The sequence below is a fragment of the Bacillus sp. 275 genome (assembly GCF_001999205.1).
GTDB classification, from domain to species: domain Bacteria; phylum Bacillota; class Bacilli; order Bacillales; family Bacillaceae; genus Bacillus; species Bacillus velezensis.
This window is the reverse complement of sequence record NZ_CP019626.1, coordinates 3560892-3676234: the sequence shown is the minus strand read 5'-3', so window position 1 is coordinate 3676234 and position 115343 is coordinate 3560892. Positions and strand designations below refer to the sequence as shown.

At 48.6% G+C, this 115343-nt stretch carries 80 protein-coding genes and 2 pseudogenes (2 of these 82 cut by a window edge); 16 read left to right on the top strand and 66 right to left on the bottom strand.

What is annotated here, in order from left to right:
* The 10 genes in view from BZ167_RS18030 to fabD are tightly spaced (at most 51 nt apart) and all read right to left on the bottom strand, a layout consistent with a single transcriptional unit that may run on beyond the window.
* Positions 1–4440, bottom strand: partial view of an SDR family NAD(P)-dependent oxidoreductase gene (locus BZ167_RS18030; protein WP_061860692.1) — the 5' portion only. It extends 3279 nt beyond the left edge of the window; 4440 of the gene's 7719 nt are visible here — the first part of the coding sequence; it begins with the start codon at positions 4438–4440; the stop codon falls past the left edge of the window.
* 4 nt (positions 4441–4444) lie between these two features.
* Positions 4445–20059 carry an SDR family NAD(P)-dependent oxidoreductase gene (locus BZ167_RS18025; RefSeq protein ID WP_077392168.1) on the bottom strand — a complete coding sequence of 5205 codons (15615 nt, stop codon included), beginning with the start codon at positions 20057–20059 and terminating at the stop codon, positions 4445–4447.
* 51 nt (positions 20060–20110) lie between these two features.
* Positions 20111–25837: a type I polyketide synthase gene (locus BZ167_RS18020; RefSeq protein WP_077392167.1), complete on the bottom strand. Its 5727-nt coding sequence runs from the start codon at positions 25835–25837 to the stop codon at positions 20111–20113.
* A gap of 39 nt (positions 25838–25876) precedes the next feature.
* Positions 25877–32173, bottom strand: a complete 6297-nt coding sequence (locus BZ167_RS18015) for a type I polyketide synthase (RefSeq protein WP_077392166.1) — start codon at positions 32171–32173, stop codon at positions 25877–25879.
* A gap of 18 nt (positions 32174–32191) precedes the next feature.
* The gene (locus BZ167_RS18010) at positions 32192–44779 is read right to left on the bottom strand and encodes a type I polyketide synthase (protein ID WP_077392216.1); all 12588 of its coding nucleotides are present in this window, start codon (positions 44777–44779) and stop codon (positions 32192–32194) included.
* A gap of 38 nt (positions 44780–44817) precedes the next feature.
* Positions 44818–45555, bottom strand: a complete 738-nt coding sequence (locus tag BZ167_RS18005) for an SDR family oxidoreductase (RefSeq protein WP_007408405.1) — start codon at positions 45553–45555, stop codon at positions 44818–44820.
* Between the two features lie 14 nt (positions 45556–45569).
* Positions 45570–46934: a long-chain fatty acid--CoA ligase gene (locus BZ167_RS18000; RefSeq protein WP_015417775.1), complete on the bottom strand. Its 1365-nt coding sequence runs from the start codon at positions 46932–46934 to the stop codon at positions 45570–45572.
* Positions 46931–47203 (bottom strand): acyl carrier protein, encoded by a 273-nt coding sequence (locus BZ167_RS17995; protein ID WP_003153264.1) that lies wholly within the window; start codon positions 47201–47203, stop codon positions 46931–46933. The genes BZ167_RS18000 and BZ167_RS17995 overlap by 4 nt, the downstream gene beginning before the upstream one ends.
* 24 nt (positions 47204–47227) lie before the next feature.
* Complete coding sequence (locus tag BZ167_RS17990) at positions 47228–48208, bottom strand: LnmK family bifunctional acyltransferase/decarboxylase (protein ID WP_061860696.1); 981 nt, start codon at positions 48206–48208, stop codon at positions 47228–47230.
* A 40-nt stretch (positions 48209–48248) separates the two neighbouring features.
* Entirely contained in the window at positions 48249–50507 is a 2259-nt protein-coding gene (gene fabD, locus BZ167_RS17985) for an ACP S-malonyltransferase (RefSeq protein ID WP_061860697.1), read from the bottom strand.
* A gap of 735 nt (positions 50508–51242) precedes the next feature.
* On the opposite strand from fabD, the gene loaP reads away from it, so the two are divergent.
* Positions 51243–51773, top strand: a complete 531-nt coding sequence (gene loaP / locus BZ167_RS17975) for an antiterminator LoaP (protein ID WP_007408401.1) — start codon at positions 51243–51245, stop codon at positions 51771–51773.
* Between the two features lie 44 nt (positions 51774–51817).
* Here loaP and BZ167_RS20205 read toward each other — a convergent pair.
* Positions 51818–52001, bottom strand: a pseudogene (locus tag BZ167_RS20205) (AzlD domain-containing protein); the annotation flags it as partial.
* Positions 52002–52006: 5 nt separating this feature from the next.
* On the opposite strand from BZ167_RS20205, the pseudogene BZ167_RS17970 reads away from it, so the two are divergent.
* The 3 genes and pseudogenes from BZ167_RS17970 to BZ167_RS17960 form a co-directional block, all read left to right on the top strand.
* A pseudogene (locus tag BZ167_RS17970) lies at positions 52007–52219 on the top strand (hypothetical protein); the annotation flags it as partial.
* A 139-nt stretch (positions 52220–52358) separates the two neighbouring features.
* On the top strand, positions 52359–53375 hold the full coding sequence (gene namA / locus BZ167_RS17965; protein ID WP_020956055.1) for an NADPH dehydrogenase NamA: 1017 nt from the start codon (positions 52359–52361) through the stop codon (positions 53373–53375).
* A gap of 113 nt (positions 53376–53488) precedes the next feature.
* The gene (locus tag BZ167_RS17960; RefSeq protein WP_012117933.1) at positions 53489–54262 is read left to right on the top strand and encodes an alpha/beta fold hydrolase; all 774 of its coding nucleotides are present in this window, start codon (positions 53489–53491) and stop codon (positions 54260–54262) included.
* A gap of 49 nt (positions 54263–54311) precedes the next feature.
* On the opposite strand, the gene rpmG is transcribed toward BZ167_RS17960, so the two are convergent.
* On the bottom strand, positions 54312–54461 hold the full coding sequence (gene rpmG, locus BZ167_RS17955) for a 50S ribosomal protein L33 (protein WP_003153246.1): 150 nt from the start codon (positions 54459–54461) through the stop codon (positions 54312–54314).
* Positions 54462–54536: 75 nt separating this feature from the next.
* Positions 54537–55463 (bottom strand): ribonuclease Z, encoded by a 927-nt coding sequence (gene rnz / locus BZ167_RS17950; protein WP_060674583.1) that lies wholly within the window; start codon positions 55461–55463, stop codon positions 54537–54539.
* A gap of 208 nt (positions 55464–55671) precedes the next feature.
* On the opposite strand from rnz, the gene zwf reads away from it, so the two are divergent.
* Entirely contained in the window at positions 55672–57141 is a 1470-nt protein-coding gene (gene zwf / locus BZ167_RS17945; RefSeq protein WP_003153243.1) for a glucose-6-phosphate dehydrogenase, read from the top strand.
* An 89-nt stretch (positions 57142–57230) separates the two neighbouring features.
* Here zwf and gndA read toward each other — a convergent pair whose 3' ends face one another.
* Positions 57231–58640, bottom strand: a complete 1410-nt coding sequence (gene gndA / locus BZ167_RS17940; RefSeq protein WP_007408395.1) for an NADP-dependent phosphogluconate dehydrogenase — start codon at positions 58638–58640, stop codon at positions 57231–57233.
* Between the two features lie 108 nt (positions 58641–58748).
* On the bottom strand, positions 58749–59993 hold the full coding sequence (locus BZ167_RS17935; protein ID WP_012117936.1) for a DNA polymerase IV: 1245 nt from the start codon (positions 59991–59993) through the stop codon (positions 58749–58751).
* A 75-nt stretch (positions 59994–60068) separates the two neighbouring features.
* On the opposite strand from BZ167_RS17935, the gene BZ167_RS17930 reads away from it, so the two are divergent.
* Positions 60069–60350 carry a hypothetical protein gene (locus tag BZ167_RS17930; RefSeq protein WP_003153239.1) on the top strand — a complete coding sequence of 94 codons (282 nt, stop codon included), beginning with the start codon at positions 60069–60071 and terminating at the stop codon, positions 60348–60350.
* A gap of 32 nt (positions 60351–60382) precedes the next feature.
* Positions 60383–61219: a membrane protein insertase YidC gene (locus BZ167_RS17925; protein ID WP_007408393.1), complete on the top strand. Its 837-nt coding sequence runs from the start codon at positions 60383–60385 to the stop codon at positions 61217–61219.
* A gap of 112 nt (positions 61220–61331) precedes the next feature.
* Here BZ167_RS17925 and BZ167_RS17920 read toward each other — a convergent pair whose 3' ends face one another.
* Genes BZ167_RS17920 through mce form a run of 3 tightly spaced genes read right to left on the bottom strand, consistent with a single transcriptional unit; the run spans position 61332 to position 64402 of the window.
* Entirely contained in the window at positions 61332–62447 is a 1116-nt protein-coding gene (locus BZ167_RS17920; protein WP_003153237.1) for a tripeptidase T, read from the bottom strand.
* A gap of 16 nt (positions 62448–62463) precedes the next feature.
* Positions 62464–63987, bottom strand: coding sequence for an acyl-CoA carboxylase subunit beta (locus BZ167_RS17915; RefSeq protein WP_061860698.1), 1524 nt, complete (start codon positions 63985–63987; stop codon positions 62464–62466).
* Positions 63974–64402: a methylmalonyl-CoA epimerase gene (gene mce / locus BZ167_RS17910; RefSeq protein ID WP_039254550.1), complete on the bottom strand. Its 429-nt coding sequence runs from the start codon at positions 64400–64402 to the stop codon at positions 63974–63976. The genes BZ167_RS17915 and mce overlap by 14 nt, the downstream gene beginning before the upstream one ends.
* Positions 64403–64495: 93 nt before the next feature.
* Here mce and prli42 point away from each other — a divergent pair, with 93 nt between their 5' ends.
* Positions 64496–64591 (top strand): stressosome-associated protein Prli42, encoded by a 96-nt coding sequence (gene prli42 / locus BZ167_RS20200; protein WP_007408390.1) that lies wholly within the window; start codon positions 64496–64498, stop codon positions 64589–64591.
* A 13-nt stretch (positions 64592–64604) separates the two neighbouring features.
* On the opposite strand, the gene BZ167_RS17905 is transcribed toward prli42, so the two are convergent.
* From BZ167_RS17905 to brxB, 6 genes are all read right to left on the bottom strand, one after another.
* Entirely contained in the window at positions 64605–65135 is a 531-nt protein-coding gene (locus BZ167_RS17905) for a L,D-transpeptidase (protein ID WP_061860699.1), read from the bottom strand.
* Between the two features lie 69 nt (positions 65136–65204).
* The gene (locus tag BZ167_RS17900) at positions 65205–66158 is read right to left on the bottom strand and encodes an aromatic acid exporter family protein (protein ID WP_007408388.1); all 954 of its coding nucleotides are present in this window, start codon (positions 66156–66158) and stop codon (positions 65205–65207) included.
* A gap of 76 nt (positions 66159–66234) precedes the next feature.
* Positions 66235–66957: an arginine ABC transporter ATP-binding protein ArtM gene (locus BZ167_RS17895; protein ID WP_077392164.1), complete on the bottom strand. Its 723-nt coding sequence runs from the start codon at positions 66955–66957 to the stop codon at positions 66235–66237.
* On the bottom strand, positions 66950–67609 hold the full coding sequence (locus BZ167_RS17890) for an arginine ABC transporter permease ArtQ (RefSeq protein WP_003153227.1): 660 nt from the start codon (positions 67607–67609) through the stop codon (positions 66950–66952). The genes BZ167_RS17895 and BZ167_RS17890 overlap by 8 nt, the downstream gene beginning before the upstream one ends.
* 61 nt (positions 67610–67670) lie before the next feature.
* Positions 67671–68438, bottom strand: a complete 768-nt coding sequence (locus BZ167_RS17885) for an arginine ABC transporter substrate-binding protein ArtP (RefSeq protein ID WP_007408386.1) — start codon at positions 68436–68438, stop codon at positions 67671–67673.
* Positions 68439–68683: 245 nt separating this feature from the next.
* A complete protein-coding gene (gene brxB / locus BZ167_RS17880) occupies positions 68684–69121 on the bottom strand; it encodes a bacilliredoxin BrxB (protein WP_003153223.1) in 438 nt (145 codons plus the stop codon).
* Between the two features lie 178 nt (positions 69122–69299).
* Between brxB and BZ167_RS17875 the strand changes: the two genes are divergently transcribed.
* On the top strand, positions 69300–70196 hold the full coding sequence (locus BZ167_RS17875; protein ID WP_007612445.1) for a YegS/Rv2252/BmrU family lipid kinase: 897 nt from the start codon (positions 69300–69302) through the stop codon (positions 70194–70196).
* A 44-nt stretch (positions 70197–70240) separates the two neighbouring features.
* Here the strand turns inward: BZ167_RS17875 and BZ167_RS17870 are convergent, their stop codons facing one another.
* The 8 genes from BZ167_RS17870 to BZ167_RS17835 form a co-directional block, all read right to left on the bottom strand.
* Positions 70241–71503: a dihydrolipoamide acetyltransferase family protein gene (locus BZ167_RS17870; protein WP_061860700.1), complete on the bottom strand. Its 1263-nt coding sequence runs from the start codon at positions 71501–71503 to the stop codon at positions 70241–70243.
* A 21-nt stretch (positions 71504–71524) separates the two neighbouring features.
* The gene (gene bfmBAB, locus BZ167_RS17865; RefSeq protein WP_061860701.1) at positions 71525–72508 is read right to left on the bottom strand and encodes a 3-methyl-2-oxobutanoate dehydrogenase subunit beta; all 984 of its coding nucleotides are present in this window, start codon (positions 72506–72508) and stop codon (positions 71525–71527) included.
* 12 nt (positions 72509–72520) lie between these two features.
* Positions 72521–73513, bottom strand: a complete 993-nt coding sequence (locus BZ167_RS17860; RefSeq protein ID WP_007408383.1) for a thiamine pyrophosphate-dependent dehydrogenase E1 component subunit alpha — start codon at positions 73511–73513, stop codon at positions 72521–72523.
* A gap of 22 nt (positions 73514–73535) precedes the next feature.
* A complete protein-coding gene (lpdA, locus tag BZ167_RS17855) occupies positions 73536–74957 on the bottom strand; it encodes a dihydrolipoyl dehydrogenase (protein WP_077392163.1) in 1422 nt (473 codons plus the stop codon).
* Positions 74947–76062, bottom strand: coding sequence for a butyrate kinase (gene buk, locus BZ167_RS17850; RefSeq protein WP_094032254.1), 1116 nt, complete (start codon positions 76060–76062; stop codon positions 74947–74949). Before buk ends, lpdA begins: the two co-directional genes overlap by 11 nt.
* Positions 76063–76079: 17 nt before the next feature.
* Positions 76080–77174 carry a branched-chain amino acid dehydrogenase gene (gene bcd / locus BZ167_RS17845; protein WP_003153209.1) on the bottom strand — a complete coding sequence of 365 codons (1095 nt, stop codon included), beginning with the start codon at positions 77172–77174 and terminating at the stop codon, positions 76080–76082.
* A gap of 13 nt (positions 77175–77187) precedes the next feature.
* Positions 77188–78081 (bottom strand): phosphate butyryltransferase, encoded by an 894-nt coding sequence (gene yqiS, locus BZ167_RS17840; RefSeq protein WP_077392162.1) that lies wholly within the window; start codon positions 78079–78081, stop codon positions 77188–77190.
* 122 nt (positions 78082–78203) lie between these two features.
* Positions 78204–80273 carry a sigma-54 interaction domain-containing protein gene (locus BZ167_RS17835; protein WP_007408379.1) on the bottom strand — a complete coding sequence of 690 codons (2070 nt, stop codon included), beginning with the start codon at positions 80271–80273 and terminating at the stop codon, positions 78204–78206.
* Positions 80274–80426: 153 nt separating this feature from the next.
* Between BZ167_RS17835 and BZ167_RS17830 the strand changes: the two genes are divergently transcribed.
* Positions 80427–80669 carry a DUF2627 domain-containing protein gene (locus BZ167_RS17830; protein WP_007408378.1) on the top strand — a complete coding sequence of 81 codons (243 nt, stop codon included), beginning with the start codon at positions 80427–80429 and terminating at the stop codon, positions 80667–80669.
* A gap of 28 nt (positions 80670–80697) precedes the next feature.
* Here the strand turns inward: BZ167_RS17830 and prpB are convergent, their stop codons facing one another.
* The 10 genes from prpB to ytaF form a co-directional block, all read right to left on the bottom strand.
* On the bottom strand, positions 80698–81603 hold the full coding sequence (gene prpB / locus BZ167_RS17825) for a methylisocitrate lyase (protein ID WP_015417790.1): 906 nt from the start codon (positions 81601–81603) through the stop codon (positions 80698–80700).
* A gap of 18 nt (positions 81604–81621) precedes the next feature.
* Positions 81622–83049, bottom strand: coding sequence for a bifunctional 2-methylcitrate dehydratase/aconitate hydratase (locus BZ167_RS17820; protein ID WP_170936328.1), 1428 nt, complete (start codon positions 83047–83049; stop codon positions 81622–81624).
* 25 nt (positions 83050–83074) lie between these two features.
* Positions 83075–84172 (bottom strand): citrate synthase, encoded by a 1098-nt coding sequence (gene mmgD, locus BZ167_RS17815; protein WP_015417792.1) that lies wholly within the window; start codon positions 84170–84172, stop codon positions 83075–83077.
* A gap of 23 nt (positions 84173–84195) precedes the next feature.
* A complete protein-coding gene (locus tag BZ167_RS17810) occupies positions 84196–85329 on the bottom strand; it encodes an acyl-CoA dehydrogenase (protein WP_015417793.1) in 1134 nt (377 codons plus the stop codon).
* 29 nt (positions 85330–85358) lie between these two features.
* Entirely contained in the window at positions 85359–86210 is an 852-nt protein-coding gene (locus BZ167_RS17805) for a 3-hydroxybutyryl-CoA dehydrogenase (RefSeq protein WP_039254529.1), read from the bottom strand.
* Positions 86211–86229: 19 nt separating this feature from the next.
* Positions 86230–87411, bottom strand: a complete 1182-nt coding sequence (locus BZ167_RS17800; RefSeq protein ID WP_040237933.1) for an acetyl-CoA C-acetyltransferase — start codon at positions 87409–87411, stop codon at positions 86230–86232.
* A 140-nt stretch (positions 87412–87551) separates the two neighbouring features.
* Entirely contained in the window at positions 87552–88289 is a 738-nt protein-coding gene (locus BZ167_RS17795; protein WP_015240188.1) for a glycerophosphodiester phosphodiesterase, read from the bottom strand.
* 87 nt (positions 88290–88376) lie between these two features.
* Positions 88377–89003, bottom strand: coding sequence for an N-acetylmuramoyl-L-alanine amidase family protein (locus BZ167_RS17790; RefSeq protein WP_007612483.1), 627 nt, complete (start codon positions 89001–89003; stop codon positions 88377–88379).
* 19 nt (positions 89004–89022) lie between these two features.
* Positions 89023–89340, bottom strand: coding sequence for a hypothetical protein (locus BZ167_RS17785; protein WP_040237931.1), 318 nt, complete (start codon positions 89338–89340; stop codon positions 89023–89025).
* Between the two features lie 308 nt (positions 89341–89648).
* Entirely contained in the window at positions 89649–90272 is a 624-nt protein-coding gene (gene ytaF / locus BZ167_RS17780; protein ID WP_040237929.1) for a sporulation membrane protein YtaF, read from the bottom strand.
* 146 nt (positions 90273–90418) lie between these two features.
* Here ytaF and BZ167_RS17775 point away from each other — a divergent pair, with 146 nt between their 5' ends.
* From BZ167_RS17775 to alr, 6 genes are all read left to right on the top strand, one after another.
* Complete coding sequence (locus BZ167_RS17775; RefSeq protein ID WP_007408365.1) at positions 90419–91051, top strand: helix-turn-helix domain-containing protein; 633 nt, start codon at positions 90419–90421, stop codon at positions 91049–91051.
* Between the two features lie 296 nt (positions 91052–91347).
* Positions 91348–91485 carry a hypothetical protein gene (locus BZ167_RS20370; RefSeq protein WP_014470646.1) on the top strand — a complete coding sequence of 46 codons (138 nt, stop codon included), beginning with the start codon at positions 91348–91350 and terminating at the stop codon, positions 91483–91485.
* A gap of 93 nt (positions 91486–91578) precedes the next feature.
* On the top strand, positions 91579–92697 hold the full coding sequence (locus BZ167_RS17765; protein ID WP_032863662.1) for an NADH-dependent flavin oxidoreductase: 1119 nt from the start codon (positions 91579–91581) through the stop codon (positions 92695–92697).
* A 125-nt stretch (positions 92698–92822) separates the two neighbouring features.
* Positions 92823–93035, top strand: coding sequence for a spore germination protein (locus tag BZ167_RS17760; RefSeq protein WP_007408362.1), 213 nt, complete (start codon positions 92823–92825; stop codon positions 93033–93035).
* Between the two features lie 125 nt (positions 93036–93160).
* Positions 93161–93373, top strand: coding sequence for a spore germination protein (locus tag BZ167_RS17755; RefSeq protein ID WP_003153181.1), 213 nt, complete (start codon positions 93161–93163; stop codon positions 93371–93373).
* Between the two features lie 175 nt (positions 93374–93548).
* Complete coding sequence (alr, locus tag BZ167_RS17750; protein WP_012117960.1) at positions 93549–94730, top strand: alanine racemase; 1182 nt, start codon at positions 93549–93551, stop codon at positions 94728–94730.
* A 148-nt stretch (positions 94731–94878) separates the two neighbouring features.
* Here alr and spo0A read toward each other — a convergent pair whose 3' ends face one another.
* The 24 genes from spo0A to efp form a co-directional block, all read right to left on the bottom strand.
* A complete protein-coding gene (gene spo0A, locus BZ167_RS17745; protein WP_015417798.1) occupies positions 94879–95679 on the bottom strand; it encodes a sporulation transcription factor Spo0A in 801 nt (266 codons plus the stop codon).
* A 280-nt stretch (positions 95680–95959) separates the two neighbouring features.
* Positions 95960–97240: a SpoIVB peptidase gene (gene spoIVB, locus BZ167_RS17740; protein ID WP_007408360.1), complete on the bottom strand. Its 1281-nt coding sequence runs from the start codon at positions 97238–97240 to the stop codon at positions 95960–95962.
* A 163-nt stretch (positions 97241–97403) separates the two neighbouring features.
* Positions 97404–99134 (bottom strand): DNA repair protein RecN, encoded by a 1731-nt coding sequence (gene recN / locus BZ167_RS17735; RefSeq protein WP_015417799.1) that lies wholly within the window; start codon positions 99132–99134, stop codon positions 97404–97406.
* 31 nt (positions 99135–99165) lie between these two features.
* A complete protein-coding gene (gene ahrC / locus BZ167_RS17730; protein WP_003153173.1) occupies positions 99166–99615 on the bottom strand; it encodes a transcriptional regulator AhrC/ArgR in 450 nt (149 codons plus the stop codon).
* Between the two features lie 96 nt (positions 99616–99711).
* Positions 99712–100557, bottom strand: coding sequence for a TlyA family RNA methyltransferase (locus BZ167_RS17725; RefSeq protein ID WP_007612503.1), 846 nt, complete (start codon positions 100555–100557; stop codon positions 99712–99714).
* Entirely contained in the window at positions 100554–102455 is a 1902-nt protein-coding gene (dxs, locus tag BZ167_RS17720) for a 1-deoxy-D-xylulose-5-phosphate synthase (RefSeq protein ID WP_012117963.1), read from the bottom strand. The genes BZ167_RS17725 and dxs overlap by 4 nt, the downstream gene beginning before the upstream one ends.
* 143 nt (positions 102456–102598) lie before the next feature.
* Positions 102599–103489, bottom strand: coding sequence for a polyprenyl synthetase family protein (locus BZ167_RS17715; protein ID WP_007408353.1), 891 nt, complete (start codon positions 103487–103489; stop codon positions 102599–102601).
* Positions 103479–103733, bottom strand: a complete 255-nt coding sequence (locus tag BZ167_RS17710) for an exodeoxyribonuclease VII small subunit (RefSeq protein WP_007408352.1) — start codon at positions 103731–103733, stop codon at positions 103479–103481. The genes BZ167_RS17715 and BZ167_RS17710 overlap by 11 nt, the downstream gene beginning before the upstream one ends.
* The gene (gene xseA / locus BZ167_RS17705; protein ID WP_040237927.1) at positions 103733–105076 is read right to left on the bottom strand and encodes an exodeoxyribonuclease VII large subunit; all 1344 of its coding nucleotides are present in this window, start codon (positions 105074–105076) and stop codon (positions 103733–103735) included. Before xseA ends, BZ167_RS17710 begins: the two co-directional genes overlap by 1 nt.
* 123 nt (positions 105077–105199) lie before the next feature.
* The gene (folD, locus tag BZ167_RS17700; RefSeq protein ID WP_007408350.1) at positions 105200–106051 is read right to left on the bottom strand and encodes a bifunctional methylenetetrahydrofolate dehydrogenase/methenyltetrahydrofolate cyclohydrolase FolD; all 852 of its coding nucleotides are present in this window, start codon (positions 106049–106051) and stop codon (positions 105200–105202) included.
* An 11-nt stretch (positions 106052–106062) separates the two neighbouring features.
* On the bottom strand, positions 106063–106455 hold the full coding sequence (gene nusB, locus BZ167_RS17695) for a transcription antitermination factor NusB (RefSeq protein WP_007408349.1): 393 nt from the start codon (positions 106453–106455) through the stop codon (positions 106063–106065).
* Positions 106456–106719: 264 nt separating this feature from the next.
* Positions 106720–107127, bottom strand: coding sequence for an Asp23/Gls24 family envelope stress response protein (locus BZ167_RS17690; protein ID WP_003153156.1), 408 nt, complete (start codon positions 107125–107127; stop codon positions 106720–106722).
* A gap of 21 nt (positions 107128–107148) precedes the next feature.
* Entirely contained in the window at positions 107149–108501 is a 1353-nt protein-coding gene (gene accC, locus BZ167_RS17685; RefSeq protein WP_007408348.1) for an acetyl-CoA carboxylase biotin carboxylase subunit, read from the bottom strand.
* Positions 108502–108515: 14 nt separating this feature from the next.
* Positions 108516–108995, bottom strand: a complete 480-nt coding sequence (gene accB / locus BZ167_RS17680; RefSeq protein ID WP_007408347.1) for an acetyl-CoA carboxylase biotin carboxyl carrier protein — start codon at positions 108993–108995, stop codon at positions 108516–108518.
* A gap of 153 nt (positions 108996–109148) precedes the next feature.
* Positions 109149–109799: a SpoIIIAH-like family protein gene (locus BZ167_RS17675; protein WP_040237925.1), complete on the bottom strand. Its 651-nt coding sequence runs from the start codon at positions 109797–109799 to the stop codon at positions 109149–109151.
* 3 nt (positions 109800–109802) lie between these two features.
* A complete protein-coding gene (spoIIIAG, locus tag BZ167_RS17670) occupies positions 109803–110495 on the bottom strand; it encodes a stage III sporulation protein AG (protein WP_015417802.1) in 693 nt (230 codons plus the stop codon).
* Positions 110488–111108: a stage III sporulation protein AF gene (gene spoIIIAF, locus BZ167_RS17665; protein ID WP_003153146.1), complete on the bottom strand. Its 621-nt coding sequence runs from the start codon at positions 111106–111108 to the stop codon at positions 110488–110490. Before spoIIIAF ends, spoIIIAG begins: the two co-directional genes overlap by 8 nt.
* Before the next feature lie 16 nt (positions 111109–111124).
* On the bottom strand, positions 111125–112333 hold the full coding sequence (spoIIIAE, locus tag BZ167_RS17660) for a stage III sporulation protein AE (protein WP_003153145.1): 1209 nt from the start codon (positions 112331–112333) through the stop codon (positions 111125–111127).
* 33 nt (positions 112334–112366) lie between these two features.
* Positions 112367–112756, bottom strand: coding sequence for a stage III sporulation protein AD (gene spoIIIAD / locus BZ167_RS17655; RefSeq protein WP_071392571.1), 390 nt, complete (start codon positions 112754–112756; stop codon positions 112367–112369).
* Between the two features lie 12 nt (positions 112757–112768).
* Positions 112769–112975: a stage III sporulation protein AC gene (gene spoIIIAC / locus BZ167_RS17650; RefSeq protein WP_003153142.1), complete on the bottom strand. Its 207-nt coding sequence runs from the start codon at positions 112973–112975 to the stop codon at positions 112769–112771.
* Between the two features lie 22 nt (positions 112976–112997).
* Positions 112998–113513 (bottom strand): stage III sporulation protein SpoIIIAB, encoded by a 516-nt coding sequence (gene spoIIIAB / locus BZ167_RS17645; RefSeq protein ID WP_015417803.1) that lies wholly within the window; start codon positions 113511–113513, stop codon positions 112998–113000.
* Positions 113507–114430, bottom strand: a complete 924-nt coding sequence (gene spoIIIAA, locus BZ167_RS17640; protein WP_015417804.1) for a stage III sporulation protein AA — start codon at positions 114428–114430, stop codon at positions 113507–113509. Before spoIIIAA ends, spoIIIAB begins: the two co-directional genes overlap by 7 nt.
* 77 nt (positions 114431–114507) lie before the next feature.
* A complete protein-coding gene (locus BZ167_RS17635; RefSeq protein WP_003153124.1) occupies positions 114508–114789 on the bottom strand; it encodes a YqhV family protein in 282 nt (93 codons plus the stop codon).
* Between the two features lie 147 nt (positions 114790–114936).
* Positions 114937–115343: the 3' portion of an elongation factor P gene (gene efp / locus BZ167_RS17630; protein ID WP_003153123.1), read on the bottom strand. 151 nt of this gene lie beyond the right edge of the window; the window shows 407 of its 558 coding nt (coding positions 152–558); its start codon lies off the right edge, out of view; the stop codon is at positions 114937–114939.

Here is a 115343-nt window from a genome sequence, read left to right as displayed (position 1 = left end):
CTTTTGGTTTTCCGCCGGTTCGTCTGTCTGTTTCCGGATATCCGCAGGCACAGGCACCCAATACCGCTCCTTCGCGAACGGATATACAGGAAGGCTGACCCGTTTCGGCTTCTCTCCTTCGTATAACAGGCTCCAGTCAACGGCGGCTCCTTTTGCCCACTCAGTGAGCAATCTGGAATATTGCTTGTTTTTCAGCAGCTCGGCCATTCCACTTGATGAAATATCATCTTGAGCACGTCCGCGGAAACATCCTTCAATTTCTGTTTTCCGTTCAAGCACATCCTTCAGCTTCGCTTGCAGGCCGCAAACGGATGTAACGATAAATGCCAGCCGTTCAGGCATCGCTTCTCTGCCAGCTTGAAGCGTGTAGGCCAGGTCTTTAAGGTTGACTTCTTTTTCCCGTAAAAAGCGGTCATACCGTTTGACATATTCTAATAGGCGTTCTTCATTTTTTGCCGAAAGCAGAAACAGAACCGGCTCGTCTTCCCGTATATTTACCGATTTCTTTTCAGCCTGCGGCGGCAGATATTCTTCTATGACAAAATGGGCATTGCTCCCGCTGGCGCCAAAAGAACTTAAACCCGCTCTTCTCGGCTGGTCAGAATGTGACGGCCGTTCCCATTCTTCCAGCCGGTCCGCCACATAAAACGGCGTGTCCGGAAACGGAATATGGGGATTCAGCGTGTCCGCGTGCAATGACGGAAAGATTTCTCCATGCTTCAGCTGCAAAAGCACCTTTGTTAATCCGGCGATCCCGGCTGCTCCTTCTAAATGGCCGATATTTGATTTGGCAGAGCCGATGGCGCAAAACCGCTTCTTGTTTGTCCATTTGCGGAAAGCGCGGCTCAGCCCTTCAATTTCAATCGGATCACCCAGAGACGTGCCTGTTCCGTGGGCTTCAATATAGCTCAGTGTCTCCGGATCAATGCCGGCACCCCGAAAAGAATCTGTAATGACTTCCGCCTGTGATGCCGGATCAGGCACGGTCAAACCGGATGTTTTTCCGACATGGTTTAAAGCGGAGCCTTTTAAGACGCCATATATCGGACAGCCCATTCTTTGCGCTTCTTGAACGGTTGTCAGTAACACCGCGCCGACGCCTTCTCCCGGCACATAACCGTCACCGCCGTCGGCGAAGCTTTTGCAGACGCCTTCTGAAGACAGAAATCCGGCATTCGCCAAAAACGCATACTTATGCGGGTGTGTGACCGCATTCACACCGCCGGCAATGGCGAATTCACACTCCCCTCTTTTAATGCTTTCACATGCCAAATGTATGGATGTGAGCGAAGAAGAGCACATCGTATCAACAGCCATTGACGGTCCCGTAAAGTTCAGGCAGTGAGACACGATATTCGGAACAGAGGCAGGCGTCACGCCCATAGACAGCGGTGTGCCCCGCTGTGTGATTTCAGCCCCGAACAGCTCATAATGGCTCCAAAACACACCTGCGAATACCCCGACGCGTTTTCTCTTTTGCGAAGATGGCCCGCGCGCCGTTCTGTCCTGATAAAAACCGGCATCTTCACAAGCTTCCCAAGCCGTCTCTAAAAACAGCCGCGCCTGCGGGTCCATCATTTCAGCCTGGCGAGGAGTCAGATTGAAAAACAGCGGATCAAAGCTGTCTATGCGATCTAAAAATCCTCCGTAACGGTAGAACTGATCTGCTTCATATGAGAAAGGATAACCTTTCCATCTGTCTTTCGGCATTGTTGTGATGCAGTCTTTCCCCGAGCGCAGATTTTGGTAAAATTCATCAATGCTTCCCGCCTGCGGGTATTTTCCCGCCAATCCGATTACCGCAATATCGCGCTCTTCTGTATGTCTCTCTTGTTTTCGGCTCCTTCTCTTGACAGCTGCATGGGATAATGAAGAGCGGTTCTTGTCTGCCATCGGAACCAATCGGGCCATGCTTTCAGTTACAGCGGGCTCCTTCCCGTATAAAATAACGGATTGCAGCTTGCCGAGACGCAGCATATATTCAAGTGCAGCCATCCCTTCCCCGGCCGGAAGCGGGCTGGTGCCAGTTGCATCATTCATGATCTCTTTCATCAAGCTGTCAACCTGCATGCCGCCATCTTCCCAAAGCGGCCAGTTGATCGTCATAGAAGCCCCGGTCCGTTCGCCTTTTTCCGCTTTGCAATCGCGATATTTCATATATTCATCCATAAAAGCGTTCGCTGCGGCATAATCTGTCTGGCCGGCATTTCCGGCCAACGCCGAGAATGAGGAAAATACGGCGAAAAATTCAAGCGGTTCATTCCGTGAAGCTTCGTCCGCATGAATCAGGCCGCTGATTTTCGGCAGGAACACCCGCTTCAAGTCAGAACTGTCTTTTTGGATGATAAATTGATCTTTTAAAACACCGGCGCAATGAAAAATACCCGTCAGCCGGCCGAAGGTTTCTGTAATCTGAGCAAATGCCCGCTCTGTTTCGGCTTTATTGCCGATGTCCGCTTGAACGTAAAGAACTTCTGCGCCCAATGCTTTCAGTCTGCTGATCTTCTCAGACTGTTCCGGCGAACGGCCGATGAGTGCGAGCTTCACTTTTTCTTTTTCTGCAAGGTGACGGGCAAGCAGAAATCCAAGACCGCCAAGACCTCCTGTAATGACATATACGCCGTTTTGTTTCCAAGGAGACTGTGTCTGCCCGTCCAGTTTCTCAATACGTTCGAACAATCTGATCTGCCGCATATTGTCTTTATACCGAATGTCTGTGCAGCCTGCATGAGAGCAGTCTGCTTCTGTTCTAATGATTGCGGCCGTCTCACTTGGCAATCTCTCATTCTTTTCACAGAAGGTGATCACCTGAATGCGAAGAGCCGGATTTTCCAGATGTGCCGTTTTCAGCATAGCCCCGAGAGCGGAAGACAATGCCGCTCCATTCTCAACGGCGCATACAAGCTGAATCAATGTATGTTCTTTCGGATGTTCTGTCAGTTCCCGTTTGAGCATACGAAATATGCGCTCGGCATCTGCTCCAAACTGCTCATCTGCAGCCTCATGCTCCCTTTTCAGTTCTATCACTTCCGCTTCCGGGCAATGTATGCCGAGTTCACCGGTGAGACGGGGTCCTGCATCGGCAGCGATAATGAGATGACGGGTGTGTTTTTGCCCGTTCTGCACCGCCGTTTCCAGCGGATGATCTTTCCAGGCGGGTTCAAAAAACAGAACCTCATCAGCAGTGTCAGCGTCTGATGTATGCCGTTCTTTTGCCGAATCTTTCAGCACACAGCCCGCTTCATTGATAAGGTAATCCGCAAGGCGGCGGACAGATGAATATTCAAAAAGCAGTGTCGGATAAAACTGCTGCTGAAAAGTCTGCTCTAATATCTTTACAAGCTTCAGCAAATGCGCCGAGTCAAGCCCCATATCATAAAAGCCTTTCCTCACATCAATATCCTGTGCCGGACGATTGACCAGCCTGGCGATTTCCGACTTTATGTAAGTCACCATGTTTTGTTCCGGCGTTTGCTGTTCAGACACGTCTTCTGCGGCCACAGAATTTTCCGACTCACCACGGCCGCTTCTGTTCTGCTGAGGCGGCTTCTCTTTGTCTATCAGATGGGTAATCATATTCGCTTGTCTGACCCTTTTTACTGTCAGTTTCTCACATTCGGCCAATACGTTCCCTGCCCTGTCGTAAATCGTGAAGTCGGCCGAATAAACATCAGGTTCGCTATCTGATACGCCGCTTTCAGTGCGGCTGTTTTTCGCAGAATAAGTGTAAATCGTTTTCGGAAACGGCTGATACATGCAAAAACGATTGATCATAAAAGGAATATAAGGTGTGTCATTCTGCTTTTGGGCCGACAATGCAAAGGAAGAGCCGGCAAGGGTGGACGCATCCAAAAAAGCCGGATGCGCCTTAAATTTCTCCCGGAATCCTTCAGCCAAATCACTCAGAGTAAGCTCCATTAATTCTTCTTTATCCTGAAGCTGATAAACGGCCCCTTCATTTTTCATAAACTCGCCATGCTCAATATGGCTTCTTCTTGCAATTCCATAAATGTCATGCATGTCCCATTTTCGGCTTGCGTTTTTCATGAACGCTTCAATATTCAGTTCTTTTGCCCGCGGCGTGTCTTCTTGCAAATAAAGCTGGCATTCCATATTCTCATCCCGGTTCCCGCCAAGCGGTGTGCCGTTTTTTGCTTTTTCGCTAGTAATCTCAACTTTCCAGCTGTCACGCGCCGGCGTAAAGGTCACATACAGGTGTTTATCAAACTCTTCAGATGTTACAACAGGCTGCTTAAAAATAATCTGTCTTAATTCTATAGGCCGTTCACCGAGATACCCGGCGGCGAGCCGATACAGCATGTCTATTAAAGTCACGCCCGGGAGGACGCGGATTTGATGAACGCGATGATCCCGGACGATATAATTCGTATGGCTGATTTTCTGCAGGAACGTTTTGACTTGATCGGTGGCAACTGCCAATCTATCACACCTCGCTTATTTCAAACATTGCTTCTGTGCCCGCCTCATTTTCTTCCGCTTCGGACAACTGTGCTTTTTCAGGCCAATACCGTTGTTTTCGGTATACTGTCTGGCCGCCTTTCGGTTCCATGGCCGCTTTTCGCTCTTTCGGAATTCCTTCGTTGCTGACAATGATATGGGCGTTATTCCCGCCCAAACCGAACGCGCTGACCCCGGCCCTGAGTATCTCTTTTTTTCCGTTCCACCGCTTCAGCTCAAGCACAGGATAAAGCGGAGAATCTTTAAATTGGAAGCGGGGGTTCGGTTTATGGCAATGCAAAGTCGGCGGCAGTTCTTCATTGGCAATCGCCAGCAAAACTTTGATGATTCCCGCCGCACCCGCCGCACTCAGCAAGTGGCCGATATTGCTTTTGACGCTTCCTACACCGCAAAATTGTTTTTCATCGGAATAAGCAGACAAGACATTGGTTAATCCCTTTAATTCAATCGGGTCGCCGATCAATGTACCGGTTCCGTGCGTCTCTACGTATGTCATGGTGTCCGGATCGATTTCCGCTGATTGAACCGCCTGCTCAATCAAGTCCTGCTGCGCCCGGGGATTCGGCGTCGTCACGCCCATTGTGCTGCCGTCATTATTTATCGCAGAGCCGTCAATAACGCCGTATATTTTATCTTCGTCTTCTATCGCTTTTTCGAGCGGCTTCAGCATCAGCACACCGCAGCCCTCTCCGATTCCTGTTCCGTCCGCATCGGCATCGAAAGATTTTGAACGGCCATTTGGCGATAAGATTCTCGCCGCGCTCATTGTGAGAAAAGGTTTTTCATCAAGCAAAATGTCAACCCCGCCCGCAAAGGCCGCTTCCGCTTCTCCATTTTGAATGGCCTGCACGGCCAAATGAATTGCCGTAAGCGAACTGGAGCAGGCCGTATCCACGACCAGGTTGGGCCCTGTAAAGTTATAAATATGCGCCATGTGTGCGGTAATAAAATTTTGCCCCGCGCCAATAATCGCGTCTTTTTGCAAATATTGAAATTTCTGATGAAACGCACCTGCCCTTGCACCGGCAAAAACGCCGATACGGCGGCCCCAGAGATCCTCTTTTTGATAACCGGCATCGGCCAAAGCTTCCGCGCTCACTTCGAGCCACTGCCTTTGCAGCGGGTCTATCATCGGTGCCAGCGTTTCTGAAATATTGAAATACTCCGGATCAAATTGATCAATATCGTGAATAAAACCGCCCCATTTACTGATGCTTTTTCCTTCTTGATATTCACCCGGCTGATAGTGTTCCCCGGCGTTCCATCTGTCCGGCGGAACTTCAGTGACGGCATCCGTTCCGCTGCGGAGATTCTTCCAAAATTCTCTTATATCCCCCGCTTTCGGAAAATGGCAGGCCATGCCGATGATCGCAACCTTTCCCCGTTTCCCGGGGTTATCTGCCGTTTTTTTGCTCCGTTTCAGCGTCTTCTGCAAAGGGACCTTCTCCGCGGGAACTGCTGCATCTGCCGAAAAAGCTTCCGGACAATGTGCGGCTAAATAATCCGCGAGCTGTTCTATGGTAGGGTGTTCCAGAAGGACAGTCGGATCAATTGAAACGGACGGCAGTTTTTGATCGATCTTTGTCAGCACTTGCGCCAGAAAGATAGAATCCATTCCGTATTCCTGAAAAGGCACATCGATATCCATATGCGTTTCATCGATACTCAGCTCTTTTGCCAAAAGCGACCTCAGCCAAGATTGAATATCAATCCGGTTATGTTCCCGTTTTTTGGTTTCAGGGGGTTTGGAAGCTGCTTTCATTCCTTTATTGGCGGCTGGCTTGGCGTTTTCCAGCGCTTTGATGTCCCAATCATGTTTCACTTGTGCCGGCAGCACGACAGCTCCGGGTCTTTCTCTTAAAATGTAATCAAGCATCTTGAGACCTTCCGCGTCAGAGTGCCGCAGCAATCCCGTTTGCTGATACATCCCGCTTTTTGTATCCCTGCTCATGCCCGTCTCATCCCATGCCGGCCATTGTATGCTAATGATACCGCTCTCATTGTTTTCTGCAAAATAGTCCATGTAAGAATTAGCCATCGCATAATCGCTCTGACCCGTCGCAAGAATCGGGACGGCTGCCGAGACAGATGAAAACAGGACGAAAAATGCCGGCGCACCATCCTTTACACTCTCATACAGACTGTGAAGGCCGTCTGCTTTCGGGGCGAGCACCCGCGCAATACTGTCTTTGGATTTGCGGAGAAAAGCAGGGTTTTCACGGTCCGCAATTCCCGCGCAATGCAGAATGCCTCCGACAGGTCCGAGCGTTGAGGTTACCTCTTTTATAAGCCGTCCGACGGCCTGCTTATCCGTCAGATCAACTGCTGAGACGCACACTTTTACGCCTTGTGATTCCAGCTGCCGGATAAGCTGTATTTTTTCCGAAACGACAGGGTCTGTTTGCTCAAGATCCCACTCGGTTTTCGGCGGCAGCTCCTTTCTGCCTGTCAGAAGCAGTTTCTTCACACCGTATGCGGAAACGAAATGCTTGGCGCATAAAGCGCCGAGTCCGCGCGTTCCTCCGGTTATCACCAGGACGGCGTCTTTTGGAAACGCAGTCCGGTCTGTTTGCACGGCTTCTGGTTCAATCTGATCAGTCTGCCGAAGAACATAGCTGAAGCGCATGCCGTCCCTATAGCAAACAGCAGACTCCGTTAAGTCTGATTGAATTTCTTGTTTAATAAAAGCGGCTGTCTGCTCCAGCGGCCCTTCAGGATCAATATCGGCGTGACAGGTGAGAATATGGCTGTATTCATGCCGCAGCATGCGATAAAGCCCCGCTTTTTCAATACCATGCATAACGGCAGCCTTATTTTTGAAGGCTTCAAGCCCTTTTGTAAGGTAAAGCATTTTCATGTTTTCTTGTCCGCGGCCGTATTCAATCAGCTGCTGCAGCGATGCCACCCAGCTGATGTCCTGCCGCTTTTGTCGGGAGCCGCAGCCGGTGAAGTCAATAAACCCGGAATAGATGGCCGCGTTCGGACCCTGTAAGAAAGAGATGAGCTGATTTTCCTGCACAATGTCAGCATCATTCAGCTGTTTTTTCACCTCGGCGGCAAGGTCTTTTGTATCTTCAGAGACGATGAGCGCTATTTTGTTGTTGAACGGCTCGGATGAAGACACTGCCTCGCACGGTTCCCATGTTTTTTGCAATAATACTGTTTTTTGATTCGAAAGCGGCAACTGCTCCCGTTTCGGCACCCAATAGCGGTCGGCTCTGAACGGATAGGAGGGCAGGCTGATGCGGCGCGGCTTCCTGTCCGTATACAGCTGCTCCCAATCCGTGTCAAATCCGTTTGCCCAGAGCCGCAGCACTTTCCTGTATTTCTTTTTCTCAAGCCAGGCGCTGACGAGGTCAGCAGCGTCTTTATCGTCTGAGAACATGGAGATCGTGTTATTCTCGCGTTTTTTACGGCCGCTGATGATATCTTCGCTGTTTTTTCCCATCAAAAACGCGTTCAGTTTTTCAGTCAGTTCCTCTGCGGAGCCTGCAATGATTCCCAGCCTCGCTTCCATCGCATCCCGTCCGGTCTGCAGTGTGTATGCGGCATCTGCAAGATCGATATGGCGGGATGATCCGTTTTTGATAAAGTCGCGAAGGAGACGCGCTCTTTCTTTCAGCCGCTCTTCATTTTTAGCCGACAAAACAAAAAGAGATGACGCTTTCTCACGGGTTTCCTGCTGTTCCGTCTCACTTCTGCCCATGTATTCTTCAATAACGATATGCGCATTGACACCTCCGAAACCGAATGAGCTTACACCCGCCCGGCGGGGCAGGACCCGGCCGTTTTCATCACGCAGCGCTTCCCACTCCTTTGTTTCTGTCACAATGTAAAACGGGCTGTCCTTCAATTTGATATGGGGATTGATGTTCTCGCAATGCAGACTTTTGGCGAGCGTCCGATGTTTCAGCTGCATCAATACTTTGATAACGCCCGCAATACCTGCTGCGAGCTCCAAATGTCCGATATTTGTCTTCACTGAGCCTATCCCGCAATATCCGCCCGGCGCCCCGTCTGTTTGGAAAGCTTTTTTCAATGCATTGATCTCAATCGGATCGCCGAGTGCCGTTCCGGTTCCGTGCGCTTCTATATAAGTGATCGTTGAAGGGTGAATACCGGCTTTTTGATAAGCGCTTTTCAGCACATCCGTCTGAGCCTGCGGATTCGGCGCGGTAAGTGACGCTGAGCGTCCGCCGTGATTTTCCGCTGTACCGCGGATGAGGCCGTAGATGTGATCCCTGTCATGCTCTGCCTCTGAAAGCTTTTTCAAGACAATCATGCCGGCACCCTCTCCTCTGACATAACCGTCAGCCTGATCGGAAAATGTTTTGCAGCGCCCGTCTTCACTAAGCATGCCTGCTTTTTGAAAACCGATATGCCCTTCAGGCGTGACGATCGTGTTGACGCCCCCTGCGACCGCCATATCACAATCTCCCGTTTCAATGGCTTTTACCGCGCGGTGAATGGCGACTAAAGAGCTTGAACAAGCGGTTTCTACCGGCTCGCTCGGCCCGTGGATATCAAGAAAATAACTCATCCGGTTCGGCCCGACGGACGGCACGATTCCGGTCATCGTATACCCCTCGACAGGAAGACCCGCCTTATTGATTAAAGTTTGATATCCGCTTCCCAGTGTGCCGGTGAAAATGCCGGTTTTTGTTCCGGCAATCCGTTTTGCTGAGTACCCCGCGTCTTCAATGGCTTTCCACACATACATCATTAATAGACGCTGCTGAGGATCCATCATTTCAGCTTCTTTCGGAGATATCCCGAAAAACAGCGGGTCAAACCCGGCGATTCCATCTATGAAACCGCCCCATTTAATTGACGTTTTATTTGCATCCGCTGCCGGATCGCCGTAATATTCGCGCCAATCCCAGCGATCTCGTGGAATTTCTGTGATGCAATGCTCTCCTTTTTGTAAACGTGTCCAGAATTCATCTATGTCTTTCGCTTGCGGAAAAATACCGCTGATTCCGATAATGGCTATCGGTTCGGTTTTTTCTTCTGATTTTCCTTTTACGGATACGGGCGTTTCCCGCTTGACATGAACGGCCGCCGGAGCTTCAGCTTTTCTTATTCCGGCTTTTGGAGCGGTTTTTAAACGCTCTCTTTCTAAGCCGCTGAATGCTTCTTTCCATTCAGATATCAAATGGCCGCTCAGTTTGCGCAATGTCGGAAATTCAAAGAAGATAGTCGGGCTGAGCTCAAGCTGATAAGACCGATTTAATAGATTTGTAAATTCAGTGAAAATGATCGAATCAAATCCGTATTCCGTCAGTTCGCTGTCAGCCTCGATATCTTTCATGCTTACCTTTAAAAGATCTGATACATGCCGCTTTAGTTTCTCTTGAACCTGATCTTTCAGATCTGTTGCATCTGCCACTGCCGGAGCTTTTCCGGCGGCGCTTTGTTCTTCGCCCAGATCGAAAATATGGCTGCGGATCCGTTTTTCGTCGCCTTCTGCCACCATGACCTGGTGTTCTCCGGAGGCAAAAGCGGCGTAAAGCGCTTGGATGCCTGAGGCCGATCGCATGGCTTTCATTCCGGTCTGTTCGTACATCAGCCGTTCGGTCTCTTTGTCCACGCGCATACCGCCCTCTTCCCAAAGCGGCCAGTTGACGGACAGAGTCTGCCCGCTCCGCTCGTTGTCCCGCACGAGACGGTTCCGGCGGGCTGCATAAACATCCATAAATGCGTTGGCTGCCGCATAACCGGCCTGCCCCGGATTTCCCATACCTCCCGCCAAGGAAGAAAACAGAATGAAAAAGTCCAGCCGCACATCTTTCGCTGCTTCATCAAGATTGATAAGCCCTTTCACCTTCGGCGCCATGACGGTCTTCCGTTCGTTTTCTGTCTGGTTCAGAATGTAGTTGTCAGCGATCACGCCGGCGCCGTGAATGATCCCGTCGAGGGTTCCGTGCTCCTCCTGTATGCCGCGGACGAGGGCGATGACCGCCGCCCTGTCTGTCACGTCTACCGATTGATACAATACGCGGGCACCCGACGCTTCCAAGCGCCATAAGCGGGCGGAGCGGTCTTCATCAAGCGCTTCCGCCCTTCCCGTTAATACGAGGACGGCGTTTTTGACGCGGGAGGCTATTTCTTCAGCGAAAATCAGTCCGATGCCGCCCGCTCCCCCAGTGAGGAGGTAGACCCCTTCGTCTTTCCACGGAACGGCGCCGCTTTGAGGGGCAGGCAGGTGACGCCAGTTTCTGACGAGACGTTTGCCGGCTTCATAACGGATTTCCGCTTGTTCAGGATGCGCCCGGTTTTCTTTCAGCTTGGCAAGAAGCGCTGATGCTGACTCGCCCGGATCGGCTTGGATGACTTGGCCGTACAGCTTCGGATGTTCAAGGTGAGCCGTTTTCAGAAAAGCGGCCAGCCCCGCCAATACATTGTCTTCCCCCCTGTCGGGGACAAGAAGCTGGATCAGCGTTTTTTTCTTCTGTTTTTCTTTGATAAGACGCGTGACGATCGCTGACAGCTTCGCCGCGCAGGCGTCATAACGGTCTTCAATCGGATCTTCGCCGTCAGCCGCACATACGGCGCCGCTTATGTCCTCAGCGTTCATTCCGCCATACAGCGTCACGTATCTGAAAGACTCTTCTTGTCCGCCGCCTTCATCCGGCGGTGATTCCTGCCACTTTGGCTGAAGCAAGAGCGGTTTTTCCTCCGTTTCCTCTTCCAGAAAACGGGCGGTGAGCCCCGTCAATCGGACACATACCGCGCCGTTTTCATCACACAGCTCAATATGATAGGCGCCGTCCGCTGAGGAAAGCACCGCCCACATCGTCTCCCGGCACGCAGAAAACACCTGCATATCCTGCAGGGCAAACGGCAGAAACGGCCGTCCGGACGCGGAACCGTCTGAGAGCACGAGACCGATAGAAGCCTGAAGGGCGGCGTCCAGCATGCTCGGATGCAGGATGAACGGCTCCTTTTCCTCGCGGGCGGACGGCGGAAGAGTGAGCTTCGCGAGCACTTCTCCGCTTCCGGCATAGACGGCGTCAAGCGCCTGATGAGACGGTCCGTAGGTGATGCCGAGGCTGTCGAACGCTTCATAGCACTCAGCCTTTGACAAGTGACGGCCGCCGCAGCGCGCCTGAACCGCTTCCACATCGAGTACCGGAGCACGCTCCGTCTCTTCGAGCACGGCCTTTCCCTGGAAAAAGACAAGCGGCTCTTCTCCTTCGGCATACGCTTCAAAAGCAATGTCTCCGTTTTCTTCCGGCTGAAGCTTTACATGAAGCGTCACTCCTTCAGAAAGCGCCGTCACCGGACGGAGCCAAACGATCTGTTTGAGCCTTACACCCGTTTTCCCGCCGGCCAAGTCTTCGGCGGCAAGCGTAACGGCGGCCCGGGCCATTTCTAAAGCAGCCGCGCCCGGAAGCACCGGTTTTCCATTGACGATGTGATCGGCAAAAAACGGTTCATGCCCTGAAAAAACAGAAGTAAAGCGCTGGGCGGTAAAGGTCGATGTATTCGCGTGGAGCAGCGGGTGAAGCTTTTCACGTTCGTCTGAATTCCGGCTTTCAAGCTCTCCCTGAAGACGATCGGACGCCCAATACGTCTGCCTGGCAAACGGGTAGCCCGGCAGATTGCCGATTCGCGGCAAAGGTCCGCCATAAAGCAAGTCCCCTTCGATTTCATAACCTTGACAATAAAAATCTGCCAGCACGCATAACAGCTCCTGATATTTTCTATGGTCAGAATATGAGGCGCTGCACTTGCCGAGCACTTCTATTATGTGCTCCTGAATATGCTGACGCCCTGCAAAGTGCTGCGGTACTTTTCCCGAAAACACATAAGGATGATGTTCATTAAGCTTTGCCTGCTTCCATACATACACTGCGTCATCAGCATCTTGCACTACTATGGCGGCGCGATGGTTAAAGTGATGCCGTCCTTTTAACAACGTATAGCTGAGCTGGGCCAGATCATTTTCTTTCAGTCCGCCATTTTCCGCCCAAGTGATCATCTCTTCGATTTTTTCCTGAAGGGCCTCCTCTGTTTTTGCAGACAAAGTCAGTAAATATGCAGGGGCATCACGATGAGGTGAAGCGCTGCGCTTATAGCTTTCCATAACGACATGGGCGTTTGTTCCGCTCATCCCGAATGCGCTGACTGCCCCCATTCGGTTTTTACCCGGCAGAGAAGGCCACGGTTTACCCGTTTTATTCACATAAAAAGGACTCTTCTCCCAGTTGATATAGCGGTTTTCCCCGCTGCAATGCAGACTGGCGGGAATCATCTCACGGGAGAACGCCTGTAAAAGACTGATTAAACTGACAATGCCTGATGCGGCAAACGTGTGGCCGATATTGGTTTTAATTGATGTGAGCGCGCAAAAAGCTTCTTCGTTTGTATAGGCAGAAAATGCGTCATAAAGCGCGTTAATTTCCACCGGATCACCGAGTTTTGTACCTGTGCCGTGTGTGACGATATATTCGATATCTTCAGGGTTGATACGGCCCCGGTCATAAACGGAAGTAAGCAGCCGGGTCTGCGCGACGCCGCTCGGAGCGGTAATTCCGTTTGTTTTCCCATCATAATTGATGCCGCTCGCCCGAATCACCCCGTAAATCGGATCACCATCTTTTTCCGCCTCTCTCAGCGGCTTCAGAACAACCGCCGCGGCCGCTTCCCCCGGAACCATGCCGTCAGCCCTTTTATCAAACGCGAAGCATTTCCCGTTTTCCGACAGCATTCCGGCTTTATCTATCGTTTCAAAAAAGTCCGGGGTATTCATGATATTCACCCCGGCCGCAACAGCTGTTGTGCACTCTTTATTCTGCAGGCTTAATACCGCCTGATGGACAGAAACGAGCCCCGAAGAACATGCTGTATTTATCGCCATCACAGGACCTGATAAATTCAAGTGATAAGCCAGCCGTGCCGCCAAAATACCGTTATGATGAGACGTGACATTGCCTTTGTCCCGTGTTAAAAGGTGATAATCTCCTTCTTCCGCCCCCACAAACATACCGATCGTCTGCTGCTTGATGTGACTGGCGCCGTAGCCGGCGTCCTCAAGGGCCCTCCACGCTTCCTGAAGAAGCAGCCGCTGTTTCGGATCCATCGTTTCAGCTTCCCTCGGCGATATTTCAAAAAATAAAGGGTCGAATTCGTCCGCCCCCGGTACAGCACCGAGTTTCCATTTTGAACTTATGAAGCCTTTTTTTGCGACCGGTGCGACAACGTCCTTTTCCTGAAACAGAATATCCCACAGCTCGTCCGCCGTGCGCGCCTGAGGAAATCGGCCGCTCATGCCGATAATGGCAATGGAATCAGCTGCCTGACTGCCCTCGGTTCCGGCGTTCAGCTTATTTCTTCCCCTCTGCTTCTTTCGCTTTTCCGTTCCTGCCTTTTCAAAGACAGATTGATCTGCGGATTCAGGTTTCTTTTCTTCATAGACATGCTCCATGACGGACTGGTGTTCCGTCAGAAAATAGCGGACGACCTTCTCCAGTGTGGAATGTCCGAAAAACAGGGCCGGTGTCACTTCAATTCCGTAATGGGCGGACAAAGAAGAGGCGAATTCCGCCAAACTGATAGAATCAAAGCCGAAATCAGCCAGATTGTCAGCGTCCGTCAGTCTGTTCTTGTCTATTTTCAAAAGCCCCGCCGCCAGTTCTTTCACATCCCAGCTTACGCATTCTTCCAGTGTAAAGCCTTTCATTTCACTCCGCCTTCCTGAAAACGGGACGTTCCTGTTTACAGAACCCGAAATCGGCCGTTCGCCTTGATCTATCTGCAGGAAACGTTTGGCCCTCGACGGAAAACCGGCCAGGACGAGATACTGGCTGGACGGCTGGACTAACAATGTTTCAAAAGCTTCGAGTCCTTCCTCAGTGTATAAATAACGCTGTCCGCTTGATTTTAAATACATATCGGTGCTTTCCGCCGTGCCGACATGCATCCCCCCTTCTTTCCAAAGCGGCCAATTGATTGCAAGTGACTTGCCGCTTCTGAGCCCGAGGCTCACAAGTTTATCCCGATGACGGACAAAAGCCATTTGGAAGCGGTTCCCCATCGCGTAGTCACAAGAACCGAAGTCTCCTAAAATCGCTGAAGAAGAAGAGAAACAACAGAAGAAGTCAAGCGGCTCCCGTGACAGAACCTGATCTAACACCGCGGTGCCGTCCGCTTTTGGCGATAAGACTTGCTGAAAGGTTTGCAGATCTTTCTCCAGAATGCTTTCAGTGCCTTGAAGACCTGCAGCGTGAATGACACCGTGAATCGGCCCGCATCCTTTCTCTTTCACTTCTTGCAAACCTTTCTCCATCTGGGCCTGATCTGCGGCATCCGCCTGCACGTAAAACACCTTGGCGCCTGATTCTTCCAATCTCTTTATCTTGTTCAGCACCGGGCCGGCTGCCGCTGATCTCCCCGTCAAAATGAGCGTAACCGATCCTTTTTCAGTGAAATATCCGGCAAATAACAAGCCTAAACCCCCGCATCCGCCGGTAATCAAGTACGTTTTTCCGCTCTTTATCACACGCTTCTCAACAGGGGCGATATCCGTCTGCTTCATTTCCATGACGTGGCGGATTTCCCCACTGTACATGACACTGCCGAACGACTCGCTGTGAAGTTCTTCACATACGTTATGGATCAGCTTTTCAAACGGTCCTTTTTGTCCAAAATAAACCGCGGCCGTATCTGTCTCCGGCAAGATCAGTTTCAGCGACCGTTCCAGCCCGATCCATGACTCGGCGTAACTGATATCGGTATCGCTCCCGCACTGAGCGGAAAGAAGGATCCGCCTCGGTTTAGAACGCAAAGAAGCAGCTGCGCGGATCACATGATACAGAACGGAATAGTCTTTCACGGCCTTTTCATCTTCAAGCGGCCATCCATATAAAACGGCATCCGCTTTGCCTGCAGCCGTTTCAATATGCCGAAACGTTTCTTGATATGCTTGTCCGTCAGTGATTTTAATTTGATAATGCGTGTTTGAAAGCTTTTGAGTTTCCTCACCCTGTGAAATAAAAAACACGCCGGCTCCCGGATAAAGGGTTTGTAAAGACTGATAAGCATGCTTTCTGGCAGCTTCTCCCGTAAGAAAACAGATGACCGTTTTCAGCTCTTCATGAATAGATTTCTTCAGAGGCTGCTGCGTCCACATTTCTTCAAATATCATCATCTCGGATTGTTCCTCTTGCCCGTGATCCTGCTGAGACGGCTGTCTCATTCTTATCCCTTTGATTTCTGCGCAGACAGTGCCGGTTTCGTCACAAAATTGAATGTCACAGCCGATTTGATTCTTTTTATTAATATACATCCACATGCCGGATGAGCACGGACGCATGACGCGCAGTTCTTCAACCGCTTCAGGCACGATATGGACTGACGGCTCCGTTTTTGCCAGGACATGAAAAGCTGCGTCCAGAAATTCCGGCGGCAGATGATATCCCGGATTACAGCCGCTTTCATCTGTGAGAGCAAGCTTCGCCCAAACCGCACTTTCTCCCGCATAAAGCTTTTCAACGGTGCGGAACTCCTTACTGATCGTTACACCTGATGTGCCTGGTGTTTCATAATCGAATGACAGCGGGCGGCAGTCTTTTTGTAAGGAGGCAATATCAAGCACGCGGGATGGCTGTATGTTCCCTTGTCCGATGATTCCATAATGATGCAGCTTCTCTTCGTCACTGTATATTTCATAATGGATGCCTTCCTCGTCTTCAGACAGAAGGGAGAGATTGACGCCCGCACCGTGATGTCCGCCGGTAATCGGGTCAGTCCATGCCGCCGTTCGGATCCATATCTCTTTTTCTTCAGAGCTGTCTGCCGCATGATGAAAAGCCGCAAGCGCCATTTCTAAATAAACGGCTGCCGACAGAACCCGCTCCCCGCTCACATCCTGGAAAACGTGTTCCCGGCCTGTAAAAGATGTATGATAGCTTTGCTCCGCCAAGGTTGACGTATTTTCATGCAGGAAAGGATGCACATATTCAGTTGTTCCTGTTTTTGGTTCTTCCCGCTTCATCCAGTAGCTTTCTTTTGCAAATGGATAAGACGGCAGACTGATACGATGCGGCAGCGCGCCTTTATATAAAGATGCCCAATCGACGGGCGCCCCGTGAACCCAGGCATTCAAAAGACTGTCAAATTGACGTTTTTCCATCCATTCACTGACTGTGCCTCCCGTCTCCGTGACAGCACTATCACTCCGGCCCGTAAACACCCCGCTTACAGAACCAGCATTATTCAGAAAAGCAGTCAGCTTCTGTTCCAATTCAGAAACAGAGTCCGCTGTCATCGCCAGCCGTTCTTCCATCGGGACCCTGCCGACTTGAAGGGTAAATGCCGCGTCAAGCAGATTCGCATCTGTAATTGTTCCGTTTCCGGCGGCATCCGACAGCAACAGAGCCCGCTCGCGCAAGCGGTCTTTATCTTTTGCCGATAAAACAAAAAGCGCCGGACGGCCGGTGTCTGCCGAAGTCATTTCAGCCGGTTCATACTCTTCTATCAGCAGGTGGGCATTTGCACCGCCCGCTCCGAAAGAAGATGTACCCGCGATTCTCGGATATTCCCGTGTTACTCCTTCAGATTCTATGACCGGCCGTCTCCATTCCGCTGTTTCCTGCTGCACGATAAAAGGAGAAGTTTCAAAATCAATTTCCGGGTTCAGCTGCTTTGAATGCAGCGACGGCACCAGATATCCGTGTTTCATCTGAAGAAGAATTTTGGTGACCGCAGCAATGCCCGCCGCACTTTCCAGGTGACCGATATTGGATTTAACAGAACCGATGGAACAAAATTGGTTTGCATCCGTATAGCGGCGGAAAGCCTTGGTTAACCCTGCGATTTCAATCGGATCTCCCAAGGAAGTGCCGGTGCCGTGGGCTTCCAGATAGCTGATTGCTCTCGGGTCAATCCCTGCCCGCTCCATCGCGTCTGCGATCACTTCTCCTTGTGCTTTCGGATTCGGAACGGTGAACCCGTTCGTTTTGCCGCCGGCGTTCAGAGCGCTTCCTTTAATGACACCGTATATATGATCATGATCTTCAACAGCCTTTTTCAACGGCTTTAACACGATACAGCCGACGCCCTCTCCGTCAACAAACCCGTCAGCCTTATCACCGAACGCTTTGCACGCGTTTGACGGTGACAGCATTCTCATAGAAGAAAGTCCGATATAATGAACCGGATCTGTAATCAGGTTTACGCCGCCGGCAATCGCGCATTCAGATGCACCTGTTCTGATGCTTTCTGCGGCGAGATGAATGGCGGTTAAGGATGAGGAGCATGCGGTATCGACCGCGATGCTCGGACCGTGAAAATCAAACACATAGGATACGCGGTTCGGGATAAAGTGGTAGTGGGCCCCTGTCGGATAGTTGCCGTTCATAACACCTGCAAAGACACCAACCTTTTTACCGGCGCATAGTGAATCAGGGGTATATCCGGCATCCTCCAGGGCCGCATAAGCGGTTTCCAGAAACAGTCTCTCCTGCGGGTCCATGCGCTCCGCTTCTTTCGGGGAGATTTTAAAAAACAGCGGATCAAATTTATCAATATCTGTTAAAAAGCCGCCCCACTTTGTATACATCCGGCCTTCCTTACCTTTTGTCTCATCATAGTAGTCCCGCCAATCCCAGCGGTCTTTCGGAATTTCGGTGATTCCGTGTTCACCGGTCTTTAACCGTTCCCAGAACTCATTAACATTTTCAGCTCCGGGATACCGTCCGGCAAGACCGACAATTGCCACTTCAAGGTGTTTTGACGGCGGTTCGGAAGCAGGCGGCGCTTTTTCAGAAAAAGATGCCGCTTGGCGCTTCGTCAATCCGGCGCTTTTTTTACGGCTTTGCTTTTTCTGTAAAGTGTGCGGCGCCTTTTCGGCTTCTTTATTTGTCTTGAAAATCCCAGCCATATCTTCCTGTCTTGAGCTGACGAGATATTCCGCTAATCCGCCGATTGTCGGATACTCGAAGAACAATGTGCTGCTGATATCAGGTATGTCTTCCCGCACGCGGTTGGTCAGCTGTACGATTAAGATGGAATCGATTCCGTATTCTTCAAGGGGCGTATGGGCTTGAACGTCCTCAATCGGCATCTTTAAGATGGCGCTGACGATCTGTTTCAGATACTCTGTGCTTTTTTCAAGCAAAGAGCCGGATGATGCCGCTTCAGTATGACGGACTTCTTCAGAAAATTGCGCATGCAGTTCGCGCTCCTTCGTTTCAGCCAAGAATGCGGCAAGCTCTTCTATCGTCCGGTATTCAAAAAACAGCGTGCTGCTGATATCAGGGACGAGATCCCGCAGCTCATTCGTCAGCTGAACGATCAGAATAGAGTCAATGCCGTATTCATCCAGAGGAGCCAGCGGATTTATCTCTTCTGCCGGCATTTTTAATACTTTTGCCGCAGCCCTTATCAGAAAAGCCGCTGTCTTTTCCGAAAGCCCCTCTCCCGCTTGTTTGATGGGGAGCTGACGATCAGAGGATGTTTGCGGTACGTTTGATTGGCGCTTTTGCGCGGTGTAAACTTCCCTGCTCTGCCTGATGACTCCGTTGCTTTTCGCCGTGATAATCTGCTGGGTGTGCAGACGTTCGTTTTCAGCCGGAAATTGAATGGAATGAAAACCTTCAGCCATTAAAACGGATTTCCATGTTTCCGGATAAAGACCGGGGCACCCCGGAATCCGCAGCGCCTCGTCTTCGTACAGCCACCAGCCCTCTAATAAGCCGAATGTAACATGTGTAAACGGCGTATGCCCGCCCAGTTCATTAACGAGCAGCAAACCGTCCTTTTTCAATACGGCTTTTGCCGTCCGTAAGGTTTTCCGGATATTTTTGGTGGCATGCAGCACGTTTGCGGCAATAGCGAGATCGTAGGTTCGCAGATGTAATCCCTGGCCCGCCGCAGGCTGCTCCACATTAAACAGCTGATACGTCAAATACGGATTGTCCGCGCCGTATTCCTTTTCGGCATGCATTAAAAAAGCTTTTGACAAGTCGGTATAACAGTATTCCTGAATATGGTTTTGATAGGGGCGGAGCTTTTTAAACAGTGTGCTGCTCGTTCCGCCGGTGCCCGCTCCGATCTCCAGCAGACGGATGTTTGCCTCAGGATTGTTTTTCATTACATTTTCCACATACATACACGCTTCATTTGCCAGCACATCGTTGTAATAATCAGCGAGAATATTATGCTTATAGATTCCTTCAACAAGCTCCATTGAAGAATCGGGAAACATCACGTCAGTGGCTTTTGTTTTGCCTGTTAAAATGTCAGGCAAAGCTTGAATGACGGTATCCGCCAGCAGAACCTGCGCTTTCATATCCGGATCTTTCAGCCATTCGTTTTTCTTCTTATGCCACTCTTCCCAAACCGCGGCCGTTTCACCGCTTTTAAAATCGCCGTCTAAAAGACGGATGCTTTCTTCCAGCCAGCGTTCATATAAAGGCAGACAGGAAGCCGCCGGCGCTTCGCCGGTCAGACCCATTGAACGCAGCGTCACCCGCAGCACTTGCAGCAAAAGCCGATTCAATTCTTTCATTTGATTGCTTATTTCTGTTCTTAAGGATAACTGTGTACGGTCTTTTTGTTTGTCTCCCTTACCCAAAACCTTATCCTCCTAAGAAAATTAAATTTGCTCCGTCATTTTGACAGGCAATCAGATAGTCACAAATTCATGAGGGTTCATTCCCTCGATCGGAATCGGCTGCGTCAGCTTCATCAGCCCCATGCGGGAGATCGGCTGCGTCAGCAGAGTTTCCAGCGCCTGCATCCCTTCCGCCCGGCTGATCAGCCCGAGACCGATTGCACTCAGTCTGTCAAACTCTTCAGAAATGTGATTGTCAGCCCGCTCCCAATAACCCCAGTTCATCACTTTGACCCGGCATGACAGCCGTCCGGAAAGCTCATGGGCAAATGCGTCTTTAAATGCGCATCCCGCCGCATAATGGCTTTGATTCGGATTCTTAATATATGAAATAACCGAAGAGAAAAAGAGAATAAAGTCCAAAGACTCTTTCGCAAATACTTCGGCAATGTTGACGGAAATATCCACTTTCGCCGCAAGGCCGGCGTGAAACTGTGATTCTTCCATATCTTTTACGCTTTCATTCGCAAATACCATCGCTGAATGAACGACGCCGCTGATGGTGCCGTATGTGTTTTTAATCTGTTCATAGGCGCGCTGAAGCGATGGAAGATCAGAAGCATCTGCGGCTATATATTCGGGAGCCGGGCCTGATGGCCGGTACCGGTCTATTTTTTGGCGTATCCGGCTGTCCAGCGGCCGCCTCCCGATCCAGACGACTCGGGCTTTATACGTCGTCACCATATAATCTGTCCAAACCTCGCCGATGCCTCCCGCACCGCCGATGATGACATATACGCCTCCATAGCGGTAAGGAACACTTTCAGACGGCCCGCTTTGGACCGGAAGCAATTGAGGCCGGTACCATTCCTGATGTCTGCGCACCCATGCTTTACCCGTACGGTCGCGGGGCAGGCTGAATATGTCTTCTGCGGGGAAATCCCCCCCGTCTTCAAGATCGGCGAGACGGATGTGCCAGCTCGGATGTTCTTTAGCGAGAGACCCGACGAAACCGTGCACACTGGAATGAGCGGGACGCACCTCATCATATTGGGTAATAGGCTGTGCTTGGTGCGTAATCACCGTCATCCCGAGCTGCTCTTTTCCATACCCGAGACCGATAAGAGCTTTGGCCGCTCTGAAAATTTGCAGCACCCCGCTTTTTTGATCATGGCTGTCAGAATCAGCCGGCTGAGGGGCAAACCAGACCATATGCTGAATTTCACCGAGACGGCGGAGCCGATCAGATATCACTTCAACGGAAGCACTTTGGCCGATATCAAATCGCACAGCTTTAGGAAACAATCGTAAAACCGCGTCCGCCTGCCCGTCTGTACCGCCTATGATGACCGCTTTTGCTTCAGAAATGGGGAAGCCGGTTTGGTTGTCTATCGGTTCCGCGTCCCATACCTGCATCAGTTTGACGGCTCCGGTAAGGTTACCCGGGAGATCGTATTGCTTATTATCGGTAACGGCCGGTTCACTTTCGGCCATCCGGGCAGAAAATCCTTTTATCCTTACACACACATTGCCGCGTTCATCACATATATCAATGTCCATTCTTCGCACGGCCGGTGTTTCATGCGTCACAAACACGGCAGCCCACATGTTTGGCCTGCACGGATGAAAAACGGTCAGTTCATGCAATTCAAAAGGCATTAACGGCTGCTCCGGATAACCCGCTTGATCTTCATTCATAACGCCGATGGCCGCCTGAAAAGCGGAATCTATCAGACTAGGATGGAGCACAAACTGTTCAGCCTCATCAGAAACGGAAGCAGGGAGCACCAATTTAGCCAAGGCTTCTTTTTCCCCGCAATAAATGTGATCAATTCCTTGATGTGAAGGTCCGTATACAATTTCCGTCTTTGCAAACGCCGCATAGCAGTCTTCTTTTGACAGCACTTTTTTGCGGCATCGCGCTTTCAGCTGTTCAATATGCAAAACCGGCGCCTCAGACAGCGGCTCAATCACAGCACTGCCTTCACAATAAATGTCTGAATCATTTTCATTGCTGTACACTTGAAATGAAACATTGCCGTTATCCTCCAAAGAAAGCCCTGTCGTCATACGCAGCGTCTCTTTTTTGTGAACGGCCTGGCGTATCCAGCTGATATACCGCAGCGAAATGCCGGTTTTAGCCGTGTATTCAGCGGCTAACGGCGCGGCAGCCAGTTCAGCCGCGGCTCTCGCCATTTCAAGATAAGCCGCCCCGGGGAGAACACGCTTGTTTCGGACGATATGATCGGCTAAGAAGAATTCATCTCCGTTCAGTATCGTACTGAATTTTTGTTCTAGCAAATCTGATGTATTGCGGTGAAGCAGCGGGTGAAGCCTGCTTTCTGTATTTACGGAAGTGACGGGATGATCGGGCTCCGGTATCCAATATCGTTCCTTTGCAAACGGATACGTCGGCAGACTCATCCTGCGCGGTTTCTCCTCCTGATACAGCCGCGTCCAGTCTATCTCAAATCCTTTTGACCACAGCTCCGCAAGTTTTTTGTAAGTGCCGCTGTCCATCCATTTTCGGATCAGCTCCTCCGTATCCTGATCATCATTCAGGAAACCCCTGATTTCCGTTCCGCTGTCAGACCGCCCTTGAAAGCAGCCGTCAATCTGCCGTTTTTGTTCTGTAAATTCAGTTAATTTCCTGATCAGGTCTGCTTGATCGTTCACTAAAAAAACAAGCCGCTCTTCCATTGCCAGCCGTCCCGTTTGCAGCGTATACGCCAGTGACCGCAGGGAAAAAGATTCATCAGGCTGCTTATCTAAGCCGGACTGACCGAAAAGACCGGAAAGAATATTCTTATGTTTCTCATCGTTTGTAAGACATTCTGCTAAAGTCCGGACAGAAGTATGCTGTATGAGATCAGTCATGTCTATTGCCAGCCCGTATTGATCCGTCATCAGCTCAGAAAACTGTGTCAGCTGCATGACATCCAAGCCGAATTCCTTCCAATCCTGTTCATCATCTACCGAGCCGGCCGCAACATGCAGAACTTCGGCCAGAACACCTCGCAACGCATTTTCCAGCTGATTTTGCATTGTATCTATTTTGTCATGAAGCGGACCGCTTCCTTCAAGCGCTTTATCTTTGAGAAACATCAGCAGGCGGGCAGCGTATTCCTTCAGCCGCTCCGGATTTTTCGCTGACAGAGGCACGATATACGGTCTCTCTTGATCCTCCGTAATACCGGGGTTTTTAGGCCTGTACTCTTCTAAAATGAGATGAACGTTTGAACCCGTCGCCCCGAATGAACTGATGCCTGCGCGTCTCGGGCAGGCATGTTCACGGCCGTTCTCTGTATACGCCGGCTTTTTCCATGACTCGGTTTTTTGCTGCACGTAAAATGGCGAGTCCTCTAAACGGAGATACGGATTAATCGTCTCTGAGTGCAAAGAAGGGACAAGCGTTTTGTGAAACAGCTGCAAAACCGTTTTATGAAGCCCGCTGATCCCGGCAGCTGATTCCGCATGTCCGATATTCGATTTAACGGAACCGATCGCACAAAATTGCCGATCCTCCGTAAACGTGCGGTAAGCTTTAACAAGACCTTGTATTTCAATCGGATCTCCTAAAGAAGTTCCGGTTCCGTGCGCTTCCACATAAGAAATCGTCCGGGGATCGATCCCCGTCTTTTCAAGACATTCAGCTATCATATCCCCCTGCGCCACGGGGCTCGGCACGGTAATCCCGCTGACGGTCCCCACGTGATTGACGGCGCTGCCTTTTATCACCGCATAAATATGATCCTTATCTTCTTCGGCTTTGTGGAGCGGCTTCAGCAGCACGGCTCCGATGCCGTCAGCTGAGACATAGCCTGTGCCTCCTTCGCCGAACGTGCGGCACAGCCCGTCACTCGAATGCATATCCATCAAGCCGTATGTGATATATTTTGTCGGGTGCAATGATAAATTGACGCCTCCGGCAAGAGCTGCTTCACATTCACCGCGTCTCAGACTTTCCGCCGCCATATGGACGGCCGTCAAAGATGACGAACACACCGTGTCAACCGCCATGCTCGGCCCGTGAAAATTGCAAAAATATGAAACCCGGTTTGCGATCGGCGCATAGTTCAAGGGATAAGGAAAGACCAGCCCTTTAGCCGCAGCTTCAGCGCCGGCGAGAGAATAATCCATATGCATCACCCCGGCAAACACACCGACGTTCATTCTCTTATTCGGCCCTTTCGGCTGAACGATTGTTTCCGGGGTGTAGCCCGCATCCTCAATCGTTTCCCAGCATGTTTCTAAAAACAATCGTTCTTGCGGATCTTTAGCTTCTGCCTCCCGCGGAGAAATCCGAAAAAATTTCGCATCAAAACAATCCGGATCGTCTATAAAACCGCCCCATTTGGAAATCGGCTTGCCGGACGGCGATCGCAAATGCTCATATGTCCTCGTATCCCAGCGGGAACGGGGCACTTCCGTTACGCTGTTTTCTCCATTTTTTAAATTTGTCCAAAATTCACGAAGATTTTTGGCGCCGGGGTACCGTCCCGCCATCCCGACGATCGCAATATCTCCATTCTGCGTTCCGGCTGACGCCGATTTTTTCACGCGGATTTGGGTCGTCCTCTTTTTTTCCCGGTGCAAAGGCTCAGCACTTGAATGCCCGCTTTGAGCATGGCCGAAACCGGCTCCGTAATGTTCGCACAAATATCCCGCCAATTCCGCGATTGTCGTGTATTCAAATAACAGTGTCGGCAGAAGCTGCGTTCCGATTTTTCGTTCAATTTCCTTTACCATGTCCAACAGCCCCGGAGAATCCAGCCCCATTTCATAGTAGCCGATATCCGGGTCAATCTCTTTCACAGGTTTGTTCAATCGGGCGGCAAGCAATTCTTTTAAATAAAGGATGCACTGTTCAGTAAGGCCGGCGGAAGCCTCCGTACGGCGGGGCTCAGAAGGCGCCGGTTCCGCTTGCGGAGCCGGGACGGCATTCCGCCCGTCAGGTTCTTTCTTTAGCCGTTTCTGATTGATCAGTTCCGGGTCCCTCACCAGTTTATTGGCGAAGTTTTTCAGTTCGCCGACTTTTCTGCCTTCCTCATTGAAAAACTCCATTGTCACGTAAACGAGATCTTTCTTACGGGTGACGGATTCTTTTTTTATCTTGGTGATACATGTTGTCTGCAGCAATTCGGTGCAATAAAACGATTCATAAAACAGCGGCAGAAATAATTGCCCCTCCTCCCTCGTCAAAGGAGCGAGATATACATTGGAGCCGATGCTGCTCGCATCTATCAATGCGGGATGAAACATCGCCTCTTCTGCATGTTCCAGGTGATCCTTTTGCACCGACAGATCAATATAAATCTCTTTTTCATTTTGGTAGACGCTTCCGCAGCCTTTCATCATTCCTGAATGAACCAGTTCTTGATCCCTGCATTCCGCGTAAATGTCCTCAAGCGGTATTTCTGCCGCCGTTTGTTTTACGGCATCCATCCGGACGCTCTCTTGGAAGCCGGCGGGCTTGACGGAATGCATTTGCGCCGCGGCATATACCTTTGTCTCTGCTGCTTCGTCACCTTGTTTTTGCCCTTTCACCTCTACCTTCCACTGCCCTTCGCCGTTCTCTGTACAGTCAACGGAAAGCAGGATTGTTTCTCCCTGTTCAGGAGCTAAAGGGTGAAAAATCGATAAGTGCCTGAGTTCAAGGCCGGCATGAAAAAAACCGTTTTCTCTGAAAGTCTGATAGATCAGGTCAATATAAGCCAGACCCGGCAGCAGTTCCTTTCCATAGGCTTTATGATGTTTCAGAACGGGATGCTGATTGTTAATAAGAAACTGCTCTTGCATATGAACTTCCTCCATATCGACGTTCAATTTTCAGCGCAATCAGTAAGTCTTCATTTGTTTCCAAAACGTATTCGGACGGGACTTATGTGCGTTTTCATGCAGGCTTTCGGCTTTGTCCGAACGAATTGGCCGACGTTTTAATTCCTGTCTCGGCAAAGGCTTTCTAACCGGGGTATACGCCTCTTGCTCCCAAGCTTCCACTATGACATGGGCATTCGTCCCTCCGTCAGCGAAGCTGCTGACGGCGGCAATCCGCGGTGAATCCGTCCATTCACGCAGAACGTGCGAAAAATAAAACGGCGAGGCGGACAGATCGTAATGCGTCATCGGCTCTTTGCCCGAAAGGAAAGGCACACGCATTCGGCGCGAGAGCATAAGCACTGTTTTAATGAATCCGGCAATCCCTTCAGCGCATAACGGGTGTCCGATATTCGGCTTCATCGATCCCAATTCACAAGGCGCGCTGTTTTGCATACGGTAGACCGCTTCAATCGCCCTCAGTTCCAAAAGATCCGTTACTTCAGAGCCTGAACCGTTTGCTTCAATGTAGCTGATATCCTCCGCTTTTCTGCCGCTTTTGGCAAGCGCCTTGGCCATCACTTCTTTCTGCGCCTGTATATTCGGTGTGGCAGGCCCCGCGGTTCTGCCGTCATTGTTTACGGAAATGCCTTTAATGACCGCATGAATCCGGTCACCGTCTTTTACAGCCTGGGCCGCTGTTTTTAAATACACCATTCCGACGCCTTCTCCCAATACAATGCCGCCGGTGCGGCGGTCAAAAATATGAAACGCAGGCTCTTCGCTTAACAGATTGCGAAGTTCGAACATCCGGTGGGTTTGACCGGATTCCAGCAGACTGACTCCCCCGACCACCGCTGAGTCGATTTCACCGCAAGAGAGCGCCTGTATCGCCATATTCATCCCGACAAGCGCTGAAGAACAGGCCGTATCCAAAACGAGACTCGGCCCCTTCAAATCAAAAAACTGAGAAAGATTGGCCGCCAAGTAATTCGGACCGGCTGCGACTATCGGATTTTTTGCATGCTTCAGACGGTTTTCATCAGGCATACTGCCGCCGCGTCCTCCTAAATAGACACCGGCTGACCTGCCTTTCATTTCTTGTAACGAGTACCCGCTGTCTCTGAACAGATGAAGCGCCTCTTCTAATATAAGAAAGGACTGGATATCCATTGCCTTGATGTCTTCTTCGGGAATAAGGAAAAACTCCGGGTCAAAATGCGTTACATTTTGTAAAAGGCCCGCATAATCCGCCTTCTCTGTTTTCCAGCGCTCTTTCGGCACCCTTTGAATGGCTGACGTTCCTTCAGACAGCAGCTTCCAATAAGCTTCAATTGATTCAGCTCCCGGAAAACGGCAGGACATTCCGATCACAGCAATGTCTTGCGCCGCTCTAGCACCAGAAGGCTGAATAACAGCGGCTGCCGTTTGTTTGGGAACGTCCGGAATTTCAGGCTGAACCGGTTTTGAAACGGCATCTTTGATTTCGGGATATGCTGTTTCAAGCCATCCCGCCAGCGCAGCAACCGTAGGATATTCATACAGCACCGCTGGGTCAAGGTCAGCTTTGATCCTCTTTCCGATCGCTCTGGACACTTGAGCAAGCATAATGGAATTGGCTCCGTAATCTTGAAACGGTGTATCAGATTCAAATCTTGACGGCTCCAGTCTTAATTCCCGGCAGCAAATGCCCGTCAGCCACTCCTCAACGCTTTCTGTATCGGCCTGTTCCTGCTGCTTTGTTTCAGTAAGGCCGGATGAAAGCAGCAGACGGTCAGGCTCCCATTTTTCCGGGTGAATGACGGCCGGCATAATAACAGATCCGCAATCGCCTGCCATGATGGCATCAAACAGGCTCAGCCCTTCTCTGTCAGTGATGCTCTTTAAACCGCTTTTCTGATAGGCCCGGCTTTTTGATTCGCCCATACCCGTTTCTTTCCAGCTCGGCCACTGGATGCTCAGCACCGGAAAACCTTTTGCGGCCGCAAAATAATCCATATAGGCGTTAGCCATGGCATAATCGCTTTGTCCCGCTCCTAATTCCGGCATCACGCCGGACACTGAAGAAAACAGCGCAAAAAACCGGAGAGGCTCCTTGTGCAGCGCTTGATACAAAAGGTCCAGTCCGTCTGTTTTAGGTTCAAGCACGGTCATCATCTGTTCTCTCGTTTTGCGGATAAAGGCCGGATGATCGAGATCTACGGCTCCCGCTGCGTGTATCACGCCTCCAATCGGGCCCATCTTCTCTTTCACCCGGCTGACAGCCTGCTCATATTCAGGGCCGGAAGATACAGACAGCACTTCCGTTCGGACACCTTTTTGTTCGAGCTCTCTGATTCTTCTCACCTTATCGGAAAACGGGGAATTCCGTTTGATATGATCATCCCATTCCGCTTTCGGAGGCATTGTTTCTTTTCCGGTAAGCACGAGTTTCGTGACTCCGTATCGTTCGGCAAAATGCCGGGCGAATAAATATCCGAGTCCCCGGGTTCCTCCGGTGATCCAGAGCACATGGTCTTTCGGGAATGAAAATTCTTTTTCAGCTAAGCTGTTTGTTTCTTTTAACCGCGCGTGATAGCGCACACCGTTTCGGTAACACACTTCGATGTCTTCAGAATCGCGAAAAAACTCCTCTGCGATCTGGTTTGCCAGTTCAGGATCTTCGGCAGTCCGTTCTGCATCCATATGCCGCGAGCGGATATCCTTATACTCACTTTGGAGCATCCGGTACAATCCGGCCTTTTTTGCACCTGAGAGATTTATCGTTTCATTTGCAAAAGGTTCAAGCCCCTTTGTCACACAAAGCAGCTGAAGCTTTCGGCCGCGGTTTCTGTTGTCAATGAGAGACTGCAGACGATGAATCCAGCCGTCATCATGATTGATTTCCGTCCCGCATCCGGTCACATCAATCAAACCGCCGAATCGGGCCGCGTCCCCGGATATTTCCGGTGATGCAGCGTCAATGATTTCAGACTCGGGGAAATAACGGGACAGCTCAACGGCTAAATTTCCTGTCTGGTGATCAGCAGCTATTCCGATGACGCCCCGCACTTCCTTAGCCGGAACACGGCTGCTTTCTGCCCAGCTTTTCTGTAAAAAGCGGATTTCACGAAATGTTTCAGAATGTGATTCAGCATCACGAACATTGTCCGGCGCTGCATCGTCCGGCCAATACCGATCCTTTATAAATGGATAACCGGGAAGGCTGATGCGATGCGGCAGGCTGCCGTTATAAAGCTCTGACCATTCAATCTTCAGCCCTTTTACCCAAAGTTCCAGAAGCTTCGCGAATTTTTTTCTTTTCATCCATTTACGGACGGCTTCCTGCATATCTTCATCCTTAAAAACGGCTAGAATGTCTTTATACTGTTTGCTTTTTCCCCTGAAGCAGCCGTCTGTCCCGCCGTCAATAAAACGCTGCAGTTTTTCCGCTAACTGCTCTGTCGACGTCACGATAAACGCAGCACGTTCTTCCATCGCTTCTCTTCCGGTTTGAAGGGTGTAAGCCGCATCCCGGAGGCTGCGGTCTGTGACGTCATTTTTTCTGATCGCTTGAAGAAGCTGCTGCGCCCGCTGCTTCAGGCTGGCCTCCTGTTTGGCGGATAATAAAATGACTGCGGGATCTTCATCTGTGAATGGCTCATAAATCTCCCTATCAGGTTCAATATATTCTTCTATCAATATGTGGGCATTTGCCCCGCCCGCGCCAAAAGAAGAGATTCCCGCGATTCTCGGAATCTCTTTTTGCGCTCCGCTTTCCTCAATGACCGGCCGTTTCCAGTCTGCCAATTCATGCTGCACCACAAACGGCGTCCGGTCGAATGCAATATTCGGATTCAATTTTCTGCAATGTAAAGAGGGAGCCAGCTGTCGTTTTTGAAACTGAAGCAGCAGTTTCGTTACACCGGCAATGCCTGCCGCGGCTTCCAAATGCCCGATATTGGATTTAACTGAGCTGATGGCGCAAAAGCCTTTATCTGACGTTTTCGTTTGAAATGCGCGGGTCAAACCGTCAATCTCGATCGGATCTCCGAGTTCAGTACCCGTGCCGTGGGCTTCGATACAGCTGATCATCCGCGGATGTATTCCCGATTTTTCAAGCGCGCCGGAAATCACGTCAGCCTGGGCGCTCGGACTCGGCACTGTATACCCGTTTGTTCTGCCGCCGTGATTGATATGAGTGCCGCGAATCACACCGTAAATATGATCCTTATCAGCCATCGCTTTTGACAGCGGCTTTAACAGCACGGCCCCGACGCCTTCCCCGGGAACAAACCCGTCCCCGCCTTCACCGAAACTTTTGCACGTTCCGTCTTTTGAAAGCATTCGATAGGCGCTGAGCTCCGCATAAGCTGAAGGATGCGTATACACATTCACACCTCCGGCAATCGCCATCTCACATTCCCCGCGAAGGATGTTTTCACACGCTTCATGAATTGCAGTCAGCGAAGATGAGCACATCGTGTCGACCGGCATGCTCGGCCCTTTCAGATTAAGAAAATAGGAAACTCTGTTGGCCGCTGAACTGAACGACGTTTTCGGCTGCAGGGCGCCGCTGTTTTTCCAGTACATTCCGTACCCGTTTTTCGTAATGCCCGCAAAAACGCCGACCCGGCCGTTATACAGATTCTCAAGCTGTTCCTTCGTATAACCGGCATCCTCCAGCACCTGCCAGCACATTTCAATAAAGAGACGCTCCTGCGGGTCCATATTCAAAGCATCACGGGGTGAAATTTGAAAAAACAGCGGATCAAAGAAAGCGGCATCTTTCAGAAACCCGCCCCGCTTACTGTAACTTTTCCCTTCTTTCACGGCCGCTTCGGGATCAGGGTTGTAGTACTTGTCCTTTTCCCAGCGCTCTTCGGGAATTTCCGTCACACAGTCTTTTCCGGCCGCTAAGTTATCCCAGTACTCTTCAAGTGTTTCAGCTTGCGGATAACGTCCGCTGACTCCGATAATCGCAATCCCTTCTTTTGTCTGTTTCTCATTGGAAAAAGCAGGTCGTTTCTTTCGCTTGATAAACGACGGAAGCACCGGAAAATCTTCATTTGCCAAAACCTGTTCTGATATGCCTGAACGGTGCTCATCATCATTTGTCCATTTTCGGCATTCATTCGGATAATCCGTGACAAAGTGAGCTGCCAGGGATCCCAGTGTCTTATACTCATAAAAAACCGTTTTGGAAAGGTCACCGAAAAGCAGAGACAATTCGCGGTTCAATTTCGTCACAGTGACTGAGTCGATTCCGTAGGTTTCCAGCGGCTCTTCAGTGTCTATGTTGGAAACAGCAATTTTTGCAGTCAGGGCAAACAGCGTTTTGAGCTGAAGAAGCGTTTGTTCATACAAACGTTCACTGCGGTGTTCGGCATTGGTTTTTCCGGGAGCGCCCGTCTTGATGACAGGCTGCAGCTTCAACCCCGACAGGGAAGCCCATATTTTCCCTTCTTCGTCACATAAATCAACATAAAAGCTCCCCGCCTTCTCTTGTATCTCGGCCCATACCTTTTCAGGACAAGATTCATAAAACAAAAGCTCGTCCAATGAAACCGGGGCGAGCGTTTTATATTCTTTGCCGCCAAGCAGCGCGCATGCCTCTGTCACACTTTGCATCACACAGGGAGGAAGGCCGAATCGGGCGGATTCTTTTTGGTTTGTCAATGGAATTGATATGTCTGCCAGCATCCGTCCTGCTGAGGCGTAAATACGCTCAATTCCTTTCATGTGCTCACTGTATTGAACGGTATCGTTCTGAGTGATGGCTTCAATTTGCTGCTGATCCATCAGGAAGCCGCTGTTTTCCTTCAAGCGGCTGATATCCAGCATGCCGGGCGCAGCATCAACTGGCTGAATCGTCCCTTGGCTGTACACATCATGATGACTGAAATCGGCAGAAAATGGATTATAAATCTCAAACCTTTTGGCTTCACCCTCTGCGGGTATCAGCCTGATTTCGATATGGAACGGCTCAGCCTCAGTCAGAATGGGCTTTGACCACACGATATGCGTCAGCCGGACAGCCTCAGTCTCCTTTACTGTCAAAACAGCGGCAGCTCTCGCCATTTCCAAAAGAAGTTCTCCGGGCATAAGCTTTTTACGCTGTAAAGAAACATCAGCGAGAAAAAATTCCCGGCCGCTGAAAGCTGCCGAGAATCCCTGTCCCGTTTCATCGGAAATATGCTGCTGAGCAAGCGGATGAAGGGAAGCCGCTTGGCGAAGTCCCATCCGCATATCATAATCGCGCAAAATGCCGATCGCATCCTGTTTTGTCATTTTTTTATTTTTGACGTCAGAAAAAACCCGGTGCAGAAACTCTTTCATATGGTTTCCTCCATTACGCTAATCCCTGTAAAAACCGATCGTTCTTTTTACAGCGGCTTCTATGCTTATTTCGTTTTTCTCCAATTCATCAAGCAGGCGTTCATAAGTCTCAAGCGGGGACGTATCAATCTCATAAGTCTCCCGGTGCCTTATATGCTGCGCACTGTGCGGTATCCAGCAATGTGTTTTCGCAAAAGGATAGACGGGCAGGCTGACTTTTTTTGGCCTTTCATTCGGATATAATTTATTCCAGTCGACATGTAAACCTTGCACCCATAATTTTGCAAGCATTGCATACTTTCCTGCTTCAATCCATTGATCTACGGTCCCGCTCATTTCTGCGTTGTCCGTCATCTCTGTAAACAGCTGTTTCATCGCTTTGTTCCGGCCTGTAAAGAAATTCTGCCCCGTCTCCTTGCCGCTGAGGAAATCATTCAGCGCGTTCGTAAGCTCTTCTTTTGTTTCAGCAATGACGGCAAGACGCTCTTCCATTTCATCCCGGCCAAGCTGAAGCGTATAAGCGATACCCGCAAGAGCTCCGTCAGCTGAATGTGTCTTTTCCAAATATCTGCGCAGCTGTTCCGCACGTTTCTTCAGCTGTTCCGCCGTCTTTGCCGAGAGAATGAATAAGGACGGCTGAAGTTCACCGGACGTCCATTGCTTCTCTTCAACAGGAGAAACATATTCTTCGAGCACGACATGAGCATTGACACCGCCAAATCCGAACGAGCTGACACCCGCTCTCCGCGGCAGTTCATTTCCGCTATCATCAGTCGCCGCTTTCCACGGCTGAGTGTCGCGGACGAAATAAAATGGGCTGCCGTCGAGGCTGATATACGGATTAACGGTTTCACAATGCAGACTTTTCACGAGCGTTTTGTGCTGCATCTGCAAAATAATTTTTAAAAGCCCTGCCATGCCGGCGGCAAGCTCTGTGTGGCCGATATTCGTTTTGACGGAACCGATGGCGCAATGAGGCTGATCGGGCGCTGTTACTCCGGCTTTCTGATAAAGCGCTGCAAAAGCCGCTTTGAGTCCGTTGATTTCTATCGGATCTCCGAGCGCCGTTCCCGTGCCGTGGGCTTCAATATAACTCACTGTACGGGGGTCGATGTTCGCTTGCTGATACGCTTTTATCATGACTTCTGTCTGTGCTTTCGGATTCGGCGATGTAAGGGAAGCCGCCCGTCCGCCATGATTTTCCGCCGTTCCGCGAATAACGGCATAAATACGGTCGCCGTCACGTTCCGCATCGGATAATGTTTTCAAAACAATCATGCCCGCACCTTCAGCTCTGACATACCCGTCCGCTTGATCGGAAAATGTTTTGCATCGCCCGTCTTCACTGAGCATTCCCGCTTTATTAAAGCTGATATGCATATCCGGCGACACAATAGCATTGACGCCTCCTGCAATCGCGATGCCGCAGTCTCCGGCCTGAATTGCCCTGACCGCACGGTGAACAGCGACCAATGAGCTTGAACAGGCGGTTTCAATCGGTTCGCTCGGCCCATGTATATTCAGAAAATAGCTCATACGGTTCGGACCGATTGACGGAACCGTACCGGCGGCGGAAGAACCCTCAATCTCTATATGGAACTTTGAAGCTTCCTGAGCGTAACCGCTGTTTGTCGTGCCTGCAAAAATGCCTGTATTTGTACCTGACAGGCTTTTGGCAGAGCAGCCTGCATCTTCAATCGCTTTCCATACATGCATCATTAAAAGTCTTTGCTGAGGATCCATCATTTCGGCTTCATGCGGAGAAATACCGAAAAATAAAGGGTCAAATTGAGCGGTTTCATCAATGAAGCCGCCCCACTTTACATTGCTCGCATTTTTATCTTTCTGCGGATCTCCGTAATACTGTCTCCAGTCCCAGCGCTCCGGCGGTATTTCAGAAATGCAGTCCTTTTCTCCGGCTAAATTCTCCCAAAACATTTCCGGATTTTCAGCCATTGGAAATGCACAGCTGATTCCGATTATCGCCACGGGCTCAGGTGCAGCTGCGGTTTTTGTTTTAGGAAGGCGGGACGGAATCAAGAATGGCTCCGTCTTCATTTTTTTACGCACAACCGGTTTCTCCGTTTCTGCCTGTGAGCCGAATGTATCCGGATGTTCCGTCAGCAAGTATTGGGCAAAACGAAAGACTGTCGGGTATTCAAAAAATACGGCCGGTGTCAGTTCAAGCCCATACGTTTTATTTAGTTCATTTGCAAACTGCGTGAATGAAACCGAATCAAAGCCATAATCTCTCATCTCTGATTCAGCATCTATCTCGTCTTCTTTCACCTTCAGAATGCCTGATATCATATGTTTGAGTTCCGCTTGTACTTTATTCGGTATATGGACGGGCGTCTTCCTTGACACATGAATGCGATTGGACGGTTCCGGTGTTTCAGGCATCAGGTTTTTTCGAATCCGTTTTTCGTCGCCTTCTGCCACCATGACCTGGTGTTCTCCGGAGGCAAAAGCGGCGTAAAGCGCTTGGATGCCTGAGGCCGATCGCATGGCTTTCATTCCGGTCTGTTCGTACATCAGCCGTTCGGTCTCTTTGTCCACACGCATACCGCCTTCTTCCCAAAGCGGCCAGTTGACAGACAGGGTCTGCCCGCTCCGCTCGTTGTCCCGCACGAGACGGTTCCGGCGGGCTGCATAAACATCCATAAATGCGTTGGCTGCCGCATAACCGGCCTGCCCCGGATTTCCCATACCTCCCGCCAAGGAAGAAAACAGGATGAAAAAGTCCAGCCGCGCATCTTTCGCTGCTTCATCAAGATTGATAAGCCCTTTCACTTTCGGCGCCATGACGGTCTTCCGTTCGTTTTCTGTCTGGTTCAGAATGTAATTGTCAGCGATTACGCCTGCGCCGTGAATGATCCCGTCGAGTGTTCCGTGCTCCTCCTGTATGCCGCGGACGAGGGCGATGACCGCCGCCCTGTCTGTCACGTCAACCGGTTGATACAATACACGGGCACCCGACGCTTCCAAGCGCCGTAAGCGGGCGGAGCGGTCTTCATCAAGCGCTTCCGCCCTTCCCGTTAATACGAGGACGGCGTTTTTGACGCGGGAGGCTATTTCTTCAGCGAAAATCAGTCCGATGCCGCCCGCTCCCCCAGTGAGGAGGTAGACCCCTTCGTCTTTCCACGGAACGGCGCCGCTTTGAGGGGCAGGCAGGTGACGCCAGTTTCTGACGAGACGTTTGCCGGCTTCATAACGGATTTCCGCTTGTTCAGGATGCGCCCGGTTTTCTTTCAGCTTGGCAAGAAGCGCTGATGCTGACTCGCCCGGATCGGCTTGGATGACTTGGCCGTACAGCTTCGGATGTTCAAGGTGAGCCGTTTTCAGAAAAGCGGCCAGCCCCGCCAATACATTGTCTTCCCCCCTGTCGGGGACAAGAAGCTGGATCAGCGTTTTTTTCTTCTGTTTTTCTTTGATAAGACGCGTGACGATCGCTGACAGCTCCGCCGCGCAGGCGTCATAACGGTCTTCAATCGGACCTTCGCCGTCAGCCGCACATACGGCGCCGCTTATGTCCTCAGCGTTCATTCCGCCATACAGCGTCACGTATCTGAAAGACTCTTCTTGTCCGCCGCCTTCATCCGGCGGTGATTCCTGCCACTTTGGCTGAAGCAAGAGCGGTTTTTCCTCCGTTTCCTCTTCCAGAAAACGGGCGGTGAGCCCCGTCAATCGGACACATACCGCGCCGTTTTCATCACACAGCTCAATATGATAGGCGCCGTCCGCTGAGGAAAGCACCGCCCACATCGTCTCCCGGCACGCAGAAAACACCTGCATATCCTGCAGGGCAAACGGCAGAAACGGCCGTCCGGACGCGGAACCGTCTGAGAGCACGAGACCGATAGAAGCCTGAAGGGCGGCGTCCAGCATGCTCGGATGCAGGATGAACGGATCCTTTTCCTCGCGGGCGGACGGCGGAAGAGTGAGCTTTGCGAGCACTTCTCCGCTTCCGGCATAGACGGCGTCAAGCGCCTGATGCGACGGTCCGTAGGTGATGCCGAGGCTGTCGAACGCTTCATAGCACTCAGCCTTTGACAAGTGACGGCCGCCGCAGCGCGCCTGAACCGCTTCCACATCGAGTACCGGAGCACGCTCCGTCTCTTCGAGCACGGCCTTTCCCTGGAAAAAGACAAGCGGCTCTTCTCCTTCGGCATACGCTTCAAAAGCAATGTCTCCGTTTTCTTCCGGCTGAAGCTTTACATGAAGCGTCACTCCTTCAGAAAGCGCCGTCACCGGACGGAGCCAAACGATCTGTTTGAGCCTTACACCCGTTTTCCCGCCGGCCAAGTCTTCGGCGGCAAGCGTAACGGCGGCCCGGGCCATTTCTAAAGCAGCCGCGCCCGGAAGCACCGGTTTTCCATTGACGATGTGATCGGCAAAAAACGGTTCGTGTCCTGAAAAAACAGAAGTAAAGCGCTGGGCGGTAAAAGTCGATGTATTCGCATGGAGCAGCGGGTGAAGTCTGGCTGCTTTCTCACTTTTCGCTGAGCCTGTTTTGTCAAGTGACACATCAGCTTTTGTCACCCAATATCGGTCTTTGGCAAAAGGGTAGGCCGGGAGACTGATGCGGCCCGGGTTGCGCTGATAAAGAGCTGACCAATCGACGTCAAGTCCTTTAACCCAAAGGTCAAGCAGCTTTCCGTATTTCCCTTTTCTCAGCCAGGCATTTATGGTAAGCGCCATATCTTCATCAGAAGTGAGCGAAGCCGCCAATGAATGATGTTTGGCTGTCTTGCCCCGCCAGATATGAGCATGTTCGATATTATGATCGTTTGAGAAACTCATAAGCTTCATTTTCAGTTCTTCTATCGACTCGGCCGTAAATGCAAGCCGCTCAGCCATCGGTTCTCTTCCCGCCTGAAGCGTGTAAGCGATCTTGGCTAAATCCCCGTCAGAACGTTTTTTTCTTATGACATCATCCAGAAGCTGGCGGGCGCGCTCTGTCAATTGCTGCTCATTTCGCGCTGATAAAATAATAACAGCCGGTTTTTGCGGAGAAACAGACGCGTTTTCCATTGGTTTCAGGCTGTCAGACGGCACAAATTCCTGAATGATGACATGCGCGTTTGAACCTCCTGCTCCAAACGAGGAAATGCCGGCAATTCGCGGATATTCCTTCATTTCACCCGTGATATTCAAGACAGGTCGCTTCCATTCCGTTTCTTTTTGCTGTACGAAAAACGGAGTGTGCTCAAACTCAATATTCGGATTCAATTCCGCCGCATGCAATGAAGGGGCAATCCTCTTATGTTTCAATTGCAGAAGCAGTTTGGTGATCCCCGCAATCCCGGCAGCGCTTTCTAAATGTCCGATATTTGATTTAATGGAACCGATGGAACAAAACTGCCGGTCTTCTGTTGTCAGGCGAAAAGCTTTCGTTAACCCGTCGATTTCAATCGGATCACCGAGCGCAGTGCCCGTTCCGTGGGCTTCCAAGTAACTGACCGTTCTCGGGTGAATGTCTGTCCGTTTCAACGTCTCTGCGATCAGATCAAACTGCGCTTTCGGATTCGGCACCATATAAGCGTTTGTTCTTCCTGCTGCGTTCAGCATGCTTCCTTTGATAACGCCGTAAATATGATCGCCGTCTTTCTCCGCTTGAGCAAGCGGCTTTAACACAATCGCCCCTACTCCTTCACCGTCAACAAAACCGTCCGCACTGTCTCCGAAAGATTTGCATTTATCACCGGGAGACAGCATTGAAAAAGCGGACAGCCGCTCATAGTGGGCCGGATCAACGATAAGATTGACTCCGCCGGCAATCGCTGTTTCACTCATTCCGCTCCGCAGGCTTTCTGCGGCGAGATGGACAGCTGTTAAAGAAGAAGAGCATGCTGTATCCACAGCCATACTCGGCCCTTGGAAATTGAACAAAAACGATACTCTGTTTGCGATAGACCAGTCGCTGGGAACTGTCGGGTAATTGCTGTTCATCACACCGACAAAGACTCCGATTTTCCGGCTGTCACAAAGCGTGGCCGGGGTGTACCCCGCATCTTCAATGCTTGAATAAGCAGTCTGCAGAAACAACCTTTCCTGCGGATCCATCCTTTCAGCTTCCGCGGGAGATATACGGAAAAACAGCGGATCAAATGTATCAATGTCATCGAGAAAACCGCCCCATTTTGAATAAATGGACCCCCATTTTCCGCGTTCCTCGTTATAAAACGTTTTCCAGTCCCAGCGATCTTTCGGCACTTCAGTAATAGAATGCCTGCCGGCTTTTACATTTTCCCACAGCTCATCAACGTGATCGGCGCCCGGATACCGGCCTGACAGACCGATGACAGCGATATCCTGGATAGAGGGATCTCCGTTCGTCCTTTCGCCTTCCTCGTTTTGAGGAATCTTGTTTTGTTTTACATTCAGGTTATCTGTGTGATCAGACAGCTGTGCCTCACGCACACCCATCGCTTTCATAAATGCTCCCCGCTGAGAAAGAAGCAGGTAATCCGCGATTTCTTCTATCGTCTGATATTCAAAAAAGAGGGTGCTGGTCATTTGGTCAAACACGTTACGAAAGGCATTTGTGAGCCTGACGACCAGAATAGAATCCAAACCGTATGCGGTTAAGGAAACCGACGGATCCATTCTCCCGCTCGGAATCTTCAGCGTTTTTCCTATTAATTCCGTCAGATATGTGATGCCCCGTTCCCTTACGTTTGGAATCGGCGCGGCGCTTTCTGCGGGAGCCTGCACCCGTCCGGTGTTTTCGGGATGAGCCCGTCCAATCCCGAATTGCCGCTCGAGCGCTTCTTTACGGGAAGACAGAAAATAATCAGCAAGCTCATCAATGGTTTGATATTCAAAAAACAAAGTGCTGCTGACAGAACCGAAGACGTCTTTTAACGCGTTGGTCAGTCTGACGACCAGTATGGAATCCAATCCGTATGCGGTTAAAGGTTCATGGGATAAAAGACGATGCGCCGGCACTTTAAGCGCTTCGCCGATTACCTTCTTCATCAGTTCAACGCTTTTTTCTCTCAGGCTGACATGCAAAGTATCATCCGAAAGACCTTCTGCGTCATACGGACGGCGCTCCGGCTTCTCTTCTGACGCCTGTGTGAGGGCAAGCCTGACCGTTCCGTCACTTTCAGCCGCTATAATCTGCTGGCCTAAGTCGTGTGCGGCTTCAGCCGGAAACAGAGGATGGACGAATCCTTCAAGCGAAAGCGCTTCCGCCCAGCCGGCCGGATCAACCCCCGGACAGCCCGGAATCCGTAAATCATGATCCTCATACAGCCACCAGCCTTCAAGAAGGCCGAACGTCACATGGTTGAATATGGTGCGGCTGTTGATCTCATTTATAAACAGCTGGCCGTTTTTTTGCAGCATTGCTTTCGCATGGCGCAGCGTAGAGCGGATATTTTTTGTCGCATGAAGCACATTGGTCGCGATCACTGCGTCATACGTGCCGATGTCCGGCGCTTCTGCTGATACCGGCTGCTCAGCGTTGAATATTTTATAAGTGACATAAGGATATTCCGGACCGAATATGTCTTCTGCATGTAAGAGAAATGCTTTAGAAATATCCGTGAAACAATATTCGGCAATATGCGCTTCATACGGTTTCAATTTTCTCATGACCGCAGCGCTCGTCCCGCCCGTTCCGGCTCCGATTTCTAAAATGCGGATTTTCACCTGCGGATCTTTTTCCAGACGTTCCTTCAAAACTGCAATCAATGTGTCAGCAAGCTTGTCATTGAAAAAATCAGAAATGATATTATTGCGGTAAATGCCTTCCACAAGACGGAAGGAGGAGTCAGGGAACATCACTTCCGTTGCCGGAAGCTTACCGGTTAAAATGTCTGGAAGCACACGCAATGTCTCTTCTGCCAATCTGACATGCGCCCTCATGTCTTTCTGGCGCAGCCAAGTCTCTTTTTTCCGCTCCCATTCCTCCCACACCTGCCCTAAATCCGTTTTTTCCGGAGCAAACGCTAATTTATTCAGGAGGACAAAGCTCTCTTTCAGCCATCTGCTGTATTGTTCCGTTATGCCGGCAGCGGATTGAAATAACGGCAAAGCCTGATCAAGCCCGGCTCCCATCTCATAAAGGGTTGATACAAGCATTTTTTCAATAAGGGATTCCATCTCTCTCATGCAGCTCATGACACTTGAAGCTTTTAACCGTTCAGCTTCGTCATTCTGCGTGATGTTAACCGTTAATTGTCCGAGTGCGGAAGGAATCTTTTCCGGATAAACCGTTACTTGTTCATTCAGATCGTCTTTCATAAAAACCGGATCTGTCGTTTTGATCAGCGCCAGCTGGTCATGGGGTCCGGAAAGCAGGGTTTCCAGCGTTTTCATCGCTTCGGGCGCCTCAATAGAAGCGATTCCGTCCCGCTCCATCCGTTTCCGGTATTGTTCTGAAGCGACAACGCCGACACTTCCCCAAAAGCCCCAATTGACAACTTTTACGGCATACGGCGCTTTCTGTGAGATCCGCTTAGCAAAAGCGTCTTTAAACGTGCACCCGGCGGCATAATTGCTCTGTCCCGGCGCTTTTTGAAACGACATCATCGAAGAGAAAAACAGCAAGAAATCCAGGGGCTCCCCCTCAGCTACCCGGGCAATCTGCAAGCTGACATCAGTTTTTGCAGAAAGTGACGCGCGGAACTGATCCTCTTCCATATTGGCAAAACTTCGGTCTGATAACACGATGGCGGAATGGATGATTCCGCGGACCTTTCCATTTTCCTTCACAATGGTGTCATATGCCCGTTTGAGAGAGTCATAATCGGCAGCATCCGCGCTGAAATATTGCGGTGCGGAACCTAAAGCCGCAAGTCTTTTCAGCTTTCTTTCAATCTGTGTATCTTTTTTCCGTCTCCCGATCCAGATAATTTTCGCCTGATAGGTCTGAATCATATATTCAGTCCATACTTCTCCTATTCCGCCTGCTCCGCCGATAATCACATAAACCCCGCCGTGCCGGTATAATGAAGGCTTAGCTGCATGAGGCCGGCAGACGGCCAATTGCTGGCGGTGCCACTGACCTGCACGAAAGACCCACGGATTTCCCTCGGGGTCCGACGGTAAAGAGAAGACATCGGGAAGATGCCGGTCTCCCCTTTGAGATTCCAAATCAAGAAGCCGGATGCTCCAATTGCTGTATTCTTTTGCGAGCGACCCCGCTAATCCGTGTATGCTTGCATGACTCGGATTAACCTCATCATGTTCATGAATCGGCTGTGCTTGAAACGTGCAGATTGTCAATGATAGTTGTTCCGTGTCAAAATTCAGAAGCAGAAGCGCTTTTACCAGCCGGAAAAGCTGCATGACCCCGTGCTCCTGTCCCTCGGCCGTATCCGCATCATAAACGGATGGAATGGGATGATCCGGCGCCGCCCATATCATGTGTTGAAAAGAGCCTTGCGCTTTCATTGTTTCAGCCATTTGTTCCGCGCTGTCCAAAGAAGTGATGTCCGGAAAACGGACATCGGAATACATCTCTTTCAAAGCCTGCTGAAAATCCGGCCCGGCCCCGATGACGATTATTTTTTCTTCACGCATGAAAGACATGCCGGTTTCCGGAATGGTGACGGTGTTCCAAACCGGTGTCATAAGCAATTCCGTTTCACGGCTTGTCTTCGGCGTGACGCCGGCTTTTTGGTTAAACCCGGCGCTTTCCTGCACCTCTTTTATGATAAAATCTTTCACTGCCGCCAACAGCACGCCGCGCTCATCACAAATATGCAGATCAAATTGGTGAACGGAGGCCGCTTTTACCTCTGCATGCACAAATACGGTTTTCGCTAACGGTTCAAGCAGCTGTATTTCTCCGAAGGAAAACGGTACGATAAGCGCAGGCTCTTTTTGAAATTGCAGCACATGCGCCATTGCGGTTTGAACAGCGCCATCCATTAAGGACGGATGTAGGATATACTGTTTAAAATCGGCTTCCAAGTGTGACGGGAGCGTTAATTTGGCCAGTGCTTTCCTTTCTGTATAAGAGAATTCGCGGATGACCTGAAAACTGTCCTTTTGCACGATTCCCGCCTCAGAGAACGAGTGATAGATGTCTTTCGGCTCCGTTCTCTGCTCAAATGGCGCCGGGAGCTGAAAGGCCGGGGCCTCAAAAGACGCCCCTTTTTCTTTACAAATCACTTCTCCTTGCGAAAAGAGAGCGCCGTCCGCTCCTTTTTCTTTAATGACATAGCTTATACGCTCTTTTTCTGCTTCAAACTCTATCATGACGGATGTTGGGTCTGTCCCTGTCACAATCGGCTCCATGTACCACACACTTTGAAGAGAGACGACCGGGCGTTCTCCCCACAATCCCGCGCCGTATGCCGCCATTTCCAGATGACAGACTCCGGGAAGCACATATTTTTCGTTCACTAAATGATCTTTAAAGAAATATTCATCCTTGGAAAATATCTTTTGAAACGTCCCTTTCCGGGCGGATGAAATATTCTCATCAAGCAGAGGATGCAGCGCTTCACGCCTTTTGATATTTTGGGGCTTTTTTGTATACCGCTTTTTTTGATCGGTCAGCCAGGACGTTTCCTTTAAAAACGGATACGTAGGAAGCGGAACTTTCTGATACGGCGTTTCCGGCTTTTTGCAACCTTGAAGGCCTTTCACCCACAGCGCGGCAAATTTCTCAGGATCTGAAACGGATTGGCCTGAAACGTCCGGACGCCCGGGTGACGCTTTTCCGAAGTACATATACCTGCCGTCGCTGTGACCGCTTACAAATCCGTCCAATCGCCGTTTCAGCTCAGAAAGGGATGATGCAATGACAGCAAGCCGGAAGGAGAAAGGCTCTCTGCCTGACAATAAGGTGGCAGCGATATTTTCCAGACTGTATCCGCCGGCAGAAGGCAGGTTTTCCAATCGGGCAAGAAAAGAGCTTAATTTCCCGGCATATTCTTTCAGCTGCTGTTCGGAATGTGCGCTTAATACGACGGCATGCGGTTTTTGCTCAGTATTCCCGTCCGCTTGCCGTTTTGGCTGATAAGCACCTACGATCAGATGGGCATTAGAGCCTCCTGCGCCGAATGAACTGATTGCGGCGATTCTCGGTTTATCTCCTTCAGCCGGCCACGGCCGGTTGTTTCGGACGACATAAAATGGCGAATCAGAAAAAGAAATCTTGCGGTTCAGTTCCTCGGAGTGCAGACTGGCGGGAAGCGTTTCATGTTTCATGCTTAAAAGCACCTTGATTAAACCGGCGATCCCTGCAGCCGCTTCCAAATGTCCGATATTGGATTTCACCGAGCCGATTCCGCAGTCATTTTTCTCATCGGTCTGTTTATCAAATGCCATAGACAGGCCGCGTATCTCAATCGGATCGCCGAGTGCCGTGCCGGTTCCGTGAGCTTCAATGTAGCTGATATCCGCCGGACTTACCGCGGCTCTGTTTAGAGCGGATAAAATCAGGTCCCGGTGCGCTTCCGGATTCGGCACCGTATACCCGGTCGTTTTGCCGCCGTGGTTAGTGGCGGACCCCTTAATGACACCGTAGATGTGGTCTTTATCCGCAATCGCTTTTTTCAATGGTTTTAACAAAACGGCTCCCGCGCCTTCGCCGGGCACGTAACCGTCTCCGCCTTCACCGAAACTGCGGCATTTTCCTTCAGAAGACAGAAAATGCGATTGGCTTAAAAACATGTATTTTTGCGGATGTAAGCTGAGGTTGACGCCTCCGGCCAGCGCCATTTCACAGTCGCCCGACATAATGGCCTGACAAGCCTGATGGACGGCGACAAGCGATGAAGAACACGCCGTATCAACAGCGATGCTCGGGCCATGGAGATCAAGGAAATAAGAAACCCGGTTCGGAATGCCCCAATATAAGGAGCCGGGGCCTTTGTACTGATCTTTGAGGAAACCTTCTTCGTGTGCAATTAATGAATATTCATTCCAGGTCACTCCGGCGAATACACCGATTTGATCCGTCGGCCTCGCCGCCGGGTTCCCGTAACCGGCATCCTCCATCGCTTCCCAGCAGCACGTGACATACAATTTTTGCTGGGGGTCCATTAAATCAGCTTCCCACGGGGAAACAGAAAAAAACAGCGGGTCAAATTGATCCGGATGATCAATAAAACCTCCCCATTTACTGTATGACGCGTATTCTGCCGTTTTCTCTTCCGAGTAATAAGAGCTGTCCCATCTGTCCTCTGGGATTTCGGAGACACAATCTTTATTTTCCATTAAATTGTCCCAAAAATCATGCTGGTTTTCCGCTTTCGGAAACATCCCGCTCATTCCGATAACCGCAATATCAGAGCTCCCGTCCGTTGCCGGTTCAGGCACCTTTTCAGCCGCCTGTACGGGAAGCAATTCTTCTTCCTGCGGGCTTCCCGTATCAGGCTCCGTTTCTTTGAATTCAAGAACGCTTTCGGGATTTCGTTTCTGCGCACTTAAAAACTCACTCAATTTCTCAATGTTCGGATATTCAAACAGCAGCGTTTCAGAAAGGCCGGTAAACTCTTTATGCAATATGGTCATGATTTCTTCACTGATGAGAGACGTCACGCCAAGAGTAAAAAAAGCGGTTTTATCTTCCGCTTCGGTTACCTCGGCACCCAGCTTTTCCGCTATTACCGTTCTTAAAAATTCGTTAATACATTTCATAGGATACCATCCCTTGTACAAAAGAATTTTTCTGTGCTTTAACAAGTTAATCCGCCGTCTATTGCCATTGTCTGTCCGGTCATAAAGGACGATTCAGGAGAAAGCAGGAAACGAACGAGTCCGGTCATATCGTCTGTTTCGCCTAAACGTCCCATCGGCGTCCTTCTGATAATCTGCGATTTTTGTTTTTCCGGCATATTTTTCGTCATATCGGTGTCCACAAAACCGGGCGCAAGTGAATTGACACGGATTCCTTTAGACCCGAGCTCCCTGGCCAGGCTTCGCGTTAAGCCGTCAAGAGCCGCTTTGGATGCGCTGTAAACTGAAGTGCCTTTAAATCCTCTTGAGCCGATAATGGAGCTTATGTTAACGATTGATCCGGAATTTTGTTTCAGCATGACACGGGAAACGTTTCGGGTCAGCTTGATGACTGAACCGATATTCAGGTTGAGGATGCGGTCAATGTCTTCATCATTGGTCAGGGGCAGCAGCTGATCAAGGTTCAAACCGGCGTTATTGACCAAGCCGTCTATTCTGGAAAACTTGCGGTATACTTGAAGAACAAACTGTTTCATGGCGGCATCATCCGCCGCATCCGCCGCTTCCCAATAAAAGCGGCCGCGGTACTTTTCACTCTCTCTCAATGTGTTAATAAAATCAGATTCACTGCGGCTGAAAGCGGCTACTTTGTAATCCTCATCCAAAAGCGTCTGTACAATCGCTTTTCCGAGCCCCCGGCTTCCTCCGCTGACGACCGCTACTTTTCCGTTATTCATATTTGCCTCCTGTTTTACACGTTTCTTATTTTTTTAAATCGGTCATTAGACAGTTTCCGATCTGTAACAGAGATGATCTGCGGTATCTGATATGGCTGCAGCTTTTGTTTGCAATGAGCTACGGCCCGCTTTCTGAAAGATTTGATATCTTCCTCTTTTTCAAGCACGGCCTCTGCTGCGACAATCTCGCCCGTAATCGGATTTTTTCTTCCCGTTATGAGAACATCCCGGACATTCGGTATCTCCAGAAAGACGCTTTCCACCTCTGCCGGAAACACTTTCTCTCCGCCCACATTAATGATTTCACTCTTTCTTCCAAGGATTCTTATATATTCGCCGTCTGTTTCCACCTGGTCACCGGTGTCATACCAGCCGTCTTCATCGAAAGGTGACGGTGCGTTTAAATAGCCGAGCATCGCCGACTCAGAACGGACCCAAAGCGTGCCTCCGGTAATTTTGGTCTCTGTTCCGGCACCGCCCACTTTCATCCAAGTGGATTGGCTGTCTTTTGATTTCGTTGAGAATATACCCAGTTCAGTTAATCCGTATGTTTGTTTCAGCCGTACATCCGGAAACAGCCGGTGAATGCCGCGCAGCGTTGATTGGGGCATCGGTTCTGTGCCGTAAGTGATCAGCCGGAGTGAAGAGAGGTTATAGCCGGCATCCGCCTTGGACATCAGCAGCATGTTTAAAAAGGTCGGGGTTGCGGGGAGCACTTGGACAGCATGCTTGTCGACCGCCTGATAAACGGACTCCGGCGTTCTGCTGTCTGATGTGACGATGGTCCCCCCGTTAAACAGAATCGCAAACAGCGTATTAATGCCGCCGATATGATCCAATTTCAGAAAAATGAGCGTACGCAGCGGTTTTCTCTTCGCCGTTTTATATTTTTCAAGCAGCCGGCCGGCGCTTAACACGGATGCTTTGCTTTTGCCGGAGGTTCCCGATGTGAAAATAATAATGCCTGACTCCCCTCTCTCGCGCAGGTCATCAAGCAGAGGGTGGGAGGCGCTTTCAGAACCTTCACGAAGCGTCCAGCTGTCATTTTCATTTATTTCAATGATTTGATTCACTTTCGCGTCTTCAAACATATCGAGATGCTTTTCCCTTGATTCATTGCTGAGAGGGACAACGATATTTCGGTTTAACAAAAGCGCCATCAGCAAAAAAATAGCGTTCGGGGAATAATCCCCGATAAGCGCCACACATTCTCCTTCACGTATTCCGTTTTGTTCAAGTTCTTTCTGAAAAAAGCTAATTCGTGCCAGCAAATCATCATACGTAAAAGTCTGCCCTTTAAAAATGAGAAACTCACTGTCTTGCGTTTCCCTAAGCTTATCAGTCACCCAGCTGATATCTCCCCCGCTTTCTGTTTTCATGATTGAGCACTGTCCATATATTTTTGATAAATATCACAAATGCTGCCGACGGTTGTAATGCTTGAAATTGTTTCTCCTTGGGAAAAAGGATCTACTCCGGTTTCCATCTCCATCTGTGCGACTAATTGAGCGATATCCAGTGATGAGAAGCCCAGATCCTCTATGACTCTCACATCATCTCCCGCTTCGACGGCCCGATATGACTGCTGTTCTTGAATATCCTGAATGATTTGAGCGATGATCTGCTTCATTTCCTTGGTTTGTTCCATTTGCTTTCAGCTCCATTCTTCATTTTATAAACTTCTGATGACCCGCTTATAATCCGGAATATGATCTTGTGAAGAGGTCGGCACCGCCAGCAGCTTGTCCACCTTGGAAATGGCCAGCAATGTATGATTTCTTTTCATATAGACTTCAATCTGATAGCTGATTTTCGCCACTGAGATCATACCGAGGGACTCACCGTGAAAGTCGGGATCGCATTCTTCAATGTGTCCCGTCATATAAATATCAAGCTCTTCATCCGCAAAACAATTTCCGTAATAATACGTCTCTCTTTCAAGCAAAAATAAATGCCGCGCGATTGAAACCGGAAAACCCGGCTTCGACCGGCGCGTCATCCATTCAAATTCCGCCGCATCCATTATCTTGCTGAATTTCGCAAACACCATGGCATGCCCGGGCGCAGCATCCTGATCAACAGGAACCCGATATGAAACGGGGTCTGCTGTTTTGAGATTGCCCGGCTTCATACCGAAGGCGTCCGTTCTGATTTTCTTTGACCGCATCAGGGCGTAAGGCGGCTTGGCTAGCTTAGAAAGTTCCGCAATGCATTCAGCCTTAGGCGCTGAGACTTTGCGCGTCGAACCTTCTGTTTGTGTGACGTCGACGACAATTAAACTATTGGCTTTCATAGAAGGAAACCGTCCCCGGTCCCACTCGCTTTTATCAGAGCTGACCGCTCCTTTCGGCCCGAACAAATACTCAGATTCTAATATGGTTTCTCCAAACCGGGAGATATCGACTCCGACGGAAACCTCGTCCCATAATCGGTACTGATCAAGAGGCTGATCCGAAGGAACTTTAAGATGTGTCATAAAATAAGCCGGATACAAAATCAGCCCTTGGTGATCGGCCATCTGATCAGGCCGGAATCCCGTTCCGTCCGTTAAATGGTGACTGTGTGCGTTGCCGAATAACAGCAGCAGCGCGTACTCATTCAAATTCCCTAACCCCACATGGCTCATCGTTAATTCCTGATTTTCAATCAGCATGGTCTGTCCTCCGCAGAAAAAATGTAATGGCTGGTCATACTCAGCCTGTAATCGATACCAGCCTTTGCGCAAGAAGGCCGGCTGTTTCTTCCATGATCTGTTTGCCGATCAGATCGACATGCCTGTTTCTCCAATTTTCAAGCGGGGTTCCTTTCACCCATTGATTAAACGCGCCGAGCGCAGGGCCGCAATGAATTTGGTAATCTATTTTACTTTCGCTTTTTCCTTCCAGAGCGAGCCTTGTCGTATGAGAAAAATACCATTTAAATACCATCGCCATTTTGTGTTTCGGATTCTGTTCGGCTTTGGCGATCTGCTCAGGAGATTTATCACGTTTCAACTGCTCATACACCTCTTCAAAACTGCGCTGGAAATACTTTTCTTCAATTAATGTTTTCGTTTTTTCATCTATTTCATCTAAAGAATTGTATTGTCTGTACAAGTCAAAGAGTTTATTGGCTCTTGCCGGGAAAAACAGGCCTTTTTTCAGCACCTGCACCCTTGCTCCCGCTTCAAACATATCTCCCGCAGGAGCGTATGACGTATCCTGCACGTTCGCTTCCTGAAGCAGATCTTTCACTGAATCACTTGTCCCGGCTTCGACCGTGCATTGATTAATAGAACCGGTTCCGATAAATTCGGCGCCGAGCAGAAACGCGGCAGCAGCCGCTTCCGGAGTGCCGATGCCGCCCGCTGCGCCGATTCTTACTTTTTTCGCATAACCGTGCTTCTCCATCATGCGGTCTCTGAGTCTGATCATGGCAGGCATTAATGTATACGGAATCCCTTGGTCGGTATGCCCTCCTGAATCCGCTTCAACGCAAATGTCATCAGCCATCGGAATTTCTTTTGCAAGCGCCGCTTCCCCGGCTGTCAGCCGATTGTCAGACACAAGTCTTTCCAGCACATGAGCCGGAGCCGGATTCAGAAAGGCCTCAGCGACTTCAGGCCGGGATACTTTCGCGATGATTTTGTTTTGAACTGACACCGACCCGTCATGATTCCTGCTTAGTCCCCTTGCCCTGTATATAACAAGAGCGGGGGTTATGCCCATAAATGCCGATGCTTCAATAAGATGAATGCCGTTTTTCAAATATAAATCTATCATTCTGACTTCCTTGTCAGGTGACATCATATGATGAAGAAGATTCATTCCGAATGTTTCCCCTTGCCGCAGTGCAGACCGGATGGTTCCGATGGCCTGTCCGATCCGTTCGATACTCAATCCGCCCGTTCCGAAAAAGCCCAGCATTCCCGCTTTTGCCGCTTTAATGACCATCTGTTCCGAAGCAATTCCCCTGTACATGGAGCCCGTCATGTAAGCATATTGGACGTTATAATCTTTTTTAAAATCTTCGTTCCCTAATCTCATTCCCGCCGTTTTTTGCGGATCAGCTGCCGATACTTTAACATCAGCAGTATCAGACTCTTCTTTCGGCATAGGTAATGGGACGGCATCTTTTTTAATCTGACGCGTCAGTTTTGTCAGCACTTCCCCGGGCCCGACTTCTGCAATTTCATTATTTTCAAGTCCCATCAGACGGCGTATCGTGTCCGTCCACTTTACCTGATTGGTCATTTGCAAAGTCAGATTTGTTTTGATTTCATCATTCTTATAAGGTGCGGCATGAAGATTTGAGATCACCGGAAAACGAAGAGGCAAAAACGCCGTTTCTTCTAAATAATCCGCGAACTCTTTTTCAGCATCTTTCATATAGCGGGAATGGAAGGCGCCGCTCACATTTAAAGGAAGGTACATTCTCACGCCGGCTTTTTCAAAAACGGGGCCCGCTTTTTCAATGTCTTGTTTCGTTCCGGCGATCACAATTTGCGAAGGTGAATTGTGGTTAGCGATATCAATGCCGGTCAGATGATAATCGGATAGAACCTCTTTTACTTGTTCAGCGGTAAACCCCAAAACCGCCGCCATGCCTCCGGGAGCTGCCTTGCTCATGAGCTCCCCTCTTTTTTTCACAAGCTGCAAACCGGTCTCAAAATCAAAGCAGCCGGCCGCAAATAACGCATTATATTCTCCTAAACTGTGCCCTGCGGCGTAATCAGGCTCTCTGCCGGACTCTTTCATTTTCTTTAAATAACTGAGTGCACTCACCGTATATAACGCCGGCTGGGTAAATTGCGTTTTCCCCAGCTGGTGATTCGGATCCTCCAGACACAATTCTTCTATAGAGTAGCCTAATATGTCATCAGCCTGACGTGTCAGATCTTGAAATTCATCAAACAGTCCGGCTCCCATTCCTTTAAATTGAGAACCCTGCCCCGGGAACACAAACGTAAGCATCTTATCCTCATCCTTTCCGCATCGCCAATTTTGTACATCACATGTGGTTCTCCATACAAAAACGTCTCTTATATTCATATATTGACTGGTGTAAACACCGGCATAAAAATAAAAACACAAACGCGTTTGCGATTCAGCACAGGTTTAAAAATCGCAAACGCATTGTGTTTTCCTTTTCTAACATAATTTATATCAAGACATCTTGCTTGTTTACCGAATGTTTCGCATGACAAGCTGCAGTGCCAATATGCCCGAAAACAGCCATGACGGCACACTTCTCCCTTATCATGTATATGTAGATATATACACTACAATCATTTTTATAATCCCTATTTCCTCTTCAACGTGCCGAAACAGCGATTGAAATTTAATAGGTGCTTTACATCAATTTAATAAATTTAACAAATAGTTGCTATTTAAAGAGAATAATATCAATTTATAGATAATAATGTCAAGGCTTTATTTCGTTATTTTCTGACATTTATTCCACAGTTTTATATTCGGTGGACAGTCGGCATAATTGTTTCGGGATAAATGTCAGATAATTCCCTGAACCCTTTTCATGTCAAAGAAAATTTCATCGCTTCCCTGTCAATTGGGTCTATACTTATTTTTCATTTTCGTATATTATGTAAAAAAAAGACGAATTAGAAAAATTTTTAATCATTTTAAATACTATCCATTAAATACTTTCTTTGTATAATAATTTCTTATTATTCTAAGGAGGACCCAGTCATGAAATGGTACGCACTTTTTGTAGAGTCCGGAAAAGAAGAAACAGTTCAAAAATTTCTGCGTCTGCAGTTTGATGAGCAGGCACTCTACTCAATCATACCCAAGAAAAAAGTCACAGAACGAAAAGCCGGAATCAAATACGAGGCACTCAAAAAGATGTTTCCGGGATATGTGCTGTTTAAAACGAAGATGACAGAGCGGACATTTCATAAAATCAAAGAACTCCCCATTTCATGCAGAATCGTGAATAACGGCGCATATTATTCCAAAGAGCGTAAAACCTATTTCACGACAATTAAGGATGAAGAAATCCTCCCTATCATCAGGCTGATCGGAGAAGGAGACACTGTAGATTATTCAAAAGTCTATATTGAAAATTCAAAAGTAACCGTTGCCTCAGGGCCTCTTAAAGGAATGGAAGGCATTATTAAAAAGATCGATAAAAGAAAAAGACGCGCCAAAATCTGCCTGTCTTTTATGGGACTGGACAAAATGGTCAACGTCGGAATTGAAGTGCTCTCCAAACCCTAGCATTTCAATAAAAGCATCAACAGCATGTGCCGTTGATGCTTTTATTATATAAACAGACGAAAGCCCGACACCGAAATAACCCCGCTCACCACCGTCACGGTCAAACTTTTTGTTTTCAAGGCGATCACGATGGTCGGGATAAGCACGATCAAACCCGGCCAATTGATCAAAAGCGTTTGCTGTAAGAATGCAGACCGGCACATAAGAAAGCCACTTTAATACAGGCTGCGCCCATGACGTTACTGAATATTCACTTACAGCTGAAAAATATGAGCCCCGACGATTTCAGAGCCGCTCAAAAAAACGGAATATTCGGTGCCTTCGGCGCGGTGATCTTCATCAGCTGTATTTTCATCCTGACAAACTGGTTCAAAGGAGGCCACGCAGTCATCGGTGCGTTTCTCATCTATATTTGCTATATGATCGGCTGTAAATGCCTGTTATGAAGATACGGCCACGCTGTGTATAAAAAAATGCCCGTCCAGAACAATAAGAACGATGTGTTCAGTTGTGAGCAGTTTATATGACTGAATGATCATGAGTTGTTATAATCAATGTCTAAAAACATTCCGGGAGGCGAAATAAATGGCCAAAAAATTATTCACACCATGGACCGTTAAAGATGTAACGATCAAAAACCGTATCGTTATGGCACCGATGTGCATGTATTCCTCACATGAGAAGGACGGAAAACTGCAGCCTTTTCATATGGCGCACTACATATCGCGTGCAATCGGACAGGTCGGCCTGATTATCGTGGAAGCGACAGCCGTTAATCCGCAGGGGCGCATTTCCGATCAGGATTTGGGCATTTGGAGCGATGATCATATCGAAGGTTTTGCCAAACTGACGGAACAAGTGAAAGCGCAAGGATCTAAAATCGGCATTCAGCTTGCGCACGCCGGACGTAAAGCTGAGCTTGAGGGAGACATTTACGCTCCGTCAGCCATTCCGTTCGATGAGCAGTCCAAAACACCGGCTGAAATGACGACAGAACAAATTAAAGAAACCATTCAGGAATTCAAACAGGCAGCGGCGCGCGCGAAAGAAGCCGGCTTTGATATTATTGAACTTCATGCGGCACACGGCTACTTAATGCACGAATTTTTGTCCCCTCTGTCCAATCACCGTACAGACGAATACGGAGGCTCACATGAAAATCGCTACCGCTTCTTAGGCGAGACCATTGAAGCTGTCAAGGAAGTCTGGGACGGCCCGTTATTTGTCCGTATTTCTGCATCGGATTATACAGACAAAGGGCTGGACATTGCGGATCATATCGGTTTTGCGAAGTGGATGAAAGAACAGGGAGTCGACCTCATTGATTGCAGCTCAGGCGCACTCGTTCAAGCTGATATTAATGTCTTCCCAGGCTACCAAGTGAGCTTCGCAGAGAAAATCCGTGAACAGGCCGAAATCGCAACAGGCGCCGTCGGTTTGATAACGACGGGAACAATGGCGGAAGAAATTCTGCAAAACAACCGCGCTGACCTTATTTTTGTCGCAAGAGAACTTCTGCGCGATCCGCACTTTGCAAGGAGTGCAGCGAAGCAGCTGAATACTGAAATACCGTCACCGGTTCAATACGACAGAGCATGGTGATGAAGTGACAGCCGGAGTTTTTCGATCCGGCTGTCTCTTTTTTTATTTTTTGAGAAACGATTGCCGAAGCTTCTCCGTCTTCCCTATAGAACCAATTAGAGGGGATGACTCCAATGAAAGCAGCATGGATGGAAAGGACATATCTGATTGACGGGTGTCCGTTTTATACGAAACACCGTAAAGGCGCCGGCGAAGTGACGATCGTCTTTGAAGCCGGCTACGGCACTTCTTCTGAAACATGGACATCATTACTCGCTGACATAGATGAAGAATTTGGGGTTTTCACATATGACAGAGCCGGAATCGGCAAAAGCGGACAAAGCCGAAACAAGAGAACGGCGGACCACATGGTACAGGAATTAAACGCTCTTCTTCTGAAGGCCGGCGTCAAGCCTCCTTATCTTGTCGTCTCGCATTCATACGGCGCGATTATCAGCAGACTTTGGGCGAGCCGGAACCGCCGGGATATTCTCGGGATGGTGATGCTTGATCCGGTTTCTGAGGATCAGGAGACGAAAGTGCTTCCGCTTCTTCCCGAAGAAATGAAAGCCGCCTATTTGAAACAGTTCATATTGGAAGGATCACACGCGGAATTTTTGACGAGCCTTCGTCAGATCAAGCACCAGCAGATTCATTTCGGCGATATGCCGCTGTTGATTTTATCATCGGGAGAGCGGGATGAGCGTTTAAAGCACGCTCATGAACAATGGGTGAAACTGCACAGAAGCATGCTTGATGTCTCTTATCAAAGCGGATGGATTCAGGCCAAAAACAGTTCTCATGCCATTCACCACGATGAACCGCACATCGTCCACCTTGCCATTTATGATGTTTGGTGCGCGGTGCGCCAGCAAATGAATGCTCCTGCCTATCAGGCGGTAAACTGATAAAACAAAAGCCATTGTGCAACGGCACAATGGCTTTTGTTATCGTGATCTATTTTGTCTCACGATGCAACGTATACTTTTTCAACCGGGGTGAATACTTTTTCATTTCTAACCGGTCCGGATTCGTCCGTTTGTTCTTCGTCGTAATATAATTTCTGTCCCCTGTCTCTGTACAGGCCAATGTAACATTCACACGCATCATTTCCACCCCTTTAAATCGTAATTATTACGTTTTATTATATCTCATCAGAAAAAAATGTCAAGCGTCCATTTTTTAAGACCGCTCCACAGTGACCTCCATGAAGTCAAATGCGATCTTACTGTTTTCAAATACCGCTTTCGCCTCATGTTCGAGACGCTCTATCGGCGATTCACCCTGATACCTTGCGCTGATATGAGTTAAGATCAGCTGTTTGGCGCCTGCTTTTTTTGCCGTTTGCGCAGCCTGTTCTGTCGTCGCATGATAATAATTATGTGCGAGCTTTGCATCTTCCTTTGCAAATGTTGCTTCATGAACAAGCACATCCGCATTGCGCGCCAGCTCCGTTACCCGCTCTGATACCCTCGTATCCCCGGAAAAAGCGACGATTCTTCCTTTTTTCGGGGGTTCCAGAAAATCCCGCCCGTTAATGATTCTGCCATCGTCAAGTGTGACCGTTTCGCCGTTTTTGATTTTCTGATAGACGGGTCCGGGCGGGATATTCATTTCTTTCAATCTGCCGGCCTGCAATGCGCCGGGAATATCCTTTTCCTGAACCCGGTAGCCGAACGCTTCCACGCCGTGAATGACGGATACTGCGGTAACAATGAATTGCTCATCTTCAAAAACCGTCCCCTCTTCGATTTCATGTACGGTAAGAGGATACGTCAGATGAGTCGCCGTCACGTTCAGGCTTGTTTCGATAAAGGCTTTAATGCCTTTTGGCCCGTAAATCGTCAGCTCTTCTTCACCGCCCTGAAATGAACGGCTCCCCAACAGACCCGGAAGCCCGTAAACATGGTCGCCGTGAAGGTGGGTGATGAAAATCTTCTCAATTTTCCTCGGTTTGATTGTTGTATGTAATATCTGATGCTGAGTGGCTTCTCCGCAATCAAACAGCCATACGGAACGCCTTTCTTCAAGAAGCTTCAGCGCGACGGACGTTACGTTTCTCGTCTTTGCCGGCATGCCGGCCCCCGTCCCTAAAAATAATAATTCCACAATGCTTCCTCCTAGATCTTTGTACTACTAAGGATACAGGATCAGGCTGAAAATGTGAATTCACCCGGGCCTTCTCCGGCCTGATTAATTTTTTTCCGCAAACCGCAAAAAACAGGCTGAAATGTTTGCTTTCAACGAATTTTAGATTTAAAATGAAGGAAATATGCGGGGTTTTAAACCATGCTTCAGATAAAGTGAGGTACTCTAAGTGAAAACAAACGACAAACCAAAAGCAGTAATTGTAATATTTGGTGCCACAGGGGATTTGGCAAAACGAAAACTTTACCCATCAATTCACCGTTTATATAAAAATGGTCAAATTGGTGAAGAGTTTGCAGTTGTAGGTGTTGGAAGAAGACCTTGGTCAAACGAGGACCTCCGGGAAACCGTTAAAACGTCTGTTTCTTCTGCCGGGCAAAAAGACATAGACGATTTCACATCTCATTTTTATTACCATCCGTTTGATGTAACGAATCCGGGTTCCTATCAGGAGCTGAATGTCCTGCTTGATCAGCTTGAACATACATATGAAATTCCGAACAACAGAATGTTTTACTTGGCGATGGCTCCTGAGTTTTTCGGCACTATCGCAAAATCACTTAAAAACGAAGGTGTCACAGCGACAAATGGCTGGTCCCGTCTCGTCATTGAAAAACCGTTCGGCCATGACCTGCCGAGTGCGAAAGAGCTTAACAAAGAAATACGCGAAGCTTTCACGGAAGATCAAATTTACCGGATCGACCATTACTTAGGCAAACAAATGGTTCAAAATATCGAAGTCATCCGGTTTGCGAATGCGCTGTTTGAGCCGCTGTGGAATAACCGCTACATCTCAAACATCCAGATTACGTCAAGTGAGGATCTCGGCGTTGAGGATCGTGCAAGATATTATGAGAAATCAGGCGCACTCCGTGATATGGTTCAAAACCATATTTTACAAATGGTCGCTCTCTTGGCGATGGAACCGCCGATTAAACTGAACACGGAAGAAATCCGCAGCGAAAAAGTGAAGGTGCTGAGAGCTCTCCGCCCTGTCGCCCCAAACGAAGTGAGCGACTACTTCGTCCGCGGACAATACCAAGCGGGAACGATTGACGGAAACTCTGTACCAAGCTATACAGATGAGCATAATGTAGCACCGGATTCAAATACGGAAACATTCGTGTCCGGAAAGCTGTTAATCGATAACTTCCGCTGGGCCGGCGTTCCGTTTTATATCCGCACAGGGAAACGGATGAAAGAAAAATCAACGAAAATCGTCGTTCAATTTAAAGACATTCCGATGAACCTTTATTACGGCAATGAAACGAATGTAAATCCGAACCTGCTTGTCATCCATATTCAGCCGGATGAAGGCATCACACTATATCTGAACGCTAAAAAATTAGGCGGAGCCGCTCATGCTCAGCCGATTAAGCTGGATTACTGCAGCAACTGCAGTGACGAAATGAACACACCGGAAGCCTATGAAAAATTAATCCATGACTGTCTGCTCGGTGATGCGACAAACTTTGCCCATTGGGACGAAGTGGCGCTTTCCTGGAATTTCGTCGATGCGATTTCCGAAACGTGGGCAGCCGACAAAACCCTTTCTCCGAATTATGAAGCCGGGTCAATGGGACCGAAAGCTTCGGACGATCTTCTTGAAAAAGACGGTCTCCACTGGTGGAATATATAAGAAAACATTAAAAACCGCGGCGCCGTTCATGACGGCCCGCGGTTTTTAATATCAGAAAAGCCCCCGCAATAACTGCGGGGGCTTCTTCATTACTTCATCCATTCAGTATGGAAAATGCCTTCTTTATCTGTGCGTTCATACGTATGCGCGCCGAAGTAATCACGCTGCGCTTGAATCAAGTTTGCAGGAAGCACTGCCGTACGGTAGCTGTCGTAATACGCAAGTGCGCTTGAGAACGAAGGTACCGGTACGCCTTGGGCTACGGCAAGTGAAATCACTTGGCGAAGGGCGCCTTGGTAGCTTTCTGCAATGTTTTTGAAGTAGCTGTCTAACAGCAGGTTGTCAAGCTCCGGTTCACGGTCATATGCGTCTTTGATCTTTTGCAGGAACGCCGCGCGGATGATACAGCCGCCGCGGAAGATCATCGCGATTTCACCGTATTTCAGATCCCAGTTATATTCTTCAGACGCGGCTTTCATTTGGGCGAAGCCTTGTGCGTAAGAACAGATTTTACTCATGAAGAGCGCTTTTCTGACCGCTTCAATCAGCTCTTCTTTATTTTCAGTGACCGGCTTAACGTCTGGTCCGGACAGAAGGCTGCTTGCTTTCACACGCTCTTCTTTCATTGCGGAAATGAAACGCGCAAAAACAGATTCAGTGATAATCGGAAGCGGCACGCCTAAGTCAAGAGCGCTTTGGCTTGTCCATTTACCCGTTCCTTTTTGGCCTGCTTTATCAAGGATCACGTCAACTAGCGGTTTGCCCGTTTCTTCATCTTTTTTAGTGAAAATGTCAGCCGTGATTTCGATCAGATAGCTGTCAAGCTCTCCTTTGTTCCACTCAGCGAATACTTCGTGAAGCTCTTCGGCAGACAATCCGAGCACCTGTTTCAAAATGAAATATGACTCAGAGATCAGCTGCATGTCACCGTATTCGATACCGTTGTGCACCATTTTTACATAGTGCCCCGCTCCGTCCGGGCCGATGTATGTCGTACAAGCTTCTCCGTCCACTTTAGCAGAAATGGCTTCTAAAATCGGTTTTACGAGTTCGTGCGCTTCCTTTTGGCCGCCCGGCATAATAGAAGGCCCTTTCAGCGCTCCCTCTTCACCGCCTGATACACCCGTTCCGATAAAGTGAATGCCGCTTTCGGCAAGCTCTTTGTTCCGGCGCTGTGTATCTTTATAGTATGTATTTCCGCCGTCAATCAAAATATCGTCTTTTTCCAGATGAGGAAGAAGAGATTGAATCGTCGCATCCGTTGCAGTTCCCGCTTTAACCATTAATAAAATTTTACGGGGTGTTTCAAGAGACTGGACAAACTCCTCAATGCTGTATGTACCGACAACATTTTTGCCTTTTGCCTCTTCTAAAAACTCTTCCGTTTTGCTGCTTGATCTGTTGTATACAGACACAGAAAATCCCCGGCTTTCGATGTTAAGAGCCAGATTTTTACCCATTACCGCAAGACCGATAACTCCGATTTGTTGTTTTGACATATTCTAACGTCCCTTCTTCAAACGTTTAACCATTTTAAAATTTAAATTAAAATAAAATGATATTTATACTAAAGAAATTATCATACATAACCCCTTTTTTCAAGTTATTCACCTTTTCTTTTCATCCTGAAAAAAGTCTCTGTTAAAGCTCGTTCCCCTTGTTTTGCTTTCTTCTTTTTTTATAACGGCGCCTTTTCTGATCAGGTTTTGGCCGTACTTTTCATTCAGCTCGTTCATCATCTGAAAAATCGGCTCATCCTTTGCGTCCTCCTTGAATGAAAACAGATCAAGCTGTTTATATGCCTGCTGTTTTTCAACCAGTTCCGTTCCGGTGATGCCGAGAAGCCTTACCGGATTTTGGTTCCAGTGCTTGTCAAACAGTTCCATCGCCGCTTCCATAATGTCTTTTTTCTGATCAGCCGGATTGCTGAGGGTCATGCTTCTTGTGACCGTTTTCCAATCCGCATACCGAATCATGATGAACAGCCGGCAGGCCATGACCTCCTTACGCTGGAGCCGTTCGCTCACAGACAGCGCGAGCCGGTCAAACACGCCCGTTAATTCATCCCAGTCAGCCGAATCATGCGACAGGGTGGATGAGTTGCCGACGCTTTTAAATTCATATATCCGCTCGGGATTGACTTCTGCAGGATGGATGCCGTTCGCTTTATCCTTCAGCCTCGGGCCGTTTATGCCGAGAAGCGTTTTCAGCGCATGTTCATCTCCTTTTGCCAAATCACCGATCGTTTTGATGCCGAGCGTTTTTATTTTTTCCGCAGTTTTCGTTCCTATACCGTGCATCTCTTCAATCGGAAGAGGCCATAATACGTCCGGCAGCTCTCTTTTTCTTAAAATGGTGATGCCGAGCGGTTTTTTCATGTCAGAAGCCATTTTAGCGAGAAATTTATTCGGGGCGATGCCGATGCTTGACGGAAGCAAAAGCTCTTTTTGCAGTCTCGCCTGAATGTCTTCGGCTGTCTCATACGCCCTGTGGCTGTGCGGTGTGTCCGTAATATCCATGTATCCTTCATCAATAGAAACAGGCTCGACTAAATCCGTATACTCCCTCAGAATGCTGAACATTTCTTTTGACGAACTCCGATAGCGGTCAAAATTCGGAGGCACGACGATGAGTTCCGGACAGAGGCGTTTTGCCCGCCAGACCGGCATGGTGGTCTTTACGCCCCGCGCTCTCGCTTCATAGCTGCAGGTGACGATGATTCCTTTCCGTTCCTTCACGTTTCCGGCAACGGCGATAGGTTTTCCTCTTAAAGACGGATCATACGCCATTTCTACGGAGGCATAAAAACTGTTCATATCGATATGAAATATAATTCTCCCTTTTCCGGCCACTCCCGGCGCCTCCTTTCCTTTCATAGACAACCTTATATATATGTAGTAAAATAAGAGCTGAATGGATGTGATAAAATGATTCTTGAGTCAATGAATGACTTTTTATTTTTAGTCGATTTTTTCACAATTATTCTTCCCGCTCTGACCGCGATCGGCATCGCTTTTCTTTTGCGTGAGCGCCGCGCAGGCGAGCATTGGAGAACGAAACGAATAGATGAACATCAAGCAGTCGTTCAGCTGAACCGAACAGACTTTCTTATTATTATATATCATCGCATTACAACTTGGATACGTAAAGTCATCCGCATGAATTCACCGGCGAATGATGATGAAGATGTCAGCTTCCTCCTTTTATAACGGCAAGTGAAGATAAAAAGGAGGAGACATAATTGTCTAAAACATATCAAAAATGGATCGCATTCGGATTGTTTTTTATCGTACTGTGCACAGGCCGCTCGGCTTTTGCGGCGACATCTCAGACTCAGACGGGAGGCCTCGGGAATATCGGGTTTTTCCACGATTACCTGATCGAGCCGTTTTCGGCACTTTTAAAAGGTGTGGCGGGACTGTTCCACGGTGAGTACGGACTGTCGATTATTCTGGTGACGATTATCGTCCGGATCGTTGTATTGCCTTTGTTTGTGAACCAATTTAAGAAACAGCGGGTGTTCCAGGAAAAAATGGCTGTGATCAAACCGCAGGTCGACAGCATTCAGGCTAAAATGAAACAAACGAAAGATGCGGAAAAACAAAAAGAACTGCAAATGGAAATGATGAAGCTTTACCGTGAGCACAATCTGAATCCGATGGCAATGGGATGTCTTCCGATGCTGGTGCAATTCCCGATTTTGATCGGTTTTTATTACGCCATCCGCTCAACGCCGGAAATCGCTTCACACTCATTTCTGTGGTTCAGCTTAGGGCATTCTGATATTCTTGTATCACTGTGCGCGGGGGCCATGTATTTCTTACAGGCTTATATTTCCCAAAAATTAAACGAGAAATATTCACCGGCTGCTCAAAATCCGGCCGCAATGCAGTCAGCAAAAATCATGGTCTTTATTTTCCCTGTCATGATGACCGTTTTTTCACTTAACGTACCGGCTGCGCTGCCGCTTTACTGGTTTACAAGCGGACTGTTTTTGACAGTGCAGAATGTACTTTTACAGCAGACGCATCATAAAAAGAAACAAGCTGCGGCTCAGGCGGAGCCCGCCAAATCATAATACTGAAACCCTGCCGGAACCTATCCGGTGGGTTTTTTCTTGTATCTGCAAGGCTTTAAACCAATTATCATGAAGAATGAAAAAAGCACCCAATCAACTGGGTGCTTCGTTTTTAGTTGGCCGCTGTTTCGATAATGGCAACGACCATTTCCGCCGTTTTGACGAGCTCTTCAATCGGCATTTTCTCATTTTTCGTATGGATTTGTTCATAGCCTACTGACAGGTTGACTGTCGGAATGCCGTGGCCGGCAATGACGTTTGCGTCACTTCCGCCGCCGCTTGTCTGAAGTTCGCTCGGCCGGCCGATTTTTGCCGCCGCTTTTTTCGCGACTTCCACAACCTGATCGCCGTCCTGATATTTGAAACCCGGATACATGACCGCGATGTCCACTTCCGCGCGGCCTCCCATCTCAGCTGCAGCAGATTCGAATGCTTCTTTCATTTTCTGCACTTGCGCTTCCATTTTTTCAGGCACTAATGAACGCGCTTCAGCCAGAATATCAACCTGGTCGCAGACGATATTGGTTTGCGTGCCGCCTTCGAAACGTCCGATATTAGCCGTTGTTTCTTTATCAATACGGCCGAGCGGCATTTTAGAGATTGCTTTTGATGCGATTGTAATCGCGGAGATGCCTTTTTCCGGTTCTACTCCCGCATGAGCCGTTTTCCCGAAAATGGTTGCTCTCACTTTCGCTTGTGTCGGCGCGGCTACAATAATGTTGCCGACTTTTCCGTCTGAATCAAGCGCAAAACCGTATTTCGCGGTAATGTCTGAACGATCCATTGCTTTTGCCCCGACTAGTCCCGATTCTTCTCCGGCCGTGATAATGAATTCAATGGTGCCGTGCTCGATGTTTTGTTCTTTCAGCACTTTAATGGCTTCAAACATTGCGGCAAGACCCGTCTTATCATCAGCGCCGAGAATCGTCGTGCCGTCAGATTTTACATAGCCGTCTTCCACAATCGGCTTAACGCCTTTGCCCGGGACAACCGTGTCCATATGCGATGTGAAATAAATCGTATCCGCATCTTTTGTGCCCTTTAACGTACAGATTAAGTTGCCGGCTCCATGCCCCGTCACTTCTTTTGTATCATCTTCTTTTACGCTCAATCCTAAATCAGTGAATTTTTGTTTGAGCACCTTGCTGATTTCCGCTTCATGTTTTGTCTCTGAATCAATTTGAACGAGTTCAAGAAATTCTTCAAGCAGACGTTTTTCGTTGACCATTTTCAGTTCCCTCCGTTTAAAGCGGTATATTACCGTGCTTTTTTTTCGGTCTTTCCTCTTCCTTATGCGCAAGCATGTCAAATGCCTGAATCAATTTTTTCCTCGAGTCTTCCGGCCGGATGATATCATCCACCATTCCGCAGGCCGCCGCTTTATACGGACCGGCGTTTTCCTTTTCGTATATGGCTTTTTTTTCGCGCTTCGTTTTCTCCGGGTCGTCAGAAGCCTGTATGTCTCTGCTGTATAAAATCGACGCCGCGCCTTCCGCTCCCATCACGGCGATTTCCGCATTGGGCCAGGCGAATACAAGATCTGCCCCGAGCCCTTTCGAATTCATGGCGACATAGGCGCCTCCGTAAGCTTTTCTGATGATGAGCGTCACTTTCGGCACCGTCGCTTCGGCAAAAGCATACAGCAATTTTGCTCCGTGACGGATGATTCCCGCATGTTCCTGCTGAAGGCCCGGAAGAAATCCAGGAACATCAGCGATCGTCAATAGCGGAATATGAAACGCGTCGCAAAAACGGATGAATCTCGACGCTTTGTCAGCGGCATCAATCGTGAGGCTCCCCGCCAAGTGTTTCGGCTGGTTTGCGACAACACCGACTGTACGCCGTCCGAGTTTCAGAAAACCGACAGCAATGTTTTTGGCAAAATACGGCTGAATGTCAAAAAACGTTCCGTCATCCGCCAGCTCTTTTATTACCTGTAACACATCGTAAGGTTTCGAACTGTCCGCGGGAACGAGGGTGTTTAATAACGGTCTGGCGTCTTCCTTTTTAACGGGTGATGCCGTCTGTCCGCCGTGCGGGAGATAAGAAAGCAGGGTTTTCACAGCGGAAAGAGCCTCTTTTTCCGTTCGTGCGGAATAGTGGGCATTTCCGCTTATCACATTATGTATTCCCGCACCGCCTAAACTTTCCGCGTCAATCTGTTCACCCGTCACCTGTTCAATGACTTTCGGGCCTGTAATAAACATGTGCGACGTATGCTCCGCCATAATCACAAAATCCGTCAATGCGGGTGAATAAACAGCACCGCCGGCACACGGCCCAAGGATGACAGAAATTTGCGGAATCACTCCCGAGTAAAGGACGTTGCGCCTAAAGATATGACCGTATCCATTTAATGATACCACACCCTCTTGAATTCTCGCACCACCTGAGTCGTTCAGCCCGATGATCGGAGTTTTATTTTTCGCCGCCAGATCCATTACCGCCGCGATTTTTTCCGCATGTGTCTCGCCGAGCGTCCCGCCGAGTACGGTAAAGTCATGGGCAAACAAATACACGGGCCGTCCGTCAATTGTGCCGTATCCGGTAACAACGCCGTCTCCCGGAGCATTTCGGGACCCGGGCATGCGGCTTTTGGCAAACGGCTGCAGCTCTGAAAAACTGTTTTCGTCCAATAAATAGTCAATTCTTTCTCTTGCTGTCAGCTTGCCTTTTTTGTGCTGTTTTTCATTTTTTTCCGCTCCGCCGCCGTTTGTTAAAAAGGAACGTCTTTCATTTAAGTGTCTGATATGATCACTCATGCTCATCTTCAGTTTCTCCTTTTTCAATTGTTTCACAAAGCTCAATCAGGACCCCATTCGCCTCTTTTGGAGAGAGAAATGCGATCTTCTTCCCGCCCGCTCCGTATTGCGGTTCATGATGGATTAAAGTCATGCGGCATGCTTCAAGCTCCTTGATCGTTTCCTTCATATCGGCGCAGCGGAATGCCAAATGATGCAGCCCTTCGCCTCTTTTCTGTAAAAAAGAGCTGACGGGAGACGCGTCCGACAGCGGCTCAATCAGCTCAAGCTTTGTGCCTCCCGCCTCTAAAAAAGCAACTCTCACATTTTGGCCGCTTACCAGCTCGTCTCCCATATACGTAAGCCCGAGCATCCGTTCGTAAAATCCTCTCGCAGCTTCAATAGAGCTGACGGCAATGCCGACATGATCAAGTTTTTTCATAGCGCGGCCACCTGCTTTCCGCCATAGGATATGGCTTGTTCATACAAGCAAAACACGTTAAAATGATAGACAGTAATCTTAAGGAGTGAAACAATGTCTCAAAAATTTATGAAAAGCGCCGTTATCGTCATTTTGGGCGTATTTATACTTTCAACCCTCCTCTCAGGCATTATGATGTATTTGCGTTAAAAAAGCAGGCGCCTCATTGCAAGGGGGTTTCCTGCTTTTTTATGAGGGCTTTCCGCTCTATTGCAATGTCCTCGAATGAGCGGTTTTCTTTTGTAATCAACACTTTCGTTCCGGGAGGGATAATCCGGAAAATACGGATGACATCCCGGTTTTTCATACGGATGCAGCCGTTTGAAACAAACCCCCCGATCAGCTCTTCTCTGTTTGTTCCGTGAATGCCGTATATCCTGCCGTCGGTGCCTTTCGCGTCAAAACCGATCCAGCGGACGCCGAGCGGGTTTTCCGGCGCGCCTCCCTCTACATTTTTCTTCCGGTAATACGGATTGACGGCTTTGACCGTTACCGTAAATTCTCCTTCAGGCGTCAAATCATCCGTTTTTCCCGTCGCCACCTGATAAATGCCTTCTATTCGGTTATCCTTCACAACAGCAAGCGCATTTGTGGCTTTATTGACGATAATATAAGGGTCACCCGGCAAAGGGTTCGCGCCAAGCGGCCAAAGCGGAGACAGCATCAGGGCGGCTGACAATAAAAAAAATCGCATGGGCTCCCCTCCTTTTTTCATTAGAATGACCAATGAAAGGAGGACTCATGCGATTGATCCATATGTTTTTTACAGCTTGATGCCTTTGAAATAACTTTTAATCACGAGATATTGTTCCATCTCACCGAGGAGATGGAACAAAGCCGCCCGCGCTTCAAACTCCTCGCGCGTTGCCGGGAGCGGCATTTCTTCAAATTCCGTTCTCATTTCTGCAAGTCTTTTTAAAAATTTATGAGCGGTATTGCCGGGGTGAATGGCTTCTCTTAATTCATGGATGAAATGGGCGATTATTTTGCCCTGCTCCACCGTTATTGAAATAGAGGTAATCTTCGGCAGCAGCCGTTCAATGATTTCAAATTGTTTCTGTCTCATCTTAAAATAATGATAGTAAAGATTTTCATGGCGCAAAATATGATTCTGAACGTCCCGATAGGCGAGGTTTTTCGCCTCTTGAATCATCTGATGCGTCTCCGGTATTTCCTTCCCCGACCAATCTTGCTCACCAGTTAACAAATACCGTTCGATTTCGGCGAAGATGACGGAAAAGTTGTCCTCGATTTTTTTCCGGTACGCCGCGAGTTTTCTGTCGAGGCTCGGCATATACAGATTCATTAACAGCGCGACGCCGATACCTACGGTGATCAGCTGGAACTCATTCCAGATAAACGCCATCGTAATGCCGCCGGACATATATAAATGAAGAATGATTACTGAGCTGGTGACGATCCCTTCGTTTATTTTTAAAACGACTGTAGTCGGAATGAACAGCACCAGCAATATTCCGATCGCAAACGGATAATAGCCGATCAGCCCGAAAAAGACATATGAGAAGACGATCGCCAATAAACAGGCGGCAAATCGGGCCCACGAGGCCTGAAGCGACCGCTTTTGCGTAATCTGGATGCACAATATGGTGATGATTCCTGCGGATGCGAAGTTTTGCAGATGCAACAGCTGGGCTAAATAAATGGCCAGCGCCGTTCCAAGTGCGGTCTTTAGTGTGCGGTAACCGATTTTAAACATTGCTTGCTCCATTCTGTTTGTTTCTTTCTCAAAAAAAAGAAGAAGAGCATTCTTCTTCTTTTCTTACAGTTATATTTTATAATATTTTTTCTAAAAAGTCCTGTGCTCTTTTTGACTTCGGAGAAAGAAAAAATTCTTCCGGCTGCCCGTCTTCCACGATCGTCCCTTCATCCATGAATAATACGCGGTCTGCGACTTCTTTGGCAAATCCCATTTCGTGCGTTACGATCACCATCGTCATGCCCGTCTGCGCAAGCTCTTTCATCACCTCAAGAACTTCTTTGACCATTTCCGGGTCAAGAGCCGAGGTCGGTTCATCAAACAGCATGATGTCAGGATTCATGGCAAGCGCCCGCGCGATGGCGACCCGCTGCTTCTGTCCGCCTGACAAACGGTTCGGATAGTCGTTCCGTTTGTCAAGCAGTCCGACTTTTTCAAGGAGGGCGCACGCCTTTTCCTCCGCCTCGTTTTTAGACTCTTTCTTCACGCTGACCGGCGCGTATGTGATATTTTCAAGCACCGTTTTATGAGGAAACAAATGAAAATGCTGAAATACCATGCCGATATTTTCCCGCACTTTCAGTTTATTCGTTTTAGCTGCGGTAATTTTATTTTCTTTAATGGCAATCGTTCCGCCGCTCGGGGTTTCCAGCAGATTTAAGCAGCGCAGAAACGTTGATTTGCCGGAACCGGAAGGGCCGATGACAGCGACGACTTCCCCTTCTTCGATCTGTGTTGAAATGTTTTTCAGTACTTCATGTTTCCCGAATGATTTTGACAGGTTGTCGACCTTAATCATTGGCTTTCAGCTTCCTTTCTACGCCTTTTCCGATGAATGCTAAGATCAAAACGAGCACGTAATAGATTAAGCCCGCCACAATAAGAGGTTCTAAATAGTTGTATGTTGCGGCGCCGGACTGGTAGGCCCGTCTCATAATGTCGCCAAGACCGATGACTGTGACGATCGCCGATTCTTTCGTTAAGGTGATTAATTCGTTAATAATAGCCGGAGAAATGTTTTTAAACGCCTGCGGCAGCAGCAGATCTTTCATCATTTTTCCGTACGGCACGCCGAGAGCGACGGCAGCCTCTTTTTGTCCTTTGTCAATTGCGTTGATTCCCGCTCTGATAATTTCAGAGACGTAAGCGGCTGAATTGAGCGATAATGCGGTGACCGCCGCCCAAAATTGATCGATCTGAAAGCCCAGAAGCTGCGGCATACCGAAATAAATGATCATCAGCTGCAGCACGAGCGGCGTGCCGCGGAATATCGAAGTATAAAAATCCGCAATCCATTTCAGCGGACTGATCGTGCTGATTTTAAATAAGCTGAGCACGATGCCTAATACAAGACCGATGACCGCCGAAACGAGCACAATTTTCAATGTGACCGCAAGGCCTTCCAATATAAAAGGAATTTGGGGGATTGTTGCTGAGAAATCCAAATTCATACGTGTGATCTCCTTTGTCTTTATTCAAGATAAAAAGCTCAACGAAAAGTTGAGCTTTCTTTTATTTCTCGTTGGTGAACCATTTTTTCTTCAGTTTTTCGATTTCTCCGTTTTTCTCCATTTCTTTCAGCGCTTTGTTGAACTTCGCTGTCAGATCACTGTCTTTGCGGAACGCAATCGCGGAGCCCGATTCGTCTGATTTCGCATCTGCTGACGCAAAGCCCTGCAGATCTTGATTTGAACTGAAATAGCCTTGTGCTACGATGTCTTCGATAATCGCGGCATCAAAACGCCCGGATTTGATCTCTTCGGTTAAGTCTGAGATCCGGTTGCGGTCTTCGAGCTGAAAACCGTATTTCGAAGCGAGCTTCTTGCCTTTTTCCTCTTGAATGGAGCCGAGCTGAACACCGACGGTTTTGCCTTTCAGATCATTCAGGGATTTCATGCTGCTTCCCTTTTTCGTAACGATCATATTGTTAGCAGTATAATAAATATCAGAAAAATCAACTTGCTTTTTCCGTTCCGGCGTAGGTGTCATTCCAGATAAAATCATATCTACCTGCTTGGACTTCAAGGCTGTAATCAGGCTGTTGAAGTCCATGTCCTGCACCTCAACGTCATAGCCAGTCTTTTTGCCTAGAGCTTTTGCCAGATCAACGTCAAACCCGGTGATCTGATCGCCGTCTTTATATTCAAATGGTTTATAGTCAGCCGATGTACCCATAATCAGCTTGTTCTTTCCGCCCTCTGAGCCTGAATTGCCTGATCCGCAGGCGGACAGCGCAAAGGTGATACATGCGGCAGCTAATACCAACAGCCATTTCTTCATGATTCATTTCCCCCATATCTACTGATCTCTTAAAATTGAATATTTATTCGTTAACTTGTATTTTAAACACTTTTTATTTGTGATGCAATACTATTTTTGAAAAATATATTTTCCTTTCTGTGTTTATTATAGTCATTGTTTTTCAAGTTAGTGACAGCTGAACGCCGATGTATAAATATTTATATTTATACAGATGCCATATAAAAAAACCCCGCAAGCGCTTGGCTCCGGGGTTTTTCTTTCACTTATACTTCTTCACAATATTCTTCAAATGCTTCCTGCAGTTTTGTGACGACGGCCATCGGCTCATGGCCTTCAATTTCATGGCGTTCCACCATTTTCATGATTTTCCCGTCTTTTAAAATGGCAAATGACGGAGAGGACGGCGGATAGCCTTCAAAGTATTCTCTCGCTTTGGCTGTCGCTTCTTTATCCTGTCCGGCAAATACCGTCACAAGCTGATCCGGGCGTTTATCGTAATGTACGGAATGGTACGCGGCAGGCCGTGCAATACCGCCTGCGCATCCGCACACAGAGTTGACCATGACGAGTGTCGTTCCTTTTTTCGAAAGCGCTTCGTCCACTTCCTCAGCGGTTTTCAGCTCTGTATACCCGGCGGCCGTGATTTCCTGGCGGGCTTGACGCACGACATCATTCATAAATAAATTAAAATCCATATTCAACTGGGACATCTCCTTTTTGATCATCTCTTCTTATGATAGCAAGGAACCTCCCTATCGGCAAATGACACCGCTCATATCCAATTGTTTTTTGTCCCTTTTATGTTCCCGATGTAAGTTTATGACCCTTTAAAAACGGGAAACTTGTTAAGGAGATTGTCTGAAATAAAGGAGCAGTCATATGAGCCAACGGAAAGCAGTTTTAATTTATAACGGAAACGCCGGTCAAAAACAGATTGATAAAACGCTCGGCACGGTCGTCCCCATTTTGGCCCAGTCAGCTGACGAACTTTTGATTAAACCGACCAAACATCAGGATGATGCCCGTCAGTATTGTGAAAATCTCGACAGTTCAGTTGACCATTTATATATTTTAGGCGGAGACGGCACTGTGCATCAATGCATCAACAGCATCAGCAAGCTTGATCACAGACCCGCTGTCGGCATTTTGCCGGGAGGAACGTGCAACGATTTCTCACGGGCGCTCGGCATCCCGCAAAACCTTCAAAAGGCCGCTGAAGCGCTCGCGGCCGGACATAAACGGATGATTGACGTCTGTAAAACGGATGACGGCTATTTTCTGAACTTCTGGGGCATCGGACTGATCACCGAAGCATCAAGCCATATTAATGAAACTGAAAAAGCATGGCTTGGTAAAATCAGCTACTTCACGAGCGCCTTGCGGACGATGACAAGCGCGAACCCGTTTCCTGTCAAATTGACGATTGACGGCGAGGTGAAAGAAGACGAAGCCGTAATGGTGCTTGTCATGAACGGGCATTATATCGGGACAAACAGAGTTCCCCTGCCTGATGCCAGCCTCCAGGACGGCTTAGCCGATGTGTTAATCTGCCGCAACACAAGCCTTGCCGCGCTTCGGGAGCTGATGACGATGGAGCAGGGTTCGTTTGATGATTTCAAAGGGGAGCTGTCCTATATTCAGGCCTCCAGGATTGAAATCGAAACCGGACGTGAAATGGACGCGGATACAGATGGCGAGGTATACGGAACAACACCTTGTACGATTGAAGTGAAAAAACATCATCTCACTATGCTTGTTCCCGAGGATTCACAATGAAAATAAAAAAACTCCTTTTGCCGCCCGGGCAAAAGGAGTTTTTTTTAATAGACGGAAGTATGTTCATCAATGTTTTCTAAGATCTCTTTGACGCGTCCGAGGAATCGGCCGCACACGAGCCCGTCGAGCACTCTGTGATCTAAAGACAGGCAAAGATTAACCATATCACGAACGGCGATCATCCCGTTATTCATGACAACCGGACGTTTGACGATAGATTCTACCTGAAGAATCGCCGCCTGCGGATGGTTGATAATGCCCATAGATTGAACTGAGCCGAAAGATCCCGTGTTATTGACGGTAAATGTGCCGCCCTGCATATCTTCCGCGGTAAGTTTTCCGTTTCTCACTTTTTTCGCAAGGTCCGTTATTTCTCTGGCTATGCCTTTAATCGTTTTTTCATCAGCATGCTTAATAACCGGAACAAACAGCGAATCTTCCGTGGCAACGGCAATGGAGATGTTGATGTCTTTCTTTTGGACGATTTTGTCTCCCGCCCACATGCTGTTCATCTGCGGGAACTCTTTGAGAGCCTGCGCCGCCGCTTTTACAAAGAAAGCGAAAAACGTTAAATTAAAGCCTTCTTTTTGTTTAAATGAGTCTTTAATGCTGTTTCTGTACGCCGTCATATTCGTGACGTCGACTTCCATCATCGTCCAGGCATGCGGAATTTCTGTTTTGCTTTTATGCATATTGGCGGCGATGGCTTTTCTGACGCCTGTAACCGGAATTTCAATATCACCGGCTGACAGAGCGGGTTGCGGCGCTTGTTTTTGCTGTTGTTTCGGCGCTTGTTGCGTTGTTTGAACGGCAGCCGGCGCCGGTGCTTCCGACTTCTGCTTCATTCCCGAATCAATGATCTTTTGAATATCTTTTCGCGTAATTCTTCCGCCTGCACCCGTTCCTTCAACTTCTTCAAGCTGAATGCCGTGTTCTCCCGCTAATCTGAGCACGGCCGGCGAATAACGCGCTTTATTTGACTGATCTTTACCTTGACGGTTTGCATCAGTGTCTGAAGGGCTATTCTGCTCTTCTTCCCGCTTCGGCGCCTCTTCGGTTTCCGTTTCTTCTGTTTCAATTTTGCAGATGATCTCGCCGACCGCAAGAGTCTGGCCTTCTTCTCCTACAAGTTCTGTAATCGTACCGGTAAAAGAAGACGGCACCTCCGCATTCACTTTATCCGTCATGACCTCCGCGATGGGGTCATATTTATTCACTTGATCACCGGGGGATACCAGCCACTTGCTGATCGTCCCTTCCGTCACGCTCTCTCCGAGCTGAGGCATAGCCATTTGTTCAATCGCCATGTCAAAAACCTCCTTACGTCTTTAAAACTCCGCTAATTCTCTCATCGCGGCTTCTGCTTTGTCAGGATTCATCATGAAGTATTTTTCCATTGTCGGCGCATAAGGCATTGCCGGAACGTCAGGACCTGCAAGCCGCTTGATCGGCGCGTCTAAATCAAATAAGCAGTTTTCAGAAATAATGGCGGCGACCTCGCTCATAATACCGCCTTCTTTCGTATCTTCTGTGATCAGCAATACTTTTCCCGTTTTAGACGCTGCTTCAATGATGGCTTCTTTATCTAACGGATAAACCGTACGCAAATCTAATACGTGTGCGGAAATCCCATCTTTTTCAAGGCGCTCGGCAGCCTGCAGAGCAAAATGGACGCATAATCCGTACGTAATAACAGTAATGTCGCTGCCTTTGCGTTTTACATCCGCCTTTCCGATCGGAAGGACGTAATCATCCGCAGGGACTTCGCCTTTAATCAGACGGTACGCCCTCTTATGTTCGAAAAACAGCACCGGATCTTCGTCACGGACTGCAGCTTTCAACAGCCCTTTTGCGTCATAAGGAGTTGAAGGCATGACAATTTTAAGGCCCGGCTGGTTGGCAAAAATGGCCTCCACAGATTGGGAATGATACAACGCGCCGTGCACACCGCCGCCGTAAGGCGCTCTGATGACCATCGGACAGCTCCAATCATTGTTTGAACGGTAGCGTATTTTTGCCGCTTCTGAAATGATTTGGTTGACCGCAGGCAGAATGAAATCGGCAAACTGCATCTCGGCAATCGGGCGCATGCCGTACATCGCGGCGCCGATCCCGACACCGGCAATCGCTGATTCAGCAAGCGGCGTATCCATCACCCGCTCTTCTCCGAACTGTTCATAGAGACCCGCCGTTGCTTTAAACACGCCGCCTTTTCTCCCGACGTCTTCCCCGAGAACAAAAACGCGCGGATCTCTTTCCATTTCTTCTTTCATTGCTGCATTAATACTGTCAATATAAGACATTACAGACATAAGTATTCCTCCCTACTTCGCATAAACGTGATCAAGCGTTGATTCAGGAGATGCGTATGGCGCTTTCTCCGCTTCGTCTGTCGCTTCGTTTACGATAGCCATGATGTCATCCAGCATGGTCTTTTCTTCTTCTTCACCTAGAAGCCCGGCTTCTTGCAAGTATGCTTTGTATAAAAGAAGCGGATCTTGTTTCTTTGCTTCTTCTACTTCTTCGCGTTCTCTGTAGCTGCTGTCGTCGTCATCACTGGAATGCGGCGTCAAACGGTAGGAAACCGTTTCTATTAATGTAGGGCCTTCGCCTTTAGATGCCCGTTCGCGCGCTTCTTTTACGGCCCGGTAAACTTCCAGCAGGTCGTTTCCGTCAACAGTGACTCCCGGCATGCCGTAGCCTGCCGCCCGGTCGGATATTTTCTCGCACGCCACCTGTCTGTCATACGGGACAGAAATGGCATACTTATTGTTTTCACACATGAAAATGACAGGCAGTTTATACACAGCGGCAAAGTTTGCCCCTTCGTGAAAATCCCCCTGGTTGGAAGATCCTTCTCCAAAGGTAACGAAAGAGACGATATCCTTTTTATCCATGCGTCCCGCAAGCGCGATTCCGACTGCGTGAGGAACCTGCGTCGTAACAGGGGATGAGCCCGTTACGATTCTGTTTTCCTTTTGCCCGAAGTGGCCCGGCATCTGCCTTCCGCCTGAGTTCGGGTCAGCTGCTTTCGCAAAACCCGACATCATCAAATCCTTTGCAGTCATACCGAATGCAAGCACAACCCCTATATCTCTGTAGTACGGAAGCACATAGTCGGTATCACGGTTTAAGGCATAGGCCGCGCCTACTTGCGCCGCTTCCTGTCCTTGACATGAAACAACGAACGGAATTTTGCCCGAGCGGTTTAAGAGCCACATTCTTTCGTCGATTTTTCTGGCTAACAGCATGGTTCTATACATTTCAACGGCTTCTTCGTCAGAGAGCCCTAATGCTTGATGGCGGTTTGTAGTCATTCAAACCCCTCCTTCTTTCCTTTTAAAAATGAATCGCGTTTCCGTCTGCGGCTAACGCAGCTTCTCCAATCGCCTCTGATAGGGACGGATGCGGATGTATGGACTGGCCGATTTCCCAAGGCGTCGCGTCGAGCACCTTGGCAAGCCCCGCTTCAGAGATCATATCGGTGACGTGCGGGCCGATCATATGAACACCGAGAATATCATCTGTATTCCGATCGGCGACGATTTTGACAAAGCCGTCGCTTTCTCCGTATACAAGAGCCTTTCCGATCGCCATGAACGGAAACTTCCCGATCTTCAGTTCATGCCCTTTTCGAAGAGCTTCCTCTTCTGTCAGACCGACGCTCGCCGCTTCCGGATTTGAATAAATACATTTCGGCACAAGAGCGGCATCAAGCGGAGCCGGATTAAGACCCGCCATATGCTCAACGGCAATGATGCCCTCACGGGAGGCCACATGCGCAAGCTGCAGCCCGCCGACAACATCACCGATCGCATAAATGTGCGATTCCTTCGTCTGCCCGGCTTCGTTCACGATGATAGAACCGTTTTCCGCTTCAATATCCGTGTTTTCAAGCCCGATCCCTTCAATGTTCGGCTGGCGGCCGATGGAAACAAGCATTTGTTCCGCGTGATACGTTTCTTTTTTTCCATTCTTTTCAGCGGCAATTGAAACGCCGTCCGCTTTTTCCAATGTATCCGGAAGCACTTTCGCACCCGTCACGACCTTAATTCCTTTTTTCGTTAACAGTTTTTCCATCTCGCTTGAAATATCACGGTCTTCCGTCGGCAAAATGCGGTCCGCATATTCAATCACAGTGATATTGACGCCGAAATCGTTCAGCATGGATGCCCATTCAATTCCGATGACACCGCCGCCGACGATCATCATGGATTGGGGCAGACGTTCTAGCTCTAACGCTTCATCTGATGTCAGAATATATGTACCGTCTGCTTCTAAACCCGGCAGCATTTTCGGCCTTGAACCGGTTGCGATAATCAATTGTTTCGGTATCAGCATGTCGTTTTCTTCACCATTTGCGTATTCAACGGAAACCGTACCGGGAAGAGGTGAGAAGATGGAAGGGCCGAGCATACGTCCGTACCCGTTGAATACATCAATCTTCCCCTTTTTCATCAAGTGGGCGACACCGCCGGCCAGCCGGTCAACGATTCCCTGCTTTCGTTTTTGCACGCTGTCAAAGCGGAGGGAGACACCTTCCGTTTCAATGCCGAATGCTCCCGCTTCCTTTGCGGTTCGGTACACTTCCGCGCTTCTTAACAGCGCTTTACTCGGGATACATCCTTTATGCAGGCATGTTCCGCCGAGCTTTTCTTTTTCTACAACGGCCGTTTTTAAGCCGAGCTGGGCCGCTCTGATGGCGGCTACATAACCGCCCGTGCCGCCGCCCAGAATGACCACATCATACTCAGTCGCCATTTGTTTTCACTCCTTCGCCGATCTGATATTGCTTTGACTGCTCCTCACCGGCTAAAACCCGAAGCGCGCCTTGCGCGAGAGATTGCAGTTCATTTTCTCCCGGGTACACCAGTACATCCGAAATCCAATCTATGTACGATCTGATGGCGGATACGAAACTTTTCCCGTACGCCAATCCGCCCGTCAGGACGATAATGTCTACTTTTCCTTTTAAAACGGCGCTTGCCGCCCCGATTTCTTTTGCTACTTGATAAGCCATGGCGTCATAAATGAGCCTCGCATGCTCATCTCCGGCCTGAATGCGTTTTTCCACCTTCACCGCGTCCGTTGTCCCCAGGTAGCCGGAGAGTCCGCCCGTGCCGACAAGTTTTTTCATCATATCGGCTTTTGAATACTTGCCGGAAAAACACATTTCTACCAAATCACCCGCCGGAACGGTTCCCGCGCGCTCCGGGCTGAAGGGTCCTTCTCCGTGAAGCCCGTTGTTAACATCCGTCACCCGTCCGCAATCATGGACACCGACTGTGGTGCCGCCGCCCATATGAGTGACGATCATCTTCATCTGTTCATACCGTTTGCCGAGGGACGCCGCCGCCTGACGGGCAACAGCTTTTTGGTTCAAAGCATGGAAAATGCTTTTCCGCTTGATTTCAGGCATTCCTGATACTTTAGCGAGCGGAGTCATCTCATCCACCACGACCGGATCGACGATATACGCGGGGATATTTAATCCGTCAGCTATTTCCCTGGCAATAATTCCGCCCAGATTAGAAGCATGCTGGCCGTTGTAGCCGTTTTTCAAATCAGTGATCATGGCGTCATTCACTTCATATGTGCCGCCCTCAATCGGTCTGAGCAGACCGCCCCTGGCACAAACGGCATCGAACTTTGAAATGTTGATGCCCTGTTCGTGCAAAGACTCAAGAATGCTTATTTTTCGAAATTCGTATTGGTCGATGATGCTGTTAAATGTTTTCAGCTCTTCTTCGGGATGCCGCAGCGTCTTTTCAAAGATACAGCGTTCATTGTGAAAGACACCGATTTTCGTTGATGTTGAGCCTGGATTCAGAATGAGAATGCGTTTTTCCTTTTCGAACATTTTCATACCTCCAGATCAAATTCCTATCGTCTGCTTAATATACTTTGGCCGTTTTGCAGAAACTGGCTTCTTGAACGGCGCATGCGCTCAATTCGTTCCTCAGCCAGACGGTCAGCCGCTAAGTATGTCGGAATGCCGTCACGCGCGGAAATATCGAGCACCCGCTCAATGTTTGCATAAATGCCTTCAACCTTTTTCAAAGCCCGCTCAGCATTGTAGCCGTAAAGCTCATCGGCCACATTGATGACGCCGCCTGCATTGATGACATAATCCGGAGCGTACACGATTCCCATTTCATGAATGGTATCGCCGTGACGTGTTTCTTTCAGCTGGTTATTGGCCGCTCCCGCAATGACTTTCGCCTTCAGCTGTTTAATCGTGTCATCATTAATGACGGCGCCGAGAGCACATGGGGCATAAATATCGCAAGCCTGTGAGTAAATGTCGCCGGGATCAACTGCGCGGGCGCCGAAGTCCTCAACGGCACGTTTAACAGATTCTTTATTGATATCCGTTACGATTAAAGAAGCGCCTTCTTCGTGAAGGTGGCGGCATAGATTGTAAGCCACATTTCCCACGCCTTGCACGGCAATTGTTTTACCTTCCAGGGAATCAGTGCCAAACGCCGCTTTCGCTGCGGCTTTCATCCCTTTGTAGACGCCGTACGCCGTAACCGGGGACGGATTTCCTGATGAACCGAATGCCGGAGAAATTCCGGTTACATAGTCTGTTTCATCATGAATGATGTCCATATCTTCAACGGTGGTGCCGACGTCTTCCGCCGTAATATACCTTCCGTTTAAGCCTTGGATGTACCGGCCGAACGCGCGGAACATTTCTTCATTTTTATCTTTGCGCGGGTCTCCGATAATAACGGTTTTCCCGCCGCCTAAGTTTAAACCGGCAGCCGCATTTTTATAAGTCATGCCTTTTGCGAGTCTCAGTGCATCTTCAATCGCCGCTTCTTCACTGTCATATGTCCACATTCTTGTTCCGCCGAGTGCGGGGCCGAGCGTCGTATCATGAATCGCGATGATCGCTTTTAATCCGGATTGTTCATCTTGGCAGAATACCAATTGTTCGTAATCATAAGTCTCCATATATTTAAAAATTTCCATAGGTTCGTTCCTCCTACTGTTCTTGTGATGCGCAAATCGCAAGCGCAATTGAATACAGTTTATTTTCTGCGGTATCCGCTCTGCTCGTTAATGCGATCGGCGCTTTTGCACCGGCGATGACGGCAGCAACATTTGCTTTCGCAAAATAAATCATTGACTTATAAAGCATATTTCCGGCCTCGATTGAAGGAACCAAGAGAATATCCGCCTGGCCCGCTACGCTTCCGGAAATCCCTTTTTGCAGCGCAGCCGCTTGGGATACGGCATTATCCAAAGCAAGCGGTCCGTCCGCAATGCAGCCGGTAATCTGTCCTCTATTGCACATCTGGACGATCGCAGCCGCGTTCAGCGTCGCCTCCATTTTCGGATTAACCGTTTCAATAGCGGCAAGGACTGCGGCTTTCGGCATAGGATTCCCTACTGAATGTGCGACATGAACCGCATTTTGCAGAATATGCCCGAGCTCTTCAAGAGACGGGGCAATGTTCAGCGCTGAATCAGTCACATACATCAGCCGGTCATAGTCCGGCACCTCAAAAACAGCTACATGTGATAACACCCTTTTTGAACGAAGCCCTTCATGGCGGTTTAAAACCGATTTCAGAAGAGTTGAGCTCGGGAGATTCCCTTTCATTAAAACGTCCGCCTCTTGTTCACGCACTGCGTGCACTGCTTTTGCCGCAGATTCTTCGGGTGAATCGGCGTGGATGATTTCAGCATTGAACTTCGGCTCATTTGCCAGAAGCTCTTTCAGCTTTCCGCTGTCACCCGTCAGTAAAAATCGTGCCGACAAGTGTTCTGCCGCCATTTTGACGGCCTGGATCACTTCTTTATCTGCTGCGTGGGCCACTGCAATGGTTTTTGCGTTTTTTGCCGCGGCTTTTTCAACTAGGTCTCTCAGCTTCATTTTGTACCACCTTCCTTGTGCGAATCCGCTTTTAACAATGCAAGTTCCGTGCCAAATATGCGGGAGGGTTTATTCCGGCTTTTTTCAAGAAAGCATGCAGCTGTTTGCGCTTTCTCTGCAATTTATTGCATGCCGTCATTTGCAAGGCCGTACTTGTCCATTTTGTAGTACAGATTCCGAATGCTGACACCAAGCGCTTTTGCCGTTTTGGTTCGGTTGAATTTATGCTTTTCAAGCGTTTTTTGAATGACGTGCGCTTCAAATTTTTCAACAGCCTGAGACAGCTTTTCCCCTTCCACATCCGGAAAATCACTTTGGGTGCCGTTTTTTTCATTCAGCTCTGATTCAAAAACAGGCAGGTGCTGCTGTTCGATCCGTTCCATGTGCGGCTCTAAAAATATCATTGCCCGTCCGAGAACATTTTCAAGCTCCCGGACGTTTCCCGGCCAGCTGTAGGCTGATAATGCTCGCAGCGCGTTCGGCGTGAGCCCCTTTACATTGCGGCCGTAATCCTGATTGATTTTTTCAATGAGCCGAATGCTCAGCGCTTCAATATCTTCTTTGCGCTGCCGAAGCGGCGGGATTGAGATCGGATAGCGGTTAATCCGGTAATACAGGTCTTCACGGAACGCGCCTTCCGCCATGGCCTTTTCGATGTTGACGTTTGTCGCTGCGATAATTCTGACATTGACAGAAATCGCTTTAGCGCCGCCGACTCTGATAATTTCTTTTTCCTGCAGAACTCTGAGCAGCTTTGCCTGGGTGCTTTGGGTCAGCTCTCCGATTTCATCTAAGAAAATGCTGCCGTTATTCGCTTCCTCAAAAAGTCCTTTTTTGCCCCCGCGCCTCGCGCCCGTAAACGCCCCTTCCTCATAGCCGAAAAGCTCGGATTCTAGCAGGGATTCAGACAAGGCCGCACAATTGACCCGGATGAACTTATTGTATTTTCGGTCGCTTTCATTATGGATGGCGTGGGCAAAAAGTTCTTTTCCTGTGCCGGATTCTCCCCGCAGCAGAATCGTCGCCGGCGTTTTCGCCCCGAGCTTCGCCTGTTCAAGGGCGACCAGCATTTGTTCACTCGTGCCGATAATGTCGTCAAACGTGTATTTCGCTTCAAGCGTGCGGATGATCTGGCGCGCCCGATTCAGCTCAGCAGTCAGCGTTTTAATTTCTGACACGTCGTGGATGACGCCGACGCTGCCTTTTAAAATACCGTCCACAATAACGGGGGCAACATTTACGATAACATCCTTTTTATTGGGGCCGACCTTCATTCTCACACCCCGCACGGGCCGCCTTGTCCCCAATACTTTCAGGTGCATGCTCTCCCCTTCTGAGATATCGGTGGAAGCGGGTTTTCCGATGACTTCGCTTTCTGACAGCCCGGTCATTTTTGTATACGCTTTGTTGATTAACATTCCGATGCCGTTTTCATCAACGACAGAAATGGCCTCGTCTGACGATTGTATAATCGCTTCGAGCATGGTGCGGATTTGTTTTAAGTTCGTGACCTCTTCCGCCAGTTCAACTGCGTCGGTGATGTCTTTAAACACGCATAACGCGCCGAGAAGTTTTCCGCCTTCATCAATGATCGGCAGTCTTGTCGTGACAATCTGCAGGTGCTTCCCGAGAAGCTGCTTCTGGTTATATTCCGGCTCTCTCGTTTCCAGAATCCGCGGCAGCTTTGTGTTCGGCACTACATCTTTAATTTGGCGGCCGATGACATCCTCCCGTTTTTGGCCGACCATTTTTTCTGCCATCTGATTAAATAAAATGATCGTTTCGTTGACGTCTATAAAAATCATGCCGTCGTGCGTTGAATTAAAAATCCGGTCATGCTTATACGTCTGCGACTTCAGCATTTGGATAAGCTGCTGTTTTTCCTCCATCAGCTGAAACACCATGTACGCCAATTTCCCCGGCATGACGATGGTTTGTTCTTTTTTCTCATGGAGCAGCTCATCCATGACCGCTTTGTCGCCTGTTGTATGGATGATAATATCTATATCTTCAGTTATGTAGGGTTTCCAATCTGATGAGGTTGCAATTCCATATCTCCGGGCTTCTTGCAGCCCTTGCGCCTCCGGATCTTGATCAACCACCGCAATAATCCGGATCAGCTTTGTTTTCATCAAAATCTGTAGGAGCGCCGTGCCTCCTTTACCAGCACCTATAATCAGCACCTTCTGCATCCCGATACCCCTTTATATGAAAAAATTTGCACACCTGTATTTCCCGTTGCAATAATTTGCACAACCCCTATGTTACCACGTTTTGATCTCTTGACAAAATATTTTTTCGATTGGACAATAAAGGAAAACATATCGTAAAGGGGTTTTCTGAATATGAGCCGGCTTGTAGCGCTTTTGATTCTGGTCCTCCCCGGCGCTGTCGCGGCGCTCGGCATTAAGCTGATGAGAGATGCATTATTCGGGCATGCGTTTTCCCCGTTTCCGTCCCTTTTTCTTCAGGGGGCGGCCGGATTGGCGTTTTTTTTGTTCGGCCTTTATGTTCTGGCCGGATTTATTCTGTACAGAGATCGGAAACGCAATCAAGTCAGCCCGCGGTTCAGGAAAAAAAAGCTGTAAAAAAAGCCCTTGCAAAAAAAGGGCTTTTTCAGTCGTCCGGCAGTATCGTTTTGGCAATGGATTGATCCAGTTCTTCATAGTCATCGTAAGCGATCGTTTCATATAGTTCTTTTCTCGTCTGCATATCCGAAAGCCCCTCTTTTTGCGAGCCTTCTTCTTTCAGAAGGCGGAAAATACGCTCAAAAGCCTTGGCCGCCGTTCTGAGTGACGTGACCGGGTAAATGACCATCTGACAGCCCATATCGGAAAATTCATCAGCACTGTAATACGGCGTTTTTCCGAATTCAGTCATGTTTGCGAGAATCGGCACACTGATTTGTTTGGAAAACGCTCTGAATTCACTTTCTGATTGGAGCGCTTCCGGAAAAACAGCGTCAGCACCCGCTTTTATATAAGCGGACGCCCTTTTTAATGCCCCCTCCAATCCTTCCTGCTGTCTGGCGTCTGTTCTCGCAACAACAAGAAGAGTCGGCGCGGCCCGCTTGACCGCTTGGATTTTTTGCGCCATTTCTTCAATCGGCACGAGCTGCTTCCCATTCAGATGTCCGCATTTTTTCGGCAGGCGCTGATCCTCCATCTGGACGGCGGCCGCGCGCGCTTCATACATTTCTTTCGCCGTCCGGGCGGCATTCAGCACGCCTCCGAAACCCGTGTCAATATCGACAAGGACGGGCAGATCAGACGAGCGGACCAAATCTTTAACCCGTTCAGCCATTTCCGCCGACGTGATGATCCCTAAATCGGGAAGCCCTCTGCTTGCCGTGTAAGCCGCGCCTGATAAATAAAGAGCCGAAAACCCCGTTTTCTTGGCGATAAGAGCGGCCATCGCATCGTGAGCGCCGGGGATCTGCAATAGATCCGGCGCTGCCATCAGCGTGCGGAACCGCTCTGCAAGCTCCTCTTGAGACGACTGCTTGCTGACGATCCACGTCATGTTTGTCACCCTCCTATTTTATACGAGAAATAAGTCCATAAATTCACTAACGCTGAGCTTCTGCATTCGGCCGCTATCTTTACAGGCCTCTTTGATTTTACGCTGCTGCTTCAATGAAAAATGAGTGCTGATGTTTGCTGAAAACTTGGCAAGAATCTTCGGAACGGCTTCTTTTCTGCGGAATCGGTGCCCGAGCGGGTATTCACATTCAATCCGTCCCGTAGCCGTGCCGTCTGTAAAATGCACCTGTATGGCATTTGAGATGGATCGCTTATTCGGGTCTAAGTAATCTATTGAGTACGCTTTGTGTTCCGTCACCTCCATTTTGCTCCGCAATGTATCAATTCGCGGGTCAGACGCCGTTTCCTCTTCATAATGATCCGCCGTGATATCTCCGAAAAGCAGCCCGATTGCCGTAATATACTGGAGGCAGTGATCCCGGTCAGCCGGATTGTGAAGCGGCCCTTTTTTATCGATAATCCGGATTGCCGACTCATGCGTCATAATCGTGATCCTGTCAATGTCTTCGATGCGGTCTTTCACCTCCGGATGAAGCCGGACCGCGCATTCCGCCGCTGTCTGGGCATGGAATTCAGCCGGGTAGGATACTTTAAACAGAACATTCTCCATCACATAAGACCCAAGCGGGCGGGCAAGCTTTATTTCCTGCCGGTTAAACAATACGTCTTGAAATCCCCACCCAGATGCGGTCAGAGCCGTCGGGTACCCCATTTCACCTTTGTGCGCCATAAGGGCCAAATATACCCCTCTGCTCGTCGCGTCGCCGGCCGCCCATGATTTGCGTGATCCGGTATTCGGCGCATGACGGTACGTTCTGAGGCTTGAATTATCAATCCAGGCATGAGATACGGCGTTATTGATTTCCTCTTTTGAGCCGCCCAGCATTTGCGCGCAAACAGCCGCAGTCGCCACTTTCACAAACAGCACATGGTCAAGCCCCACTCTGTTTAAGCTGTTTTCCAAAGCGAGAATTCCTTGAATTTCGTGCGCTTTGATCATTGCGCAAAGCACATCGCGCACGGTAAGCGGTTCTTTCCCTTCTGAAATCCGCACTCTGGATATATAATCCGCACAAGCCAATATGCCTCCGAGATTATCAGACGGATGACCCCATTCCGCAGCAAGCCACGTATCATTATAATCGAGCCACCTGTTGATACAGCCGATATTAAAAGCAGCCGTGACCGGGTCTAAAACAAAAGGCGTGCCCGGGACTCTGCTGCCGTTGGGCACGGAGGTTCCCGGGACAATCGGGCCGAGCAGCTTTGTACATTCGGGATAGCTGAGCGCCAAAATCCCGCAGCCTATCGTATCAAGAAGCACATGTCCTGCCGTAGTAAAAGCTTCTGAACTGTCAATCTCCTGATGGAGCACGTAATCAGAAATCTCTTCGATTACAGCATCCATTCGGCGGGGTTCTGTCATGTTTTCATCTTCCTTTCTCATCTGTTTACAGGCGCGCTCCGGTATAGCGGACACGCGGGCGGAAAAGCCGGTTTCGGCTGTGCTGTTCAATGACGTGGGCGCACAGGCCGACCGTCCGTGCGCTGAAGAATATAGGCGTGTACAGCGATATTGGGATGCCGAGCATGTAATAGACCGGCGCTGCGTAGTAATCTAAATTCGGATAAAGGCCTTTTTTCTCCCGCATGACGGTTTCGCCGGCTTCACACATATGATAAAGACGGAAATCACCTGAAAGATCAGACAGCTTTTTTAACGCTTCTTTCATCATGAGCGCCCTCGGGTCCATTTTTTTCATGTAGACACGGTGGCCGAAGCCCATGATTTTTTCTTTGTTTGCGAGTTTTTGAGTTAATAATTGTATAAACCCGTCTGTATCCTTCGCTTCCTCAAGCATGTACATAACCGCTTCGTTCGCTCCGCCGTGAAGATTTCCCTTAAGCGAGGCGACGGCTCCGGTCAGCGCACCGTAAATATCCGATTGCGTCGAAGCGATGACACGGGCCGTAAACGTTGAGTTCGGCAATTCATGCTCACTGTATAAAAGAAGCGACCGGTCGAAGATTTCTTCTTCCAAAGATGACGGTGTTTTTCCGGTAATCATATATAAAAAGTTTGCGCTGTATGATAAGGTTCCGACCGGCGCCAAAGGCTCCAGCCCGTTGATGACTCGATAGCTGTTGACCGTCAGATTCGGCATTTTGCCTATCAGTCCGCGTACGCGGTGCTGATTTACGGAAGATGAACGGTCATCGATGTCCTTGTCAAAGCCTCCAAGCGCGGACAAACCCGTCCTCAGTCCGTCCATCGGGTGAGTATGTTCAGGCAGCAGACGGCATATGTGCAAGATTTCCTCGGGAAGGTGCCCGCCGCGCCGAACGTCTTCTTCAAGCGCCGCCTTCTCTTTCGCATCAGGAAGTCTGTCTTCCAATAAGAGATGAACAATGTCCATATAGCCGGCCGTTTTAGAAAGCTCAATCAGATCGTGGCCTTTGATTAAAATACTGCCCTGCTGTGTATCCAGGAAAGAAATCCCCGTTTCCACCGCTATGACGCCATCTAAACCGGGAGAATAAGATTCCATGGTTTCGCTCCTTTGCGCACTTTTTATTGAAGAAGATACTTAGAAATAATCAGCCTTTGAATCTCATTGGTTCCTTCATAGATTTGCGTGACTTTCGCATCCCGAAATAAACGCTCCGCGGGATACTCTTTCATATAGCCGTAGCCGCCGTGAATCTGCACAGCCTCCACCGCCGCTTTCATCGCCGCATCGGACGCGAATTGCTTCGCCATAGATGCTTCTTTTCCGCACGGAAGCCCTCGCTGATACAGATCAGCAGCATGATAGACCAATAATTTGGCAGCTTCCGCATTCGTCGCCATGTCAGATAATTTAAATGAAACGGCCTGATTCGAAGCAATGGGTCTGCCGAACTGGCTGCGGGTTTTGGCGTACTCCACCGAGCAGCCGAGCGCCGCTTCGATAATCCCGAGCGCCTGGGCCGCTATGCCGATCCGTCCGACGTCAAGGTTTTTCATGGCGATTGAAAAGCCTTCACCCTCTTCGCCGAGCCGGTTTTCAACCGGAATTTCCGCTTGGTCAAACTGCAATTCGACAGTATTGGAACCTAACAGTCCGAGCTTTTTTTCTTTTTTTCCGACAGAAAAACCGGGTGTGTTTTTTTCAACGATAAACGCTGAAATTCCCTTTCTCCCCTTACCCGGATCGGTTATGGCGAATGTCAGATACAGATCTGCCGCTCCGCCGTTTGTAATAAAGATTTTTGAACCGTTCAGAATATATGAACCGCCTTTTCGCACGGCCGTTGTTTTCAGGCTGCCCGCATCAGATCCGGATTGAGGCTCAGTAAGCGCAAAAGCCCCAATATATTCGCCCGCTGCCAGCTTCGGAATATACGTTTGTTTTTGGGCTTCTGTCCCAAAATGCAAAATCGGGATTGTCCCTACCGATGTGTGGACGGACAAAATGACGCCGACGGCCGCGCTGACTTTTGATATTTCATGAATCGCTAAAATGTAAGATGTTGTATCAGCACCCGCCCCGCCGTAAGCTTCCGGGACGGGAATGCCCATCAATCCCGCTTCGCCCATTTTTTTAATCAGCCGCTCCGGAAATTCATCTGTTGATTCCATGAGCTCAACCACCGGCGCGATTTCCTTGCGGGCAAAATCACGCACCATTTTTCTCATCATGATGTGCTCTTCTGTAAAATGCATGGCTGCCGTCTCCCCTCATGATCTTTACGTCATCTGCCGTACTCATAAAAACCGCGCCCGCTTTTTTTGCCGAGCCAGCCGGCGCTGACATATTTTCTGAGCAGAGGGCATGGGCGGTATTTCGAATCTCCGAGCCCCGCATAGAGAACCTCCATAATGGAAAGGCACGTATCCAGCCCGATGAAGTCAGCTAATGTTAAAGGACCCATCGGATGCCGCATGCCGAGCTTCATCACCTCATCAATCGCTTCCTTTGAAGCTGCTCCTTCGTAAAGGCAATAAACGGCTTCGTTAATCATCGGCATTAATATGCGATTAGATATAAAGCCCGGGAAGTCATTGACTTCGACAGGGGTTTTATTCATCCGGACAGCAAGCTTCTTTACTGTTTCCGCCGTTTCTTCCGATGTGGCGAGTCCTCTGATGACTTCGACAAGCTCCATGACAGGAACCGGATTCATAAAATGCATGCCGATTACTTTTTCAGGCCTTTTTGTTGCCGCGGCAAGCTCCGTAATGGGAAGAGAAGACGTATTGCTTGCCAATACGGCATGAGGGGGACAGATTTTATCTAGTGTGTCAAACAATTCTGCTTTTGCTTTTTTGTTTTCTGCAATGGCTTCAATTACAAAATCAGCATCTCCCGCTTCTGTGAGCTCTGCCGGGGAAATACGGCTGAAAACGGCATCTGTCTCCTGCTGTGTCTTCCGTCCTTTTGCCTGCTCTTTCTCCAGGTTTGTCTTTATGCGGTGAAGACCTTTTGTTACCGTTTCCGGCTCCCAATCGTATAACTTGACGGCAAACCCGGCTTCTGCAGCCGTCTGCGCGATGCCTGCTCCCATCTGACCGGCACCTGCGACCATGATTGTTTTCATCTTCATCCGGCGCTCCCTCCTTTGATCAGTACACCTCAAGCAGGACGGCATCTCCTTGAGCCGCTCCGCTGCATATAGCAGCTATGCCTAAACCTCCTCCGCGACGCTTTAATTCGTATATTAAACTCATGATGATTCTCGCTCCGCTTGCGCCGATCGGGTGGCCGAACGCAATCGCCCCTCCGTTTACATTCACTTTTTCCCGGCTGAACCCGGCTATTTTTTCACTCACGAGCACGACGGACGCAAATGCTTCATTTACTTCAAACAAATCAATATCGTCAACGGTCAGTCCGGTTTTTGTCAAGAGCCGGCTGATGGCCTCTCCCGGCGCGCTTGCCAGCTCGGACGCTTCCAGTCCGACTGACGCAAAGCCAAGTATCGCTGCGAGCGGCCTGACATGCTGCTTCGCGGCTTTTTCCTCTGACATCAGCACAAATGCTCCGGCCCCGTCATTTACACCGGGAGCGTTTCCGGCTGTAACCGTTCCGTCGGCTGTAAAAATTGGCTTGATCGCTGCAAGCTGCTCAAGGCTCGTATCAGGGCGCAGCCCCTCATCCGCTTCAACGGTATGCTGTTTGCCCTTTTTGCCGGTCCAGGTGACGGGGACAATTTCTTCACGCAATTTGCCCGCCTCGGCCGCCTCAGCCGCGCGTTTCTGACTCAAAAGAGCGTAATGATCCTGTTCATCCCGGGAAATGCCGTACTTTTTGGCCGCAGTGCTTCCGTGGACAGCCATATGCACCTGGTCGAACGCACAGGTCAGCCCGTCATGAACCATTAAATCCTGAAACACCCCGTCTCCCATCCTCACACCCCAGCGGCCGGCCGGAATGGCGTACGGAATATTGCTCATGCTTTCCATTCCGCCTGCAATCAGCACGTCCGCATCTTTCGCCCGGATCATTTGATCACAGATGGTAACGGCCCTGAGCCCCGATGCACAGACCTTATTAATGGTTTCAGCCGGAACGGACCACGGAAGCCCGGCATATCTTGCAGCCTGCCGTGCCGGTATCTGCCCGGCACCCGCCTGGACGACCATTCCCATCACCGCTCCTTCCGCTTCGCTTTCACTGATAGCGGCGCGCTTGATTGCTTCTTTTATGGCAATGCCGCCAAGCTCGGCTGCCTTTACCTCTTTTAATGCGCCGCCAAATTTTCCGAACGGCGTTCTTGCCGCACTGACGATAACCGTTTTTCCCACAATTTTGCCTCACTTTCAATAAGATAAAAGATAACGCTTACACAAAACGCCCTGTTACAATATATGAACCGGCTGACCGAGTTATGAGTGCACAGCCTTTTTCCCGCCCATAAAAAAAGAAGACTGTCTGAACAGTCTTCTCAGCTGCGGCATTCTTCTTTTATAGAAACAGCCAGCTTTGGATAATCGGTAAAAATTGCGTCTGCTCCCGCTTTCATCAGCTGCTTCATATCCTCAGGACGATTGACGGTGAACGGACGGAGCGCCGCTTGGTGTTTTGCAAGATGTTTGATCACTTCAGCGCTCACCGCCGGCGTACCGAGCTTCGGATGATAACCTGAAGCGGGAATGGCGGCAAGATACCGTTCAGGCCGGTACAGCACATCCATTGTCAGCACCGCCCGTTCAATTTCAGGCGCCAAGGCGTGGCAAACCGCGAGACTCTCATGATTAAATGAAGAAAAAATAACGCGCTTTTCCAGTCCGTAATATCTGACTTTTTTAATCACTTCTTCTTCCATTCCTTCGTAACGGAATACACTGTTTTTCAGCTCAATGTTTATCAGAAAATCAGCACGTTCCGCAAAACGCAGCACATCTGACAAAAGCGGAATTCTGACACCTTTAAAAGCATCTTTCCATTTTCCGGCGGCATCGGCGGTTCTGATTTTGTCATACGCCGTATCTTTCACAAATCCTTTCAAAGACGTCGTGCGGTCGAGGGTTTCATCGTGAATGACCACGATCCGGCCGTCTTTTGTCATCTGTACATCAAGTTCGATTCCGTCAGCCCCGTCCTCAATCGCTTTTTTGAATGCGGGCATCGTATTTTCAGGGCAGTCGCCCGACGCCCCCCGGTGGGCAAAAATATTCGTCATATGTGTCACCTCAGGTGTTTGTCATCGGTTTTCTCTATTATAATCGTTATGCACATAAGGAGGGTGCTATTTACACATATTTTATAATTACCGTCCGCTGTAATAGGTTTCGATTCCGTTTACAACGGCGTCCGCGGCGTGCTCTTGTCCGTTATCGCTTTTCAGCTTGTCCGCATCTTGAGGATTTGTGATAAAACCTAATTCAGCCAGCACACTCGGCATCTTTGAATATGTAATAACATAAAAAGGAGCTTCTTTTACGCCTCTGTCCCTCATCCCTAAAGACGTGACAAGCTGCTGCTGGATGTCGGAAGCAAGCCTTTCGCTGTCTGCTCCTTCATATGTCGAATTAAAATACGTTTCCGTGCCCGATGCCGTTGATACGGCTGAATTCGTATGGAGGCTGACGAATAAATCGGATTGGCTGGCGCTTGCTTTCGCCACCCGCTCGTCCAACCGTAAAAAAGTATCGTCAGTCCTTGAAGCAACAGGTTTTGCGCCTTCTGTCTCCAATTTGGCGATTACCTTGTTTGACACCGCTAAATTGATGTTTTTCTCAAGCAGTCCATTTCCGCCGGCCCCGCTGTCTTCTCCGCCATGTCCGGCATCGATATAAATGGTTTTCCCTTGCAAAGGTTCAGCTGCATAAGCAGACGGCGCAAGCAGAAGAAGAGCGGCACCGAAGGCAGCAGCGCTTTTTGTCAGTAAACCCACGTTTTTTTCCTCCCCGTTTTCACATATCTGTTTCTTTTTTCAGTTCCTCAAGCCGTAATTGTCCGTTGCTCTCTTTTTTATAGGTGATTTGCACCGCCGTATGTTCAGGCAGAGACTGACATTCAAACCGCTTAGCGAAAGGCACCTTCACCTCTTGCCTTTCTCCGTCAATTTCGACCGCGATCGTATCGTTTCCGGCCGTTTTTATAAATGTTCCTTCCTGAGTAAATGACGGCGCCGCATCAGCCTCCGCGGTATACTCGCAGCCTGATAACAGCCATGCGGTGAAGATCAGAAGTATGACAGACTTCACACAGATCACCTCACGTTTTCTCATTCGGCTTTATCTTTTAACAGAATGGCCGATTTGTAAAGGGAGCCTTCATTCCTCCAGCGCTTTTCCATATTTGGAATGAAGGCTATCTGACCTGCTGTTTACCTGAACTTAGAAAGAAAACAAGCTGATCAGTCTATGAAAAAGGTTCTGTCTGAAGGCTGAATATGCAGAATTTAACGGAAACGGACGACTTTCTGTTCATTTTGAAAAAATATCAGATCGGCAAAAAAAGAGAGCCGCGTCATGCGCTCTCCCGAATAGAAACATTCATATTTATTTTGAGCTTTTCATAAAATGAACGGGACAACTTAAAAGAGCAGCGTATTGGCGGCAATGATGAGAATAATCACTCCGCTCAGCACCGTGCTGAACTGTCCGACGTGAAAAGAACCGATGCGCAATGACGCGGCTTTTTTTCCAAGCGAGCAGCCGATCCATATGGTCAAAAAGCTTCCGACCGCCGCAGTGATGGAAATGGCAGCGGGAGAAAGCCCGATCAACCCCGCGCTTAATCCGTTGGTCAGCGCATTTGCGGATACGGCCACCCCGAGAACCATGGATTCCAATATACCGATTTCTCCCGAACCGTCGGCATCCGCTGCCTCCGGATTTTGCAGCAGACCGGCAAAACGGCCTTTTTTTTCTGACGCGCCAACACGCGCTGTTTTTCTCGGCACAGCCAGCAGAATGATGCGGATACCGATGACAGATAAAATAAACGCCGCCAGCAATACAGGAAGAAAGCCCGGTAAAACGGCTGAAATCCATTTGCCGAAATAAATTCCGATATAACTGAATACAAAACAGATAAAAGCGATCATCATATTTGACGCATGCGATATTTTGATTTTTCTGATGCCGTATGACATCCCCACTCCTAAATTATCAATGCTCGAGGACACTGCCAAACCTAAAATCAATAACCAAGCCATGTTCGTTTCTCTCCATTCTTTGATGTCTTTTCAACATGTTGTGCCGTTGAATCTACACTATCCTATTCAGCAGCACAGAAAAGGTACCTTTTCTGCAAAAATTATTGATTAATGATCATCATTCCGGCGGAAACGAGGTGACACCCTTGACAGAAAATAAAAATACGACACTGGGGCCCCTTTTAAAATCACTGCTTGATAAGCACTCGCTCTCTATGAGAAAACTCGGCGCCTTAACAAACATTGATACGGCCACCATCTCCCGGATTATAAACGGCAAGCAGAAGGCCAATTTAAAGCATCTTCAGGAATTTTCAAAACATCTCCGCACCCCGCTGGAGGAATTGCTTGAGGCGTCAGGCATAGACATCGGCCATGAAAAAGAAGCTGCGCCGCAAGACCCGATGCACGCGATTCAGGATATGCTGAATATGGCCGAGATGTTTGATCAGCCTTTTTCCCGGGAGCAAATTGAGCGCGAACTGACCAGATATGAACAATATGCCAAAACCCAGCAGGGCCATCGCCTGATTTGCGATGAGTTTCAAAAGAAAATGGACAATGAAGAAAGCGTCGGCCCTTTTATTGATCATTTGAAAAACATGCATCATCAGTATATGGATGAATCAACACCGGCTGAAGACCGCGCGATTCTCGGGAGCGCGCTGCTGTATTATATTTTAGCGACCGACGTCATTCCGGATTACATGTTTCCGATCGGCTACCTGGATGACGCCATCGCCGTTCAAATCGCTTTGAACCGGCTGAAAAAAAAGTAAAGGCGCTTAAAAAAGCGCCCTTTTTGTGTTGAAAAATATGAAACACCGCATTACGGTTTTGTCAAAACAGAGACAGCTGTCATATGATACATCAACCTAACAAAAAGGAGGGTGTCTTCTATGGACAGCAACACAGTTGTGGCAGTGTGCGCTCTGTTAAGTGTTGTGATTCAGATCGGAACGATATTCGCCGCAGGAAAGTGGAAAAAAGAATAAATAAAAACAAATTGACGGTTTTTTCGCACAAGCGTATGCTTATAAATAACCTTGTAAAAGATAAGAAAGAAGATATGTATATGAAAAAAATCATTCTCCTCTTCGCCGCCGCTGTCATATTCAGCTCGATCGGCCATCAAATTTCAGGAGGATATAAAGATCCTGAAAAGGAACGGAGAAAACCGTTTCATTCGTTTAAATGGTTCAGCCGGTCATAACCTCAGGAAGAAGAACAAGCAAAATAATTGCACACAATTAAAACATAAGCTAGAATACGGACGAGTTAAACTCCTAAGGAAGAAGGCGAAATGATGAAGCAAACTTATAAACCGCTGTTTGAACCTTTTACGTTCGAAAGCGGCGTCACTATACCAAACCGTATTTCAGTCGCACCGATGACACACTATTCATCAAATGATGACGGAACAATTTCCGACCGTGAATTAAGCTACATTACTCCCCGTTCAAAAGAAATGGGCATGGTCATTACGGCATGTGCAAACGTAACGCCGGACGGCAAAGCGTTTCCAGGCCAGCCCGGCATCTATGATGATTCTCACATTCCCGGCTTGAAAAAACTCGCTCAGGCGATCCAGTCTCAAGGAGCGAAAGCCGTTGTGCAGATTCACCACGGAGGATTGGAATGCCCTCCTGAACTCGTGCCAAACAACGACGTCGTCAGCCCGAGCGGCTCAGAAGAAGACGGGAGACAAACGTCCCGGGCTCTCACCGAACAAGAAATTGAGCACATCGTGAAAGCATTCGGCGAAGCGACACGCAGAGCGATTGAAGCCGGCTTTGACGGTGTTGAAATTCACGGGGCAAACGGGTACCTGATTCACCAATTTTATTCACCGAAAACAAACCGGCGCACAGACCGCTGGGGCGGAAGCGATGAAAAGCGCCTTGCGTTCCCGCTTGCAGTCGTTGACGCTGTCAAACAGGCAATTGATACACACGCTGAAAATCCATTCGTTCTCGGCTACCGCCTGTCACCGGAAGAGCCGGAAACACCGGGGCTTACAATGAAAGAAACATTCATGCTCGCCGACGCGCTTGCGGAAGAGAACTTGGATTATCTGCATATTTCACTGATGGATGTCAATTCCAAAGCTCGCCGCGGAGCGGATACTTCACGGACGCGGATGGATTTATTAAACGAACGCGTCGGCCATAAAGTGCCGCTGATGGCCGTCGGTTCCATCTATACCGCGGACGAAGCGCTTGCTGTATTAGAAAGCGGAATTCCGCTGGTGGCTCTGGGACGTGTCATTTTGATTAACCCCGAATGGGCGGTGCTGGTCAAAGAAGGCCGCGAACAGGAAATCGAAAAAGCCATTCAAGCATCTGAAATTGAGAAATACCGACTTCCTGAACCGTTATGGGAAATGATTCAGAATACAGGCGGCTGGGTGCCGTTTGAAAAGTAGACTAAAAAACTGCCGGATGTCCGGCAGTTTTTTTGATTCACAAGTTTTTACCGCTTTGTTTACTCCTATTTCTAACACACAGCGTACATATAGTAAATAGATTAATAGAAAGGAGACCGTATATGATGGCTGGTTTTCCTATTACGATTAACAGTCTTTCCGGAAACGGGGTTGTCAATGTCGGCGGTGCGTTTTCGATAAGTCCTTTAACCGTATCAAAAACCGTCTACGGCTCAGGTGGGGGAAATACGGGGATGGTCCTGCAAATGAATCAATCCAGCACATCTCAATCTTCAAGCTCACAATACTCTGATCAAAATGTAACGAAAACATTATGACATCCGTATTTCCCTCCCTTTTCGGCTGGCAGCAGCCGGATTCTTTTTGCCGTTTTGTTTAATCTTATTCCATATCACAGCGTACATATAGTTAGTAGACTGTGAGAGAAAGGAGAAAAAATAGAATGAGCGGTTGCCCGATTACGATAAACAACGTATCAGGAAACGGAGTTGTCAATGTTGGCGGCGCCATATCCATCAGTCCGCTGACTGCATCAAAAACCGTTTTCGGTGCCGGAGGGGGAAATATCGGCATTGTCATTCAAAACAATGCTGTAAGCCAGTCCAAAATGTTTGAACATCAATTTTCAGATCAGAATATTGTAAAGTCAATTTAAGGGCTGCCAAGCAGCCCTTTCAGCATAAATAAAGCAGGCACACTGATTTCCCGAAAACTTGATTTTAAACATCAGCGATCACCTTTCCATGTTTTGAATGATTTCAGTTAAAGATGAATAGAATGCAGATTGAAAGCATGGGTACTGAATCTCATTAAGGAAAGAAGGAATCGTGATGAAAAAACTTTGCCGGGAAGTTTGGATTGAAGTTGACCTTGATGCGATAAAAAAGAACGTACGGGCGATCCGCCGCCATATTCCGAATACGTCTAAAATTATGGCCGTCGTAAAAGCGAACGCTTATGGCCACGGCTCTGTGGAAGTAGCGCGGCAGGCACTGGAAAGCGGAGCGAGCGAGCTCGCTGTCGCCAGCGTCGAAGAGGGAATTGTGTTACGGAGAGCGGGAATTACGGCACCTATTCTTGTGCTCGGCTTCACAGCTCTCAGCTGTGTGAAAAAATCTGCCGTTTGGAACATAACATTATCAGCGTTTCAGGTCAGCTGGATCAAAAAAGCGAATCGGATATTGGAAAAAGAAGCAGATTCGAAACGGCTGTCCATTCATATCAATGTGGATACGGGAATGGGCCGGCTGGGTGTGCGTACGGAAGAAGATCTTTTAGCAGTGGTGAAAGCGCTCAAGTCGAGTACATATCTGTCATGGGATGGCATCTTTACACATTTTTCAACAGCGGATGAACCGGACACTGAGCTGACGATGCTGCAGCACGAAAAGTTTATCAGCTTTCTCCGCTTTTTAAAAAATCAAGACATTACGCTGCCTACCGTGCATATGTGCAATACAGCCGCCGCTATCGCATTCCCGGAATTCAGCGCCGACATGATCCGTTTAGGCATTGGGTTATATGGTTTATATCCGTCCGCCTCGATAAAGGAACTGAACCTCGTGGATCTCACACCCGCACTAAGTTTAAAGGCGCGTATCGCTTATGTGAAAGCCATGGTGACAGATCCCCGGACCGTCAGTTATGGCGCCACATATATCGCCGAACCGGGTGAAATCATCGCGACGATTCCGATCGGCTATGGTGACGGTTACTCCCGCGCCCTGTCCAACCGCGGGTTTATTCTTCACCGCGGTAGACGGGTGCCGGTGGCGGGGAGAGTGACAATGGATATGATCATGGTCAGTTTAGGTGAGAATGAGGGCAAACAAGGAGAAGAAGTCGTCATCTACGGTAAACAACAAGGAGCCGAGATTTCCGTTGATGAAATTGCCGAAATGCTCGGTACGATCAGCTACGAAGTCTTATCTGTGTTAAGCCGCCGCGTCCCCCGCTTTTATTTTAGAGACGGCAAAATCATTAAAATATCAGCTCCGGTATTATACGTGTAGACGGCATAGATCCCGCATTTATGTATAGAACAAGTACCGGCATGAATGATTTCCATTGTTTTCGCCAGCAAAATTTCAAAACGCCTTCTCTTCCGCGTTCATGCACGGAATAGAAGGCGCGAAAAAGACATCTAGCCAAAAGCTTGCGTTACGAAGCTTTATGCTCCAATCTCAGCTTGTCAGCAACCATCGCGATGAATTCCGAGTTGGTTGGCTTTGCTTTTGTCATGCTTACCGTATATCCGAACAGTGAAGAAATGGAATCGATATTTCCCCTGCTCCATGCGACTTCAATGGCGTGCCGGATGGCCCGTTCTACACGGCTTGCAGTCGTGTTGAATTTTTTGGCGATGTCGGGATAAAGGACTTTTGTGATGCTGCCGAGGAGTTCAATATCGTTATACACCATGGAAATGGCTTCACGCAAATAAAGATAGCCTTTGATATGGGCAGGCACACCGATCTCATGGATAATGCTTGTAATGCTGGCATCGAGATTTTTCCGCTTCGGCTCAGGCTGGTTGCGGATAATGCTGCTTTGCGCAGACGGCGCACGGTGTGTGACACTGCTGACATTTCCGCTTACCTGGCGAATATGGCCGACAAGGTTTTCCATATCAAACGGCTTCAGGATGAAATAGGACGCGCCTAAATCGACGGCTTTTTTCGTAACGTCTTCCTGACCGAATGCCGTCAGCATGATGACGTTCGGCTGCTTCTCGAGCTCTGATTCCCGCAGACGCTCCAAAACCGCAAGTCCGTCCAGATGCGGCATGATAATGTCTAAAACGAGCACATCTGGATTCTTATCTTTAAACAAAGAAAGACATTCCTGTCCGTTATAAGCAACGCCGATCACTTCCATATCATCCTGTCCCTCTATATATTCACTCAACAGGCTTACAAGCTCTCGATTATCATCAGCAACACAAACTTTAATTTTCTCCACGTTTCTTCCTCCCCCAATGTATTAACAGGACGCAACCCATTTGACTGCTACATGTTACATTCGACAAAACCACTACTTCCCCTTTTAAAAAATCCATATTTACCAATAATAGTGGTATATCTTTGTTTTTCTAGCATTTTCTAGGTTTTTCGACTAAAAATTAAGTTTGACAAATCAGGAAACGTGAATTTGTCGAAAAATCTTCATGTCTTATTTTACATGAATCCAGGAAAGAAGTGAAGAACGCATCACATAAAAAAACTGCCGGATCATCCGGCAGTCAGCTTGCTTTGTCTTTTCCGTAAACATCAACACCCGCTTCAGACAGCATCCATTCGATATGAACGCCGTAGCCGCTTGTCGGATCATTGACAAATACGTGGGTTACGGCTCCGACGACCTTTCCGTTCTGGATGATCGGGCTTCCGCTCATCCCCTGAACGATTCCGCCGGTTCTTTTCAGCAGTTTCGGATCTGTCACTTTCAATACCATTCCCTTTGTCGCCGGGAATTTTTGCGGCGTGGTGCTGACGATTTCAATATCAAATTTCTCTACTTTATCGTTTTCGATAACCGTCAGCATTTGCGCAGGTCCTTTTTTTACTTCATTTGACAAAGCAATCGGAAGCGCTTTGTCGGAAATGTTGTTTTTAATCGGCTGATGCAGTGTCCCGAAGATGCCGAACGGGCTGTTGCGGTTAATATCGCCGATCGTTTTCCGTTCTGACGAAAACCTTGCCAGTTTTTCGCCGGGATTGCCGCCTTTTCCTTTTTCAATTGATGTTACAGTTGAACGGACGATTTCTCCGTCTTCTACGACAATCGGTTTTTTTGTATCCATATCAGAGATGACGTGGCCCAATGCGCCGTATTTTTTTGTTTTCGGTTCAAAAAATGTCATGGTGCCGATGCCGGCTGCCGAATCGCGGATATAAAGGCCGATTCGATATTTCCCCTCGGCTTCGTCCTTTGTCGGAATCAGCTTTGTTTTGATTTTTTGCTTATCGCGTTTCACCAATAAATCCAAAGATTCACCGGTTTTGCCCGCTTTTTGAATAAACGGGGCGATGTCGCTCATTTTTTCAATTTTATGTCCGTTCATTTTAATAATGATGTCGCCAGATTCAATTCCCGCTTGTTCTCCCGGAGACTTTTTCCCATCCTTTGTCATCACTTGGTGAAAACCGACCACCAAAACACCGACTGAATGCAGTTTTACACCGATGGACTGTCCGCCCGGAATGACCTTCAATTCTGGAAGGACACGCACTTTTGTTTTTTTAATGGGAAATCCGGCAAGATCATATACTACTTCTGACCGGCCTTGTGTTTGCCCTGTTATGTTTGCATGGCCGTGCTCTTCTTTCAGCGTAAAGGCTTCTGATAATTCGCCCTTTTCAGCGCTTATTGATGCATTAACCGGAACGGCCTGTGTCTGGTTTTCAAAGACGCTCATTTCTGATGGTATCAGTAAATATTCTTTAAATGGCTTAAAAAAGCCTACACTTAGTAAAGAAACAAGGAGAATTACACCTATTGCTTTCCTCATGTTATCGTGCATTCATTCCTTCACTCTCCTCGCTCCTATCCCACACCACTTTCTTTTTCTGCTACATCTATACTTTTGCCTTCCTGCGCTTGATTTATAACCGGCATACGAAGAAAAACATTGGATACACTGTTAGAGAAATGGAACAAAAAAATAAGCTGCCTGTATCAGCAGCTTATCCTGTCGTTTTTACCTGTCCGGCCTGTTTTAAAAGCTCTTGTGCATGCCGTTTTGTCAGATCGGTCACTTCGACGCCCGCAATCATGCGGCCGATTTCCGCTACCTTGTCCTGTTTAGAAAGCGGCGTGACATGCGTTGTCGTCCGGCCGTCTTTGAATTCTTTTGCGATCAGAAGGTGCGTATCCGCCATAGCGGCAACCTGCGGCAGGTGTGTAATGCAGAGCACCTGTGAACCGGTCGATACTTTATGGATTTTTTCCGCGATGGCTTGGGCAACCCGCCCGCTTACACCGGTGTCCACTTCGTCAAAGATGATGGAGGTGACATCCTGCTGGGAAGAAAAAATACTTTTCATCGCCAGCATCACCCTTGAAAGCTCGCCTCCGGAAGCGACCTTTGACAGCGGTTTTAAAGGCTCACCGGTGTTTGTTGAAATTAAAAACTTCACAAGGTCAATCCCCTTTTGGGTAAGCTGCACGGGCTGCCCGTCAACAACCGGTGCTTCACTGGCTGACGGATCGGTTTTCACGAGAAATTCCGTATCAAACGTTGATTTGCCCATATACAGACTTTTTAATTCCTGATGAATCGCTTCCGCCAGTTTCTTAGCCCATGCTTTTCTGATTTTTGATAAATTCGCGGCTTCTACGGCCACATCTTTGCCGACCGACTCCAGTTCCTTCTTCAGCGCTTCAAGGTGGCTGTCGCGGTTCTCGATTTGATCGATTTCCTCTTCTATTTTGGAGCCGTATTCCAAAATGTCTTCTACCGTCGCTCCGTATTTGCGCTTCAGCTGTTTGATCTCATTTAAACGGGTTTCAATAAAATTCAGCCGTTCCGGGTCATATTCCAGATCATCTAACAGATTGCGCATCTGAAAGGTTGCATCCTCCAACAGATAATAGGAACTTGACACACTTTCTGACAGCTTTTGCAGCGGTTCATTGATATCCGAAATATCTTCAAGCTGGGCAGAGGCCATTCCGACCCAGTCAAGCCCCCCCTGTTCGCTGCGGAGCGCATTATAGGCGTTTTGCAATGATTCATAAATTTTTTCAAAGTTGGATATCTGCTTCCGCTCTTCCTGAAGAAGCTCGTCTTCATTCAATTCAAGCTTCGCCGACTCGATTTCTTCAAGCTGAAATTGAATCAGGTCTAGCCGATGCGCCATTTCCTGCTCGCTTTCTGACAGCTTCTTCACTTTTTTGAGCAGCTTCATATAACGCTCATAGCCTTCATGGTAAGCCTGAAGCGCGGATTCGGCCTCAGCGCCCGCAAACCTGTCCAACAGCTCTAAGTGTTTATCGTCCTCCATTAACAGCTGGTTATCATGCTGTCCGTGAATATCTAATAAAAGTCTGCCGATTTCCCTCAAAGCCGCAATCGTCACTAATTTTCCGTTGACACGGCAGACGCTTTTTCCTCCGGCATTAATGTCCCTTCTCATGACAATCATGTCGTCAGATGCGTCTATTCCCTGCTCACGGCATACTTCAAAAACGGGATGACCGCTGTCCAATAGAAACAGTCCTTCAAGCTCGGCCTTTGTTTCACCGTAACGGACAAATTCAGACGAGCCGCGGCCGCCGACTAATAGGGAAACGGCGTCTATAATAATTGACTTGCCGGCCCCTGTTTCTCCCGTCAGGACGGTGAGCCCCCGCTCAAACGAAATCGTCAGTTCCTCTATAATGGCAAAGTTTTTTATTGATAGTTCAGCTAACAAACAGCATTCCACCTTTTATCTGATAATTACGCTACAGCAGCTCCAAAAGACGGCTTTGAACGCCCTCCGTATCTTCAGGCGTCCTGCAGATGATTAAGATCGTGTCATCTCCGCAAATCGTGCCCATGATTTCTTCCCATTCGAGATTATCCATCAGAGCGCCGATTGCCTGAGCATTCCCCGGCATCGTTTTTAATACGATCATATGGCTTGCTGAGTCAATTTTTACGAACGCATCCATTAATGAACGCTTCAGTTTTGACAGCGGATTGAACCGCTGATCCGCCGGCAGGCTGTATTTGTAGGAGCCGTTGTTTGTCGGCACCTTTACGAGATGCAGCTCTTTAATGTCTCTGGAGACAGTCGCCTGAGTTACCTTATATCCTTCTTCTCTCAGCATGTCAACTAAGTCATCCTGCGTTTCAATCTCATGGCTTGTAATAAGCTCTCTGATTTTTATATGCCTTTGGCCTTTTGTCATGTAAGCACCTCTGTTTTCAAGCTGTTCTTGTCATTATGTTAACCGCTTCTTGATAAAAAGTACATGATGGCAGAAAAAAGGAATAATAGCCCCCTATTATTCCGGTACATCTGTCTTTTTGGCTTTTAATGTCTCATGTGCTTCGCGGACGGTACGGAGAATGTCTTCTTCCGGCAGTTCAGCGCCGTTTCCGTCTTCTCCGCCCCATTCCAAATGAAGCAGAAACTCAATATTACCGTCTCCCCCTGTAATCGGTGAGAAGGACAGTCCTTTCACTGTATATCCTTCAGAAGCGGCAAATTGATTCATGCGGCGGAGAACGTCAGTATGAACGCCGGGATCTCTGACAATGCCTTTTTTTCCGACGGATTCCCGTCCGGCTTCAAATTGCGGCTTTACCAGTGCGATACAATCGCTCCCCGGTACAAGCAGCGTTTTTAAAACCGGGAGAATGAGGCGGAGTGAGATGAAAGAAACATCGATTGTCGCAAATTCCGGCAAACCCTCTGTGAAATCGGAAGGCTCGGAATAGCGGAAATTCGTCCGTTCCATGACGACGACCCTCTCGTCCTGTCTGAGCTTCCAGGCAAGCTGATTATAGCCGACATCCACTGCGTAGGACCGCTCGGCTCCGTTTTGGAGGGCGCAATCCGTGAATCCCCCTGTAGACGAGCCGATGTCAATCATCGTTTTGCCTTTTACCGAGACGGGAAACACTTCCAGGGCTTTTTCAAGCTTTAATCCGCCTCTGCTGACGTATTTAAGAGGGTTTCCTTTTACCGTTAACGGAAGATCCCGGGCGATTTTTTCACCCGGTTTGTCCAATCGGTTTTCATTTGAGTATACGATGCCCGCCATAATGGCGCGTTTCGCTTTTTCCCGCGTTTCCGCAAGGCCTTTTTCTACAAGAAGTACATCTAATCGTTCTTTTTTTGCTGTCATGATCCAATTCCTTTATGTGTCTTCGGCGGCATCAGCAGTTTGATCCGGTTCATAACCTCAGCCTTCGTGAGACCGATTTCTTCAAGCAGGGCGGTTACGCTGCCGTGTTCAATAAACCGGTCTGGGATGCCCATTCTGTCAATCGGTGTATGATACATGCCGAGGTCATGAGCGTATTCAAGAATCGTGCTGCCGAATCCGCCTTCAAGCACGGCTTCTTCTATCGTTAAAATCGGCAGACCTTCATTAAGAATGGCCTTCATCATTTGTTTATCAATCGGTTTTATAAACCGCGCATTCACGACACGCACGGACAGGCCTTCTTTTTGCAGTTCTTCAGCCGCTTCCAGCGCCATTTCAATGGTCGTACCGAATGTTAAAATGACCGCGTCTTTTCCGGGACGGAGCACTTCCCATGTTCCGATCGGAATGGTTTTCAGCTCTTTATCCATCTTTACGCCGAGCCCGTTTCCGCGCGGGAAGCGCATCGCGATCGGACCCTCCTCATAATTAAGGGCTGTATTGACCATATGGCGGCCTTCATTTTCATCCTTCGGCATCATTAAAACGAGGTTTGGTATATGCCGCAAAAAGGCGATGTCAAAGACGCCTTGATGCGTCTCCCCGTCGGCGCCGACCAAACCGGCGCGGTCAATGCCGATAAATACATTCGCGTTTTGGCGGCAGATGTCATGGACGACCTGATCGTACGCCCGCTGCAAAAAGGTCGAATAAATCGCAAGAAACGGCTTCATGCCTTGGAGCGCCATTCCAGCCGCCATCGTCGCCGCATGCTGTTCTGCGATTCCGACATCAAACATGCGTTCAGGGAATTCTTTCGCAAACCCTTCCAGTTTGGAGCCGACCGGCATGGCCGGTGTAATGGCGACAATTCTGTCATCCTCGCGCGCCAGCTCCTGCACGGTGCCGCTGACAAGTCCGCTCCATGAAGGCGCCGCGGCTTTCGGCTTGACGAAATCACCCGTATTGATTTTATAAGGACCCGTTCCGTGCCATGTGCCGATTGTGTCGGTCTCAGCCGGTTTATAGCCTTTGCCCTTTTTCGTAATGACATGTAAAAGGACAGGGCCTTTCGTTTTTTTGGCGTATTGCAGGTTTTCAAACAGTTCGTGGTAGGAATGACCGTCAACCGGGCCTAAATACGTAAAGCCCAGCTCTTCAAAAAACATGCCTGACACAAGCATATATTTCAAACTGTCTTTTATCCGTTCAGCTGTGGCGGCCAATTTTCCGCCGACGGCCGGGATGCGCTTAAATAAATATTCAAGCTCGTCTTTTACCCATTGATATTTGCCGGCCGTGCGAAGCCGTCCCAGCATAGAATGAATCGCCCCGACATTCGGCGCAATGCTCATCTCATTATCATTCAGGATGACGATCATGTCTTTCTTCTCATCACCGATATGGTTCAGCGCTTCAAGCGCCATTCCTCCGGTTAAAGCGCCGTCTCCGATAATCGGGATGATATATTCTTTCGATCCTTTAATATCACGGGCGGCAGCCATTCCCATCGCGCCTGAGAGCGAGGTTGAGCTGTGGCCTGTTTCCCATACGTCATGTTCGCTTTCGCTGCGTTTCGGGAAACCGCAAAGCCCTTTATATTGGCGCAAGGTTTCAAACTCCTTGCCGCGCCCGGTTAACAGTTTATGAACATAGGACTGATGTCCGACATCCCATAAAAATTTATCTTTCGGACTGTCAAATTCTTTGTGAAGCGCAATTGTCAGCTCGACAACCCCGAGGTTCGGTCCGATATGGCCGCCAGAGGCAGACAGCGATGTGATGAGGAAATTGCGGATCTCCTCACTCAGCTCTTCCAGCTGTTCAATTGACATCTTTTTAAGAAATGACGGGTCCTGTATTGATAAAAGATCCAAAGCGGATCAACTCACTTTCAGCATGAATTTCTGCAAATTAAACAGTGTCTTTTTGAAAAAAGAAAAAGACTCCCTTTGTATTTTCATCGAAACTGCTTACATTTTACCATAGGAGCGGCAGCCCCTTCAAATCAGGACCGTTTTTAATGATCTCTCGCCGCGATTAAATCACAGAGGTCATGCAGCAATTCTTTCTGAAGAGAAAGGCCGCTGATGATCTGTTTCGCCTCGCTGATATGATACGCAAGCTTTTCTTTCGCGCCTTCAAGCGTTAAAAGCGACGGATACGTTGACTTTTCATTCGACGTGTCTGAGCCGACCGGTTTGCCGATCCTCTCCTCATGCCCTTCAATATCAAGGATGTCGTCTCTGATTTGGAATCCGATGCCGATATGGCTGCTGAACAGACGGAGCTTTTCGACTTCATCCTCCGGCGCATCTGCCAAAATGGCGCCCGCCGTCACTGAAAAACCTAGGAGCTTGGCCGTTTTCCGCTCGTGGATGGATTCCAGCTCCTCAAGCGTTATCCGCTTTTGTTCCGCTTCCATGTCGGCAGCCTGTCCGCCGACCATTCCTTCCGTTCCCGCTGCGCTGATCAGCTCATCGACGAGACGGAGCCGTTTTTCTGCTGAAACCGCCTCAGACACATGAGATGTGATCAATTTAAAGCTTTCTGTCAGAAGCCCGTCTCCGGCCAATACGGCTGCCGCTTCTCCGAAGACTTTATGGTTTGTGGGCTTTCCCCGGCGCAGATCATCATCGTCCATGCAAGGCAGATCATCATGGATTAAAGAATACGTATGAATCATTTCGACAGCGCATCCGACCGGAATCCCGTCTTTTTCATCTTTTCCGTAAGCATTCAGAACGGCTAAGACGACGAGAGGGCGCAGCCTCTTTCCGCCCGCTTCCAAAGAATACAGCATAGATTTTTTGAGGGTTTCCGGCATCGCAAGCCGTTCTGTATACAAAGAAAGCTGCTGTTCAATCAGTTGTTTGCGCGATGCTAAAAATGCGTCCAGTTTATTTGTCACCTTCGTCTTCCTCCTGAACGCTGAAAGGTGCAAGTTCGCCGTTATCTTTTAAAATAAAGTCCATTTGCTTTTCGACATGCTGAAGCTTTTCATGGCACATTTTTGAAAGGGCCATCCCTTCCTGAAAATAATTAATCGCCTGCTCCAGCGGCACATCTCCTTCTTCAAGCTTTGCCACAATGCCTTCAAGGCCTTTCATCGCCTCTTCAAATGTCAGCTCTTCACTTTTTTTGGTTTCTGTCATTATCGTTCGCCTCTCTTTTGCAATACTTCACACGTCAGAACGCCGTCTGTCATCTTTACTTCAAGCGTATCATTTTGTTCCACTTGATCAACGCTTTTGATCAGCTCTTTGTCTTTATAGGCCAGGCTGTATCCTCTCTCCATCACCTGAAGGGGACTTAATGCATTCAGTTTACCAAGAACCGTCTGAAACTGCGAATGAAGCTGCTTCAGCTGGACATTCATGCTTCGGGCGAGCTGATTTGAGCGCTCCTCGTACCGTTTTTTCGCCTGTTTCAGCTGGGTTTCAGGGTGGAGCGCCGTTAATCTGTACGTATTCCGCTCCAGCTGCCTTTGTTTCCTGTCCGTAAGCCCTGTGATCTGTGATTGGAACTGCTGATACAAAAGGTCAAACTGCTGTTCTTTTTGGGTATACAATCGTTTCGGAAAACGGAACGCGTAGGATGACTGGAGCGATTGAACCCGTTCTTTTTTCTTGCTGATATGCTGCTGCATCGCTCTTGTCAGGCGGACTTCCGCCGTTTTTGTCCGTTCCATTAAGTCCGTCGTGTGGGGAACGGCAATTTCTGCCGCTCCTGTCGGGGTTGCCGCCCGGATATCCGCGACGAAATCACTGATTGTAAAATCTGTTTCATGTCCGACGGCTGATATAATCGGAATGGCGGAAGCAAAAATCGCCCGGGCCACGATTTCTTCGTTAAATGCCCACAATTCTTCGATCGAGCCCCCTCCCCTTCCGACGATCAGGACGTCACACATTTTTTGTGCATTGGCTTCTTCAATGCGCTTCACAATCGATCTGCTGGCATTTTCACCTTGAACGAGCGCGGGAAGCACAATGACTTTCACAAGGGGGTATCTTCTTTTGAGTGTGGTAATGACGTCTCTGACGGCTGCTCCCGTCGGTGACGTGACGACCCCGATCGTGGCCGGAAAAGCGGGGATGGCCTGCTTATGCCGGTCATCAAACAACCCTTCGCCGGCAAGTTTTTTCTTTAATTCTTCATAGGCTAAGTAGAGCGCCCCCACACCGTCCGGCTGCATTTCTTTCGCGTACAGCTGATAGCTTCCGCTCGGTTCATAGACGGAGATGCCGCCTCTTACGATGACCTTCATTCCGTCTTCTGGCTTAAACGCAAGCCTCGAACTTTGCCTCTGAAACATGACGGCCTGCATGCGGGCATGCTCATCTTTTAATGTAAAATAGATGTGGCCTCTCGTATGAATTTTAACATTGGAGAGCTCACCCTTAATCCAAATGTCTTCAAGATGAGGGTCCACATCGAATTTTCGTTTAATGTATTTGGTCAGCGCGGAAACCGTGACATATGCCGCTTCACTCACATCCTGCACTCCTTTCATAAAGGCTTTTTGCCCTAAACTAAGAAAACCCGCTCTGGCTGAAAGGAGCCTTAAGAAGCGGGTATCGTGCTCATTGTCACACTTTTTGTGACTGTCTCCGGTTATCTATGATAACGTACGTCTGGCAGATTTAACAGTATTATGCGCAAGCATTGTGATGGTCATCGGACCTACTCCGCCCGGCACCGGCGTAATGAAAGATGCTTTTTCTTTCGCTTCATCAAACTGAACGTCTCCGCAGAGTTTTCCGCTTTCGAGACGGTTGACGCCGACATCAATGACAATGGCTCCCTCTTTGATTTGATCAGCTTTGATGAAGTTCGCTTTACCGACCGCTACCACAAGAATATCTGCTTTTTTCGTATGCTCAGACATATTTTTCGTGCGGGAATGGCAATATGTGACGGTCGCGTTTTCGTTCAGCAGCAGCTGGCCGACCGGTTTACCGACAATATTGCTTCGTCCGACTACAACAACTTCTTTGCCGGAAAGATCTACGTTCGTCTTTTTCAATAACTCGACAATTCCGTGCGGCGTGCATGGAAGAAATGTATCTTCGCCAAGCAGCATTTTCCCGACGTTGAGAGGGTGGAAACCGTCAACATCCTTATCAGGGGAGATCCGCTCGATTACGGCTTTTTCAGAAATATGATCCGGGAGCGGCAGCTGGACGAGAATGCCGTGGAATTCCGGATTTTGATTATACTGATCAATCACTGTTAAAAGCTCCGCCTCGGTTAAGCTTGAGTCAAAGCGGTCAAGCTTAAATTTCATTCCCATTGTTTCAGCGGCTTTTTTCTTGCCTGTCACATATGAAACAGAAGCGGGATCGTCTCCGATTAAAATGACCGCCAATCCAGGCACTACGCCTTGTGCTTTCAGCTCTTCTACTTCTTTTGCCAATTGTTCGCGTTTTTCTTTAGCCGTTTCTTTTCCGTCGATGATTGTTGCAGTCATTTTCTTTCCTCCTATGATTCGATATCAGTTTTAATGTTAGAAAGAACCCCGTTTACGAATTTTGCAGCTTTATCGTCGCCGAACCGTTTTGCCAGCTCGATTGCTTCGTTTAATGACACGTTAGCAGGAATGTCGTCAGAATAAACCATTTCATACACCGCCAGACGCAGGATCGCGCGGTCTACGTTTGCAATCCGGTCAAGCTTCCAATTGACGAGATGGCCGGAAATCATTTCATCAAGCTGAACCTGATGTTCGATCACTCCGTACACCAGCTGTTCAAAGAAGGCATCTGTTTTTTCACCATCAAGCGCGTGCTCAATGGCATCGTTCGGTGCAATATCGCTGACATCAATCTGAAAAAGTGCCTGCAAAGCTTTTTCTCTAGCTGTTCTTCTTTTCATTTTCTTTCTCCTTCAGATCCGCTTTATCCGCTTGTCGTTAAGCTTAAAGAGATCATAACATATTTTTTTCTCAATCGCATGTCGAAATTTAGGTTTTTTCACCCTAATGCCGAATATTTTCACAAACCGTATTAATTTCATTCGGATTTCACAGCATGAAGAAACTCGGCTGCCGTTTGTAAGCCGGCTTTCTTCATGCCTGAAATGACGGGAAACGTATAAAAAACCAAAGGGCTGCCCATCCCCTTGGTTTTTATACGCTCATTACATTTCTTCGTCGATTTCGACTTCTTGGGCTTTCGTGTCAAATTGAATGCCGACGATATGAATATTGATTTCATTAATGGTCAGAGACGTCATGTTTAATAAGGTTTGGCGGATATTCTCCTGAACGCTTGCCGCCACTTTCGGGATCGAGATCCCGAATTGAACGACGCAATAGACGTCGATGGTAATCCCGTCATCGGCTAAATCGACCTTTACGCCTTTGCCGTGATTGATTTTGCCGAAGCGTTCTACGACGCCCGTGGCGAAATTGCCGCGCATTTCAGCAACTCCTTCAACTTCGGAAGCGGCGATGCCGGCAATGACTTCAATGACCTCAGGAGCAATTTCAACCTTGCCTAAATGAGCCTCATCATGATCCATTTTAAGCACACTGTTGTCTTCCATTCAATTCACCTCCCGCAAAAATTATGAGCCCATTACATCATATGTTTCTAAAAACTTTGTATTAAACTCTCCGCTGACAAATGTTTCGTGTTCAAGCAGTTTCAAATGGAACGGAATCGTCGTTTCAATACCTTCAATCACGAATTCGCTCAGCGCGCGTTTCATCCGTGCGACTGCCTCATCACGCGTTGTTCCGTATGTGATGACTTTAGCAATCATACTGTCGTAGTACGGCGGGATCGAGTAGCCGGGATATGCGGCTGAATCCACGCGTACGCCGAGTCCGCCCGGCGGCAGGTACATGTTAATTTTACCGGGTGAAGGCATGAAGTTTTTCGCAGGATTTTCAGCGTTGATGCGGCATTCAATCGCCCAGCCGTTAAATTCAACGTCTTCCTGTCTGAGCGAAAGCTCCTGTCCGGATGCCACTTTGATCTGTTCTTTGATCAGATCCGTTCCCGTCACCATTTCTGTGACAGGGTGCTCTACTTGAATACGCGTGTTCATCTCCATGAAGTAGTAGCGCTGTTCTCTGTAGTCATAGATGAATTCTACTGTGCCGGCTCCCGTGTAACCGACGGCCTTCGCTGCTTTTACCGCTGCTTCACCCATCTGCTCCCTGATTTCAGAATCAAGCGCAGGTGACGGTGACTCTTCAAGAAGTTTTTGCAGACGTCTTTGGATAGAACAGTCACGCTCTCCGAGATGGATCGTGTTTCCGTAATTATCCGCAAGCACCTGAATTTCAACATGGCGGAAATCTTCTATGTACTTCTCGATGTACACACCCGGATTTCCGAATGCCGTAGCGGCTTCCTGCTGGGTAATCTCAATGCCTTTGATCAGTTCTTCTTCTGTGCGTGCGACCCGGATGCCTTTTCCGCCTCCGCCCGCAGTGGCTTTTATAATGACAGGATACCCAATTTCACCTGCAAGCGAAACCGCTTCTTCCGTATTTTTTATGATTCCTTTTGAACCGGGCACAATCGGCACGCCCGCCAGCTGCATCGTGTCGCGGGCGATATCTTTTGTTCCCATTTTTGAAATGGCGTCAGCCGTAGGGCCGACAAACGTTACGTTTAATTCCTCGCACAGCTCGGCAAAGTCGGCGTTTTCAGCTAAAAACCCGTATCCCGGATGAATCGCATCCGTGCCGGTCAGCTTTGCGACGCTGACGATGTTCGTTACATTTAAATAGCTTTCTTTTGATGTTTTCGGCCCGATACAAAAAGCCTCATCGGCCATTTGGACATGCAGGGCGTCTTTATCTGCCTCAGAATAAACGGCTACAGTTTCAATGCCCAGCTCTTTGCAGGCCCGGATAATTCTGACGGCGATTTCTCCTCGGTTGGCGATCAATAGCTTTTTAATCATAATAGCAGGTCTCCTTACTCAGCTTTTACAAGAAATAGAGGTTGTCCGTATTCGACCAGCTGGCCGTTTTCAACTAACACTTCAACGATTTCTCCTTTTACTTCGGCTTCAATCTCGTTAAAGAGTTTCATTGCTTCTACGATACAAACAACTGTATTTTCGCTCACTTTTGAACCTTGGTTTACGTAAGGGCCGGCTTCCGGCGATGAAGAAGCATAAAACGTTCCGACCATCGGAGACGTAATTTTGTGCAGGTTTTCGTCTTGTTTCGGCGCTTCCTGAGCAGGAGCGGCTTCACTCGCTTCCGGTTTTGCAGCCTGCGGAGCAGGTGCGTAAGCGGCGGGAACGGCTTGGGCTTGTCCCGTTACATTCACTGCCGGCGCTTCATTTTTTTTCAGTTTGAGGCTTACGCCTTCAATTTCGTAAACAAATTCGTCGATGGAAGATTCATCGATTCTTTTTATCAGTTCATGAATTTCGTTGATTTTTAACATCAGTTTCCACTCCTATGTATAAAAAATAGAAATTTATGGGTTGCTACTAAAAGTACATACTATGTTTATCTTACAGGAGCGCTTGTGTAAATTCAACACTGATCTAAAATGACATCAGAAAAGCCCGCAGCGGGTGCGGGCGGTTCAGGTCTCTTATTTTGTCGGTTCAAACGTGACGGCGACGTCTTTCATCGTCTTGATTTCTTTTTCCACCAGGTCAATGATAGCGGAAGCTTTTGCGTTTGAATGTTTGTCAGACATGACGGTAATGTTGATTTTGTCTCCTTCAGCATCCACGAGCGCATCTTTGTAGCCTTGTGTTTTAATCAGCGTTTCCAGCTGTTTTTCCGTCCCTTCAGCATTGCTCAGCGCCGTCATTTTATCGTAGGCTTCGCTTTTTTCCTTTGCGGTCGCATCATCGCTTGAAACAATGCTGTTTAACTGTTCCCTTTCTTTGCTTCTCGCGTCTTCAAGCTCCATGCGGTATGCGGTAAATAAGTTTTCATCAGCTGTTTCTGTGGCGACCGATCCGTCTTTGTCCGATGCTTCGGCTGATGTTTCTTTATCCTCTTTTGTGCCTTTAGAATCTTTCGTTCCTTTTGTGCCGTCTTCTTTTTCCGTTCCGTTTCCGCTCTTATCTTTCGTTTCAGGAGCCGGCGTTTTTTCAGTGGCGACTTCTCCGCTGCTTTTTTCGCTTTTCATCTGCACGGCATTTTTGCTTTCCGGCGACATAATATAATAAACACTTAATACCACGACGAGACTGAGCATTGTTAAAAGCCAAACCGTTTGTTTTTTCAGCATGATTTATGAATCCTCCTTGATTTTTTTAGGGGCAACCGCTACACGATAGCTCGGAACATCGAGCACCCTTGTGACGGCATCAATGATGGTTTTTTTTATTTGAACGTTGTCCACTCCCTGAGCGACAACGAGTACACCGCGGATATCGGGCTTTTTCGTCTGGACGACGACCGGGGTTTCCTGGTCCCCGTTTCGAATCATGACAATTTGTTCTTCAGAGGTTTGATCGGTTACGCTTCTTTTGCCGCCTTCTTTATCGGTTTCTTCAGTGGTGGTGTCTTTTTTCGTTTTATTTTTCTCAAACACTTTCAGAGATGTTGCGTCTACGTTTACGACAATTGAGACATCCTCCACGCCGATAATCGTTTCAAGGATTTCTTTCAGCTGGTTTTCATAGTCTCTTTCGTAATCATCGATTGTGGTTTTTGCGCTGCCGTCTTTCGATGCCTTAAAAACGGGTGCGCTTTTTTGCCCGCTTTTGTCTTCCGTTCGGCCGGACATGACGGTCTGCGCCGTTTGGTCCTTCTCGGTTTTCTCCGGTGAAGAGAACAGCTGGCTGACCAGCATAAAAGATACCCCGAGCACAAACACGAACAGAAAGTAATGATATTTTGTCAGTTTTGGTTTTTCTCCGTCTTTCGCCTGTCCGATCATCAGCTGTTTTTTGAGTATGGTCCATAGTCCGTTTTTATTCATGGCCGTTTTTCTCCCCGCCTTCCATATAAACCGTAATTTTCTCACTGCCGATTTCCCATATATCCGCAAGTTTTTCTTTGATGTCTGCGGCCTCTTTTTTGTCGGCTGCGCCTTCCGGTTCGTATTTGCGGTCTGTGCGGATGTCGATCGGTGCGACGGTTTGCACGGTTTTTTCAGAAGATGGGGCCATATACACGCTGATCGTTTTTACATCTTCTTCTGAACGAACCTGTTCTTCCGCTGTAAGGCGGATGTCGTCTATTTTGTATTCGTCATGACTGAACATCTCCTCCGCTTTCTTTTTTAGTTGGACAGCCATTTCTTCTAAAACATATGCGCGGTTTGATGCTTGTATTTCTTTTTTTTCTGATTTAATTTGATTTTTTATATCAGCGGATTGAGATTGCTCTTGTTTTGTCAAATAATCGAAGATGATTTCCGGGTCTGTTTTGAAAAGTTTGAATATCGGGTTGAGCATGACAATGATTAACAGCAGGCTGACAACCATCTTTGCGTATTTTTGCATACTGGAGCTGGGCAGCAGCATGTCGATGACGATGGCGAATAAGATAAATAAAATAATGCTTGTCAGCCATTCTGTTAAAAAGCTCATATCCAATGGGCCTCCTTTATTTCATCATCATGGTGAGGTTGCCTGCTGTAATAATGACTGTGATGCTGAGGAAAAACATGAGAGAGACGATGGCGAGCGCCGCGAAAATATACAGTACGCTTCTGCTGATGACGCCGAGGCACGTAATGACGGGCCCGCCTCCGAGCGGCTGCAGAATAGCGGCCGCAAGCTTATAAATAAAAGCGAGCGAGAGCACTTTGATCGCCGGAAACGCGGAGATGCAGATCAAAATTCCGACTCCGAGGATTCCCACGGTGTTTTTTAATAGGAGCGAGGCGCTGATGACCGTATCCGTCGCATCCGTAAACATCCGGCCGAGTACGGGAATAAAATTGCCTGTGATAAATTTTGCAGTCCTGAGCGTAATCCCGTCCGTCACGGCAGCCGAAGCCCCCTGTACGGAGATGACGCCGAGAAACACGGTGAGAAATACGGCAAGCGCGCCGATCGCGATATTTCTGAGCAGATTGGCAAGCTGCGTGACTTTATATTGATCCGTCATCGTGCTGACGATGCTTAAAATCGCTGACAGGAAGATAAGCGGCATGACGATGTTTTGAATGAGAAGGCCGCTCGTATTCATCAGAAATAAAATAACGGGGTGAAAAAAAGCTGCGGAGACGGCTCCCCCGGAAGACGCCAAAAGCGCGAGTAAAAGCGGGATGAGCGCGAGAATGAAGCTTGTCATCGTCTGGATCGCTTCACTGGCATAATTGACGGCAACATGAAAGCTGTTTAAAGCGAGAATAATCAGCACCATGTAGACGATTGCATAAGCCACTTTGCTGACGGTGCTCTGCTGGAACGCATTTTGCAGGAGCTGCAGAATGACACAAAAAATGGTGAGAAGAATCAAAGTTCCCAGAAGCTTTCCGTTTGCGAGCACTTCATGAAACAAGTATGAAAATAAAGCCTTCAGCCATGCCTCCGGCGAGAACGTTTTTTCTCCGTTAATAAAGTCGATGATGCTTCCCTTTTGGCTTTCAGGCAGAAGACCGCCGTATTCTGTCATGATGTCGTCCCAAAACTTTCCGATGCCTTCTGTTTTCAGCGCTTCGGCCTGCTTTTTCGCCACTTCATCAGCGGATTCTTGGTGAACTGCGGTTTCCTGCGACGCACCGTCTGTTCCGGCAGCTTGTACACATTCAGTCTGAAAAAATAAGAGGATGAACAAAAAAGCTCCCGCCCACCGAAAGCGCTTCATTTTTTGTGCCCCCCCTTTCCATTTTATTTTTGATCAAGAAGGAATAAGTCCGAGAATCGTTTCAATAATGACGGTGAGTATCGGCACGGCCATTACCAGTATCAAAATTTTTCCGGCCAGCTCTATTTTCGAAGCAATCGCTCCCTGGCCCGCATCCTTTGTAAGCTGCGCTCCGAATTCAGCGATGTAGGCGATGCCGATAATTTTTAAAATGGTTTCCACATAGACCATATTGACATTTGCATTGACGGCTATTTTTTCTATCATTCTGATAATGTCGTAAATCTGGTCGATGAGATAAAGAAAGATCACGCAGCCGCTGAAGACGACAATCATAAACGCGAAAGTCGGTTTCTGTTCTTTTACGATCAGGGAGAGAAATGTGGCGATCAGGCCTAAACCTACAATTTGAACAATCTCAATCTGTAAGCCCCCCTATCCTTGGAATAGAAACACAGCTTTGATCTTTTTGAACAGGTCATCGACAATCGTCGCCACCATAAATAAAATATAGATAAAGCCAAGCAGCGTCACCCACTGGGCGTATTCTTTTTTTCCCATTTGGTCAAGTATGGTGTGCAGAAACGCAACCACGATACCGACTCCGGCGATTTGAAAAATGACATTTACGTCGACTCCCATTTTATGTTTGCTCCCCTCATGTTTACATCAATAGAAGAATGAGTAACAGTCCGGCTAAAAATCCTAAGCTTTTCACCATTTTTTCATTTTTCGCCTGCGCCCGTCCGGCATCCGCTTCCGCCGCTTCCAAATGTGTAAGCGCAAGCTTGATATGTTTCTGCTGAGAAACACGGTCATGGAGCCCGAGCGTCTCTCCGAATTGCTTCAGCACATCATATTCGCTTTTTTTCATCGCCATGGAAGACCAATTATGTTTCAAGCTCTGTTCCCAAGCCGTTTTGGCGGAATCGCTTCCCTGCTCAAGCCTTGTGCTGAAAGCTTGAAACAATAATGATACAGGTTTGGAAAGCTGTGCGGCAATTTGTCCCGAGGCGGTATGCAGCGGTGTATGCCCGAACATAATTTCCGCTTCTAGCGATTGGAGCGCCGCACGCAGCTGGCGGATCTGCCTCGGCCTTTCAATATACATTTTGGCGATCTCAAATCCGGTCCAAGTCGTCGCTGTCAGAATAAACACGGCACCCAAAAGCTTCAGCATGTCATCACGCTTTCAGCATGCGGAACAGGTTCCCCGTCCTTTCCGTACATCCTGCTGATCGTTCCCGGACCGCGGCGCCTTGACAGTTCAACATACCGGTCAAACACGTTTTCCTCCCAAAGCATTTTCAGCGACGGCCTCTTGACCAAGTCTTTCATATTCCACCCGTGCGCAGATACGATAACGGATACGCCCGCATGGAGCGCCTCCAGCAGCGCTTGTGAGTCTTCCATTCTCCCGATTTCATCCACAATTATCACATCAGGACTCATCGAGCGAATCATCATCATCAGCCCTTCCGCCTTCGGACAGGCATCAAGGACATCGATTCTGCGGCCGAAACTGTGCTGGGGAATGCCCCGCAGGCAGCCGGCAATTTCCGAACGTTCATCTACGATACCTGTCTTTTTTGCAGGAATGCGTTTTGATCCGGTGCTGGAAAGCCGGGCCAAATCACGAAGCAAGGTCGTTTTCCCCGTTTGCGGAGGACCGATGATCAGCGTATTCAGCCAGTTTTCTTTCCATAAGAAAGGAATGAGCGGTTCTGCGATTCCCAGCTTCTCCCGGGCGATTCGGATATTAAAAGAAGTAATATCCCGGAGTCCTTTGACAGCTCCGTTTTCGACGATGACTCTTCCGGCCAGCCCCACTCGGTGGCCTCCTCTGATTGTGATATAGCCTTTTTTCAGCTCTTCTTCCAGCGTGTACATACTGTAATTGCTGAGCCGGCTGAGGATCAGCTGTGCGTCGCCGGCCGTACAGACATATGACAAATACAAAGGTTGTCCTTTTTGGATCAGTTCAACCGGCCTGTCGACACGGATTCTGATTTCTTCTGTATCCCGCCTCGCTTCTTCGGGCACGGCGGAGATGGCATGTCTCAATAATTCAGGGAGAACCTCTGTAATTTCATTCAATAGAGTCTCCTCCTTTTTTACCGATTGGCTTCTTTAAAATGTATGATCCGGGACAGACTTTATGACACCCCGGCCCTCTATTTATGCACACCGGCCAAAATCAGCACCACTCCCGCAAAAATCAATATTAATTTTGCATATGAGAGCTGTCCGGCAATCTGATAAATGCCGATCGTCATTGTGATGATAAAGATCAGCGGGCCGACGATTGCCAAAATACTATTCACCACAACCGCTTTTCTGATGTCGTTTGTCAAAAGCATGATAATAGCGGCCGATAATTCAATGAGCGAGGACAAAACTCGTAAACCAGCCATCGTTAAAACAGTAGAATTGATTGAACCAAACAAAAATTTCATTGCAATCCCCCAACTTCAAGCATTTTGTTACACTATATGCTCTAGCTGACGGAAGTAGTCTCACTATTTTCATATAGAAGAAAGATTCTGAGGCAGAACGCAAAAAAAGCCTGCCCCGTAAAAGGAGCAGACTCCGAATTTCTTTAACTACGCTCTTGACACGTAAGAACCGTCTGATGTATTTACAACCAGCGTATCGCCTTCGTTCACGAAAAACGGTACGTTTACGACAAGGCCTGTTTCCGTTTTGGCAGGTTTCGTGCCGCCTGACGCCGTGTCGCCTTTAATTCCCGGCTCTGTTTCAACAACTTTCAGTTCAACTGTGTTCGGCAGTTCAATACCGAGCGTTTCAGACTGATACATCATGATGTGCACAGACATATTTTCCAGAAGATATTTTAATTCTTCTTCGATTTGGTTTTCGTTCAATTCAAGCTGTTCATATGAGCTTGTATCCATGAACACGTGCTGATCGCCGTTGGCATAAAGATACTGCATCGTTTTTGTTTCAATTTGAGCTTTCGCGACTTTTTCACCTGCACGGAATGTTTTCT

Bases quoted from the DNA above. Each gene is read 5' to 3' on its own strand.
- BZ167_RS17875 (WP_007612445.1), top strand. From the start codon at position 69,300: ATGAGCCAACGGAAAGCAGTTTTAATTTATAACGGAAACGCCGGTCAA.
- BZ167_RS17860 (WP_007408383.1), bottom strand. From the start codon at position 73,513: ATGACTACAAACCGCCATCAAGCATTAGGGCTCTCTGACGAAGAAGCC.
- BZ167_RS17905 (WP_061860699.1), bottom strand. From the start codon at position 65,135: ATGCGATTTTTTTTATTGTCAGCCGCCCTGATGCTGTCTCCGCTTTGG.
- BZ167_RS18010 (WP_077392216.1), bottom strand. From the start codon at position 44,779: ATGAAATGTATTAACGAATTTTTAAGAACGGTAATAGCGGAAAAGCTG.
- BZ167_RS17915 (WP_061860698.1), bottom strand. From the start codon at position 63,987: ATGAGCATGAGTGATCATATCAGACACTTAAATGAAAGACGTTCCTTT.
- alr (WP_012117960.1), top strand. From the start codon at position 93,549: ATGAAAAAACTTTGCCGGGAAGTTTGGATTGAAGTTGACCTTGATGCG.
- BZ167_RS18005 (WP_007408405.1), bottom strand. From the start codon at position 45,555: ATGAATAACGGAAAAGTAGCGGTCGTCAGCGGAGGAAGCCGGGGGCTC.
- spoIIIAG (WP_015417802.1), bottom strand. From the start codon at position 110,495: ATGAATAAAAACGGACTATGGACCATACTCAAAAAACAGCTGATGATC.
- BZ167_RS17830 (WP_007408378.1), top strand. From the start codon at position 80,427: ATGAGCCGGCTTGTAGCGCTTTTGATTCTGGTCCTCCCCGGCGCTGTC.
- spoIIIAB (WP_015417803.1), bottom strand. From the start codon at position 113,513: ATGCTGAAGCTTTTGGGTGCCGTGTTTATTCTGACAGCGACGACTTGG.
- BZ167_RS18000 (WP_015417775.1), bottom strand. From the start codon at position 46,934: ATGAAAACAGAAAGCGGGGGAGATATCAGCTGGGTGACTGATAAGCTT.
- ahrC (WP_003153173.1), bottom strand. From the start codon at position 99,615: ATGACAAAAGGCCAAAGGCATATAAAAATCAGAGAGCTTATTACAAGC.
- BZ167_RS18020 (WP_077392167.1), bottom strand. From the start codon at position 25,837: ATGCAAGAGCAGTTTCTTATTAACAATCAGCATCCCGTTCTGAAACAT.
- spoIIIAC (WP_003153142.1), bottom strand. From the start codon at position 112,975: ATGGGAGTCGACGTAAATGTCATTTTTCAAATCGCCGGAGTCGGTATC.
- BZ167_RS17890 (WP_003153227.1), bottom strand. From the start codon at position 67,609: ATGAATTTGGATTTCTCAGCAACAATCCCCCAAATTCCTTTTATATTG.
- BZ167_RS17760 (WP_007408362.1), top strand. From the start codon at position 92,823: ATGGCTGGTTTTCCTATTACGATTAACAGTCTTTCCGGAAACGGGGTT.
- spoIVB (WP_007408360.1), bottom strand. From the start codon at position 97,240: ATGCACGATAACATGAGGAAAGCAATAGGTGTAATTCTCCTTGTTTCT.
- folD (WP_007408350.1), bottom strand. From the start codon at position 106,051: ATGACTGCAACAATCATCGACGGAAAAGAAACGGCTAAAGAAAAACGC.
- yqiS (WP_077392162.1), bottom strand. From the start codon at position 78,081: ATGAAGCTGAGAGACCTAGTTGAAAAAGCCGCGGCAAAAAACGCAAAA.
- loaP (WP_007408401.1), top strand. From the start codon at position 51,243: ATGAAATGGTACGCACTTTTTGTAGAGTCCGGAAAAGAAGAAACAGTT.
- BZ167_RS17810 (WP_015417793.1), bottom strand. From the start codon at position 85,329: ATGCATTTTACAGAAGAGCACATCATGATGAGAAAAATGGTGCGTGAT.
- BZ167_RS17635 (WP_003153124.1), bottom strand. From the start codon at position 114,789: ATGAAATTTTTGTTTGGTTCAATCAATTCTACTGTTTTAACGATGGCT.
- accB (WP_007408347.1), bottom strand. From the start codon at position 108,995: ATGTTAAAAATCAACGAAATTCATGAACTGATAAAAAGAATCGATGAA.
- accC (WP_007408348.1), bottom strand. From the start codon at position 108,501: ATGATTAAAAAGCTATTGATCGCCAACCGAGGAGAAATCGCCGTCAGA.
- BZ167_RS17930 (WP_003153239.1), top strand. From the start codon at position 60,069: ATGATTCTTGAGTCAATGAATGACTTTTTATTTTTAGTCGATTTTTTC.
- BZ167_RS17675 (WP_040237925.1), bottom strand. From the start codon at position 109,799: ATGCTGAAAAAACAAACGGTTTGGCTTTTAACAATGCTCAGTCTCGTC.
- BZ167_RS17725 (WP_007612503.1), bottom strand. From the start codon at position 100,557: ATGACAGCAAAAAAAGAACGATTAGATGTACTTCTTGTAGAAAAAGGC.
- BZ167_RS18015 (WP_077392166.1), bottom strand. From the start codon at position 32,173: ATGAAAGAGTTTCTGCACCGGGTTTTTTCTGACGTCAAAAATAAAAAA.
- BZ167_RS17960 (WP_012117933.1), top strand. From the start codon at position 53,489: ATGAAAGCAGCATGGATGGAAAGGACATATCTGATTGACGGGTGTCCG.
- BZ167_RS17870 (WP_061860700.1), bottom strand. From the start codon at position 71,503: ATGGCGATTGAACAAATGGCTATGCCTCAGCTCGGAGAGAGCGTGACG.
- gndA (WP_007408395.1), bottom strand. From the start codon at position 58,640: ATGTCAAAACAACAAATCGGAGTTATCGGTCTTGCGGTAATGGGTAAA.
- lpdA (WP_077392163.1), bottom strand. From the start codon at position 74,957: ATGGCGACTGAGTATGATGTGGTCATTCTGGGCGGCGGCACGGGCGGT.
- BZ167_RS17755 (WP_003153181.1), top strand. From the start codon at position 93,161: ATGAGCGGTTGCCCGATTACGATAAACAACGTATCAGGAAACGGAGTT.
- bcd (WP_003153209.1), bottom strand. From the start codon at position 77,174: ATGGAAATTTTTAAATATATGGAGACTTATGATTACGAACAATTGGTA.
- prpB (WP_015417790.1), bottom strand. From the start codon at position 81,603: ATGACGTGGATCGTCAGCAAGCAGTCGTCTCAAGAGGAGCTTGCAGAG.
- rpmG (WP_003153246.1), bottom strand. From the start codon at position 54,461: ATGCGTGTGAATGTTACATTGGCCTGTACAGAGACAGGGGACAGAAAT.
- ytaF (WP_040237929.1), bottom strand. From the start codon at position 90,272: ATGGCTTGGTTATTGATTTTAGGTTTGGCAGTGTCCTCGAGCATTGAT.
- buk (WP_094032254.1), bottom strand. From the start codon at position 76,062: ATGAAAATGTTCGAAAAGGAAAAACGCATTCTCATTCTGAATCCAGGC.
- BZ167_RS17920 (WP_003153237.1), bottom strand. From the start codon at position 62,447: ATGGTCAACGAAAAACGTCTGCTTGAAGAATTTCTTGAACTCGTTCAA.
- nusB (WP_007408349.1), bottom strand. From the start codon at position 106,455: ATGAAAAGAAGAACAGCTAGAGAAAAAGCTTTGCAGGCACTTTTTCAG.
- BZ167_RS17805 (WP_039254529.1), bottom strand. From the start codon at position 86,210: ATGAAGATGAAAACAATCATGGTCGCAGGTGCCGGTCAGATGGGAGCA.
- BZ167_RS17795 (WP_015240188.1), bottom strand. From the start codon at position 88,289: ATGACGAATATTTTTGCCCACCGGGGGGCGTCGGGCGACTGCCCTGAA.
- BZ167_RS17765 (WP_032863662.1), top strand. From the start codon at position 91,579: ATGAAGCAAACTTATAAACCGCTGTTTGAACCTTTTACGTTCGAAAGC.
- namA (WP_020956055.1), top strand. From the start codon at position 52,359: ATGGCCAAAAAATTATTCACACCATGGACCGTTAAAGATGTAACGATC.
- BZ167_RS17990 (WP_061860696.1), bottom strand. From the start codon at position 48,208: ATGCTGATTGAAAATCAGGAATTAACGATGAGCCATGTGGGGTTAGGG.
- prli42 (WP_007408390.1), top strand. From the start codon at position 64,496: ATGTCTCAAAAATTTATGAAAAGCGCCGTTATCGTCATTTTGGGCGTA.
- BZ167_RS17690 (WP_003153156.1), bottom strand. From the start codon at position 107,127: ATGGAAGACAACAGTGTGCTTAAAATGGATCATGATGAGGCTCATTTA.
- fabD (WP_061860697.1), bottom strand. From the start codon at position 50,507: ATGCTTACGTTTGTGTTCCCGGGGCAGGGTTCTCAATTTAAAGGAATG.
- BZ167_RS17820 (WP_170936328.1), bottom strand. From the start codon at position 83,049: ATGACAGAACCCCGCCGAATGGATGCTGTAATCGAAGAGATTTCTGAT.
- BZ167_RS17900 (WP_007408388.1), bottom strand. From the start codon at position 66,158: ATGTTTAAAATCGGTTACCGCACACTAAAGACCGCACTTGGAACGGCG.
- spoIIIAF (WP_003153146.1), bottom strand. From the start codon at position 111,108: ATGAGCTTTTTAACAGAATGGCTGACAAGCATTATTTTATTTATCTTA.
- bfmBAB (WP_061860701.1), bottom strand. From the start codon at position 72,508: ATGTCTGTAATGTCTTATATTGACAGTATTAATGCAGCAATGAAAGAA.
- spoIIIAE (WP_003153145.1), bottom strand. From the start codon at position 112,333: ATGAAGCGCTTTCGGTGGGCGGGAGCTTTTTTGTTCATCCTCTTATTT.
- BZ167_RS17785 (WP_040237931.1), bottom strand. From the start codon at position 89,340: ATGAGAAAACGTGAGGTGATCTGTGTGAAGTCTGTCATACTTCTGATC.
- BZ167_RS17710 (WP_007408352.1), bottom strand. From the start codon at position 103,733: ATGACAGAAACCAAAAAAAGTGAAGAGCTGACATTTGAAGAGGCGATG.
- BZ167_RS17995 (WP_003153264.1), bottom strand. From the start codon at position 47,203: ATGGAACAAACCAAGGAAATGAAGCAGATCATCGCTCAAATCATTCAG.
- BZ167_RS17895 (WP_077392164.1), bottom strand. From the start codon at position 66,957: ATGATTAAGGTCGACAACCTGTCAAAATCATTCGGGAAACATGAAGTA.
- BZ167_RS17835 (WP_007408379.1), bottom strand. From the start codon at position 80,273: ATGCAGAAGGTGCTGATTATAGGTGCTGGTAAAGGAGGCACGGCGCTC.
- BZ167_RS20370 (WP_014470646.1), top strand. From the start codon at position 91,348: ATGAAAAAAATCATTCTCCTCTTCGCCGCCGCTGTCATATTCAGCTCG.
- BZ167_RS17885 (WP_007408386.1), bottom strand. From the start codon at position 68,438: ATGAAGAAATGGCTGTTGGTATTAGCTGCCGCATGTATCACCTTTGCG.
- mce (WP_039254550.1), bottom strand. From the start codon at position 64,402: ATGAAAAAACTTGATCATGTCGGCATTGCCGTCAGCTCTATTGAAGCT.
- mmgD (WP_015417792.1), bottom strand. From the start codon at position 84,172: ATGGAATCTTATTCTCCCGGTTTAGATGGCGTCATAGCGGTGGAAACG.